The sequence below is a fragment of the Klebsiella sp. HMSC16A12 genome, assembly GCF_001808265.1.
GTDB classification, from domain to species: domain Bacteria; phylum Pseudomonadota; class Gammaproteobacteria; order Enterobacterales; family Enterobacteriaceae; genus Klebsiella; species Klebsiella pneumoniae.
Genome location: NZ_KV792591.1, coordinates 1 through 95,407 on the forward strand (window position 1 = coordinate 1; position 95,407 = coordinate 95,407).

89 protein-coding genes and 2 pseudogenes are annotated in these 95,407 nt (G+C 58.6%); 44 read left to right on the forward strand and 47 right to left on the reverse strand.

The features are described from left to right. The 3 genes and pseudogenes from HMPREF3140_RS29635 to HMPREF3140_RS10155 all read right to left on the reverse strand — a co-directional run. Nucleotides 1-86, reverse strand: a pseudogene (locus tag HMPREF3140_RS29635) (peptidylprolyl isomerase); the annotation flags it as partial. A gap of 581 nt (nt 87-667) precedes the next feature. Next, nucleotides 668-1,078 carry a hypothetical protein gene (locus HMPREF3140_RS10150; protein WP_004145917.1) on the reverse strand — a complete coding sequence of 137 codons (411 nt, stop codon included), beginning with the start codon at nt 1,076-1,078 and terminating at the stop codon, nt 668-670. 247 nt (nt 1,079-1,325) lie between these two features. Next, nucleotides 1,326-1,673 (reverse strand): YacC family pilotin-like protein, encoded by a 348-nt coding sequence (locus HMPREF3140_RS10155; RefSeq protein ID WP_002888808.1) that lies wholly within the window; start codon nt 1,671-1,673, stop codon nt 1,326-1,328. 145 nt (nt 1,674-1,818) lie between these two features. On the opposite strand from HMPREF3140_RS10155, the gene cueO reads away from it, so the two are divergent. Continuing rightward, nucleotides 1,819-3,417, forward strand: a complete 1,599-nt coding sequence (gene cueO / locus HMPREF3140_RS10160) for a multicopper oxidase CueO (RefSeq protein WP_004147105.1) — start codon at nt 1,819-1,821, stop codon at nt 3,415-3,417. 83 nt (nt 3,418-3,500) lie between these two features. Here the strand turns inward: cueO and HMPREF3140_RS10165 are convergent, their stop codons facing one another. Next, entirely contained in the window at nt 3,501-5,891 is a 2,391-nt protein-coding gene (locus HMPREF3140_RS10165; RefSeq protein WP_002888816.1) for a glucose/quinate/shikimate family membrane-bound PQQ-dependent dehydrogenase, read from the reverse strand. Nucleotides 5,892-5,971: 80 nt separating this feature from the next. Between HMPREF3140_RS10165 and HMPREF3140_RS28715 the strand changes: the two genes are divergently transcribed. Further along, the gene (locus HMPREF3140_RS28715; protein ID WP_012542835.1) at nt 5,972-6,091 is read left to right on the forward strand and encodes a hypothetical protein; all 120 of its coding nucleotides are present in this window, start codon (nt 5,972-5,974) and stop codon (nt 6,089-6,091) included. A gap of 4 nt (nt 6,092-6,095) precedes the next feature. After that, nucleotides 6,096-6,632, forward strand: coding sequence for a hypoxanthine phosphoribosyltransferase (gene hpt, locus HMPREF3140_RS10175; protein ID WP_002888819.1), 537 nt, complete (start codon nt 6,096-6,098; stop codon nt 6,630-6,632). 59 nt (nt 6,633-6,691) lie between these two features. Here hpt and can read toward each other — a convergent pair whose 3' ends face one another. Continuing rightward, nucleotides 6,692-7,354 carry a carbonate dehydratase gene (gene can / locus HMPREF3140_RS10180; protein WP_002888821.1) on the reverse strand — a complete coding sequence of 221 codons (663 nt, stop codon included), beginning with the start codon at nt 7,352-7,354 and terminating at the stop codon, nt 6,692-6,694. 184 nt (nt 7,355-7,538) lie between these two features. Here can and HMPREF3140_RS10185 point away from each other — a divergent pair, with 184 nt between their 5' ends. From HMPREF3140_RS10185 to HMPREF3140_RS10200, 4 genes are all read left to right on the forward strand, one after another. Then, nucleotides 7,539-8,465 carry an ABC transporter ATP-binding protein gene (locus tag HMPREF3140_RS10185; RefSeq protein ID WP_002888823.1) on the forward strand — a complete coding sequence of 309 codons (927 nt, stop codon included), beginning with the start codon at nt 7,539-7,541 and terminating at the stop codon, nt 8,463-8,465. Beyond that, entirely contained in the window at nt 8,462-9,232 is a 771-nt protein-coding gene (locus HMPREF3140_RS10190; protein WP_002888827.1) for an ABC transporter permease, read from the forward strand. The genes HMPREF3140_RS10185 and HMPREF3140_RS10190 overlap by 4 nt, the downstream gene beginning before the upstream one ends. A gap of 122 nt (nt 9,233-9,354) precedes the next feature. Then, entirely contained in the window at nt 9,355-9,795 is a 441-nt protein-coding gene (locus HMPREF3140_RS10195) for a PTS sugar transporter subunit IIA (RefSeq protein ID WP_004177394.1), read from the forward strand. A 58-nt stretch (nt 9,796-9,853) separates the two neighbouring features. Continuing rightward, nucleotides 9,854-11,107 (forward strand): polysaccharide deacetylase family protein, encoded by a 1,254-nt coding sequence (locus tag HMPREF3140_RS10200; RefSeq protein WP_004145907.1) that lies wholly within the window; start codon nt 9,854-9,856, stop codon nt 11,105-11,107. A 35-nt stretch (nt 11,108-11,142) separates the two neighbouring features. Here the strand turns inward: HMPREF3140_RS10200 and panD are convergent, their stop codons facing one another. The 9 genes from panD to thpR all read right to left on the reverse strand — a co-directional run bounded on the left by panD (nt 11,143) and on the right by thpR (nt 18,138). Further along, the gene (panD, locus tag HMPREF3140_RS10205) at nt 11,143-11,523 is read right to left on the reverse strand and encodes an aspartate 1-decarboxylase (RefSeq protein WP_002888834.1); all 381 of its coding nucleotides are present in this window, start codon (nt 11,521-11,523) and stop codon (nt 11,143-11,145) included. A gap of 92 nt (nt 11,524-11,615) precedes the next feature. Then, nucleotides 11,616-12,470 (reverse strand): pantoate--beta-alanine ligase, encoded by an 855-nt coding sequence (gene panC, locus HMPREF3140_RS10210; protein ID WP_002888835.1) that lies wholly within the window; start codon nt 12,468-12,470, stop codon nt 11,616-11,618. Between the two features lie 11 nt (nt 12,471-12,481). Next, nucleotides 12,482-13,273, reverse strand: coding sequence for a 3-methyl-2-oxobutanoate hydroxymethyltransferase (gene panB / locus HMPREF3140_RS10215; RefSeq protein WP_070552976.1), 792 nt, complete (start codon nt 13,271-13,273; stop codon nt 12,482-12,484). 120 nt (nt 13,274-13,393) lie between these two features. Continuing rightward, nucleotides 13,394-13,873 carry a 2-amino-4-hydroxy-6-hydroxymethyldihydropteridine diphosphokinase gene (folK, locus tag HMPREF3140_RS10220; protein ID WP_012737407.1) on the reverse strand — a complete coding sequence of 160 codons (480 nt, stop codon included), beginning with the start codon at nt 13,871-13,873 and terminating at the stop codon, nt 13,394-13,396. Beyond that, nucleotides 13,870-15,264: a polynucleotide adenylyltransferase PcnB gene (gene pcnB, locus HMPREF3140_RS10225; protein ID WP_071526609.1), complete on the reverse strand. Its 1,395-nt coding sequence runs from the start codon at nt 15,262-15,264 to the stop codon at nt 13,870-13,872. The genes folK and pcnB overlap by 4 nt, the downstream gene beginning before the upstream one ends. A 62-nt stretch (nt 15,265-15,326) precedes the next feature. Continuing rightward, a complete protein-coding gene (gluQRS, locus tag HMPREF3140_RS10230) occupies nt 15,327-16,208 on the reverse strand; it encodes a tRNA glutamyl-Q(34) synthetase GluQRS (protein ID WP_004145903.1) in 882 nt (293 codons plus the stop codon). Between the two features lie 59 nt (nt 16,209-16,267). Continuing rightward, entirely contained in the window at nt 16,268-16,723 is a 456-nt protein-coding gene (gene dksA / locus HMPREF3140_RS10235; RefSeq protein WP_002888845.1) for an RNA polymerase-binding protein DksA, read from the reverse strand. A gap of 162 nt (nt 16,724-16,885) precedes the next feature. After that, nucleotides 16,886-17,602 carry a DNA/RNA nuclease SfsA gene (gene sfsA / locus HMPREF3140_RS10240; RefSeq protein WP_004177390.1) on the reverse strand — a complete coding sequence of 239 codons (717 nt, stop codon included), beginning with the start codon at nt 17,600-17,602 and terminating at the stop codon, nt 16,886-16,888. Next, nucleotides 17,602-18,138 carry an RNA 2',3'-cyclic phosphodiesterase gene (thpR, locus tag HMPREF3140_RS10245; protein ID WP_004177389.1) on the reverse strand — a complete coding sequence of 179 codons (537 nt, stop codon included), beginning with the start codon at nt 18,136-18,138 and terminating at the stop codon, nt 17,602-17,604. Before thpR ends, sfsA begins: the two co-directional genes overlap by 1 nt. A 72-nt stretch (nt 18,139-18,210) precedes the next feature. On the opposite strand from thpR, the gene hrpB reads away from it, so the two are divergent. Then, a complete protein-coding gene (hrpB, locus tag HMPREF3140_RS10250) occupies nt 18,211-20,640 on the forward strand; it encodes an ATP-dependent helicase HrpB (protein ID WP_023302300.1) in 2,430 nt (809 codons plus the stop codon). Nucleotides 20,641-20,687: 47 nt separating this feature from the next. On the opposite strand, the gene HMPREF3140_RS10255 is transcribed toward hrpB, so the two are convergent. From HMPREF3140_RS10255 to HMPREF3140_RS28720, 14 genes are read right to left on the reverse strand one after another with little or no spacing between them, the layout of a single operon-like run. Further along, on the reverse strand, nt 20,688-21,488 hold the full coding sequence (locus HMPREF3140_RS10255) for a prepilin peptidase (RefSeq protein ID WP_070552977.1): 801 nt from the start codon (nt 21,486-21,488) through the stop codon (nt 20,688-20,690). Then, entirely contained in the window at nt 21,485-22,231 is a 747-nt protein-coding gene (locus HMPREF3140_RS10260) for a type II secretion system protein N (RefSeq protein WP_004145897.1), read from the reverse strand. The genes HMPREF3140_RS10255 and HMPREF3140_RS10260 overlap by 4 nt, the downstream gene beginning before the upstream one ends. Continuing rightward, nucleotides 22,221-22,706, reverse strand: coding sequence for a type II secretion system protein M (locus tag HMPREF3140_RS10265; protein WP_004145896.1), 486 nt, complete (start codon nt 22,704-22,706; stop codon nt 22,221-22,223). The genes HMPREF3140_RS10260 and HMPREF3140_RS10265 overlap by 11 nt, the downstream gene beginning before the upstream one ends. Beyond that, on the reverse strand, nt 22,699-23,892 hold the full coding sequence (gene gspL / locus HMPREF3140_RS10270) for a type II secretion system protein GspL (protein ID WP_004191957.1): 1,194 nt from the start codon (nt 23,890-23,892) through the stop codon (nt 22,699-22,701). Before gspL ends, HMPREF3140_RS10265 begins: the two co-directional genes overlap by 8 nt. Further along, on the reverse strand, nt 23,879-24,865 hold the full coding sequence (gspK, locus tag HMPREF3140_RS10275) for a type II secretion system minor pseudopilin GspK (protein WP_004183041.1): 987 nt from the start codon (nt 24,863-24,865) through the stop codon (nt 23,879-23,881). Before gspK ends, gspL begins: the two co-directional genes overlap by 14 nt. Next, on the reverse strand, nt 24,862-25,458 hold the full coding sequence (gene gspJ, locus HMPREF3140_RS10280) for a type II secretion system minor pseudopilin GspJ (RefSeq protein ID WP_004191953.1): 597 nt from the start codon (nt 25,456-25,458) through the stop codon (nt 24,862-24,864). The genes gspK and gspJ overlap by 4 nt, the downstream gene beginning before the upstream one ends. Continuing rightward, complete coding sequence (gene gspI, locus HMPREF3140_RS10285; RefSeq protein ID WP_002889025.1) at nt 25,455-25,820, reverse strand: type II secretion system minor pseudopilin GspI; 366 nt, start codon at nt 25,818-25,820, stop codon at nt 25,455-25,457. Before gspI ends, gspJ begins: the two co-directional genes overlap by 4 nt. Next, nucleotides 25,817-26,332, reverse strand: a complete 516-nt coding sequence (gene gspH, locus HMPREF3140_RS10290; RefSeq protein WP_032410836.1) for a type II secretion system minor pseudopilin GspH — start codon at nt 26,330-26,332, stop codon at nt 25,817-25,819. Before gspH ends, gspI begins: the two co-directional genes overlap by 4 nt. After that, a complete protein-coding gene (gene gspG / locus HMPREF3140_RS10295; RefSeq protein ID WP_002889054.1) occupies nt 26,332-26,754 on the reverse strand; it encodes a type II secretion system major pseudopilin GspG in 423 nt (140 codons plus the stop codon). Before gspG ends, gspH begins: the two co-directional genes overlap by 1 nt. Nucleotides 26,755-26,774: 20 nt before the next feature. Then, nucleotides 26,775-27,989 carry a type II secretion system inner membrane protein GspF gene (gene gspF, locus HMPREF3140_RS10300; protein WP_004177382.1) on the reverse strand — a complete coding sequence of 405 codons (1,215 nt, stop codon included), beginning with the start codon at nt 27,987-27,989 and terminating at the stop codon, nt 26,775-26,777. Nucleotide 27,990: 1 nt separating this feature from the next. After that, complete coding sequence (gene gspE, locus HMPREF3140_RS10305) at nt 27,991-29,484, reverse strand: type II secretion system ATPase GspE (protein WP_004145888.1); 1,494 nt, start codon at nt 29,482-29,484, stop codon at nt 27,991-27,993. Beyond that, nucleotides 29,481-31,454: a GspD family T2SS secretin variant PulD gene (pulD, locus tag HMPREF3140_RS10310; RefSeq protein ID WP_004194880.1), complete on the reverse strand. Its 1,974-nt coding sequence runs from the start codon at nt 31,452-31,454 to the stop codon at nt 29,481-29,483. The genes gspE and pulD overlap by 4 nt, the downstream gene beginning before the upstream one ends. Before the next feature lie 9 nt (nt 31,455-31,463). Continuing rightward, nucleotides 31,464-32,306: a type II secretion system protein GspC gene (gspC, locus tag HMPREF3140_RS10315; protein ID WP_019705882.1), complete on the reverse strand. Its 843-nt coding sequence runs from the start codon at nt 32,304-32,306 to the stop codon at nt 31,464-31,466. Then, complete coding sequence (locus tag HMPREF3140_RS28720; protein WP_004219434.1) at nt 32,291-32,428, reverse strand: hypothetical protein; 138 nt, start codon at nt 32,426-32,428, stop codon at nt 32,291-32,293. The genes gspC and HMPREF3140_RS28720 overlap by 16 nt, the downstream gene beginning before the upstream one ends. Nucleotides 32,429-32,612: 184 nt before the next feature. Between HMPREF3140_RS28720 and pulA the strand changes: the two genes are divergently transcribed. Both pulA and gspB read left to right on the forward strand, forming a co-directional pair. Then, nucleotides 32,613-35,921, forward strand: coding sequence for a pullulanase-type alpha-1,6-glucosidase (gene pulA / locus HMPREF3140_RS10325; protein ID WP_032410839.1), 3,309 nt, complete (start codon nt 32,613-32,615; stop codon nt 35,919-35,921). Between the two features lie 256 nt (nt 35,922-36,177). After that, on the forward strand, nt 36,178-36,735 hold the full coding sequence (gspB, locus tag HMPREF3140_RS10330; RefSeq protein ID WP_032410840.1) for a type II secretion system assembly factor GspB: 558 nt from the start codon (nt 36,178-36,180) through the stop codon (nt 36,733-36,735). Between the two features lie 38 nt (nt 36,736-36,773). On the opposite strand, the gene gspS is transcribed toward gspB, so the two are convergent. Both gspS and HMPREF3140_RS29265 read right to left on the reverse strand, forming a co-directional pair. Continuing rightward, entirely contained in the window at nt 36,774-37,148 is a 375-nt protein-coding gene (gene gspS, locus HMPREF3140_RS10335) for a type II secretion system pilot lipoprotein GspS (RefSeq protein WP_032409075.1), read from the reverse strand. 125 nt (nt 37,149-37,273) lie between these two features. Beyond that, a pseudogene (locus tag HMPREF3140_RS29265) lies at nt 37,274-37,345 on the reverse strand (hypothetical protein); the annotation flags it as partial. Between the two features lie 390 nt (nt 37,346-37,735). Between HMPREF3140_RS29265 and mrcB the strand changes: the two are divergent. The 5 genes from mrcB (at nt 37,736) to fhuB (ending at nt 46,442) form a co-directional block, all read left to right on the forward strand. Then, nucleotides 37,736-40,288 (forward strand): bifunctional glycosyl transferase/transpeptidase, encoded by a 2,553-nt coding sequence (gene mrcB, locus HMPREF3140_RS10345; RefSeq protein WP_002889208.1) that lies wholly within the window; start codon nt 37,736-37,738, stop codon nt 40,286-40,288. 234 nt (nt 40,289-40,522) lie between these two features. Continuing rightward, the gene (gene fhuA, locus HMPREF3140_RS10350) at nt 40,523-42,730 is read left to right on the forward strand and encodes a ferrichrome porin FhuA (RefSeq protein ID WP_004178624.1); all 2,208 of its coding nucleotides are present in this window, start codon (nt 40,523-40,525) and stop codon (nt 42,728-42,730) included. A 45-nt stretch (nt 42,731-42,775) separates the two neighbouring features. Next, nucleotides 42,776-43,573: a Fe3+-hydroxamate ABC transporter ATP-binding protein FhuC gene (gene fhuC, locus HMPREF3140_RS10355; RefSeq protein WP_002889212.1), complete on the forward strand. Its 798-nt coding sequence runs from the start codon at nt 42,776-42,778 to the stop codon at nt 43,571-43,573. Beyond that, nucleotides 43,573-44,463 (forward strand): Fe(3+)-hydroxamate ABC transporter substrate-binding protein FhuD, encoded by an 891-nt coding sequence (gene fhuD, locus HMPREF3140_RS10360; RefSeq protein ID WP_004147133.1) that lies wholly within the window; start codon nt 43,573-43,575, stop codon nt 44,461-44,463. Before fhuC ends, fhuD begins: the two co-directional genes overlap by 1 nt. Continuing rightward, nucleotides 44,460-46,442: a Fe(3+)-hydroxamate ABC transporter permease FhuB gene (fhuB, locus tag HMPREF3140_RS10365; protein ID WP_004147134.1), complete on the forward strand. Its 1,983-nt coding sequence runs from the start codon at nt 44,460-44,462 to the stop codon at nt 46,440-46,442. Before fhuD ends, fhuB begins: the two co-directional genes overlap by 4 nt. 136 nt (nt 46,443-46,578) lie before the next feature. Here the strand turns inward: fhuB and hemL are convergent, their stop codons facing one another. Next, nucleotides 46,579-47,859, reverse strand: coding sequence for a glutamate-1-semialdehyde 2,1-aminomutase (gene hemL, locus HMPREF3140_RS10370; protein ID WP_002889272.1), 1,281 nt, complete (start codon nt 47,857-47,859; stop codon nt 46,579-46,581). A gap of 180 nt (nt 47,860-48,039) precedes the next feature. On the opposite strand from hemL, the gene clcA reads away from it, so the two are divergent. Continuing rightward, entirely contained in the window at nt 48,040-49,458 is a 1,419-nt protein-coding gene (clcA, locus tag HMPREF3140_RS10375; protein ID WP_004151932.1) for a H(+)/Cl(-) exchange transporter ClcA, read from the forward strand. A gap of 81 nt (nt 49,459-49,539) precedes the next feature. Beyond that, nucleotides 49,540-49,884, forward strand: a complete 345-nt coding sequence (gene erpA / locus HMPREF3140_RS10380; protein ID WP_002889275.1) for an iron-sulfur cluster insertion protein ErpA — start codon at nt 49,540-49,542, stop codon at nt 49,882-49,884. A 71-nt stretch (nt 49,885-49,955) separates the two neighbouring features. Here the strand turns inward: erpA and HMPREF3140_RS10385 are convergent, their stop codons facing one another. From HMPREF3140_RS10385 to mtnN, 3 genes are read right to left on the reverse strand one after another with little or no spacing between them, the layout of a single operon-like run. Next, entirely contained in the window at nt 49,956-50,579 is a 624-nt protein-coding gene (locus HMPREF3140_RS10385; RefSeq protein ID WP_002889277.1) for a TRIC cation channel family protein, read from the reverse strand. A gap of 36 nt (nt 50,580-50,615) precedes the next feature. Continuing rightward, nucleotides 50,616-51,416: a vitamin B12 ABC transporter substrate-binding protein BtuF gene (btuF, locus tag HMPREF3140_RS10390; protein WP_070552978.1), complete on the reverse strand. Its 801-nt coding sequence runs from the start codon at nt 51,414-51,416 to the stop codon at nt 50,616-50,618. Then, the gene (mtnN, locus tag HMPREF3140_RS10395; protein ID WP_032410846.1) at nt 51,409-52,107 is read right to left on the reverse strand and encodes a 5'-methylthioadenosine/S-adenosylhomocysteine nucleosidase; all 699 of its coding nucleotides are present in this window, start codon (nt 52,105-52,107) and stop codon (nt 51,409-51,411) included. Before mtnN ends, btuF begins: the two co-directional genes overlap by 8 nt. An 83-nt stretch (nt 52,108-52,190) precedes the next feature. On the opposite strand from mtnN, the gene dgt reads away from it, so the two are divergent. The 3 genes from dgt to cdaR all read left to right on the forward strand — a co-directional run bounded on the left by dgt (nt 52,191) and on the right by cdaR (nt 56,597). Then, nucleotides 52,191-53,705 carry a dGTPase gene (gene dgt, locus HMPREF3140_RS10400; protein ID WP_004145871.1) on the forward strand — a complete coding sequence of 505 codons (1,515 nt, stop codon included), beginning with the start codon at nt 52,191-52,193 and terminating at the stop codon, nt 53,703-53,705. A 134-nt stretch (nt 53,706-53,839) separates the two neighbouring features. After that, complete coding sequence (degP, locus tag HMPREF3140_RS10405) at nt 53,840-55,273, forward strand: serine endoprotease DegP (protein ID WP_004145870.1); 1,434 nt, start codon at nt 53,840-53,842, stop codon at nt 55,271-55,273. Nucleotides 55,274-55,439: 166 nt separating this feature from the next. After that, nucleotides 55,440-56,597, forward strand: coding sequence for a DNA-binding transcriptional regulator CdaR (gene cdaR / locus HMPREF3140_RS10410; RefSeq protein ID WP_002889289.1), 1,158 nt, complete (start codon nt 55,440-55,442; stop codon nt 56,595-56,597). Nucleotides 56,598-56,715: 118 nt separating this feature from the next. On the opposite strand, the gene HMPREF3140_RS10415 is transcribed toward cdaR, so the two are convergent. The 4 genes from HMPREF3140_RS10415 to map all read right to left on the reverse strand — a co-directional run bounded on the left by HMPREF3140_RS10415 (nt 56,716) and on the right by map (nt 61,580). Continuing rightward, nucleotides 56,716-57,102 (reverse strand): DUF3461 family protein, encoded by a 387-nt coding sequence (locus HMPREF3140_RS10415; protein WP_002889292.1) that lies wholly within the window; start codon nt 57,100-57,102, stop codon nt 56,716-56,718. 107 nt (nt 57,103-57,209) lie between these two features. After that, nucleotides 57,210-58,034 carry a 2,3,4,5-tetrahydropyridine-2,6-dicarboxylate N-succinyltransferase gene (gene dapD / locus HMPREF3140_RS10420; protein WP_002889295.1) on the reverse strand — a complete coding sequence of 275 codons (825 nt, stop codon included), beginning with the start codon at nt 58,032-58,034 and terminating at the stop codon, nt 57,210-57,212. 30 nt (nt 58,035-58,064) lie between these two features. After that, a complete protein-coding gene (gene glnD, locus HMPREF3140_RS10425) occupies nt 58,065-60,728 on the reverse strand; it encodes a bifunctional uridylyltransferase/uridylyl-removing protein GlnD (protein WP_032410848.1) in 2,664 nt (887 codons plus the stop codon). 57 nt (nt 60,729-60,785) lie between these two features. Continuing rightward, on the reverse strand, nt 60,786-61,580 hold the full coding sequence (map, locus tag HMPREF3140_RS10430; RefSeq protein WP_011977676.1) for a type I methionyl aminopeptidase: 795 nt from the start codon (nt 61,578-61,580) through the stop codon (nt 60,786-60,788). Nucleotides 61,581-61,902: 322 nt separating this feature from the next. On the opposite strand from map, the gene rpsB reads away from it, so the two are divergent. From rpsB to tilS, 20 genes are all read left to right on the forward strand, one after another. After that, complete coding sequence (rpsB, locus tag HMPREF3140_RS10435) at nt 61,903-62,628, forward strand: 30S ribosomal protein S2 (protein WP_002889299.1); 726 nt, start codon at nt 61,903-61,905, stop codon at nt 62,626-62,628. A 119-nt stretch (nt 62,629-62,747) separates the two neighbouring features. Continuing rightward, nucleotides 62,748-63,599, forward strand: coding sequence for a translation elongation factor Ts (tsf, locus tag HMPREF3140_RS10440; RefSeq protein WP_004151930.1), 852 nt, complete (start codon nt 62,748-62,750; stop codon nt 63,597-63,599). Between the two features lie 150 nt (nt 63,600-63,749). Continuing rightward, nucleotides 63,750-64,475 (forward strand): UMP kinase, encoded by a 726-nt coding sequence (gene pyrH / locus HMPREF3140_RS10445; protein WP_002889306.1) that lies wholly within the window; start codon nt 63,750-63,752, stop codon nt 64,473-64,475. 150 nt (nt 64,476-64,625) lie between these two features. Beyond that, the gene (gene frr / locus HMPREF3140_RS10450; protein WP_002889308.1) at nt 64,626-65,183 is read left to right on the forward strand and encodes a ribosome recycling factor; all 558 of its coding nucleotides are present in this window, start codon (nt 64,626-64,628) and stop codon (nt 65,181-65,183) included. A 228-nt stretch (nt 65,184-65,411) separates the two neighbouring features. Further along, complete coding sequence (ispC, locus tag HMPREF3140_RS10455) at nt 65,412-66,614, forward strand: 1-deoxy-D-xylulose-5-phosphate reductoisomerase (protein ID WP_002889310.1); 1,203 nt, start codon at nt 65,412-65,414, stop codon at nt 66,612-66,614. Between the two features lie 237 nt (nt 66,615-66,851). Continuing rightward, the gene (gene ispU / locus HMPREF3140_RS10460) at nt 66,852-67,610 is read left to right on the forward strand and encodes a (2E,6E)-farnesyl-diphosphate-specific ditrans,polycis-undecaprenyl-diphosphate synthase (RefSeq protein ID WP_002889316.1); all 759 of its coding nucleotides are present in this window, start codon (nt 66,852-66,854) and stop codon (nt 67,608-67,610) included. A gap of 12 nt (nt 67,611-67,622) precedes the next feature. Continuing rightward, the gene (gene cdsA / locus HMPREF3140_RS10465; RefSeq protein ID WP_070552979.1) at nt 67,623-68,480 is read left to right on the forward strand and encodes a phosphatidate cytidylyltransferase; all 858 of its coding nucleotides are present in this window, start codon (nt 67,623-67,625) and stop codon (nt 68,478-68,480) included. 11 nt (nt 68,481-68,491) lie between these two features. Next, a complete protein-coding gene (gene rseP, locus HMPREF3140_RS10470; protein ID WP_021313458.1) occupies nt 68,492-69,844 on the forward strand; it encodes a sigma E protease regulator RseP in 1,353 nt (450 codons plus the stop codon). Between the two features lie 31 nt (nt 69,845-69,875). Next, nucleotides 69,876-72,305 (forward strand): outer membrane protein assembly factor BamA, encoded by a 2,430-nt coding sequence (bamA, locus tag HMPREF3140_RS10475; protein ID WP_004177357.1) that lies wholly within the window; start codon nt 69,876-69,878, stop codon nt 72,303-72,305. Between the two features lie 121 nt (nt 72,306-72,426). Further along, entirely contained in the window at nt 72,427-72,912 is a 486-nt protein-coding gene (gene skp / locus HMPREF3140_RS10480; RefSeq protein ID WP_002889325.1) for a molecular chaperone Skp, read from the forward strand. A gap of 3 nt (nt 72,913-72,915) precedes the next feature. Continuing rightward, entirely contained in the window at nt 72,916-73,941 is a 1,026-nt protein-coding gene (lpxD, locus tag HMPREF3140_RS10485) for a UDP-3-O-(3-hydroxymyristoyl)glucosamine N-acyltransferase (protein WP_002889327.1), read from the forward strand. A 105-nt stretch (nt 73,942-74,046) separates the two neighbouring features. Continuing rightward, on the forward strand, nt 74,047-74,502 hold the full coding sequence (gene fabZ, locus HMPREF3140_RS10490; protein WP_004145858.1) for a 3-hydroxyacyl-ACP dehydratase FabZ: 456 nt from the start codon (nt 74,047-74,049) through the stop codon (nt 74,500-74,502). 3 nt (nt 74,503-74,505) lie between these two features. Then, nucleotides 74,506-75,294 (forward strand): acyl-ACP--UDP-N-acetylglucosamine O-acyltransferase, encoded by a 789-nt coding sequence (gene lpxA, locus HMPREF3140_RS10495; RefSeq protein WP_002889371.1) that lies wholly within the window; start codon nt 74,506-74,508, stop codon nt 75,292-75,294. Continuing rightward, nucleotides 75,294-76,445, forward strand: coding sequence for a lipid-A-disaccharide synthase (gene lpxB, locus HMPREF3140_RS10500; protein WP_002889374.1), 1,152 nt, complete (start codon nt 75,294-75,296; stop codon nt 76,443-76,445). Before lpxA ends, lpxB begins: the two co-directional genes overlap by 1 nt. Next, nucleotides 76,442-77,041, forward strand: coding sequence for a ribonuclease HII (gene rnhB, locus HMPREF3140_RS10505; protein WP_002889376.1), 600 nt, complete (start codon nt 76,442-76,444; stop codon nt 77,039-77,041). Before lpxB ends, rnhB begins: the two co-directional genes overlap by 4 nt. Before the next feature lie 17 nt (nt 77,042-77,058). Then, nucleotides 77,059-80,541, forward strand: coding sequence for a DNA polymerase III subunit alpha (dnaE, locus tag HMPREF3140_RS10510; protein WP_004177353.1), 3,483 nt, complete (start codon nt 77,059-77,061; stop codon nt 80,539-80,541). 12 nt (nt 80,542-80,553) lie between these two features. Further along, on the forward strand, nt 80,554-81,513 hold the full coding sequence (gene accA / locus HMPREF3140_RS10515) for an acetyl-CoA carboxylase carboxyl transferase subunit alpha (RefSeq protein ID WP_004145855.1): 960 nt from the start codon (nt 80,554-80,556) through the stop codon (nt 81,511-81,513). Between the two features lie 113 nt (nt 81,514-81,626). After that, nucleotides 81,627-83,780, forward strand: a complete 2,154-nt coding sequence (locus HMPREF3140_RS10520; protein ID WP_070552980.1) for a lysine decarboxylase LdcC — start codon at nt 81,627-81,629, stop codon at nt 83,778-83,780. Between the two features lie 46 nt (nt 83,781-83,826). Then, nucleotides 83,827-84,216 (forward strand): VOC family protein, encoded by a 390-nt coding sequence (locus HMPREF3140_RS10525; RefSeq protein WP_002889387.1) that lies wholly within the window; start codon nt 83,827-83,829, stop codon nt 84,214-84,216. A gap of 53 nt (nt 84,217-84,269) precedes the next feature. Further along, on the forward strand, nt 84,270-85,583 hold the full coding sequence (gene tilS / locus HMPREF3140_RS10530) for a tRNA lysidine(34) synthetase TilS (RefSeq protein WP_032410851.1): 1,314 nt from the start codon (nt 84,270-84,272) through the stop codon (nt 85,581-85,583). 13 nt (nt 85,584-85,596) lie between these two features. On the opposite strand, the gene rof is transcribed toward tilS, so the two are convergent. Continuing rightward, nucleotides 85,597-85,857 carry a Rho-binding antiterminator gene (gene rof, locus HMPREF3140_RS10535; protein WP_002889424.1) on the reverse strand — a complete coding sequence of 87 codons (261 nt, stop codon included), beginning with the start codon at nt 85,855-85,857 and terminating at the stop codon, nt 85,597-85,599. Beyond that, entirely contained in the window at nt 85,844-86,044 is a 201-nt protein-coding gene (locus tag HMPREF3140_RS10540) for a YaeP family protein (RefSeq protein ID WP_002889429.1), read from the reverse strand. Before HMPREF3140_RS10540 ends, rof begins: the two co-directional genes overlap by 14 nt. A gap of 196 nt (nt 86,045-86,240) precedes the next feature. Between HMPREF3140_RS10540 and HMPREF3140_RS10545 the strand changes: the two genes are divergently transcribed. From HMPREF3140_RS10545 to nlpE, 3 genes are read left to right on the forward strand one after another with little or no spacing between them, the layout of a single operon-like run. Then, entirely contained in the window at nt 86,241-86,786 is a 546-nt protein-coding gene (locus tag HMPREF3140_RS10545) for a YaeQ family protein (protein ID WP_002889431.1), read from the forward strand. Continuing rightward, a complete protein-coding gene (arfB, locus tag HMPREF3140_RS10550) occupies nt 86,783-87,196 on the forward strand; it encodes an alternative ribosome rescue aminoacyl-tRNA hydrolase ArfB (RefSeq protein ID WP_002889433.1) in 414 nt (137 codons plus the stop codon). Before HMPREF3140_RS10545 ends, arfB begins: the two co-directional genes overlap by 4 nt. Before the next feature lie 42 nt (nt 87,197-87,238). Continuing rightward, complete coding sequence (nlpE, locus tag HMPREF3140_RS10555) at nt 87,239-87,937, forward strand: envelope stress response activation lipoprotein NlpE (RefSeq protein WP_002889435.1); 699 nt, start codon at nt 87,239-87,241, stop codon at nt 87,935-87,937. A gap of 131 nt (nt 87,938-88,068) precedes the next feature. Here the strand turns inward: nlpE and HMPREF3140_RS10560 are convergent, their stop codons facing one another. The 7 genes from HMPREF3140_RS10560 to metN form a co-directional block, all read right to left on the reverse strand. Further along, on the reverse strand, nt 88,069-88,911 hold the full coding sequence (locus HMPREF3140_RS10560) for a YaeF family permuted papain-like enzyme (RefSeq protein WP_004212714.1): 843 nt from the start codon (nt 88,909-88,911) through the stop codon (nt 88,069-88,071). A 56-nt stretch (nt 88,912-88,967) separates the two neighbouring features. Beyond that, the gene (gene proS / locus HMPREF3140_RS10565; RefSeq protein WP_004151928.1) at nt 88,968-90,686 is read right to left on the reverse strand and encodes a proline--tRNA ligase; all 1,719 of its coding nucleotides are present in this window, start codon (nt 90,684-90,686) and stop codon (nt 88,968-88,970) included. 112 nt (nt 90,687-90,798) lie between these two features. After that, the gene (gene tsaA, locus HMPREF3140_RS10570; protein WP_004222760.1) at nt 90,799-91,506 is read right to left on the reverse strand and encodes a tRNA (N6-threonylcarbamoyladenosine(37)-N6)-methyltransferase TrmO; all 708 of its coding nucleotides are present in this window, start codon (nt 91,504-91,506) and stop codon (nt 90,799-90,801) included. Beyond that, the gene (gene rcsF / locus HMPREF3140_RS10575) at nt 91,503-91,910 is read right to left on the reverse strand and encodes an Rcs stress response system protein RcsF (protein WP_002889443.1); all 408 of its coding nucleotides are present in this window, start codon (nt 91,908-91,910) and stop codon (nt 91,503-91,505) included. The genes tsaA and rcsF overlap by 4 nt, the downstream gene beginning before the upstream one ends. 107 nt (nt 91,911-92,017) lie before the next feature. Beyond that, nucleotides 92,018-92,833: a methionine ABC transporter substrate-binding lipoprotein MetQ gene (gene metQ, locus HMPREF3140_RS10580; protein ID WP_002889445.1), complete on the reverse strand. Its 816-nt coding sequence runs from the start codon at nt 92,831-92,833 to the stop codon at nt 92,018-92,020. 43 nt (nt 92,834-92,876) lie between these two features. Then, nucleotides 92,877-93,530: a methionine ABC transporter permease MetI gene (locus tag HMPREF3140_RS10585; protein WP_002889448.1), complete on the reverse strand. Its 654-nt coding sequence runs from the start codon at nt 93,528-93,530 to the stop codon at nt 92,877-92,879. Beyond that, nucleotides 93,523-94,554, reverse strand: a complete 1,032-nt coding sequence (metN, locus tag HMPREF3140_RS10590; RefSeq protein WP_002889450.1) for a methionine ABC transporter ATP-binding protein MetN — start codon at nt 94,552-94,554, stop codon at nt 93,523-93,525. Before metN ends, HMPREF3140_RS10585 begins: the two co-directional genes overlap by 8 nt. Nucleotides 94,555-94,742: 188 nt before the next feature. Here metN and gmhB point away from each other — a divergent pair, with 188 nt between their 5' ends. Continuing rightward, a complete protein-coding gene (gene gmhB / locus HMPREF3140_RS10595; protein WP_002889452.1) occupies nt 94,743-95,309 on the forward strand; it encodes a D-glycero-beta-D-manno-heptose 1,7-bisphosphate 7-phosphatase in 567 nt (188 codons plus the stop codon). Nucleotides 95,310-95,407 lie beyond the last annotated feature (98 nt).

The window sequence follows — 95,407 nt, forward strand, 5'->3', positions numbered from 1 at the left end:
GTCAGCGGCTGTTTGTCAGCGTTAAGCGCTTTGACCTGCTCAAGAGCGGCCTGTTTCTCTTTTTCCGTTGCGGCCAGTTGGGTCATTAGCGCGTGTTTATCTTTATTAAGCGTGGTAAAGCTGGCGCTGAGGCGTTTATTTTCAGCTTCGGCTTGCTGAATCTGCGTCGTTAATTGCTGGATCTGCTGACGCGCCGCGGCCTGGCTTTGCTGTAGATTATTATTCTGCACAACGCCTGCTTTTTTTATTAATGCCTCTTTTTCTGCAGTAGCGGCGCTTAAGGCGACCTGTAATTCATTAATTCTCTTATTCAACGCCGCTTGCTCATTCGCTCCGGCAGTATCCGTTTGCGGCGTAGCGGCAAGCTGTTTTTTTAATTGCTGTATAAGCTTATCTTTTTGTGCAATCGCCGCCTGCTGGCTGGTGATTCTTTTTTGTAATTGTGAGGTGCTGGTACCGGTTTTTTTATTATCTGCGCTCTGGCGGCTTTCTTGTGTTTGTTTTGCGCTTGCGGCATCGTTTTTTTCTTGCGCCTGAGATTGCTGGGTTTGCTGTTGGGCGTAATCAAGAAAGGCCGGCGCGGCGCCGGCGGTGAAGGGGGTTGAAAGCGCCAGCGCAGCGACGAGCATCAGCAGGGGCGCGTTGAGGGTCAGCGTGGCGGCTCTGTTCATGGCTGTTTGCTTTCACCACGCTGTACCAGGCTATCGATCAGCGTTTTCTGGATATCGGCGCACAGTTTGATGGATTTAAACTGATACATGGAGTCAATGCCAAGCCGGGTAGGATCCGCCACTTTCTCGCGCACGCTATTGTATTGTGACGCCGCGCGCACTAAAGCGTTAAAGTCATTGCTGAGTTTAGTGGCTTGCTGTGGGTTAACCTCTTTTAGCGAATCCAGCGCCTGGCGACAGGATTCAATGCGCGCTTGTTCGCTGGCCGCCCGCTCCTGCTCTGCCTGCTGCTGTGACGTCAGCGGCGTGGCGATCGGTTTAACCGGCTGGCGGGAAGAGGTATTGCTACAGCCGGCTACTAACAGCGCGGCGAGTGGGATAACACGAAGAGTCAGCGAGATATTCACAATTTCAGTCCATGAAGTAGGTATATTTTTACCGGATTCTAGAAGGGTGCTTTTTATTTTGCAATATATGAATAATGATATTTTGTTAGTTTTTTAGTCATTCTTCATTATTATGAGTTTACTTTATTTGGCAAATTGATAGGTTCGCAATTAAATAAAGTTTGTTTATATACAATAATAAATATAAATATTTAAAGGGGGAAAATGAAATGCTAAAGGCGCGGAGCGTTGCCGCCCGCGCAGGGAATTATTTAACGTAAGCCAGCAGGCTGAGCGAATCGCGGGCCAGCGCTTTACATTTTTTCGCCGTCGGAATGTTAATGCCGCTAAGATCGCGATAGCTGTCTTCGCCAAGCGCTTTCATGTTGTAGCTGTCATAGTTGCTCAGGTCCCACTGGTTCTGTTGGGCAAAGAACACCAGCGCGCGACGGATCTGCGTGTTGGGCAGGTTCTGGTAGCCACAGTCGTTTTTCAGAAACACAAAAACCGCGGTTAAATCAGCCATATCTTCCGCTTCGGATTCGCTGAGCGCGTAGCTGTTGGCGGAGAGAGCAAGCAGGCTGCCGAGTACCATTGTTCTGAAAAGCGTCTTCATTTTTTCTACCATTAGATCACCGACGCTTCAAATTAGCATACTTCTTTACACAGCGCCGATCTTTATTCTTACTCTTCTGCTTGACCTTCCCGTTACGGTAGGGTTTAAGCTCAAATATTCGCCCGCAGAATAAAAGGATGTGAATATGCAACGTCGAGACTTCCTCAAACTGACCGCCGCGGTCGGCATGGCCAGCGCATTGCCGTTATGGAGCCGGGCGGTCTTTGCCGCCAGTCGCCCGGCTCTGCCGATACCGTCGCTGTTAGCCGCCGATGCGCGCAACCGCATCGCGCTCAGGATCCAGGCGGGCAAAACGCGGTTTGGCGCCCTGAATGCCACTACCTGGGGCTACAACGGGTCGCTGCTGGGCCCTGCGCTGCAGTTGACGCAGGGGAAGACCGTCACGGTGGATATTACTAACCAGCTGGCGGAAGAGACCACGCTGCACTGGCATGGTCTGGAGGTACCGGGCGAGGTCGACGGGGGGCCACAGGGGGTTATCGCGCCGGGTGCCACCCGCACGGTAAGCTTCACGCCAACGCAGCGGGCGGCGACCTGCTGGTTTCATCCGCATCAGCATGGGAGCACCGGCCGGCAGGTGGCGATGGGCCTGGCCGGCCTGGTGCTGATCGAGGATGAAGAGAGCGGGCGCCTGCTGCTGCCTAAGCAGTGGGGAATCGATGATGTGCCGGTGATCGTCCAGGATAAGAAGTTCACCGCCGCCGGCGAGATCGACTATCAGCTGGATGTGATGAGCGCCGCCGTCGGCTGGTTTGGCGATACGCTACTGACCAATGGGGCCCTCTATCCCGAACATGCCGCGCCGCGCGGCTGGCTGCGCCTGCGCTTGCTGAACGGCTGTAATGCCCGTTCCCTCAATTTTGCCACCAGCGATAAGCGCCCGCTGTACGTAGTGGCTAGCGATGGCGGTCTGTTGGCCGAGCCGGTCAAGGTCGATGAATTGCCGGTCTTGATGGGGGAACGCTTTGAGGTGCTGGTGGACACCAGCGACGGTAAACCTTTCGATCTGGTGACCCTGCCGGTGAGCCAGATGGGCATGGCGATTGCGCCTTTTGATAAACCACAGCCGGTACTGCGCGTCCAGCCGCTGGTCATTCCCGCCTCCGGCAAGCTGCTGGATACTCTGGCCGCTCTCCCGGCGTTACCGTCCCTGACGGGGCTGACGCAGCGTCAGCTCCAGCTGTCGATGGATCCGATGCTCGACCGGATGGGCATGCAGGCGCTGATGGAGAAGTATGGCGACCAGGCGATGGCCGGAATGGATCACGGCATGATGGGGCATGGCGACATGAGCGACATGGGGAATATGCATCACGGCGACATGAGCATGAACCACGGATCCGGCATGGAGCATGGCATGTCGTCAGGCGAGGGCTTTGATTTCCATAACGCCAACCGCATCAACGGCAAAGCCTTCGACATGAATGAGCCGATGTTTGCCGCCGCCAGAGGCCAGTATGAGCGCTGGGTGATTTCTGGTAAGGGCGACATGATGTTGCATCCGTTCCATATCCACGGCACCCAGTTCCGTATCCTCAGCGAAAACGGCAAGCCGCCAGCGGCGCATCGTCGCGGCTGGAAAGACACCGTTCGTGTGGAAGGGGACGTGAGTGAAGTATTAGTGAAGTTTGATCATCCGGCGCCGAAGGAGTTTGCCTATATGGCCCACTGCCACCTGCTGGAACATGAAGACACCGGGATGATGTTGGGGTTCACGGTTTAAGTCTCTGCGACCTGCTGCCATCCCCTACGGGAAGAAGAACGGAACACCAAAAAAAACGGCAACTTTCGTTGCCGTTTTGCGTTTTATTTGGCGTCATCCGGGAGCGCATAGGCGACAATATAATCGCCCATTTTGGTACCGAACGAGCCGTGACCGCCGGCAGAGATGACAACATACTGTTTGCCATTCACTTCGTAGGTCATCGGAGTCGCCTGACCGCCGGCTGGCAGACGGGCTTCCCACAGCTTCTCGCCGTTGCTCATATTGTACGCGCGCAGGTAGTTATCTGCAGTCGCGCCGATGAACAGGACGTTACCGGCCGTGGAGATCGGACCGCCCAGCATCGGCATCCCCATGGTAAACGGCAGTTTAACCGGCATCGGGAACGGCAGGCTGTCCTGCGGAGTACCGATACGTTTTTTCCATACCACTTCGTTGGTTTTCAGATCCAGGGCGGAGATATACCCCCAGGCCGGCTGTTTGCACGGCAGGCCGAACGGCGACAGGAACGGGTTCAGCGTTACGCCGTACGGGACGCCGTACTGCGGCTGCACGCCGGACTCGGTACCAGAGCCTTTCGCATCTTTCGGCGGCTCCATCGGATTGCCTGGCCCGCGCGGGATCAGTTTTGAGACGAAAGGCAGCGCCATCGGGTTGGCGATAGCCACCTGACGGTTCGGATCGACGGAGATACCGCCCCATTCAAACATCCCCAGGTTACCCGGGAAGACGAGGGTGCCCTGCTCAGACGGCGGGGTGAAGATACCTTCATAGCGCAGCTGGTGGAAGATCACGCGGCACACCAGCTGGTCGAACATAGTGGCGCCCCACATGTCCGCGCCGGTCAGATCTTTCTTCGGACGGAAGCTCAGATCGGAGAAGGGCTGGGTTTTGGTAACGTAATCACCTTTGGCAGCGCCCTGCGGTACTGGTTTTTCCGGCGCCGGGACCACCAGCTCGCCGTTACGACGATCCAGCACGAAGATGTTGCCGGTTTTCGCCGGGGCATAGATGACCGGTACGGTTTTGCCGTTGACCTCAATATCAGCCAGCGTCGGCTGGGAAGGCATGTCCATATCCCACAGATCGTGATGGACGGTCTGATAGCTCCAGGCCAGCTTACCGGTGGTGGCGTTCAGTGCCACAATCGAGCTGGCATAACGCTCTTGCTCCGGCGTACGGTTGCCGCCCCAGATGTCCGGAGTGGTCACGCCCATCGGCAGATAGACCAGATCCAGCTTAGCGTCGTAGGCGGCAGGCGCCCATGAGTTCGGCGAGTTGAGCGTGAAGTGATGTTCATCGCTCGGGATGGCGTTCGGATCTTTCGCACCCGGATCGAAGGCCCACAGCAGTTTACCGGTATTCACATCAAAGCCGCGGATCACGCCTGACGGCTCGCGGGTAGAGAAGTTATCGGTGACCGCGCCGGCAATCACGATGGTTTTATCGGTGATGATCGGCGGTGAAGTGGGTTCATACATGCCCGGCGTGGTGACCGGCATGTTGGTCTGCAGATTGAGAATACCTTTATTAGCAAAGGTTTCGCACAGCTTACCGTTGTCGGCGTTTACCGCGAACAGGCGACCATCGTTCACCGGCAGGATAATGCGGCGCGGACAGTCGGCGACGACGTCGGCAGGGGCGTTATCCGCTTTCGCTTCGTGATAAGAAACACCGCGGCAGGTGACGTGCTGGAACGACGGATCGGCGTTCAGCTGCGGGTCAAAATGCCACTTCTCTTTACCGGTGGCGGCGTCCAGCGCAAACAGGCGCTGGTGAGCGGTACACAGGAAGAGCGTATCGCCGACTTTAATCGGCGTCACTTCGTTAGTGATTTCACCCGGATCGTTCGGCTGTTTCAGGTCGCCGGTGCGGAACACCCAGGCTTCCTTCAGGTTCTTCACGTTATCGGCGTTAATCTGCTTCAGCGGGGAGAAGCGCTGGCCTTCCTGGTTACGGCCATAGGCCGGCCAGTCGCCGTCGGCGACGGTGGAAATCGGTGCGGCCGGCGTAGCGTCGGCGCTCAGGGTGCCGTTGACTTCCTGCGGGTCGTTAAAACCAGCCCAGGTCAGCATGCCGCCGCTGATCAGCAGGGCGACGACCAGCGCGCCAACGGCGCCAGCGGAAGGCACCGGCAGACGACGCCAGACAAAGGGCAGGATCAGCCAGATGCCAAAGAAGACGAGGATATCGCTACGCGGCGTCAACGCCCAGAAGTCGAAACCAACTTCCCAGACGCCCCAGATCATGGTCGCCAGCAGCAGCGCGGCGTACAGCCACAGCGCAGCGCGCTTGCCGCGGAACAGCATTACGGTCACGCCCAGCATCACCAGCCCGGCGATAGGGTAGTACCAGGAGCCGCCAAGCACGACCAGCCATGCCCCGCCGATTAATAGATAGAGGCCGCAGAACGCTGCAAATAGCGCAGTCAGCGTCACCAGGAGCCTTGATTGTTGAGACTTTGTTTCAGCCATAAAAAGTTACTCATGTGTTTGTTAAATTTTTTAACTGCAATTAATTATAGGATTTAACAAGTGTGATCGGAATCACAAATATGGCTTTATTAATCCCTGCACCGAAGATTTCTTTTTGCTGGTATACTGGATGGCTTGCCGGTCATCGTCGGGGCGAAAGCAGCGGCTTTGATGATTTATATTTAGAATCAAATGGTTAGTATTATGAAACATACTGTAGAAGTGATGATCCCGGAATCCGAGATCAAAGCGCGTATCGCGGAACTGGGTCGTCAAATCAACGAACATTATCAGAACAGCGGCAGCGAAATGGTGCTGGTGGGGCTGCTGCGCGGCTCGTTTATGTTCATGGCCGACCTGTGCCGTGAAGTGCAGGTGCCGCATGAAGTCGATTTTATGACCGCCTCCAGCTACGGCAGCGGCATGTCCACCACTCGTGATGTGAAAATCCTTAAAGATCTGGATGAAGACATCCGTGGTAAAGACGTTCTGATCGTGGAAGACATCATCGACTCCGGCAATACCCTGTCTAAAGTTCGCGAAATCCTCAGCCTGCGCGAGCCGAAATCGCTGGCCATTTGTACGCTACTTGATAAACCCAGCCGCCGCGAAGTGAACGTCCCGGTTGAATACGTCGGTTTCGCGATTCCGGATGAGTTCGTGGTGGGCTACGGTATCGACTATGCTCAGCGCTACCGCCATCTGCCGTATATCGGCAAAGTCACCCTGCTGGACGAGTAAGGGGATATCCCACTCTGGACAGCGCGCGCCGCGCTCTCCAGAGTGGCGAAGTCTGAAGGCTATCTGTGGTTGATGTGCTTGATCTTGAGGTTGGAGATCCCGTGGCGATAGCGCTGTTCGAGGGTTTCCCTGCTCACAGCGGTGACATCCAGATCGCGCAGCAGTCCGTCGTGAATCCCGTAAGCCCAGCCGTGGATGGTCACCTTCTGTCCGCGCTTCCACGCGGATTGCATAATCGTCGAATGTCCCAGATTGTACACCTGTTCCATCACGTTCAGTTCACAAAGGGTATCCAGACGGCGCTCCTCTGGCATTTCACCGAGCAGCGAGCTGTGCTTAAACCAGATATCGCGGATATGCAGCAGCCAGTTGTCGATAAGCCCCAGCTCCGGGTTCTCCACCGCCGCCTGCACGCCGCCGCAGCCGTAGTGTCCGCAGATAATAATGTGCTCGACTTCCAGGACATCGACGGCATACTGCACCACCGACAGACAATTGAGATCGGTGTGGATCACCAGGTTCGCTACGTTACGATGCACGAACAGTTCGCCAGGCTCCAGGCCGGTGAGTCGCTCAGCGGGAACGCGGCTGTCCGAACAGCCAATCCACAGGAAGCGCGGTTTCTGCGTCTGCGACAGTTTCTCAAAAAAGCCGGGGTCCTCTTCCACCAGCATTTTTGACCATAGTGCATTGTTGCTGATGAGTGTATCTATATCATTCATGGACGTTATCGGCCTGTAACCAAGTAAGTGCGTTGCGCTAATATAGGGTAAGCTCACCTTTTTTAAAACCATCTTAACCCGTGATACTTCAGGCTGCAGATGCGTTGGCGGCGTCAGCGCCGGTCCAGCGCAAACGTGAGTCAGGCGGGTTAATGACGTGTCACGACACGAGAAGAGATATTTAATGACCATTGCTCTGGAATTAAAACAGCTCAAAAAAACCTATCCCGGCGGGGTTCAGGCGCTGCGGGGGATCGACCTGCAGGTCGAAGCGGGGGATTTTTATGCCCTGCTGGGCCCGAACGGGGCCGGAAAATCCACGACCATCGGCATCATCAGCTCGCTGGTGAACAAAACCTCTGGTCAGGTCAATGTCTTTGGCTACGATCTGGAGAAAGACGTCGTCAATGCCAAGCGCCAGCTTGGCCTGGTGCCGCAGGAGTTTAACTTCAACCCGTTCGAAACCGTGCAGCAGATCGTCGTTAACCAGGCGGGCTACTACGGCGTTGAGCGTAAAGAAGCCCTTTCCCGCAGTGAAAAGTATTTAAAACAGCTCGACCTGTGGGAAAAACGCAACGAACGCGCGAGGATGCTCTCCGGCGGGATGAAGCGTCGCCTGATGATCGCCCGCGCGTTGATGCATGAGCCGAAGCTGCTGATCCTCGACGAACCGACCGCCGGCGTCGATATTGAACTGCGTCGCTCGATGTGGGGCTTTCTCAAGGATCTCAACGATCGCGGAACCACCATTATCCTGACCACCCACTATCTCGAAGAGGCCGAAATGCTATGTCGCAACATCGGCATCATCCAGCACGGCGAGCTGGTGGAAAACACCTCGATGAAAGCGCTGCTGTCGAAGCTGAAGTCAGAGACCTTTATTCTTGACCTCGCGCCAAAAAGCCCGGTGCCGAAGCTCGAAGGCTACCAGTACCAGCTGGTCGATACCTCGACGCTGGAAGTGGAGGTTCTGCGTGAGCAGGGAATTAACAGCGTCTTCGCGCAGCTGAGCGCCCAGGGGGTGCAGGTACTGAGTATGCGTAACAAAGCCAACCGTCTGGAAGAGCTGTTTGTCACGCTGGTGCATGAGCGAAAAGGAGAATCAGCATGATGCAGCTTTATTGGGTCGCGCTGAAAAGCATCTGGACCAAAGAGATCCACCGTTTTATGCGCATCTGGGTGCAGACGCTGGTGCCGCCGGTGATCACCATGACCCTGTATTTCGTGATCTTTGGCAACCTGATCGGCTCGCGTATTGGTGAGATGCATGGTTTTACCTATATGCAGTTTATCGTCCCGGGCCTGATCATGATGGCGGTGATCACTAACGCTTACGCCAACGTCGCTTCATCCTTCTTCAGCGCCAAGTTTCAGCGCAATATTGAAGAGCTGCTGGTGGCGCCAGTGCCGACGCATGTGATTATCGCCGGCTACGTGGGCGGCGGGGTAGCGCGAGGACTGTGCGTAGGTATCCTGGTGACCGCGGTGTCGCTATTCTTTGTGCCGTTCCAGGTTCACTCCTGGCTGTTTGTCGCCCTGACGCTGCTCCTCACCGCGGTGCTGTTCTCGTTGGCCGGGCTGCTGAACGCGGTGTTTGCCAAGACCTTTGATGACATTAGCCTGATCCCGACCTTTGTGCTGACGCCGCTGACCTATCTCGGCGGGGTGTTCTACTCGCTGACCCTGCTGCCGCCGTTCTGGCAGGGGCTGTCGCATCTGAACCCCATCGTCTACATGATCAGCGGTTTTCGCTTCGGCTTCCTCGGTATCAACGACGTCCCGCTGGCGACCACCTTCGCCGTGCTGGTGGTGTTCATTGTCGCCTTCTATCTGCTGTGCTGGTCGTTAATTCAGCGCGGTCGCGGCCTGCGTAGCTGATACTCATCATGGTTAGCGCTTCCTGAAGTAAATATGCGAAGCGCTAACCGCTTATCTTTGACTCCCATCACCGATACGTCATCTTCACCTTGCTACATTATTCGCTGGCTAAGGAGGGAAGCATGCTCGGATGGGTCATTACCTGTCACGATGAGCTGGCGCAGGAGATGCTGGATCGTCTTGAACAAAAGTTTGGTCCGCTGGCCCAGTGCCGGGCGGTCAATTACTGGCGCAATCTCAGCAGCAATATGTTGAGCCGGATGATGTGCGATGCGCTGCATGCCACCGACTCCGGGGACGGGGTCATTTTTCTCACTGACAAAACCGGTGCGGCGCCTTATCGGGCCGCGGCGCTGATGAGTCACAAACATACCCACTGCGAAGTGATCTCCGGCGTCAGCTATCCACTCCTTGAGCGAATGTATCTCCTGCGAGGCACGTTAAGCAGCGTGGCGTTTCGCCAGGCGATCGTCAGCGCGGGCGGGCCGATGGTGAGCAGCCTGTGGCATCAGCAGCAGAAGAACCCCCCGTTCCGGTTGCGCCATGATGCCTGGGGAAATTAAGCAGCGGGACAGATACCGCTTTTGTTACAATAACCGCCGTTGATGGTATAACGGTTTGATGCGTATGCTTGCCCGATTTTTGACCCTGCTTCTTTTCCTGACCTCACTCAGCGCCTCCGCCAGCCTGCTTAGCCAGCAGGGCAAGGCTGTGCGCTATATGCAAACCACCGAAGACGCGGTCATCTGGGCGCAGGTGGGAAACCATGTGGTCAGCGTCGGCAATGTTCGTGCCGGGCAGATCCTCGCAGTCGTCCCGACGGCGGCTGACTACTATGAGTTTCGTTTCGGCTTTGGCACCGGGTTTATTGATAAAGGGCATCTCGAGCCGGTGCAGGGCAAGCAGCGGGTGGAGGACCGTTTGGGGGATCTTAATAAACCGCTGAGTAACCAAAATTTACTCACCTGGAAAGATACACCGCTCTATGACGCTCCCTCGGTAAGCAGCGCGCCGTTCGGCACGCTGGCCAACAATCTGCGCTATCCGATCCTCAGCAAGCTGAAGGACCGGCTCAATCAGACCTGGTTTCAGATCCGCATTGGCGACCGGCTGGCGTGGGTCAGTAGTCTGGACGCGCAGGAGGATCACGGTATTCCCGTGCTGACCTATCACCATATTCTGCGCGATGAAGAGAACACCCGTTTTCGTCATACGTCGACCACCACCTCGGTTCGCGCCTTCACGAATCAGATGACCTGGCTGCGCGATCAGGGCTATACCACGCTGACCCTGTATCAGCTGGAAGGCTATGTGCGTAATAAAATCAATCTCCCGGCGCGGGCGGTGGCGATCACTTTCGATGATGGCTTGAAATCGGTGAACCGCTACGCCTATCCGGTGCTGAAACAGTACGGTTTCCATGCCACCGCGTTTATTATCTCCTCGCGTATTAAGCGCCATCCGCAGAAGTGGGATCCGAAATCCCTGCAGTTTATGAGCATTTCCGAGCTACGCCAGATCCAGGACGTCTTTGATATTCAGTCGCATACTCACTTCCTGCATCGGGTTGACGCCGGCCGGCGGCCGATTTTATTCAGTCGCAATTACCATAATATTCTGTTTGATTTCGCCCGCTCGCGCCGGGCGCTGAGCCAGTTTAATCCGCACGTTCTCTACCTTTCCTATCCCTTCGGTGGCTATAACGCTACGGCGGTGCAGGCGGCGAATGACGCCGGGTTTCATATGGCGGTAACGACGGTGCGTGGGAAGGTGAAGCCGGGGGACAATCCGTTTCTGTTAAAGCGGTTATATATCTTACGCACGGATTCGCTGGAGACGATGTCGCGGCTGATCAGTAACCAGCCGCAGGGGTAATACCGACGCTGCGCCTGAGCGCAGCGTCGCGGCCATCAGGCGACCTGTACCGGAATAGCTTTCGCCTGGCGCTTCATTTCGTTGTCGCCTTCGAAGTAGGCGATGTTAGGCTGCCAGCTGCGCGCCTCTTCGTCCGACATGGTAACGAAGCTGGCGATGATCAAAATATCGCCGACGCTGGCGCAGTGCGCGGCGGCGCCGTTAACGGAGATGATCCGGGAGCCCCGCTCGGCGGCAATGGCGTAGGTGGAGAAACGGTTGCCGTTGGTGACGTTCCAGAGGTGAATAGTTTCATTCTCCAGAATACCGGCCGCATCCAGGAAGTCCTGGTCAATGGCGCAAGAACCTTCATAGTGCAGGTCCGCCTGCGTGACTTTTACGCGGTGGAGCTTGCCCTGCAGCATATTACGCATCATAACTTCTACCCTTCAACCTTAATGTAGCAGAGCGGACACGGCGCCCGCCCTGAGAAAAGCCCGGGCAGTATTGCCCGATTTTTACCCGCTGTCTACTGAGCGAGCGTGACGATCCGGTTGTCGATCAGGCGAGCCTGCCCCAGCCAGGCGGCCATCAGGATCACCGCGCGCTGGCTGGCATCGGTCAGCTCAAGCAGGGTGTCGGCATCGCGGATCTGAATGTCGTCGGCGCGGAAGCCTTTCTCATTCAGCTCCTGTTCAGCGATAGCGATGATCTCATCGAGCTGGCGATCGCCGGCGGCCAGCTTTTCCGCCACCGCGCTCAGCACTTTATACAGACCAGGCGCGATTTTGCGCTGGTCGGCGGTCAGGTAGCCGTTACGCGAACTCAGCGCCAGGCCATCTTTCGCGCGGACGATCGGCACGCCGATGATCTCAATGTCGTAGCCCATGTCGGCGACCATCTTGCGGATCAGCGCCAACTGCTGGAAGTCTTTCTCGCCGAAGCAGGCGACGTCTGGTTGAACAAGGTTGAACAGCTTACTGACGATGGTCGACACGCCGCGGAAATGGCCCGGGCGGCTGGCGCCTTCGAGCATGGTGGATAATCCCGGAACGTCGACGTAGGTCTGGCCTTCAGTACCCTGGGGGTACACTTCCGCCGGCGTCGGCGCGAAGACAAAGTCGACATGACGTTTGTTCAGCTTTTCGCAATCATCCTGTAAGGTGCGCGGGTAGCGCGCCAGGTCGTCGACGCGGTCAAACTGCATCGGATTGACGAAAATACTGACCACCACCACGTCCGCACTGGCTTTGGCTTCATCAACCAGCTTCATATGACCATCATGCAGGTTGCCCATCGTCGGGACCAACGCGATACGCTTACCTTCCTGACGCAGACGGCGGATATGCTGCCGCAGCAGCAGTACGGATTCAATAATCAGCACAACAAGACTCCTTAATGGAAACTGTGTTCTTCGCCCGGATAGACTCCGGATTCGACTTCGGCAATATACTGCCGCACCGCGGCGCGGATGTCGCCCGCTTCGGCAAGGAAATTCTTGGCAAATTTAGGAATGTGGCCGCCGGTAATGCCGAAAGCGTCATGCATCACGAGGATTTGCCCGTCGGTGACATTGCCCGCGCCGATGCCGATCACTGGAATGGTCAGAGCGTCGGTGATGCGCTTCGCCAGTTCAACCGGCACGCACTCCAGGACCAACAGCTGCGCACCCGCCGCCTCCAGCGCTAACGCGTCTTCAAACAGGGTCTGCGCCGCATCGCCGCGACCCTGCACTTTATACCCACCGAATACGTTCACCGACTGCGGCGTCAGGCCAAGATGGCCGCAAACCGGCACCGCGCGCTCCGCCAGCATCCTCACGGTGTCGGCCAGCCAGGCGCCGCCCTCGAGTTTGACCATATTGGCGCCAGCGCGCATCACGATGGCGGCATTTGCAAAGGTCTGCTCGGGGGTGGCATAGGCCATGAACGGCAGGTCGGCAAGCAGCAGGCTGTTTGGCGCGCCGCGGCGGACGGCGCGGGGGTGATAGGCGATATCTTCCACGGTAACCGGCAGGGTGGAGTCGTGACCCTGCACCGTCATTCCCAGCGAGTCGCCTACCAGCAGCACATTTATGCCTTCATCGGCGAACAGCTTCGCGAAGCTGTGATCGTAGGCGGTAATGGTGGCAAAGCGCTTCTTTTCCTGTTTGCATTTCTGCAGCAGGGCAATGGTGGTCGGTTTCATAACATTTCCTGATGATGAAAGTCATATTAACCGGCATTCTAACAGCAGCATTCAGAGGGGCAATGATTTTGGGCAACCGATTACGACGATCGCCGCAAATGCTAAAAAAGGGAGAGGGGATTACCAGCTGGCGGGCTTTTCCGCGCCGAGATTATCCAGCACGGCGCGCAGCGCCAGGCCGTCAGGAAAGTGAAGGTCCGGGGCGATCTCGAACAGCGGCCAGAGCATAAAGCCGCGGTTTTTCATATCGTAGTGCGGAACGGTCAGGCGCTCGCTGTTAATGACAGCATCGCCAAACAGCATGATATCGAGGTCCAGCGTGCGCGGCCCCCAGCGTTCGGCTTTGCGCACTCGCCCCTGCTGCAGTTCGATGCGCTGAGTATGATCGAGCAGCGTCTCGGGGGGCAGGGCGGTTTCCAGCGCAACGGCGGCGTTGAGATAGTCCGGCTGATCCTGCGGGCCCAGCGGCGGCGTGCGGTAGAACGAAGAGACGGCGACCACGCGGCTGTGCGGAATTTCGCCCAGGGCGCGGATAGCCGCCTGCGCCTGCTCCAGTGGAGAAGCAAGGTTGCTGCCAAGAGCGATATAGACCAGAGTCATGCGCTACCCTGGCGCGGCGCGCGCTTGCGCGGACGACGGTGACGACGGCGCGGCGCCGGATCGTCCCCGAGGTCGTTGAGCATATCTTTTTGCGCCGGCGGCGCGGCGACCTGGAATTCGCCCCACCATTTGGTCAGGCGCTGCAGTTCGTGGTTGTTCTCGGCGCCGGCGCGTAGCTCCAGCAGGTCATAGGCGGCGCGGAATTTCGGATGCTCCATCAGCTTCCAGGCGCGTTTGCCCTGACGACGGGACATGCGCAGCTGCAGCTGCCAGATATCACGAATAAGGGTGGTGATGCGCTTAGGGATCGCCAGCGTACGGCAGGCTTCGTCCAGCACATCGTTCATCGCCAGGGCGAAGGCGTCGTAGTACGCCAGGCCGCTCTCCTGAGCGATTTTTTGCGCCGTCTCCAGCAGCGGATACCAGAACATCACCGCGAAGAGGAAGGCCGGATTGACGCGCATATCGTTATGAATGCGGGTATCGGTATTCTTCAGCACCTGGCTGATGATCCGCTCCATCGGGCTGTCGCCGCGCTCGGTAAAGTAGCGGGTGATGGTCGGGAACAGCGGCTGGAACAGGCTGTATTCCCGCAGCAGCATGTAGGTCTGGTAGCCATACCCGGCCTGCAGCAGCTTAAGCACTTCTTCGAACAGACGCGCCGGCGGCACATCGTGGAGCAGGGCGGCCAGGCGCGGCAGCGGTTCAGCCGTTTCCGGGCTGATGGTCATATTGAGCTTGGCGGCAAAGCGCACCGCGCGCAGCATGCGCACTGGATCCTCGCGATAGCGGGTTTCCGGGTTGCCGATCAGACGGATCACGCCGTCCTGCAGATCCTTCATGCCGCCGACGTAGTCGCGAACGGTAAAGTCCGCCACGCTGTAATAGAGGCTGTTGATAGTGAAGTCGCGACGCTGGGCATCCTCCTCGATCGAGCCGAAGATGTTATCGCGCAGCAGCATGCCGTTCTGGCCCCGCTGGGAGGTGACGCGATCGGTGGTATGCCCTTCGTGATGGCCACGGAAGGTGGCGACCTCAATGATTTCCGGCCCGAACATCACATGCGCCAGGCGGAAACGTCGCCCAACCAGACGGCAGTTGCGGAACAGCTTGCGTACCTGATCCGGCGTGGCGTTGGTGGTAACGTCAAAATCTTTTGGCTTTTTGCCAAGCAGCAGGTCGCGGACGCCGCCGCCGACCAGCCAGGATTCGTAGCCCGCCTTGTTGAGGCGGTACATGACCTTGAGGGCGTTTTCACTGATATCTTTGCGGGAAATAGCATGCTGCTCACGCGGGATCACCGTCATAGGCGTTGGTTCGACGGCGGCTTCTGCCTCGCGCTCCTCACGGCTTAGCACCTTACGGCAAAAATTAGCGACTCGGGTAAAAATGGTGCACCTCGTAGTGTCAGACGGACTTCAGATCAACTGTACAGTGTAAAAATAGCGGCTAATCATAGCTCAGCGGGAGCCATTTGAGAATGCTCGATTTTCGCCGGCTGCCAGTTGGCGACGGCCTGGGCGAGTAAATCATCGATGCTCAGGGCCTGCCACTCCTCGGGGATCGCCTGATTCAGAAAGCGGAGCGCCCGGACGATTTCGGGGCGCGGATCGCCTTCCGGCAGCGCCGGCGCGTGGTTTTGTTTAGAGAGTTTATTGCCGTCGCCATTGAGAGCCAGCGGCAGATGGAGGTAATCCGGCGCCTGCCAGCCAAAATGCTGATACAGCGAAATCTGCCGCACCGTCGGCTCAATCAGGTCTGCGCCGCGGACAATCTCGGTGATCCCCTGAAAGTGGTCGTCGACCACCACCGCCAGGTTGTAGGCGAACAGCCCGTCGCGACGGTGGATAATAAAATCCTCACGCGCCAGCGGCTCATTGGCGATGAGCGTGCCGCGCAGACGGTCGCTAAACTGCAGCACCGGACGGGTTTGGCGCAGGCGCAGCGCGGCGTTTTCCGCCCCCAGCCCGAGATCGCGGCAGTGGCCGTCGTAGATCCCGCCCACGGCGTGGATCCGCGCGCGGGTGCAAGTGCAGTAATAGCTCAGCCCTTGCTCGCCCAGCCACGTCAGCGCCTCGCGGTAGGCTTCGTGCCGTTGCGACTGCCACAGCACGTCGCCATCCCAGTGCAGACCGTAGTGGTCAAGCTGGCGCAGGATGGTATCGGCGGCACCGGGGACTTCGCGCGGCGGGTCGATATCTTCAATACGAACACGCCAGATACCCTGGTTCGCGCGGGCTTGCAGGTAGCTGCCGAGCGCGGCGATCAGAGAGCCGAAGTGGAGTTCGCCGGAGGGGGAGGGGGCGAAGCGCCCTATATAGCGTGAGTCAGTCATGGTACGGACAACAGAACCAGGCGGGAGAGACTCCCGCCAGAGAGTGAGGCAGCAGGGGATTAGCCCGCCATCTGTTTTTCGCGAATTTCCGCCAGGGTTTTGCAGTCAATGCACAGATCCGCTGTCGGACGCGCTTCCAGACGGCGAATGCCGATCTCCACGCCGCAGGATTCGCAGTAGCCGAAGTCTTCGTCTTCAACTTTTTTCAGCGTTTTCTCGATCTTTTTGATCAGTTTACGTTCGCGGTCGCGGTTACGCAGCTCCAGGCTGAACTCTTCTTCCTGGGCGGCACGGTCTACCGGGTCCGGGAAGTTAGCTGCTTCATCCTGCATGTGCGATACGGTGCGATCCACTTCATCCCTGAGTTGATTACGCCATGCTTCAAGAATACGCTTGAAGTGCGCCAGCTGGGCTTCGTTCATATACTCTTCGCCCGGTTTCTCTTGGTACGGCTCCACCCCAGCGATGGCGAGAATACTCAGGGACGATGTTTTACGGTTTTGCCCTTCTTGCATGTTGCTTCTCCTTAACACGCACTATCGATCCCCATGTGGGGGAAAATCAGGCCGCTATAAATAGCAGATGCTTTTCCGGATAGCAATTATCTAAACGTTACACTTGACAACCCTGTGAAGAAAAGCGTATTCGCGCTTGCGACCCGAACACTATTTAGCCACTTATTTACCGGGGTTTAACACCACGGCGATCGGCTTATTCAGAGTCATCCTCGTCGTAGAAAGTTCCGCTTTCCAGGCGAGAATTTCCACCCCCTTGTCCTGGGCTTCTGTTAACAGCTGTGCGTATCTGGCATCAATATGATGCGCGGGAGAAAAACGGTCAATTGCCGAATGCAGGACGGCAAATAAAATCACCGCGCGGTCGCCATTTGCCGCGACGGCCATCAGTTCCCGCAGATGCTTCTGACCGCGCGTGGTCACCGCATCGGGAAAATAACCGTATTCTTTCTCCGCCAACGTAACCGATTTCACTTCAATATAGCAGTTTTGTCGGTCATCTGCCTGTAACATAATATCGATACGGCTATTCTCTTCGCCATATTTCACTTCGCTTTTCAGCTGGTTATAGCCTGAAAGTTCAGGAATTATTCCGGCGGAAATCGCCTCTTTCGCCAAAGAATTCGCGCGCAGCGTATTGACGCAAATAACTGCGCCCTGCTGGGTTTCAGTTAATTCCCAAGTGTGGGCATATTTGCGCTTCGCATTGTCCGAGGTGGAATACCAGACGGTGTCGCCCGGGACGGCGCAGCCGGTCATCGCCCCGGTATTCGGGCAGTGGAGCGTCAGCTCGCGGCCATCGGGGGTGACCACGTCAGCAAGAAATCGTTTGTAACGTTTAAGCAAAATGGCGGGCTGCAACGGCGGATCAAACTGCATCAACTTTCCTTATCAAACGGATAACGTTCCAGCGCCGTGTAGCGCGTGCGCCCCCGGCTAAAGCTGGACTCATAGAGCACGAACTCGTTCACCGGAAACGTCCAGCGAAAGCCGGGGGCCGGGATCGGCACCGCCTGGCGAGCATCGCGCCACAGGGTAATATGCGGGTGAAACGGCTGCGGGCTCTGATAGCAGCCGCTGCGCGCCGCCTGAGCGCGCAACATGCTGGCGAGCTGCAGCAGGCCGCGCGGCGGCTGGCGGGTTCCGAGCCACACCACTCGCGAACGTAGCCACTGTCCGGCATCGTCCAGCGTCAGGGTAAAGCCCGGCTGGCGCAGGCGACCAGCGAGAGCGGCCAGCGCCCGCTGTTTTTCCGCGCTCACCTCGCCGAGAAACGCCAGCGTCAGATGAAGATTATCCGCCGCGACGGGCCTGCCGGCATCTTCGGGGAAGTGCGTTGCCCGCCACTGGACAATTTGCTTCTGGACGGCAGACGGCAGTTCAAGCGCAAAAAACAGCCTTTTCGGCTCAGACATGATAGAGACTCGGTAATGAATTAGGGGGATGCTACAATGCGAACCCCTGAATGTTAACCCCCGGAGCCTTTTGTGTCCTCATTGCCGGTTGCCGCTGTCCTTCCAGAACTGTTATCCGCCCTGCAGCATGCGCCGCAGGTTTTGCTCAACGCGCCGACCGGCGCCGGGAAGTCGACCTGGCTGCCGCTGCAGATCCTCGCCGAGGGCAACATCGCGGGACGCATTATCCTGCTCGAGCCGAGGCGCCTGGCGGCGCGTAATGTCGCGCAGCGGCTGGCTGAACTGCTTGGCGAAAAGCCGGGGGAGACCGTGGGTTTCCGCATGCGCGCCGAAACCTGCGTCGGACCGCAGACCCGCCTGGAGGTGGTTACGGAGGGGATCCTGACGCGCATGATCCAGCGCGATCCGGAGCTGACGGGCGTGGGGCTGGTGATCCTCGATGAGTTTCACGAGCGCAGCCTGCAGGCTGATCTGGCCCTGGCCCTGCTGCTCGACGTCCAGCAGGGGTTACGTGACGATCTCAAGCTGCTGATCATGTCGGCGACCCTCGATAACGATCGCCTGCAGCGTCTGCTGCCGGAGGCGCCGGTGGTGGTCTCGGAGGGGCGCGCTTATCCGGTGGAGCGTCGCTTCAGCCCGCTCTCCGCGCACCAGCGTTTTGATGAGGCGGTGGCGGTAGCGGCGGCGGAGCTCCTGCGGCATGAACAGGGATCGATGCTGCTGTTTCTGCCCGGCGTCGGCGAGATCCAGCGCGTTCTGGAACAGCTGACGGAGCGCGTGGCGGAGGATGTCATTCTCTGCCCGCTGTATGGCGCGTTGCCCTTAAGCGAACAGCGCAAAGCGATCCTCCCGGCGCCGGCCGGGAAGCGCAAAGTGGTGCTGGCCACCAATATTGCCGAGACCAGTTTGACCATCGAGGGGATCCGCCTGGTGGTCGACAGCGCCCAGGAGCGGGTCGCCCGCTTTGACCCGCGTACCGGCCTGACCCGGCTGGTGACGCAGCGCATCAGCCAGGCATCGATGACGCAGCGTGCCGGACGCGCCGGTCGTCTCTCCCCGGGGATCTGCCTGCATTTGCTCGGCAAAGAACAGGCGGAACGGGCGGCGGCGCAGAGCGAGCCGGAGATCCTGCACAGCGATCTGTCGGCGCTGTTGCTGGAGCTGCTGCAGTGGGGCTGCCACGATCCGGCCGCGCTGGCCTGGCTGGATCAGCCGCCCGCGGTCAATCTGGCCGCCGCGCGTCGCCTGCTGGAGGCGCTGTCGGCGCTGGACGGCGAGCGGCTGTCGGCGTTTGGCCGCAAAATGGCAGCGCTTGGCAACGAGCCGCGGCTGGCGGCGATGCTGGCCGCCGCGCAGACCGATGACGAGGCGGCGACAGCGGCAAAGCTGGCGGCGATCCTCGAGGAGCCGCCGCGCGGCGGACTGGTGGATTTGGGGGCCGTCTTTTCCCGTCAGCAGGCCAACTGGCAGCAGCGAGCGCAGCAGCTGATGAAACGCCTGGCCCGCCGAGGCGGCCAGCCCGATGCCGGGCTAATGGCGGGGCTGCTGGCGTCGGCCTTCGCCGATCGCATCGCCCGCCGCCGCGGTCAGGAGGGGCGCTACCAGCTGGCGAACGGCATGGGCGCGATGCTGGACGCCGACGACGCGCTGGGCCGTCATGAATGGCTTATCGCTCCGCTGCTGCTGCAGGGTAGCGCTTCGCCGGATGCCCGCATGCTGTTGGCTCTGCCAGTGGAAATCGGCGAGCTGATCGCCGCCCGCCCTGAACTGGCGAAAAGTTCCGACACGGTGGAGTGGGATGAAGCGCAGGGGACGCTAAAAGCCTGGCGGCGGACGGTGATCGGCCAGTTGGTGATCAAGACCCAGCCGCTGGCGAAGCCCTCTGAGGCAGAACTGCATCAGGCGATGCTCAACGGTATTCGTGAGAAAGGCCTCGGGGTGCTCAACTGGACGCCAGAGGCTGAGCAGCTGCGCCTGCGGCTGCACTGTGCGGCGCAGTGGCTGCCGGAAGAGGCATGGCCCGCAGTGGATGACGCTTCGCTGCTGGCCTCGCTGGAGGCATGGCTGCTGCCGCAGATGAACGGCGTTCATTCCCTGCGGGCGCTGAAGGCGCTGGATCTGCGTCAGGCGCTACAGGACTGGCTGCCATGGCCGCTGCGCCAGAAGCTGGATCGCGAGCTGCCGACGCACTATACCGTGCCGACCGGCAGCCGCCTGGCGATCCGATACCATGCGGAGAACCCGCCAGCGCTGGCGGTGCGTATGCAGGAGATGTTCGGCGAGGCCACGACGCCGGTGATCGCCGAGGGGCGGGTGCCGCTGGTGCTGGAGCTGCTGTCGCCTGCCCAGCGTCCGCTGCAGATCACCCGCGATCTGAGCGCCTTCTGGCAAGGGAGCTACCGCGAGGTGCAGAAAGAGATGAAGGGACGCTATCCGAAGCACGTCTGGCCGGACGATCCGGCCAACGCCGCCCCGACCCGCCGCAGCAAAAAATACTCGTAGCCGCCGCTGCCGGGCGGCATCCTGCCCGGCCAGTCGGATCGCAAACGCTAGACCATCTGCTGCCAGAGAAAAATACCCCCGCCGGCCAGCGCCAGCCAGGGGCCGAAGGCCAGCGGCTGCTGCAGCGACTGCCGGGTCCACAGGTGTTGCAGTAGGGTCCACACCAGCCCGCTGGCCGAAGCGAGCAACAGCACCTGCGGCAGAACCTGCCAGCCGCACCAGGCGCCCAGCGCCGCCAGCAGCTTAAAATCGCCATAGCCCAGCGCCTCTTTCCCGGTCAGCAGGCGGAACAGCCAGTAGACCGACCACAGCGCCAGATAACCGGCCATCGCCCCGGCGACCGCATCCGGCAGGGCAATGTACACCTCGTTAAGATTGAACAGCAGCCCGGCCCACAGCAGGGGCAGAGTCAGGCGATCGGGCAGCAGCTGGGTCCGGGCGTCAATCCGCGCCAGTATCAGCAGGAACGAGAGCAGCACCAGGCCGCCCGCCAGCGGCAGGCCCGGCGCCAGCAAAGCTCCGGCGAGGATAAACAGCAGGCCGGTGGCCAGCTCGGTCAGCGGATAGCTCCACGCGATGGGCGCCTGACAGCAGCGGGCGCGACGGCCCAGCCAGAGGAAACTGAGCAGCGGGATATTGTCCCGCCAGGCGATCGGCTGGCGGCACTGCGGGCAGGAAGAGCCCGGGGTGCTGAGGGTTATCCGCTCGTCGTCCGCGGTCTGGGTCAACATGCGCGGCAGACGATAGATCACCACATTGTAAAAGCTGCCCAGCGCCAGGCCGAACAGCAGTAGAAAGCCATACCAGACAAAGGGAAAGTGCAGCGATAACGCGGCTAGTGTCGTCATTTTTGCTCCTGTGGTAACCATTTTCCCTGCAGCTGCCACGGCGTCGGGCCCGGGGCGTTATTCGCTGTCGGGCGCGTGACCAGCAGCGCCAGCAGCGGCGGCATCCCCTGCCGGGGCTGTAGCGTGCCGCGAAACAGATAGCGGCCATCGGGCGACAGAGTCCCCTGGCCGCTGAGGCTCAGCTGATGAGAGTCCTGACGGAGAGTCAGCGCCACGGCGCCGTCCACCGTACAGCGGAAGGTGCCATTAACCTGGGCCAGCTCCAGGCTGCCGACCGGGGAGTGCAATCGGGCCTGCCGCCACTGCGCGCCTCCGGCGATGATATGCCGGCAGCGTCCGTCGCTGAACCGCCCTTCGGTCAGGCTGAAGGTGACCTCCCCCGCGGCCTTGACGGGCATAGTCGACATCAACCAGCGGCTGAGCAGGCTGGCGGGGGCGGTGAGCCGCCCCTCCTGTAGGCGCAGATCGCGAAGGCCCCACAGCCGGGCCTGACCCATCACGCCGCGGGGATCGCTGAGAGAGACCTGCCAGCCCGCCAGGGTCAGCGACCACGCCAGTCGTTCAAGCCGTTCCCCATGCCAGTAGACCGGTTGCGCCGCGCCGCGCCAGACGCTGCCGCTAAACTGCCCCACCTGTACGCCGGGCGGCAGCATGGGGGCCAGCAGGCGCGCCGGAGCGGTGGCGGTGAGCCACAACAGATAGAGGACCAGCAGCAGTCCGCCCGCGATCCAGTTAGCCTTCATCGTCGCGCTCCAGCAGCAGATGGTTGACCGTGACCCAGCCGGGCCGCGACGGCTGCCCGGTCACGGACAGCGAGATCGCGTTGACGCCGCGCATCGCCGGAGCGTCCAGCCAGTCGATCAGCGCCTGGAAAGCGCAGGGCTGAAGGGTGATCTGCAGACGTTTTCCCTGCGGCTGCAGGCGGACGACCGTCAGTCCGTGGCTCGCCGCCTCGCGCATCACCAGCGCGGTGAGCGCCTCTTTTGCCGCCGGCGCGGGCTGCTGGCTGAGCTGCTGCAGGCGCGGAGCCTGCTCCGTCATCCAGCGCAGGCTGGCCTGCTCTTTCACCAGGGTTTGCCGCCACTGCGCCTCGCGGGCTCGCCAGGGCTGCCACAGCCCATACCAGAAGGCGCATGCCGCCAGCAGCCCTGTCAGACCAAGCAACAGGCGCTGCTCCGACGGCGTGCGCTGCCGCCACCAGATAAGCAGATTAGCCATCGTTTTCCTCCAGCGTCAGTTGTCCCTCAATGCCATCCGGTTTCGTGATCATGTCGCCCGGCCGGACGCGAAACCGCGGCTGCGCCCGCTGGGTAAACTGCTCCAGCGCCCGGGAAGAGACCGCGGCGATATCCAGCTGCAGACGATTGCCCGCGGCATCCCAGCTCAGCGCTCGCAGACGGATCCCCGGCGTTTCGCTGAGGATGTTTTGCAAGGCGCTGAGGCGGTCGACGAGGGGGGCATGCTGCGCCTGACGGGTGAGGGTTTGCAGGTGCTGCTGCATCTGCAGTCGCGGGTTAATCACCTTTTTCTCCGTCGGAAACCAGCGGTGATAGAAGGCCCGGCTGGCCTGTTGCGCCGCCTCGGCCTGACGCGCCAGATCGCGATGGTCCAGCACGCTGTTTGCCCCTGCCAGTAACGCCAGAGCCAGCGCGGCATACCGCGCCGGACGCCAGCTCGCCTGCGCAGACCGCCGCCGGACGGCGAACTCCCCCTGCAGCAGACTGAGTTTCTGCGCTGCCGGATGGCGTGCGGCAAGGGTCAGCAATGTCTGCGCAGGCTGCTCCCGCCAGACGCCCGGCGCCGCGGGCGGCGGCGAATAGCTGTCGATGACGTGCTCTTCCGCCTCGCTCTGCAGCAGCTCCGTCAGCCAGACGTTTTCCGCCGCCATGCCGCCCCACGGCTGGTGGCGGATCAGCCACTGCTCGTCCACCTGCACCGCGCTCCACGCCGGCGGTTGCCAGGGCAGGGCCAGCACGTCGGGCGTCAACGCCAGGGGCTGTAAGGAGAGCGATTCGCAGCGCGCCAGCCAGTCGCGCATTTTTTGCCGCTGTACGGCGACGATCTCGCATTGGGCCTGCTGGCGGTGGAGCAGGGCAAAATGGGTGGCTTCCACATCGTCTGCCAGCTGCTCTTCCAGCAGAAACGGGGCCACCTGCAGCGGCGGTTTACGCAGGCCCGCCGGTAGGGTGAGCGAGTGAAACGCGCAGTCGCTGGCCGGGATCAGCACCCAGGCCGGGTACTGCTCAGCCAGCGCCGGGAAAGGGCTGGCGTCGTCAGTCGGCCACCGGCCGCTGGCCTCGTGGTGCGGCTCGCCGGGGGCGAAGAGTTGCCAGTGCAGCGGCGCCTGCGCGGCGGCGAGGCGCACGATCAGCATGGCCTGGGGAGAAGCATTAATCTTGTTCATCGACCACCATAGAGAGTCCATATCGCCGCTGGACGACGGTAAACGTGCGCCCCGATTGTTGCAGGACGCTGTGCAGCTGAAAGCGGAGATTGCCAGTCACCACGGTAAAAGCGGCGATAAAGCGTGCGCTGTGCACCGTCAGCCAGGGACGGGCAAGCGTGGTATCGGTTTTCTGCAGCGTCGGCTGCGCGAGAAAGGCGGCGACGCTGCTCCACCCGGTTCGCGGGCGGTTGTGCAGCAGCTGTTGCGCCTCCTGCAGCGTCAGATCGCCGGGAAAGAGGGCCACCAGCAGGGCGGCCTGGGAGGGGCGCAGGGTGTTGACATTGACCTGCAGCGCGTCATCCGGCTGGACGCAGACGAAGGGGAGCAGGCGCTGATAGAGCGCGGCGTCCATCCCGGCCAGCAGGCGCAACTCGCTGACATCCTGCATCGGCTGGTTGGCGGCGAGATAGCCCGGGGTTTGCGCCATATAGACCTCGTCCTCCGCCCCGTTCAGCCGCGGCTGGCCGTCGCTGTCCGTCCAGTCGCCAAGGGCGGCGGCGATCTGGCTGGCGCGCAGCGGCGGCTCGCCGAGCAGCGCCAGCAGCCGAACGAAGACGTCGGTCGGGTAGGGCGTTCCGTCGCCAGCCTCATCCGTGCGATGGTTGATGGCATTGAGGTTAAAGCAGGCGTGCCCGTCGCGGATCGTGGCGCGGATTTCGCCATCGTCGAGGGTAAAGCGGCGCCCCTCCTGCGCCCAGGTTTGCGCCAGGTTCGTTTGACTGGGCGAGTCCAGCGCATCGCGTTGCAGCAGCGCGGCGGCCATATTTTCCGCCGCCAGGGCGTACCATCTGGCCTGCAAATTATCGAGGGTCACGGCGGTATGCTGATACATGACCGCGGTGCGCTCGGTCATGGCGCTGGCGAGGATCATCATCAGGGCGAGGATGAACAGCACCATCAGGAGCGCGACGCCGCGTTGCCGATTTATCACTGGCCGCCTCCCGGGGTGAGTAAAAACAGGCGGGTTATCTCCCCGCTGTTCGCCAGCGTCAGGGTGATCTCCAGCCCCTGCGGCAGCCTCTGCGGGCGGTCCCAGGTTTCCTGCCAGCGCCCGTCGGCGTAAAACCGCAGGCGAAACGCGGTTACTTCGCGCAGCAGCACCCGGACCGTCGGCTGGCTGCCGGTCAGCGGATCCTGCTGATCGAAGCTCAGACGCTCAAGCTGCTGCTGGCGCAGACGGTAGCTGACGTTCTGGATCTCCGAGCGCGGGAGGATCCCCTGCGGGTTTGGCCAGCCGCTGCGGCTGAAGGCCAGTCCCCAGTCGTCGCTCTGCAACTGGAAACGTCCGGCGAAGAAAAACGTGTCGCTGTTTCTGGCGCGACGGGGAATGATGTGGGTGACATCGTCGGCGATCTGGCGAAAGGCGCGCTGGAGGGCCGCGATCTGCTGGCTTTTCTCGCGGGTCAGGCCATCGGCGCGGATGACGTTCTGCAGCACCATCACGGCGGCGGCGCTGAGGACGGCGAGAATAGCCAGCGCCAGCAGCGTTTCGATCAGAGTGAAACCGCGCATTTTCGTTATCATGGCGGCGTCACCCAGGTGCGCAGGGTGGCCAGCGGCGCGGGATCGCTTTTTTGCCGCCGGACCTCCACGTCCAGCGCCCGCAGCTGCGGCAGCGCGGTTTCCACTCCCTGCCAGCGGACAAACCAGCGCGTCCCGGCGGCCTCCACGGTGGTTTCAGACCAGCTGAGGGCAGGCCAGCGTTTCTCCAGCCGCAGCTGCACCAGCTGGTTATCCGCCAGCCAGCTGGCGAGGATTTTCTCTTCCATACGCCCGAGCTGGCGCGTCTGCTGCAGGGTGGACTGCATCACCGCCAGGCCAGCGAGGGCGAAAATCACCAGCGCGACCATCACTTCGATAAGCGTCATTCCGGCTTCACGCTTCATGGCTGCTCCCGCGCCGCCAGCGGCTGGCTGTCGCCCTGGGCGTCGACGTTGATGCCCCTCGCGGCGTCAATCCGCAGCTGAAACGGCGTGACTTCACCGCCGGGAAAAATAAGCACGTCGGGCTGCTCGCCCGGCGTCCACGCCTGGCCGTCGGGAAAGCGCAGCGTCAGCCTGGCCCGCGGGAGGGTTTCCGCCGTGGTGACGCGTCCGGCCTGCAGCGGCAGCCACTGCGCGTTGCCCCACCGGTCGTCAGCCGCCGCCGGGGCGCTATCGTCGGCAGGCTGCAGGCGCATAAACTGCCAGCGCTCAGGGTGGATGATAATGCCGAAGAGCTGACCGGTTTGCTGCCCGCGCTCGCGGACAAAATCCAGTTGCGCCTGAAAGCGCGCCAGGATCTGTGTGGCCTCCTGGGTGCGGGCGGAGGGAAACGCCAGCAGCACCATGCTGGCGCTGACGCCGATCAGCAGCAGGACCAGCATCATCTCCAGGAGGGTGAAACCGCGCTGAGACACTATTTCTTCCCGAGGGTCCAGTTGCCGATATCGTCATTGGTGTCGGGCATCCCGTCCGGGCCGACGCTGAAGACGTCGATGGCGCCATGCTGACCCGGGCTTAACAGCTGATACTCATTTCCCCACGGGTCCTGCGGCAGACGGCGGATATAGCCGCCTTCCGGGTAGTTGCGGGCATGCGGCTCGGCGGCCGGAGCGGTCACCAGCGCCTGCAGTCCCTGCTCGGTGTTGGGGTAGCGGCTGTTGTCGAGTTTATACATGTCCAGCGCTCCCTCGAGCGCCACCAGATCGCTGACGACTTTCTGGCGGTCCGCTTTCTCCTTGTTGCCCATAAGGTTAGGCACCACCAGGCTGGCGAGAATGCCGAGAATGACGATCACCACCATAATTTCCAGTAACGTGAAACCGCGTTGCCGTTGCATAGTTTTCTCCATTAATACAGTTACATACTCATAAGGGTGTTCAGTTGCAGGATCGGCTGCAGGATGGCCAGCACGATAAACAGCACCATGCCGGCCATGGTGACCACCAGCAGAGGCTCAAACAGGCTGAGGGCCATCTGGATCTGCGCGCTCAGCTCCCGGTCCTGGTTCTCCGCCGCGCGCTCCAGCATGGCGGTCAGTTCGCCGCTCTGTTCGCCGCTGGCGATCATGTAGCGCATCATCGGCGGAAACAGGGCGGTGGATTCCAGCGCCCGATGCAGACTGACGCCTTCGCGTACCGATTCGCTGGCCGCCGCCAGCTGGCTGCGCGCCCAGGCGTTGCTGAGGACGTCGGCGCTGATGCGCATCGACAGCAGCAGCGGCACCGCGCTGGCATTGAGAATGCTTAAGGTGCGGGCGTAGCGCGCGCTGTTGACGCTGCGGGCCACGCGGCCGATGACCGGCAGGCGCAGCAGCGCCCGGTCCCAGGCGAGCCGCCGGGCGGGCTGGCGCAGCAGATAGCGCAGCGCCAGCAGCGCCAGTAACGACAGCAGCGCCAGCCAGGGGCCCGCGCTGCGCACGATGTCGCTCAGGCTCATTAGCAGCCGGGTAGAGAAGGGCAGGGCCTGTTTAAGATGGACAAACTGCTCAACGACTTTCGGCACCACGGTGGAGAGCAGAATGGCGATCACGCTGATAGCGACCAGCGTCAGTACGATGGGGTAGATCATCGCCTGCAGCAGGCGGGCGCGGAGCTGCTGGCGCTGCTCGGTATAGTCCGCCAGCCGGTTCAGTACGCCGTCGAGATGGCCGGAGGTTTCGCCGGCCGCCACCATGGCGCAGAACAGCCCGTCGAAGCAGGCGGGATAGCCGCGCATCGCCTCCGCCAGCGAGTGGCCTTCGAGCACTTTGCTGCGCACCCCGGCCATTAACGTTCTTAGCGACGGCTTTTCGCACTGCTGGGCGACGGCATCGAGCGCCTTTTCCAGCGGGATCCCGGCGGCAACCAGAGTCGCCAGCTGGCGGGTGAGCAGGGCTAAATCACCGGCGCTGGTGCGCCGGGTAAGGGATCCGCCGGCCCACAGTCGGCGCGCCGGGTCGGCAGTTGTCACTTCCAGCGCCAGCCAGCCCTTGTCCCGCAGCAGCTGGCGGGCGTGGCGGGCGGAGTCGGCCTGCTGAAGGCCGCGGCGGGTTTTGCCCTGCGCGTCCAGCGCCTGATAGCGAAACAGGGCCATCTTAGACGCTTTCCGTCGTTTGCTGTTCGGTGACCCGCATCACCTCCTCCCAGCTGGTGATCCCCGCCAGCGCTTTGTCGCGTCCGGCATGGCGCAGGGTTTGCCAGGCTGGCCCCAGCTGCTGGATCAGGGTGATCTCGTTCTCGCCGCGGTGGATGGCGGCGCGCACGCGATCGTCGATTAGCAGCAGTTCATGGATCCCGGTACGCCCGCGATAGCCGATGAAATTACACTCCGGACAGCCTTTGGGCTGCCACAGCCGCGCGCCGACCGGGACCGCCATCTGCCGGGCGGTGTTGGCATCCGCCTGCCAGGGCTGACGGCAGTGCGGGCACAGTTGGCGCACCAGCCGCTGCGACATCACCGCCAGCAGCGAGGTAGAGAGTAAAAAAGGCTCCACGCCCATATCCTGTAGACGGGAAATGGCGCCCAGCGCGCTGTTGGTGTGCAGGGTCGACAGCACCAGGTGCCCGGTCAGCGAGGCCTGAACGGCGATCTGGGCGGTTTCGCCATCGCGGATTTCGCCCACCAGCACTACGTCCGGATCCTGGCGCAGGATGGCGCGCAGGCCGCGGGCGAAGGTCATCTCGACTTTGGCGTTGACCTGGGTCTGGCCTATGCCCTCCAGCTCATACTCCACCGGATCTTCAATGGTCATGATGTTGCGCTCCCGGGCGTCGAGGCGGCTGAGGGCGGCGTAGAGCGTCGTGCTTTTCCCGGAGCCGGTCGGACCGGTGACCAGGATGATGCCGTGCGGGCGGGCGATCAGCGCATCGACCCGATCGAGCAGGGCGGGCGGCATGCCCAGCGTCAGCAGATCCAGGTTGACGCTGTTTTTGTCCAGCAGACGCAGGACGACGCGTTCGCCGTGGCTGGAGGGCAGGGTGGAGACGCGCACGTCGATTGCTCGCCCGCCGATGCGCAGCGCCATGCGGCCATCCTGAGGGACCCGCTTTTCGGCAATGTCCAGGCTGGCCATCACCTTGATGCGCGAAATTAACAGGGCGGCCAGCCGCCGCTGCGGGCGCAGAATTTCGCGCAGCACGCCGTCGACGCGAAAGCGGATCTGCAGATGGCGCTCGTAGGTTTCGATATGAATATCCGAGGCTTTCTCTTTGATGGCCTCGGTGAGCATGGCGTTGATCAGGCGGATGATCGGCGCGTCGTCCTCGCTGTCGAGCAGATCGTCGGTGTCCGGCAGCTCTTCGGCGAGGGTATAGAGGTCGAGCTCATTGCCGATGTCGGCCATCATGCGGTGCGCCTCCGCCGAATCACGCTGATAGCTGAGCACCAGCACTTTCTCGAACGCGTCCGGCGCCAGACGGCTGACGCGCATCGGCCCGTCCGCCAGGCGGCGCGCTTCCAGCAGCGCCCGGGCGGCGGTATCGGGGCGGCACAGCGCTTCGCAGCGTTCACCGTCGCTGAGCAGCACAAGATGGTGCGCGCGGGCCCAGGCGAAGGGCAACAGCGGACGGCGTTCGGCGGCTGGCGTCATGGGCGGCCTCCGAGATTGAAGGCGTCAATGGCGGCGCTGACCTGGCGGAAGGCCTGGGTCTCCTGCTGCGGATAGATATGCAGCAGGTCGTTGCTGAGCGACGCTTCGCTGCTTTCTTTACCCCGCTGTTTAGTTTGCGCATTGTTGAAGGCGGTGTACTGGCCGGAAGAAGCCTGGCGGTACTCATCGCGATCGCGAATGATGGTCGGGCGGATAAACAGCATCAGGTTGCGTTTCGACACTTTCTTGCTGTCGGAGCGGAACAGGGCGCCGATCACCGGGATATCCCCGAGCAGCGGCACTTTGTCAGCGGTATCGGTGACGGTTTTATCCAGCAGCCCGCCAACCACCACCGTTTCGCCGCTGCCGACCAGCACGGCGTTATTCACCGTCCGGGTATTGAAGGTCGCCCCGAGATCGCTGCTGGTGCTGGAGGCCGAGTCGGCAACGCTCGATACCTCCTGCTCAATCTCCAGCAGCACCGCATCGCCTTCGTTAATCTGCGGTTTCACCTTCAGTTTAATGCCGACGGTTTTGCGCTCGACGGTATTGAAGATGTTGTCGCCTGAGGTGGTTTGCGAGCCGGTTAATACCGGAACTTCCTGGCCGACGTTAAAAGTGGCTTGCATGTTATCGAGGGTGACGATGCTGGGGGTGGCCAGAATATCGTTCTTGGTACTGCTGGAGAGGGCGGTGAGCAGCATCGCCCAGTTCCCCTGATAGAAGCCGGCGGCGATACCATTAAACGAGCCGAGGGCGCTGGCCAGCGAGCTGCTGATGGTACCGTCTTTGTTGTACTGGTTGGCGCCGGCGATAGCCGTCGATATCGGCAAACCGCTATTGGTGAACTGCGTCATGCCGGCGTTTTTGTTTGCCCACTGGATACCGAGATTAAGGCCATCGGCATCCTGCACTTCGGCAATAATCGCCTCCACCAGCACCTGCGGGCGGCGGATATCGAGCTGGGCGATCACCCGCTCAAGATCGTTCATCACGTCTGGCGCCGCGGTGACGATCAGGGCGTTGGTCTGGCCGTGGGCTTTGATAATAATATTTTTGTCGATCGCGGCCACTGGCCTGGCGCTTTGCTTGTCGCTCTGCAGCGAGCTGCTGATCCCGGTCAGAACTTCCACCAGATCGGCGGCTTTGGCGTACTTCAGGTAGATCACTTTGGTGTTACCCTGTACCGCCTGCTGGCGGTCGAGCTGTTTGATCATGGCGATAATGCGCTGGCGCGAGTTTGGTTCGCCGCTCACCAGTACCGCGTTGGTGCGCTCATCGGCCACCACGTTCGCCACCATCGAGCCCGGCAGCGCCGACTTGCTGGTATCTTTATTAAGCTCGGTAACCAGTTTGACTACTTCCGCGGCGGAGGCCCAGGAAAGGGGCACGGTCACCACGCTGCGATCCCCGGCGTTGTCGACGCGCTCGACAATGGTCAGCAGGCGTTTGATAACCGCCGCGCGGCCGGTCATCAGCAGTACGTTGGAGGGCTCATAATGGACCACGCTGCCGGCGCCAGCGTTATCGTTCAGCTGGCGGAGCAGCGGGGCGAGATCGCGGGCGGCGACGTTGGTCAGGGGCACCACCCGGGTGACCACTTCATCGCCTTCGCCCGGCGCGGCCGCGCTGGCGACCGGCACGGCCGAGGTCTTGGCGTCTTTGGCGCGGACCACTTTTAGCACGCCGTTATTCATATTGATCACGGCGAAGCCATATACATCCAGCACGCTGAGGAAGAATTGATAATATTGTTCTTCATTGAGCATATCGTAACTGCGCACGGTGATAGTACCGCGTACGCTGGGATCGATAATCACCGTTTTATTCAGGTTTTTGCTGACGGTATTGATAAATTCCTGGATATCAGTGCCTTTAAAACTGGCGGAAAATTCCTCCGCGGCGGCCGGAGAAAATAGCAGCGGGGTTAATATCAGCAGCGCAGGCAGCATTTTTCGCAGGCGTTTCATGGTTGGCAATTATTCATCCCCCAGCGCGAAAGCAATATCGTGTCGTTGGCCTTCCCGCTCAACGGTTAGCGTTATTTCGGTCATGTCGGCCAGATTCTGCAGCGCCTGTTGCGCTTGCTCCTGGTCGCGTAAATCGATGCCGTTTAAGGCAATCGCCAAATCATTTGCCTGCAGGCCGGACTGGCGAAACAGCGAGGCGTCTTTGCCTGGGTTCAGCCGATAACCCAGCAGTTTGTCGCCGCTGAGTACCGGCGAAATAGATAAATAAGTGAGGATATTTTGCGGCTGTTCGCGGAGTCGCTTCACGAGGGGCGGGTTGCCCGCGGCGGTGGGCGGCGGCGACGGCGCGCGACTGTCGTTAAATAATAAAATGGCCTCTTTGCGCCCCTGATAGTTGACGATGATCCGGTCAGGCAGAATGGCGGCGATCCGCGCATCATACCCTGGGAGAGGATCGCCCGTGCTAAGGCTAACCTGCTGATTTCCCTTTTCGATAATAGCGATGGAGCGCGCCGGGTTGCTGCTGGCGAGTAGCCCGGCCAGGCGTAGCTTCAGGCTGGAAACCGGCACCTGATTGAGACTGGCAGCATCCGTTGGCGTGGGGCTATTTTTCACCGCCAGGCCAAACAGGGTAAATGCGGGCCGCACATTTTTTAATTCCGGATCTGCCGGCGGAGGCATGGTTAACGGTAGGGCGGAAATATCCTCAGGACTCACAGGGAATACCACGCGCCAGGTTAATTTCGCCAGCTGTGGGATAGCGGTTATTAATATGATGAGCGTCACAATTTGTGGTAATAATTTAATTATCCCTTTATTTATATTTGTTAACCTCATCACAGAAACTGGCATTTTAATTCCTTTGCTAATTTATTTTTCTGCACGTTGGCGTAATACCCTACCGAAACAGGTAGGTGATTATTGGCTTTTGAATTATTTATTGCCGGAGAGTGGCGATAAGCGTGGCGAATCATAATCAGTTTGCGGTTTCGGGTCGTCATTCCCTTTATTGATTTACTCCCCCGGCTTCCTACGCCCCCCGCTCATTTGTGGGGGATGATTGCGCCTGGGAAAGCAAAAATATCTAATTAGCGCGCTGTAAAGATATTCATCCTTTCTTACCTTTTATAATTTAATAAGCATATTAGGGACTATCGAATGCTCAGATATACCTGTCATGCCCTATTTCTTGGATCGTTAGTATTATTGAGTGGCTGTGATAACAGCTCTTCCTCTTCTACCTCTGGCTCACCGGGTTCACCAGGCAATCCTGGCAACCCAGGCACTCCCGGCACGCCCGACCCGCAGGATGTCGTCGTCCGCTTACCGGACGTTGCCGTCCCAGGCGAAGCGGTGCAGGCTTCCGCCAGGCAAGCTGTCATTCATCTCGTCGATATCGCCGGCATCACCAGCAGCACGCCGGCCGACTATGCGACGAAAAACCTCTATTTATGGAACAACGAAACCTGTGACGCGCTGAGCGCGCCGGTGGCGGACTGGAATGATGTCAGCACCACCCCGACCGGCAGCGACAAATATGGCCCTTATTGGGTGATCCCGCTGACTAAAGAGAGCGGATGCATCAACGTTATCGTCCGCGATGGCACCAATAAGCTTATCGACAGCGACCTGCGCGTCTCTTTCAGTGATTTCACCGATCGGACGGTATCGGTCATCGCCGGCAACAGCGCGGTCTATGACTCCCGCGCCGACGCCTTCCGCGCCGCCTTTGGCGTGGCGCTGGCCGATGCGCACTGGGTCGATAAGACTACTCTGCTGTGGCCGGGTGGGGAAAATAAACCCATTGTGCGCCTCTATTACAGCCACAGCAGTAAGGTGGCCGCCGACAGTAACGGCGAATTTAGCGATAAATATGTCAAGCTGACCCCCACCACCGTCAGCCAGCAGGTAAGCATGCGCTTCCCGCATCTCGCCAGCTATCCAGCCTTTAAACTGCCGGATGATGTTAACGTCGATGAATTGCTGCAGGGCGAGACGGTGGCGATAGCCGCGGAAAGCGATGGGATCCTGAGCTCAGCCACCCAGGTGCAGACCGCCGGCGTGCTGGACGATACCTATGCCGCCGCCGCCGAGGCGCTGAGCTATGGCGCCCAGCTAACCGATAGCGGCGTGACCTTCCGCGTCTGGGCGCCCACGGCGCAGCAGGTCGAGCTGGTGATCTATAGCGCGGACAAGAAAGTGATAGCCAGTCACCCGATGACCCGCGATAGCGCCTCCGGCGCCTGGTCCTGGCAGGGGGGAAGCGACCTGAAGGGCGCCTTCTACCGCTACGCGATGACGGTCTACCACCCGCAGTCGCGTAAAGTCGAGCAGTACGAAGTGACCGATCCCTACGCCCACAGTTTGTCGACCAACTCGGAGTACAGCCAGGTGGTCGATCTCAACGACAGCGCGCTGAAGCCGGAAGGCTGGGACGGGCTGACGATGCCGCACGCGCAGAAAACCAAAGCCGACTTGGCGAAAATGACGATCCACGAGTCGCATATTCGCGATCTCTCTGCCTGGGATCAAACCGTTCCCGCCGAACTGCGCGGTAAGTATCTGGCGCTCACCGCCCAGGAGAGCAATATGGTCCAGCATCTGAAACAGCTGTCGGCCTCGGGCGTGACCCATATTGAGCTGCTGCCGGTCTTCGATCTGGCGACGGTCAATGAGTTCAGCGACAAAGTCGCCGATATTCAGCATCCGTTCAGTCGCCTGTGCGAGATCAACAGCGCGGTGAAGAGCAGCGAGTTCGCGGGCTATTGCGACAGCGGTTCGACGGTCGAAGAGGTGCTGACCCAGCTGAAGCAGAACGACAGCAAGGATAACCCGCAGGTGCAGGCGTTGAATACGCTGGTGGCGCAGACCGACTCCTATAACTGGGGCTACGATCCGTTCCACTACACGGTGCCGGAAGGATCCTACGCCACCGATCCGGAAGGCACGGCGCGCATTAAAGAGTTCCGCACCATGATTCAGGCGATCAAGCAGGATCTGGGAATGAACGTCATTATGGACGTGGTGTACAACCACACCAACGCCGCCGGCCCGACCGATCGCACCTCGGTACTGGATAAGATCGTCCCCTGGTACTACCAGCGTCTGCACGAAACCACCGGCAGCGTGGAATCGGCTACCTGTTGCTCCGACTCGGCGCCAGAGCACCGGATGTTCGCCAAGCTTATCGCCGATTCACTGGCGGTATGGACCACCGATTATAAGATCGATGGCTTCCGCTTCGACCTGATGGGCTACCACCCGAAAGCGCAGATCCTCTCGGCCTGGGAACGCATTAAAGCGCTGAACCCGGATATCTACTTCTTTGGCGAAGGCTGGGATTCCAACCAGAGCGATCGCTTTGAAATTGCCTCGCAAATCAATCTCAAAGGCACCGGGATCGGCACGTTCTCCGATCGTCTGCGCGACGCCGTGCGCGGCGGCGGGCCGTTCGACTCCGGTGACGCATTACGCCAGAACCAGGGCGTGGGCAGCGGGGCCGGCGTTCTGCCGAATGAGCTGACCACCCTGAGCGACGATCAGGCGCGTCACCTCGCCGATCTGACCCGTCTCGGCATGGCCGGTAACCTTGCGGACTTTGTGCTGATCGACAAAGACGGCGCGGTGAAGAGAGGCAGCGAGATTGATTATAACGGCGCGCCAGGCGGCTATGCGGCTGATCCGACGGAAGTCGTGAACTATGTGTCAAAACACGATAACCAGACGCTGTGGGACATGATCAGCTATAAAGCCGCTCAGGAGGCGGATCTCGATACCCGCGTCCGGATGCAGGCGGTGTCGCTGGCGACGGTGATGCTCGGCCAGGGGATCGCCTTTGACCAGCAGGGCTCGGAGCTGCTGCGCTCTAAATCCTTTACCCGCGATTCGTATGATTCCGGCGACTGGTTTAACCGCGTGGACTACTCCCTGCAGGACAACAACTACAACGTCGGTATGCCGCGCAGCAGCGATGATGGCAGCAATTATGACATTATCGCCCGGGTGAAAGACGCGGTGGCTACTCCGGGTGAAACGGAGCTCAAGCAGATGACCGCGTTTTATCAGGAGCTGACCGCGCTGCGTAAATCGTCTCCGCTGTTTACCCTCGGCGACGGCGCGACGGTGATGAAGCGCGTGGACTTCCGCAATACTGGCGCCGATCAGCAGACGGGTCTGCTGGTGATGACCATCGATGACGGGATGCAGGCTGGCGCCAGTCTGGACAGCCGTGTCGACGGCATCGTGGTGGCGATCAACGCCGCGCCGGAAAGCCGGACGCTGCAGGACTTCGCCGGCACATCGCTCCAGCTGAGCGCTATTCAGCAGGCGGCGGGCGACCGGTCGCTGGCGAGCGGCGTGCAGGTTGCCGCTGACGGTTCGGTCACGCTGCCGGCCTGGTCGGTTGCCGTTCTCGAGTTGCCGCAGGGCGAGTCGCAGGGCGCTGGCCTGCCGGTGAGCAGTAAATAACATAACGTAGGGCGCCCGTAAGGGCGCCTCTGGCTGATGACAAACCTGTTTCGTTATTGTGCTCGCCTTTCTGTCGGGTGGCGGCTTACGCCTTACCCGGCCTACGAAAGACTGCAATATCAAACAGTTATGCAGTTATCTGTCGGCCCGCACTAGCGTAGCGCCGCCGGGCAATCTCTGAAGAATGCACTTTGTCAGCAGTCTGGGGCGCCCGTAAGGGCGCCTTCTCTGCACCGTGAGGGAACAGGAGACGGTTGTGATTGTTCGTGATGATAGTGAAAGAGGCATCCCGCCTCTGGTGGCGCATCAGCCGCCGTCCGCGCAGGCAGACGCGCCGGTGAGTCGCGGTCGGATGGTGCAGATCCCCGGCTGGATTATCCCGCTGTACGCCGGATTATTTATCGCGCTCGGCTGGTTTGGCGGCGAGCAGTGGCGTCACCCGGCACCGCCGCAAACGCTGCCCTTGCCGGTGGCGCATGCGGCGCTTCTGCCGTTAACCGCTGCCGGAGAGGCCGCGCCAAAGACGCCGCCGCCGGCGGCAAAAGCCAGCGCGCCCGCGGCGCCGGAAGTGGACAGCGATACGCTGCCGCCTCTGCGCTACAGCGCCCATGTCTACGCCTCGCGACCGGAAAAGCGCAGCATTGTATTAAACGGCAAAGCGTGGACGGAGGGCGATTCACCCCTGCCGAACCTGGTGGTGGAGCAGATCCAGCAGGATGTGACGATCTTCAGCTTCAACGGCACGACCTTTACCCTCGCGGCGCTGGAGGACTGGCCGGGCGGAAAAATTGACGAGGAGCCGAAAGAGGAATAAAAGCGCGCACAATAACCGGCGCGCTGAGGATATTTCGCTTAGTCGCTGCGCAAGCTGGCAATAAATGGCGCGAGCTGACGATTAAATTGACTGCACTGTGTGGCTTCCGGGGTACTGTCCTGTAATAGCTGTTGGTAAAGCCGGTCGCTATTTGGGCTTAACGTCGCCACGTCAATATTTCCCCATCCGCGCGCTTTACCGACATTCACCGCTGCCCGATATATCGTTTCATCAGCGGGGAGATCGCTACGATTACATTTATTCTTGAGATAGCGCGTCCCGGCCGCCACGGACGAGAGCTGCTCGAGCTGCGCCTGGCTGCTGATAGCCGGGCTGAGCGTTGAGGCGGGTTTTTGTTGGCAGCCAGAGAGAAGGGCTACCATGCAAAGCGGAAATATAAGCGGAATACGCATCATAGAGTAATCAAAATAATGAATCACTGGCCGCTAGTTTAACAAATATTTACCTGGTGTCATCATAAAATATTATTCTGCATAAATGTTAACAGGCTCTCATTTTTATCAACGGAAAGGCGCTAAATCGACTTTACTTTTATCAATAATAAACGTTGGCGCTGGGAAAATATATTTTCATCTGCGGATGATGCCACTGCGTTGACCGGCAGGAAGCGCGCCGTTTTTTATGTTATTAAAAAACATACTCTTTCCCATCTTGTTACGTGCGCAGGAGGTAAAATGCTGGTTAAGAATGTCGCATTTTAGTGCTATCCTGTATGCCCTGAACATTACGTGCTATGTTCTGAATTATTCTGCCGATGATGCGTTTAACACAATGATTTTATGGTGAATTTTTATTGTTAGTATCATGTAACATGAAGCAAACCAACCCTCTGAAAGGCTGGCGGCGCGTCCTGCCTGCCAGCAGGTTGTCGTCCGAAGGATAAGCAGCCTGGACGTTAATTTGAGAGATTTCTTCTTCCTCTGAACAGGGGAAGTATTGAGAATCAGGCCTTTGCGCCTGAACGTTGCGGAGAAAAAGCATGGCGGGAGATGACCGCGAGCCTATCGGACGTAAGGGAAGACCCTCACGTCCGACTAAACAGAAAGTCACCCGTCGCCGGGTCCGGGAAGAGGACTACGACGACGAGTATGATGACGATGATTATGAGGATGAGAAACCGGTGCCGAGAAAAGCCAAAGGCAAAGGTGGCAAGCCTCGTCGGAAGCGCAGCTGGCTGTGGCTGCTGGTCAAGCTGGGGATTGTCTTCGCGGTGCTGATTGCCGCCTATGGCGTCTACCTCGACCAGAAAATCCGCAGCCGCATTGACGGTAAAGTCTGGGAGCTGCCGGCCGCGGTCTATGGCCGGATGGTCAACCTTGAGCCGGACATGCAGATCAGCAAAAACGAGATGGTGCGTCTGCTCAACGCCACGCAGTATCGCCAGGTCAGCGCGATGACGCGCCCCGGCGAATATACCGTGCAGGCTAACAGCATCGAGATGATCCGTCGTCCGTTCGATTTCCCGGACAGTAAGGAAGGGCAGGTGCGCGCGCGTCTTACTTTCGACGGCGACCATCTTGAGACCATCGAGAATATGGATAATAACCGCCAGTTCGGTTTCTTCCGCCTCGATCCGCGTCTTATCACCATGCTGCAGTCGCCGAACGGCGAGCAGCGCCTGTTCGTGAAGCGCAGCGGCTTCCCCGATCTGCTGGTGGATACCCTGCTGGCGACCGAAGACCGCCACTTCTATGAGCACGATGGGATCAGTCTCTACTCCATCGGCCGCGCGGTGCTGGCGAACCTGACGGCAGGCCGAACGGTGCAGGGGGCGAGTACCCTGACCCAACAGCTGGTGAAAAACCTGTTCCTCTCCAGCGAACGCTCCTACTGGCGTAAAGCCAACGAAGCGTATATGGCGCTGATCGTCGACGCCCGCTACAGCAAGGATCGCATCCTTGAGCTGTATATGAACGAGGTGTACCTCGGCCAGAGCGGCGATAACGAAATTCGCGGCTTCCCGCTGGCCAGCCTGTATTACTTCGGCCGTCCGGTGGAAGAGCTGAGCCTCGACCAGCAGGCGCTGCTGGTGGGGATGGTGAAAGGGGCGTCGGTCTATAACCCGTGGCGTAACCCGAAACTGGCCCTTGAACGACGCAATCTGGTGCTGCGTCTGCTGCAGCAGCAGCAGGTTATCGACCAGGAGCTGTACGACATGCTCAGCGCCCGTCCGCTGGGCGTGCAGCCGCGCGGCGGGGTGATTTCACCGCAGCCGGCGTTTATGCAGATGGTTCGTCAGGAACTGCAGGCGAAGCTGGGCGATAAAGTGAAAGATCTCTCCGGCGTGAAGATCTTCACCACTTTCGACTCGGTGGCGCAGGATGCGGCGGAAAAAGCGGCCTCCGAAGGGATCCCGGTTCTGAAGAAACAGCGTAAGCTGGCAGACCTGGAAACCGCCATGGTGGTGGTTGACCGCTTCACCGGCGAAGTGCGGGCGATGGTCGGCGGCGCGGAGCCGCAGTTCGCCGGTTATAACCGCGCGATGCAGGCCCGCCGATCGATTGGTTCTCTGGCCAAGCCGGCGACCTATCTGACCGCGCTGAGCCAGCCGAATCAGTATCGCCTGAATACCTGGATCGCCGATGCGCCGGTGACGATTCGCCTGTCCAACGGTCAGACGTGGTCCCCGCAGAACGACGATCGTCGTTTCAGCGGTCAGGTGATGCTGGTCGATGCCCTGACTCGCTCGATGAACGTCCCGACGGTTAACCTCGGGATGGCGCTGGGCTTGCCGGCGGTAGTCGATACCTGGACTAAACTGGGGGCGCCGAAGAATCAGCTCAACGCGGTGCCGTCGATGCTGCTTGGCGCGCTGAACCTGACGCCGATTGAAGTGGCCCAGGCCTTCCAGACCATCGCCAGCGGTGGGAACCGTGCGCCGCTTTCCGCGCTGCGGTCAGTGATTGCCGAAGATGGCACTGTGCTCTACCAGAGCTATCCGCAGGCGGAGCGCGCGGTGCCTGCCCAGGCGGCCTACATGACGCTGTGGACTATGCAGCAGGTGGTGCAGCGCGGTACGGGGCGTCAGCTGGGGGCGAAGTATCCGGGCCTGCATCTGGCGGGGAAAACCGGGACCACCAACAATAACGTCGATACCTGGTTCGCCGGCATCGACGGTAGTCAGGTGACCATCACCTGGGTGGGTCGCGACAATAACCAGCCGACCAAACTGTACGGCGCCAGCGGCGCGATGTCGATTTACCAGCGCTATCTGGCGAACCAGACGCCAACGCCGCTGGTGCTGACGGTGCCGGAAGACGTGGTTGATATGGGCGTGGACAGCAACGGCAACTTCGTCTGCAGCGGCGGTATGCGTTCGCTGCCGGTCTGGACCACGCAGCCGGATGCGCTGTGCCGTCAGGGCGAAATGATGCAACAGCAGCAGTTGCAGCAACAGGAAGCGAAAAATCCGTTTAATCAGTCCGGGCAGCAACCGCCGCCGCAGCAGCAACAGCAGCAACAGCCGCCGAAGCAGCAGGAAAAGAGCGACGGCGTCGCGGGCTGGATCAAGGATATGTTCGGCAGTAACTGATTTTGACCGCACGACCAGACCCCTTAATACGAAAGTATTAAGGGGTTTTTTTATGCCTGTAAAAAAGTTAACGGCTCTTTAACTCCATAATAACTATCTGGTTATTAATTCAGCCTTCGACCGGCGGCGACAGGCATATCGCTTGCCTTGCCTTCGACGTTTCGCCTATTATATCGCCCGTCATAATAATAATTCTCGTTTACGTTATCATTCACTTTCATCAGAGATATACCCATGGCGCGTCCAAAAACTGCTCAGCCAAATCACTCGCTGCGTAAAGTCGCAGCTGTAGTAGCCACGGCGGTTAGCGGCATGTCTGTCTACGCACAGGCAGCAGAACAACCGAAGCAAGAAGAAACTATCACCGTCGTTGCCGCCCCGGCCGCCCAGGAAAGCGCCTGGGGACCGGCGCCGACTATCGCGGCAAAACGCTCCGCCACGGCGACCAAAACCGATACCCCGATTGAAAAAACGCCGCAGTCTGTGTCGGTGGTGACGCGCCAGGAGATGGAGATGCGCCAGCCGACGACGGTAAAAGAGGCGCTCTCCTATACGCCAAGCGTCTTCTCTACTCGCGGCAGTTCGACCACCTATGACGTGGTCACCATTCGCGGCTTCACCACCTCGACGACCGTCAACACCAACCAGTATCTGGACGGCATGAAGCTGCAGGGGAATAACTACTCTGAAGTCTCCATGGATCCTTACTTCCTCGAGCGTGTGGAAGTGATGCGCGGGCCAACCTCGGTGCTGTACGGCAACAGCAACCCGGGCGGTATCGTCAGCATGGTCAGCAAGCGCCCGACTACCGAGCCGCTGAAAGAAGTGCAGTTTAAGATGGGCACCGACAATCTGTGGCAGACCGGGTTTGACTTTAGCGACGCCATTGATGATGCTGGCGTTTGGTCGTATCGCCTGACCGGCCTTGGCCGCAGTCAGGATGCCCAGCAGCAGATGGCGAAATCGACCCGCTACGCGGTGGCGCCCTCCTTTAGCTGGCGTCCGGACGATAAAACTGACTTCACCTTCCTGAGCAACTTCCAGAATGACCCGGATGCGGGCTACTACGGCTGGCTGCCGCGCGAAGGCACCGTGGTGCCGTATTACGACGCCAACGGTAAGGCGCACAAGCTGCCGACCGATTTCAACGAAGGCGAGTCCGATAATAAAATCTCCCGCCGCCAGAAGATGGTGGGCTACAGCTTCTCCCATCAGTTCGATGACACCTTTACCGTGCGGCAGAACCTGCGCTATGCCGATGTGCATACGCTCTATCGTTCGGTATACGGCAACGGCTATGTCGCGCCGGGCTACATGAATCGCGCCTACGTGCGCTCCGACGAGCACCTGAACACCTTCACCGTCGATACCCAGCTGCAGTCTGATTTCGCCACCGGCGCGGTCAGCCATACGCTGCTGACCGGCGTGGACTACTCGCGGATGCGTAACGATGTGGATGCCGACTACGGGACGGCGGATCCTATCAGCATGAGCAATCCGCAGTACGGCAATCCGAATATTCAGGTCACCTTCCCGTACGCGGTCCTCAACCGGATGGAGCAGACCGGCCTGTACGCGCAGGATCAGATGGAGTGGGATAAATGGGTGATGACCCTGGGCGGCCGTTACGATTACGCCACGACCTCAACGTTAACCCGCGCCACCAACAGCCTGGCGGAGAATCACGACCAGCAGTTCAGCTGGCGCGGCGGCATCAACTACCTGTTCGATAACGGCATCTCTCCGTACTTCAGCTACAGCGAATCGTTTGAACCGGTATCGGGTTCCAACAGCCGCGGCCAGCCGTTCGATCCGTCGCGCGGTAAGCAGTATGAAGCCGGCGTGAAATACGTGCCGAAAGATATGCCGGTGGTGGTCACCGCGGCGGTCTATCAGCTGACCAAAGACAAGAACCTGACGGCTGATCCGGCTAACCAGGCGTTCAGCATCCAGACCGGCGAGATCCGCTCCCGCGGCCTTGAGCTGGAGGCGAAGGCGGCGGTGAACGCCAATATTAACGTCACCGCAGCCTACAGCTACACCGATGCGGAGTACACTCACGATACGGTGTTCAACGGCAAACGTCCGGCGGAAGTGCCGCGTAACATGGCCTCCCTGTGGGCGGATTATACCTTCCACGAAACCGCGCTGAGCGGTCTGACGATTGGGGCCGGGGCGCGCTATATCGGTTCAACGGTCAGCTACTACAAAAATGACACCAGCACCGGTAAGAAAAATGATGCCTTTAGTGTGGCCGGTTATGCGCTGATGGATGCGACGGTGAAATACGATCTGGCGCGCTTTGGCCTGCCGGGATCGTCGGTCGGCGTCAACGTCAACAACCTGTTCGACCGCGAATATGTCTCCAGTTGCTACAGCGAATACGCCTGCTACTGGGGCGCCGGACGTCAGGTCGTCGCCACCGCCACCTTCCGTTTCTAACCACCTACGGGCGCGGTTCGCCGCGCCCTCTATCAGGTTATCGCTATGCAGGAACAGACTCCGCACGCAGAAACCACCTTCGCGCTGGATCGCGTCACTTTCCGTGTGCCTGGCCGCACATTGCTCCATCCGCTCTCGCTCACCTTCCCGACCGGAAAAGTCACAGGCCTGATCGGCCATAATGGCTCCGGCAAGTCGACGTTACTGAAAATGCTTGGCCGTCATCAGCCGCCCTCCGCAGGCGAAGTGCTGCTGGACGGGCAGCCGCTGGAGAGCTGGGGCAGCAAAGCCTTTGCCCGCAAAGTGGCCTATCTGCCGCAGCAGCTGCCGCCGGCCGAAGGTATGACGGTGCGCGAGCTGGTGGCGATCGGCCGCTATCCATGGCACGGCGCGCTGGGTCGCTTTGGCGCAGCGGACCGTGAGAAAGTAGAAGAGGCGATTGCGCTGGTGGGGCTGAAGCCGCTCGCTCATCGTCTGGTGGACAGCCTCTCCGGCGGTGAACGCCAGCGGGCGTGGATCGCCATGCTGGTGGCGCAGGACAGTCGCTGCCTGCTGCTCGATGAACCCACCTCGGCGCTGGATATTGCTCATCAAGTCGATGTTCTGGCGCTGGTGCATCGTCTCAGCCAGCAGCGCGGCCTGACGGTGATCGCCGTCCTGCACGATATTAATATGGCGGCCCGCTATTGCGACTATCTGGTGGCCCTGCGCGGCGGAGAAATGATTGCTCAGGGGACGCCGGCGGAACTGATGCGCAGCGACACTCTGGAACAGATCTATGGCATCCCGATGGGGATCCTGCCACACCCGGCCGGTGCGGCGCCGGTAAGCTTTGTCTATTGATGATGAACCCAACTCTGATAACCCGACGCCGCCTGCTGATCGCGATGGCGCTCTCGCCGCTGCTGTGGCAGATGCGCGGCGCGCAGGCGGCCGACGTCGACCCGCAGCGCGTGGTCGCCCTGGAGTGGCTGCCCGCGGAGCTGCTGCTGGCGCTCGGCGTGACGCCCTATGGCGTGGCCGATATTCCCAACTATCGCTTGTGGGTGAACGAACCCGCGCTGCCCGACTCGGTGATCGATGTTGGTCTGCGTACCGAACCCAACCTTGAACTGCTGACGCAGATGAAACCGTCGTTTATCGTCTGGTCGGCGGGCTACGGCCCGTCGCCGGAGAAGCTGGCGCGTATCGCGCCCGGCCGCGGTTTCACCTTCAGCGACGGCAAACGGCCGCTGGCGATGGCCCAGCGTTCGCTACTGGAAATGGCCGATCTGCTGGGCAAAACGCAGCAGGCGAAGCGCCATCTGGCGGAGTTCGACGCGCTGATGGAGAGCCTGCGTCCGCGTTTTGCCGGGCGCGGCGATCGTCCGCTGCTGATGATCTCTCTGCTCGATCCCCGGCACGTGCTGGTGTTTGGCGAAAACTGCCTGTTCCAGGAGGTGCTTGATCGCTTTGGTATTAAAAACGCCTGGCACGGCGAAGCGGCATTCTGGGGAAGCGTTAGCGTTGGCATCGACAGGCTGGCGGCATTTAACGAAGCCGATGTCATCTGTTTCGACCATGGCAATGAGCGAGATATGGCTCAACTGCTGGCGACGCCGCTATGGCAGGCGATGCCCTTCGTGCGCGCGGGCCGCTTCCAGCGCGTTCCGGCGGTTTGGTTCTACGGCGCGACGCTGTCAGCGATGCATTTTGCCCGCGTGCTGGCTGATGCCCAGGGGAGTCCGGCATGAATACGCGTCTCTCGCCGTTAGCTATTATCCTGCTGGCCGGGCTGCTGGGCGTCGCCTTCGCGCTGAGCATCGTCAACCTCAATGTCGCCTTGCCCTATGCGCAGTGGCGGCAGGCGCTGTGGCAGCCGGATGTCGATGATATCGCCCAAATGCTGTTTCATTACAGTTTGTTACCGAGACTGGCTGTTGCGCTGCTGGTGGGCGCCGGGCTGGGACTGGTTGGCGTCCTGTTCCAGCAGGTGCTGCGTAATCCGCTGGCGGAACCGACCACCCTTGGCGTCGCCACCGGCGCGCAGCTGGGGATAACGGTCACCACGTTATGGGCTATTCCCGGCGTGCTGGCGTCGCAATTCGCCGCGCTGGCCGGGGCCTGTCTGGTGGGCGCGCTGGTGTTTGGCGTCTCGTGGGGTAAGCGCCTGTCGCCGGTAACGCTGATCCTGGCGGGGCTGGTGGTCAGCCTTTATTGTGGCGCGCTTAACCAGCTGATGGTGATTTTCCATCACGACCAGCTGCAAAGCATGTTCCTGTGGAGCACCGGGACGCTGACGCAGACCGACTGGAGCGTAGCGCAGCGCCTGTGGCCGCAGCTGCTTGGCGGGGCAATACTCACCTTGCTGCTGCTGCGGCCGCTGACCCTGATGGGGCTCGATGACGGGGTGGCGCGTAACCTCGGGCTGGCGCTGTCCCTGGCGCGCCTCGGCGCCCTGACGCTGGCGATCGTCATCAGCGCGCTGCTGGTGAACGCGGTAGGGATTATCGGCTTTATCGGCCTGTTCGCGCCGCTGCTGGCGAAAATGCTTGGCGCCCGTCGGCTGCTGGCGCGGCTGCTGCTGGCGGCGCTGATCGGCGCGCTGCTCCTGTGGCTTTCCGATCAGGTGATCCTCTGGCTGAGCCGGGTATGGCGGGAAGTCTCCACCGGCTCGGTCACCGCCCTGATTGGCGCGCCGCTGCTGCTGTGGCTGCTGCCGCGGTTGCGCAGCATCAGCGCCCCGGTGATGAACGGCGGCGATAATGTGCAGCCTGAGCGCTATCATGTGCAATGGTTTGTTCTCGCAGGCGTCGCGTTGCTGCTGCTGGCGGTGAGCGTGGCGCTGGCCTTTGGTCGCGATGCCCACGGCTGGCTGTGGGCCCACGGCGATCTGCTGGAGCAACTCCTGCCCTGGCGCTGGCCGCGGGTGCTGTCGGCGCTGTTCGCCGGGGTCATGCTGGCGGTCGCCGGCTGTATTATCCAGCGCCTGACCGGCAACCCGATGGCCAGCCCGGAAGTGCTGGGCATCAGCTCCGGCGCGGCTTTTGGCGTGGTGCTGATGCTGTTCTTCGTGCCTGGCGACGCCTTTGGCTGGCTGCTGCCGGCCGGCAGCCTTGGCGCGGCGGCCACCTTGCTGATCATTATGCTCGCCGCCGGGCGCGGCGGCTTCTCGCCGCATCGGATGCTGCTGGCGGGGATGGCGCTGAGCACCGCCTTCACTATGCTGCTGATGATGCTGCAGGCCAGCGGCGATCCGCGTATGGCGCAGATCCTGACGTGGATTTCGGGGTCGACATATAGCGCGACGCCGGAGAGGGTGGTGCGTAGCGGCGCGGTAATGCTGGCGCTGCTGGCGCTGGCGCCGCTCTGTCGTCGCTGGTTAACCATCCTGCCGCTGGGCGGGGAGGCGGCGCGAGCGGTGGGCATGGCGCTGACGTCATCGCGGATTGTTCTGCTGCTGCTGGCGGCCTGCCTGACGGCGGCGGCGACGCTGACCATCGGCCCGCTGAGCTTTGTCGGGCTGATGGCGCCGCATATCGCGCGGATGATGGGCTTCCGGCGAACCCTACCGCATATGGTGATCTCCGGGCTGACTGGCGGGCTGCTGCTGGTCTTCGCCGACTGGTGCGGACGGATGATGATGTTCCCGTATCAGATCCCGGCGGGGCTACTGTCGACCTTTATCGGCGCGCCTTACTTTATTTATTTGCTGAGAAAGCAGAGTCGCTAACGGTCCTGGATGGCTTCAACATCCCCGGTGGCGCTATCGCTTACCGGGGCTACAGCGCTGTGCGATTTGGTAGCCCGGATAAGGCGCAATGCGCCTCCTCCGGGAAAATCCCTGCGCCACCAGGCATTCAAGCACCTTACAGCTTGGCAAATACCCGGCGCGCGGCGTCGATGGTGTTGTCGATATCTTCTTCGCTGTGGGCCACGGACATAAAGCCGGCCTCAAACGCTGACGGCGCCAGGTACACGCCTTCCTCCAGCATCAGATGGAAGAAGCGCTTGAAGCGTTCAACGTCGCACTTCACCACGTCCTGATAGCAGGTGACGGTTTCGGCATCGGTAAAGAAGATGCCGAACATGCCGCCGACGTTATTGACCACCAGCGGGATCCCGGCGTCACGCGCCGCGTCCAGCAGGCCTTGCGCCAGCTGGTTAGTCAGTTCAGTCAGGGTTTCATGGACCCCCGGCTGCGCCACTTCGTTCAGGCAGGCGAAGCCAGCCGCCATGGCGATCGGGTTGCCGGAGAGGGTGCCCGCCTGATAGACCGGACCGGTGGGCGCCAGAGCGTCCATCACCTCACGGCGGCCGCCGAAGGCGCCTACCGGCATCCCGCCGCCGATGATTTTCCCCAGACAGGTCAGATCCGGCTCCACGCCGTAGTAAGCCTGAGCGCCTGCCAGCGCCACGCGGAAGCCGGTCATCACTTCGTCGATAATCAGCAGGGCGCCAAATTCGTCGCACAGGGCGCGCAGGCCCGGCAGGAATTCCGGCTGCGGCGGAATGCAGTTCATATTTCCGGCCACCGGCTCGACGATGATGCAGGCGATCTCCTGCGGATACTGCTCGAACGCCGCGCGCACCGAGGCGAGGTCGTTATAAGTGCAGGTCAGGGTATGTTTGGCGAAATCGGCCGGGACGCCCGGCGAGTTCGGCTGGCCGAGGGTCAACGCGCCGGAACCGGCTTTCACCAGCAGGCAGTCGGCATGGCCGTGGTAGCAGCCTTCGAACTTAATGATTTTGTCGCGTCCGGTGAAGCCGCGCGCCAGGCGAATGGCGCTCATGGTGGCTTCGGTACCGGAGTTCACCATCCGCACCATATCCATGGTCGGCACCAGCTCGGTCACCAGGGCCGCCATTTTCACTTCCATTTCGGTCGGCGCGCCAAAGCTCAGGCCGCGGGATGCCGCCTCGATCACCGCATTGCGGATAGCCGGGTGGTTGTGGCCCAGCACCATCGGACCCCAGGAACCGACATAATCGATATAGGCTTTCCCATCCACGTCATAGAGGTAAGCGCCATCCGCGCGTTCGATAAACAGCGGTGTGCCGCCGACGCCGGTGAAAGCGCGCACCGGCGAGTTAACGCCGCCGGGGATCAGTTCGCGCGCAGCGTGGTACAGATTTTCAGATTTGCTCATGGCCAGGGTCCTGGTTCGTGAAAAATGTTTTATCGGCTATTCTAAGTTATTCCAGGATGGTTATGAAAGTTTTGCCCAATTGAAACAATGTGCCGCAAGGGCATTTTTTTGACGACGCAGCGCGCCGGGACGGCTAAAATGCCGCTCTCTTCATTTGTATTACCAATAATTGATAACGGCATGAAAGCAGAAACTCCCTCTTTTGAAGCACATCAGTTTGTGCGGGTGCGTCGCGGCGATGCGGTGCGCCGTCTGATTCAACGCGATAAAACGCCGCTGGCGGTGCTGTTTATGGCGGCAGTGGTCGGCACGCTGGCGGGGCTGGTGGGCGTCGCCTTTGAAAAGAGCGTGAACTGGGTGCAGAACCAGCGGATCGGCGCGCTGGCGCAGGTGGCGGACCACTGGTATCTGGTCTGGCCGCTGGCGTTTATCCTGTCGGCGCTGCTGGCGATGGTCGGCTATTTTCTGGTGCGTCGTTTTGCGCCGGAGGCCGGCGGCTCCGGGATTCCGGAAATTGAGGGCGCGCTGGAGGAGCTGCGGCCGGTGCGCTGGTGGCGCGTGCTGCCGGTGAAATTCGTTGGCGGCATGGGGACCCTTGGCGCCGGGATGGTGCTGGGTCGTGAAGGACCGATGGTACAGCTTGGCGGCAACATTGGGCGCATGGTGCTGGACGTTTTCCGCATGCGCAGTCCGGAAGCGCGGCATACGTTGTTGGCGACCGGTGCGGCGTCGGGGCTTTCGGCGGCCTTTAATGCGCCGCTGGCCGGTATTCTGTTTATCATCGAAGAGATGCGCCCGCAGTTCCGCTACAACCTGATCTCCATTAAAGCGGTGTTTACCGGCGTGATCATGTCGAGCATTGTGTTTCGCATTTTCAACGGCGAAGCGGCGATCATTGAGGTGGGTAAACTAAGCAACGCCCCGGTAAATACCCTATGGCTGTATCTGGTGCTGGGCATGCTGTTTGGCTGCTTTGGCCCGCTGTTTAATTTTCTGGTGCTGCGCACTCAGGATCTGTTCCAGCGCATCCACGGCGGCAACATCAAAAAATGGGTGTTGATTGGCGGATTAATCGGCGGGCTCTGCGGTCTGCTGGGGCTGATGCAGCCCTCCGCGGTGGGCGGTGGCTTTAACTTGATCCCTATCGCCGCTGCCGGTAACTTCTCCGTCGGACTGCTGCTGTTTATCTTTATTGCCCGCGTGGTGACCACGCTGATCTGCTTCTCTTCCGGCGCGCCAGGGGGGATTTTCGCGCCTATGTTGGCGCTCGGCACGCTGCTGGGCACGGCGTTCGGCATGGCGGCTATTCCGCTGTTTCCGGCCTACCATCTCGATGCCGGCACCTTCGCGATTGCCGGCATGGGGGCGCTGCTCGCCGCCTCGGTGCGTGCGCCGCTGACCGGGATCGTGCTGGTGCTGGAGATGACCGATAACTATCAGCTCATTTTGCCAATGATTATTACCTGCCTTGGCGCAACACTACTGGCGCAATTCCTCGGCGGTAAGCCTTTGTATTCGACCATTCTGCAGCGTACTCTGGCGAAGCAGGAAGCCGAGCAGGCGGCAAAAGCGCAGCAGGCTCCCCGGGAGAATACTTGAACGATTTACCAGGGTATTAGATAATGGCTCAAAAGGTCCGGTTATTCTTTAACCGGCCGGAAGTATCAATGGGAGCAGAAAATGAGTGATGACGTAGCGTTGCCGCTGGAGTTTACCGAAGCCGCAGCCAATAAAGTAAAACACCTGATTGCGGATGAAGATAATCCGAACCTGAAACTGCGCGTGTATATCACCGGCGGCGGTTGCAGTGGTTTCCAGTATGGCTTCACCTTTGACGATCAGGTGAACGAAGGGGATATGACCATTGAGAAACAGGGCGTCGGCCTGGTGGTTGACCCGATGAGCCTGCAGTATCTGGTCGGCGGCTCGGTCGACTATACCGAAGGGCTGGAAGGTTCGCGCTTTATCGTGACCAATCCGAACGCGAAAAGCACCTGCGGCTGCGGCTCCTCGTTCAGCGTTTAAAGCGAGTTCTCCCCCAGCGGGAGGGAGCAAACCCTAAAAACGGTAACCTTAAGGTTACCGTTTTGCTTTTATTACCGACCGTTATCGTCCAGGGCAAACGTCGGCAGCTTCAGATGCCAGCGAATAGCCGCCAGACGAATTACCAGGGTGACCACCATCCCCATCATTGCCGAATTCTCCAGCGGGAGATGAAAGGTGTCGTGTGCCGTGGCGTGGACAATACCGCCGACGATACAGGCGGTGGCGTAGATTTCGGTACGCAGAATCATAGGAATTTCCCGCGCCAGCACGTCGCGAATAATCCCGCCGCCGACGCCGGTCACCACCCCCATGCACACCGCGACCAGCGGGCCGCTGCCAGCGAGAAAAGCTTTATTGACGCCAATGCCGACAAACACCGCCAGACCGACGGCATCAAGAACGGGCAGGATCCATTTCGGCAGCCGGCGAGGCTGGCGGACCAGCAGGATGGTCAGCATGCTGGTGACCATAGCCACCACCAGATCGGTGGGATCTTTGACCCAGAATACCGGGCCATTCGCCAGCGCCATGTCGCGGATGGTCCCGCCGCCTACCGCCGTCACTACCCCTAACACCAGCACGCCGAATGGGTCCATACGCAGTTTTCCGGCCAGCAGTACGCCGGAGATCGCGAAGACAGCTGTGCCAATAATATCCAGCCAATAGACAAGCATCGTTGATTCCCACTGAACATCCGGTGTGCCGGATGATTATTTTACCTGGTCAAGCGCCGCACAAAGTTGTTTGGCGGCGAGGATAATACGTGGGCCGGCGCGTTCAAACCAGTCGCTGTGTAACGCAATCAACGAAATGGTGAGCTGATGTTGCCAAAAGCGCTGCGCTTCGGCAATGCGGCTGGCATCCCCGGTGACCACGATCGCCTGCGGCTGGCGGGCCAGCACCTGTTCGCGGCTCACCTGCGGCCAGGGAACGCGGCTGGTGGCGAAGATATTCTCGCCGCCGCAAAGCCTTAGCACCTGATCCTGAATCGAACCGGGGCCGCTGGTGAACAGCGGTGCGGAGCCGAACTGCAGGAAGACGCGTTTCTTCGGCGCGTTGGCATAGCGCGCTTTCAACGCATCGTATTCCTGCTGCATCGCCTGCGCCGCCTGCTGTGCTTTTTCCGGCTGCGGGCTCCACTGCGCCAGCTCACGCAGGGTAGCGATGATCTCTTCTATGGTCGAGGTCTGTACCCACAGGACATGAATACCCAGAGACTGCAGCTGGTTAACCTGGCGTTCGGCATTGCCCCCGCGCCAGGCCAGCACCACGTCTGGCTTGAGCGCCACGATGCGTTCCAGGTTCATTCCCTGCCAGCTGGCAACCTGTTCGATCGTTTTGGCCTGCGAAGGATAATCGGAATAGCTGTTGACGCCGACCGGCGTGATCCCGGCGGCAAAGGCCAGTTCGGTATTGGCGGGGGAGAGGGTGATCACCCGCGGCGCGGCCAGCAGCCACGCCGGGGCGAGTAACAGCAGCGCGGCAAGCGCGAAGGATAGCGACTTAGCCACGTGCCAGGTTCTGTACCAGATTCTCCACCATCAGGGTGGACTGTCTGGCGGCGACCGCAAGGAACTCCTCAAAGCTGAGGTGGGACTGCTGGTCGGCCACGTCGGAGATAGCGCGAACCACCACGAAAGGAACCTTAAAGTTATGGCAGACGTGGGCGATGGCGGTCGCTTCCATTTCCACGGCGATCGCCTGCGGGAAATTATGGCGGATCTTCGCCAGACCGACAGAGCCGTTAATGAAGGCATCCCCGCTAACGATGAGGCCGCGAACGGCGTTGAGATCTAACGCTTTAATGCAGTTCTCTGCGGCGGCCACCAGTTTTTCATCCGCCTTAAAACCCGCCGGGCAGCCAGGGAGCTGGCCGTATTCATAGCCGAAGGCGGTGACGTCGGCGTCGTGGTAGCGCGCTTCATCGGAGACGACGATATCGCCGACCTTCAGCGTCGACGCCAGGCCGCCGGCAGAACCGGTATTAATGATCACGTCAGGCTGGCAGCGCTCCAGCAGCAGGGTCGCGCCCATCGCCGCCGCTACTTTTCCGATACCAGACTTCAGCAGAGCGACGTCAACGCCGTGAAGTTGGCCGGTATAGATTTCGCTTCCGCCAATGGTGATGGTCTGGCGGTTTTCGATTTTGTCGCGCAGAAGGGTAACTTCCTCTTCCATAGCGCCAATAATGCCAATTTTCATAGATTTACTCGCGATGTGTCAGGTTTAGTTGCATAGTCTATCATGCGCTTAAGGGGAAGCGTATTGCTCGCGCGGGAGAGGCTATGGCAAAGATTGATTTTCGCAACAAGATAAACTGGCGTCGACGCTTCCGTTCGCCGCCGCGGGTGGAGACGGAGCGCGACATCCTGCGGATCTTTGAAAGCGATCGGGGACGGATCGTCAACTCGCCGGCAATCCGCCGCCTGCAGCAAAAAACTCAGGTCTTCCCGCTCGAGCGCAACGCGGCGGTGCGCACTCGCCTGACCCACTCGCTGGAGGTGCAGCAGGTGGGGCGCTATATCGCCAAAGAGGTGCTGAGCCGGCTGAAAGAGCTGAGGCTGCTGGAAGAGTATGGCCTGGAAGAGCTGACCGGGCCATTCGAGAGCGTGGTGGAGATGGCCTGCCTGATGCACGATATCGGCAATCCCCCGTTTGGCCATTTTGGCGAAGCGGCGATTAACGACTGGTTCCGTCAGCGCCTGGCGCCCGGCGATGCGCTCGGGCAGCCGCTGACCGACGATCGCTGCGAAGTGCAGGCCTTACGCCTGCATGACGGAGAGACATCGCTTAATGCGCTGCGCCGTAAAGTGCGCCAGGATCTCTGCAGCTTTGAGGGCAACGCGCAGGGCATTCGTCTGGTCCATACGCTAATGCGTATGAACCTGACCTGGGCGCAGGTGGGATGTATCCTGAAATATACTCGTCCGGCGTGGTGGTCTGAGGAGACGCCGGCCAGCCACAGTTATTTAATGAAGAAACCTGGCTATTATTTAGCCGAAGAAGAGTATGTCGCGCGTTTGCGTAAAGAACTGGATCTCGCGCCTTACAATCGGTTTCCATTAACCTGGATTATGGAGGCTGCGGATGACATCTCATATTGCGTCGCGGATCTCGAGGACGCGGTGGAAAAACGTATTTTTAGCGCAGAACAGCTCTATCAGCATCTTTACGACGCCTGGGGCAGTCATGAAAAAGGCTCGTTATTTTCGCAGGTAGTAGAAAATGCCTGGGAGAAATCGCGAGCCAATTATCTGAAGCAGAGCGCGGAAGATCAGTTTTTTATGTATTTGCGGGTGAATACGCTGAATAAGCTGGTGCCCTACGCGGCGCGCCGATTTATTGACAACCTGCCGGCAATCTTCACGGGGGACTTTAATCATGCGTTGCTGGAGGACGACAGCGATTGCAGTCAGCTACTGGAGCTCTATAAAAATGTGGCGATGAAACAGGTCTTTAGCCATCCGGATGTTGAGCAGCTGGAATTGCAGGGCTACCGGGTGATCAGCGGCCTGTTGGATATCTATCAGCCGCTGCTGAAATTATCGCTGGAGGATTTCAGCGAATTAGTAGCGCAGGAGCGGGTACGACGTTTACCCATTGCCTCCCGGCTGTATCAGAAACTTTCGACCCGTCACCGGCTGGCCTATGTTGAAGCGGTAAATAAACTGGCGCGTACGGCGCCCGAATTTGCGCTGATGGAATACTATTATCGCTGCCGTCTGATTCAGGACTATATCAGCGGGATGACGGATTTGTATGCGTGGGATGAATATCGGCGACTCATGGCGGTGGAATAGGCTGGAGTTTTGTAAAGATGGACAATAAATTTTTACTTTTTCCAGAAACTTAATTCCGGAACTTAGCGTTATAAAATGACTCTGATAGTCACGTACACAGCAACTTTCGTTACCTGATATTGAGATTGAAACTGATGAAAAAAACCACGTTAGCAATGAGTGCACTGGCTCTGAGTTTAGGTCTGGCGTTGTCCCCGCTCTCTGCGAGCGCGGCAGAAACGGCATCTTCGGCCACTAATGCACAGCAGATGCCAAGCCTGGCCCCGATGCTGGAGAAGGTGATGCCGTCGGTGGTGAGCATTAACGTTGAAGGTAGCACCACCGTTAATACCCCACGGATGCCACGTAACTTCCAGCAGTTCTTTGGCGATAATTCGCCGTTCTGCCAGGATGGGTCTCCTTTCCAGAGTTCGCCGTTTTGCCAGGGCGGCGGACAGGGCGGTCAGCCTGACGGCGGCCAGCAGCAGAAATTTATGGCGCTGGGCTCCGGCGTCATCATTGATGCCGCCAAAGGGTATGTGGTGACCAACAACCACGTCGTGGACAACGCCACCACGATTAAGGTTCAGCTGAGCGATGGCCGTAAGTTTGATGCCAAAGTCGTCGGCAAAGATCCGCGCTCTGATATCGCGCTGATTCAGATTCAGGATCCAAAAAATCTGACGGCGATTAAGCTTGCCGACTCCGATGCGCTGCGCGTCGGTGATTACACCGTGGCTATCGGCAACCCGTTCGGTCTGGGCGAAACCGTGACCTCCGGGATTGTCTCCGCGCTGGGCCGTAGCGGCCTCAACGTGGAAAACTACGAAAACTTTATCCAGACCGATGCGGCGATTAACCGCGGGAACTCCGGCGGTGCGCTGGTGAACCTCAACGGCGAGCTGATCGGTATCAACACCGCCATTCTGGCGCCGGACGGCGGCAACATCGGTATCGGTTTTGCTATCCCGAGCAACATGGTGAAAAACCTGACCGAGCAGATGGTGAAATATGGCCAGGTGAAACGCGGTGAGCTCGGCATTATGGGCACCGAACTGAACTCTGAGCTGGCGAAAGCGATGAAAGTCGATGCCCAGCGCGGGGCCTTCGTCAGCCAGGTAATGCCAGGTTCGGCGGCCGCGAAAGCGGGCATTAAAGCCGGCGATGTTATCACCTCCCTCAACGGGAAAGCGATCAGCAGCTTCGCCGCGCTGCGTGCCCAGGTCGGCACCATGCCTATCGGCAGCAAAGTTGAGCTTGGTCTGCTGCGCGACGGCAAACCGGTGACCGTGACCGTCGAACTGCAGCAGAGCAACCAGACCCAGGTTGACTCCAGCACTATCTTCAACGGGATTGAAGGGGCGGAAATGAGCAATAAGGGTCAGGATAAGGGCGTGGTGGTCAATAATGTGAAAGCCGGTACCCCGGCGGCACAGATTGGCCTCAAGAAAGGCGACGTCATCGTCGGGGCGAATCAGCAGCCGGTGAAAAACATCGCCGATCTGCGGAAAATCTTCGACGCCAAACCGTCCGTACTGGCGCTGAACATTCAGCGCGGCGACGCCTCTATCTATCTGCTGTTGCAGTAACCGCCAGCACTCGCTTCCCAGCCCCTTCCCTCGCCGAGGGCAGGGGCTTTTTTCGTTCTGTGACCGCCCCCACAACTCCACATATCTCACCCCGGCTTAGTGCAAATGCACAATGCAGCGCGACGATGACTCTTTTATGCTGGTGCCCAGCAAAGGGGAGGACTACATGGCTGGCTGGCATCTTGATACCAAAATGGCGCAGGATATTGTGGCGCGGACCATGCGCATCATCGATACCAATATCAACGTGATGGATGCCCGCGGGCGGATCATCGGCAGCGGCGATCGGGAAAGGATTGGTGAATTGCACGAAGGCGCGCTGCTGGTCCTCTCCCAGGGGCGGGTGGTGGATATCGACGACGCGGTCGCTCGCCATCTGCACGGGGTTCGCCAGGGGATTAACCTGCCGCTGCGCCTGGAGGGGGAGATCGTCGGGGTGATCGGCCTGACCGGCGAGCCGGAGTCGCTGCGAAAATATGGCGAGCTGGTGTGCATGACAGCAGAGATGATGCTGGAGCAGTCGCGGCTGATGCATCTCCTGGCCCAGGACAGCCGTCTGCGCGAAGAGCTGGTGATGAACCTGATTCAGGCGGAAGAGCATACCCCGGCGCTGAACGAATGGGCTCAGCGTTTAGGCATCGATCTCAATCAGCCGCGCGTGGTGGCGATGATTGAGGTAGACAGCGGTCAGCTCGGCGTGGACAGCGCGATGGCGGAACTGCAACAGTTACAGAACGCGCTGACCACCCCCGATCGCAATAATCTGGTGGCCATTGTCTCGCTCACGGAAATGGTGGTGCTGAAACCGGCGCTGAACAGCTTTGGCCGCTGGGACGCTGACGATCACGTCCGGCGCGTCGAGCAGCTTATCGCCAGGATGAAAGAGAATGGCCAGCTGCGCTTTCGCGTGGCGCTGGGCAACTTCTTCACCGGCCCAGGAAGTATCGCCCGCTCTTACCGTACCGCACGGACGACGATGATGGTTGGCAAGCAGCGGATGCCGGAGAGCCGCAGTTATTTCTATCAGGATCTGATGCTGCCGGTGCTGCTCGACAGCCTGCGCGGCGGCTGGCAGGCCAATGAGCTGGCCCGTCCGCTGGCGCGTTTGAAGGCCATGGACAACAACGGGCTGCTGCGGCGGACGCTGCAGGCGTGGTTTCGCCATAACGTGCAGCCGCTGGCGACGTCAAAGGCGCTGTTTATTCATCGCAATACGCTGGAGTACCGGTTGAACCGTATCTCGGAGCTGACCGGCCTGGATCTCGGTAGCTTTGACGACAGGCTGCTGCTGTATATCGCGCTGCAGCTGGACGAACAACGCTAAGACGTGGAGGCAAAAAAATGCCGGGCAGCGACGCGCCATACCCGGCCTGGACGATGCATGCTGTCTGGAGTGGATAGAGACCACCAGCCCGGCCAGGCAACGCGCCGCCGGGATGCTCTTACTTACGGGTGAGCTTTTCCAGATCGGCTTCGATTTCGCTGATCTTATTGGTGACCACGCTTTCCAGATGGCGTAAATCGTCGAGGATTTTACGCTTGAGATCGATTTCAGTGCGATCGCGCTGGCAGATCTGATCCAGCTCGTCGATAACGTAGCGCAGATTGGGGCTGATCTCCTGGACCTCTTTGTAGCCCTGGCCGACGCCGTCGGCGACGACGGTTTTGCGCTGACGCGGATATTTGAACTTCACGCTCTTGGCGAAGAATTCGCCTTTGTCTTTCTGAAAATAGATTTTCAGAATATCGTTGTTAGCTTCCTGCCGCAGGCTATAGCGATCGATCTCATCAGGGTTGGTAATGCCAAGACTTTTCAGATTATCGTACATAACGGTACCTTTGATAGCATCATAACCATTGAATAATTAACGAAAAAATCCATTTTCGCCAGCATCAAATATAAAAAAAGCGGGATATCTCCCGCTTTTTATTTGCTTTAGTCGATGGTGCGCAGCAGTTCGTTAATGCCGACCTTGCCGCGGGTTTTGGCATCGACTTTCTTCACAATCACCGCGCAGTATAGGCTGTATTTACCATCTTTCGACGGCAGGTTGCCTGAGACCACCACCGAGCCAGCCGGTACGCGGCCGTAGAAGACTTCGCCGGTTTCGCGATCGTAGATTTTGGTGCTCTGACCGAGGTAAACGCCCATGGAGATGACGGAGCCTTCTTCGACAATCACCCCTTCAACCACTTCAGAGCGCGCGCCGATGAAGCAGTTATCTTCGATGATGGTCGGGTTCGCCTGCAGCGGCTCCAGTACGCCACCGATGCCGACACCGCCGGACAGATGCACGTTTTTACCGATCTGCGCGCAGGAGCCGACGGTGGCCCAGGTATCAACCATGGTGCCTTCGTCAACGTAGGCGCCGATGTTAACGTAGGACGGCATCAGCACAGTGTTGCGGGCGATGAACGCGCCCTGGCGCACGGCGGCCGGCGGCACCACGCGGAAACCTTCTTTCTGAAAACGCGCTTCGTCGTAGTCAGCGAATTTCATCGGCACTTTATCGAAGTAGCGGCTTTCCGCACCATCGATAACCTGGTTATCGTTAATACGGAAAGAGAGCAGTACCGCCTTCTTCAGCCACTGATGCGTCACCCACTGACCGTCGATCTTCTCAGCGACGCGCAGCGCGCCGGAATCAAGAAGGGCGATAACCTGGTTAACCGCTTCGCGGGTCACGGTATCCACATTAGCCGGCGTAATGTCGGCGCGACGCTCGAAAGCGGACTCAATAACGTTCTGTAACTGCTGCATTGTTTCTTTCCATTCACTAAAAAAAATACGTCACCCTTTATCGTTTGGATTGAGGGCCGCTGTCAACCGTTGTTGCACTTCTTGTTGCAGCTCATTATTAAGGGCACGCCGGTCGGCGGTGGCGATTATAAATAAATCTTCTACTCGCTCACCAATTGTCGTAATTCGCGCCCCGTGAAGCGATATCCCGAGGTCGGCGAACACCTGCCCGACGCGGGCGAGCAGCCCGGGCTGGTCGAGCGCTATCAGCTCCAGAAACGATTTTCGGTCGGTATGGGTCGGCAGGAAATTCACCTCGGTGTCCACGGAAAAATGGCGTAGCTTTGCCGCCTGACGACGCGGGGCCGGAGGCTGCCAGCTGCGCTGAGTGATGGTCTGCTCCAGCCCCTGGCGGATCGCCTCGTGGCGGTCGGCGGAAAGGGGGCTGCCGTCGGGCTCAAGGACGATAAAGGTATCCATCGCCATACCGTCGCGGGTGGTGAAGATCTGCGCGTCGTGGACGCTGAGGTTGCGACGGTCAAGTTCGCCACACACCGCGGCGAACAGGTAAGGGCGATCCGGGCTCCAGATAAAAATCTCCGTACCGCCGCGGGTGGCCTGCGAGCTCAGCAGGATCATCGGTTTATTCAGATCGTGGCGCAGCAGGTTGCGGGCGTGCCAGGCGAGCTGCGTCGGCGTATGTCGCACGAAATAGTTGGCGCGGCAGCGGTTCCAGATCTGATGCAGCGCCTCTTCATTAATATTGTCCATCCGCAGCAGGGCCAGCGCCTGCAGCTGATGGTGACGCACTCGTTCGCGCATGTCCGGGGTGCTTTGCATGCCGCGACGCAGCTGCTTCTCGGTGGCGAAATAGAGTTCACGCAGCAGGCTCTGCTTCCAGCTGTTCCACAAGGTTTCGTTGGTGGCGCAGATATCGGCGACGGTCAGACACACCAGATAGCGCAGACGATTTTCCGTTTGCACCTCCTCGGCGAACTGCTTAATCACCTCCGGATCCTGAATATCGCGCCGCTGGGCGGTGACCGACATCAGCAGGTGGTGACGCACCAGCCAGGCGACCAGCTGCGTTTCGCGCGAGTTCAGCCCGTGCAGCTCGGCAAACTTCAGCACATCCTGCGCGCCGAGGATCGAGTGGTCGCCGCCGCGCCCTTTGGCGATGTCGTGGAACAGGGCAGCAATTAAGATCAGCTCCGGGTGCGTTAAGCGCGGCCACAGCTCCACGCACAGCGGGTGGCGGCTGCGGGTTTCTTCTTTGGCAAAGCTTTCCAGCTTGAGCATCACCCGGACGGTGTGTTCATCGACGGTGTAGGCGTGAAACAGGTCGAACTGCATCTGGCCGACGATATGCGACCACTGCGGCATATAGGCCCACAGTACGCTGTGGCGATGCATCGGCAGCAGCCCGCGACTTACCGCCCCCTGATGGCGCAGCATACTAAGAAAGAGCGTGCGCGCCTCCGGGATATAGCACAGCGGCTGGGTGAGATGACGGCGGGCGTGGCGCAGATGGCGCAACGTCGTTGAGTAGATGCCGGTGATGGTGCTGTTGCGCACCATGATATAAAACATGCGCAGAATGGCCTGCGGTTCGCGAATAAACAGCGTGTCGTCACGCAGATCGATAAGGGTGCCGCGCAGCTGGAAATCATCATCGATCGGGCGTGGTTTTTCATCCTCGGTCAGGGCGAGGATAGCCTCCTCAAACAGCTGAAGCAGCATCTGATTCAGCTCGCTCACCCGGCGGGTAACGCGGAAGAAGTCCTTCATCATATGCTCAATCGGCTGGTTGCCGTCGCCTTCATAGCCTAGCCGGCGGGCCACGCTGAGCTGGCGGTCGAAAAGCAGACGGTTGTCATAGCGCGTGAGTTCGAGATGCAGCGCGAAACGGATGCGCCACAGCTGATGCAGACACTCATTGAGTTCATTGCGCTCGGCTTCGGTCAGAAAGCCGAAGCCGACCATCTCATCCATTGAGGTGGCGCCGAAATGGCGGCGAGCCACCCACTGTAGCGTATGGATATCGCGCAAGCCGCCGGGGCTGCTTTTCACGTCCGGCTCGAGGTTATAGCTGGTGCCATGATAGCGCTGATGACGGACGTTCTGCTCTTCGACCTTGGCGGCGAAGAACTTTTCCGATGGCCAGAAGCCGTCGCTAAAAATATGTTTTTGCAGTTCAAGGAACAGCGCGACGTCGCCGATCAGCAGGCGCGATTCGATTAAGTTGGTGGCAACGGTCAGATCCGAGAGACCTTCCAGCAGGCACTCTTCGAGGGTGCGTACGCTGTGGCCCACCTCCAGCTTGACGTCCCACAGCAGGGTGAGCAGTTCGCCGACTTTTTGCGCCTGGTCGTCCGGCAGTTTTTTACGACTGAGGATCAGCAGATCGACGTCTGAGAGCGGGTGCAGTTCGCCACGGCCATAGCCGCCGACGGCGACCAGCGCCAGGTCGCTGACGGATTCAAAACCGCAGGCGATCCATAATCGCTGCAGCAACTGGTCGATAAATTCGGTGCGCGCCGCGATGAGCTGCTCCGCGACGATGCCGGAGTCAAACGTCTCGCCCAGCCAGTGCTGGAAGGTATCGATGTGCGCCTTGATTGCGGCACAGTTCAGATCGCCCTGCGGCCAACTCACCGGGTGTTCCGGCGGGACGGGCAGGAGAGGGGAGGCTGTGTCAGGTAATGAGTTGCTCATCGCGTCACCATAAGAAAAAACTATCTAATAAAAAAGCCGGCGGGCGCCGGCTTTTCATCATTCATCGTGCGAGATTATCGCCGGGATGGTGTCATCCTTGCGTAGCGTCAGAATTTCGCAGCCGTTGTCTGTCACCACAATAGTATGCTCGTACTGCGCAGACAAGCTCCGGTCTTTGGTTTTCACCGTCCAGCCGTCTTTCATGCTGCGGATCTCTTTTTTACCGGCGTTGACCATCGGCTCGATGGTGAAGGTCATGCCTGGTTTGAGTACGACGTTTGTCTCCGGCGAATCGTAGTGCAGCACCTGAGGTTCTTCATGGAACCCGCGGCCGATGCCGTGGCCACAGTACTCACGCACCACGGAGAAACCTTCGGCTTCCACAAATTTCTGGATCGCCGCGCCGATCGCGCGCAGGTTGATGCCTGGCTTCACCATTCTCAGCGCCAGGTACAGGCTTTCCTGAGTGATGCGGCACAGGCGCTCGCCGAGAATCGTCGGTTTGCCGACGATAAACATTTTGGAGGTATCGCCATGGAAATCATCTTTAATGACGGTCACGTCGATATTGACGATATCGCCATCTTTCAGCAGCTTGCCGTCATCAGGGATACCGTGACAGACCACTTCATTGACCGAAATGCAGACGGATTTCGGATAGCCGTGATAGCCGAGGCAGGCGGAAATGGCCTTCTGCTCGTTAACGATATAGTCGTTACAGATGCGGTCCAGTTCGCCGGTGCTGACGCCCGGTTTGACGTAGGGTTCGATCATTTCCAGCACTTCGGCGGCCAGGCGGCCGGCAACGCGCATTTTTTCGATGTCTTCAGATGTCTTAATAGAGATAGCCATGGAGTATGTCCAGCAGTGTCGATATTTTCGACAATAATAGAGTAAGTCCTGTCAATGGTAACAGTCCGGGCAGGCTGGTGCCAAACTGAGAATCATTAACAGCACGCGACGTCAACAAGAGTTGGTGTCTGGATGGATTTTGTGGTATAAAGCGCGCCGGACTTCCGTTCCATCTCAGATACACAAGGATGGACGTAAGCGACATAGCTCACTTTGTGTAATAACACACACGTATCGGCACATATTCCGGGGTGCCCTTCGGGGTCGGTAATATGGGATACGTGGAGGCATAACCCCAATTTAATCTATAGAGGTTTTAAACATGGCAACTGTTTCCATGCGCGACATGCTCAAGGCTGGTGTTCACTTCGGTCACCAGACCCGTTACTGGAACCCGAAAATGAAGCCTTTCATCTTCGGCGCGCGTAACAAAGTTCACATCATCAACCTTGAGAAAACCGTACCGATGTTCAACGAAGCTCTGGCTGAACTGAACAAGATCGCTGCTCGTAAAGGTAAAATCCTTTTCGTTGGTACTAAGCGCGCTGCAAGCGAAGCGGTAAAAGACGCTGCTCTGAGCTGCGATCAGTTCTTCGTGAACCATCGCTGGCTGGGCGGTATGCTGACTAACTGGAAAACCGTTCGTCAGTCCATCAAACGTCTGAAAGACCTGGAAACTCAGTCCCAGGACGGTACTTTCGACAAGCTGACCAAGAAAGAAGCGCTGATGCGCACTCGTGAGCTGGACAAGCTGGAAAACAGCCTGGGCGGTATCAAAGATATGGGCGGCCTGCCGGACGCACTGTTCGTTATCGACGCTGACCACGAGCACATCGCTATCAAAGAAGCAAACAACCTGGGCATCCCGGTATTTGCTATCGTTGATACCAACTCTGATCCGGACGGCGTAGACTTCGTTATCCCGGGTAACGACGATGCAATCCGCGCAGTAAGCCTGTACCTGGGCGCTGTTGCTGCTACCGTTCGTGAAGGTCGCTCTCAGGACCTGGCTTCTCAGGCGGAAGAAAGCTTCGTAGAAGCTGAATAATAAGGTTTAAGCCCTTATTAGTACCGTGTATGAATAGGGGCCCATTATCGGCCCCTTTTTTCAATTTACGCTGTTTGGCCGTTGGCCGGGCAGTATCCACATCTCCCGAGGATTTTAGAATGGCTGAAATTACCGCTTCCCTGGTAAAAGAGCTGCGCGAACGTACTGGCGCAGGCATGATGGATTGCAAAAAAGCGCTGACTGAAGCGAATGGCGACATCGAGCTGGCAATCGAAAACATGCGTAAATCCGGCGCGATCAAAGCGGCGAAGAAAGCAGGCAACGTGGCTGCTGACGGCGTGATCAAAACCAAAATCGAAGGCAACTACGGTTACATTCTGGAAGTTAACTGCCAGACTGACTTCGTTGCTAAAGATGGTGGTTTCCAGGCATTTGCCGACAAAGTACTGGACGCCGCTGTTGCAGGTAAAATCTCCGACGTTGAAGTTCTGAAAGCGCAGTTCGAAGAAGAACGTGTTGCGCTGGTTGCTAAAATCGGCGAGAACATCAACATCCGTCGTATCGCTGTTCTGGAAGGCGACGTTCTGGGCAGCTACCAGCACGGTGCGCGTATCGGCGTTCTGGTTGCCGCTAAAGGCGCTGACGAAGAGCTGGTTAAGCAGCTGGCAATGCACGTTGCTGCAAGCAAGCCGGAATTCGTTAAGCCGGAAGACGTGTCTGCTGAAGTGGTAGAGAAAGAGTACCAGGTTCAGCTGGACATCGCGATGCAGTCCGGTAAGCCGAAAGAAATCGCAGAGAAAATGGTTGAAGGCCGCATGAAGAAATTCACCGGCGAAGTTTCTCTGACTGGTCAGCCTTTCGTTATGGAGCCGAGCAAATCTGTTGGCCAGCTGCTGAAAGAGCACAACGCTGACGTGACTGGCTTCATCCGCTTTGAAGTGGGCGAAGGCATTGAGAAAGTTGAGACTGACTTTGCAGCAGAAGTTGCTGCGATGTCCAAGCAGTCTTAATTTTTAAAAAAAGGAGCCGCCTGAGGGCGGCTTCTTTTTGCGCCCATTTTGTAAATTCAGCCAACTGCTTATAGTGGCCGCGCTGAAATGCGACATACAATGTCGCCGGAATTATCACATCTCATTCGTTGACAGTCTCAGGAAAGAAACATGGCTACCAATGCAAAACCCGTCTACAAACGTATTCTGCTGAAATTAAGTGGCGAAGCGCTGCAGGGCTCAGAAGGCTTCGGTATTGATGCAAGCATACTTGACCGCATGGCTCAGGAGATCAAAGAGCTGGTTGAGCTGGGTATTCAGGTTGGCGTAGTAATTGGTGGCGGTAACCTGTTCCGTGGTGCTGGTCTGGCGAAAGCGGGTATGAACCGCGTTGTGGGCGACCACATGGGCATGCTGGCAACGGTCATGAACGGCCTCGCAATGCGTGATGCGCTCCACCGCGCCTATGTGAACGCTCGTCTGATGTCCGCCATTCCGCTGAACGGCGTATGCGACAACTACAGCTGGGCAGAGGCGATCAGCCTGCTGCGCAACAACCGCGTAGTGATCCTCTCCGCTGGTACCGGCAACCCGTTCTTTACCACCGATTCCGCAGCCTGCCTGCGCGGTATCGAAATTGAAGCCGATGTGGTGCTGAAAGCCACTAAGGTTGACGGCGTATTCACCGCTGACCCGGCAAAAGATCCTTCTGCCACCATGTACGATCAGCTGACCTACAGCGAAGTTCTGGAAAAAGAGCTGAAAGTCATGGATCTGGCGGCCTTCACCCTGGCGCGTGACCATAAATTACCGATTCGCGTCTTCAACATGAACAAACCTGGCGCCCTGCGTCGCGTGGTGATGGGCGAAAAAGAAGGCACATTGATCACGGAATAATTCCCGTCAGCGCCAAATCCGGGTAATATTCCGCTTTACTTTCGCGGGGATATTGCCCGGTGATTTTCATTAAATCTGACTATACTTAGCTCATTTTCCGACGGGTGTCCCGTCTGGTCTGACTGAGACAAGCTTTCAAGGATTCGTAACGTGATTAGCGATATCAGAAAAGATGCTGAAATCCGCATGGAAAAATGCGTCGAAGCATTCAAAAACCAAATCAGCAAAATTCGCACGGGTCGTGCTTCTCCGAGCCTGCTGGACGGGATTGTTGTTGAATACTACGGTACTCCGACCCCGCTGCGCCAGCTGGCCAGCGTCACCGTCGAAGACTCCCGTACCCTGAAAATCAACGTCTTTGACCGTTCTATGTCCGCGGCCGTTGAAAAAGCGATCATGGCCTCCGACCTCGGTCTGAACCCAAGCTCTGCCGGCAGCGATATTCGTGTCCCGCTGCCGCCGCTGACCGAAGAGCGTCGTAAAGACCTGACCAAGATCGTGCGTGGTGAAGCCGAGCAGGCGCGCGTTGCCGTGCGTAACGTTCGCCGTGACGCCAACGATAAAGTCAAAGCGCTGCTGAAAGAAAAAGAGATCAGCGAAGATGACGATCGCCGTTCTCAGGACGACGTGCAGAAAATGACTGACGCCGCCATCAAAAAAGTTGACGCGGCGCTGGCAGACAAAGAAGCGGAACTGATGCAGTTCTAATGCTCTGCCCTTACTCGGGCCAGACAGGCTCTGGCCTGAGTAAAATCTGAAACGCCGTACAGAAGACTGTACGCTCAATTCTCGGGATTGCGTTGCAACCGCTGGCCTTGTAGCCTTTAGCGCTTAGTTGAAGGCCTAATGCCGCCGTCTCATCCCCGATAGTTGCTGCGTAGGGGCTTGCTGGCGGCGTTTTGCTTTTTATTCTGTTTCCACTCTTCTGGACGTCTCATGAAGCAATTAACCGTTCTCGGTTCGACCGGCTCCATTGGCTGTAGCACGCTGGACGTGGTGCGCCATAACCCTGGTCGCTTTTCCGTCGCCGCGCTGGTCGCGGGGAAAAACGTTGACCGTATGGTTGAACAATGCCTGGAATTTACCCCCCGTTACGCGGTGATGGACGATGCGCAAAGCGCTGAGCGGTTGCGCACCCGTCTGCATGAGCATGGCAGTCGCACCGAGGTGCTGAGCGGCCAGCAGGCGGCGGCAGAGGTCGCGGCGCTGGATGAGGTCGATCAGGTCATGGCGGCAATCGTCGGCGCGGCGGGACTGGTGCCGACGCTGGCGGCGATCCGCGCCGGGAAAACGGTATTGTTAGCGAATAAAGAATCGCTGGTGACCTGCGGTCGCTTATTCATGGAGGCGGTGCAACAGTCGGGGGCGCGATTGCTACCGGTCGATAGCGAGCATAACGCTATTTTTCAGAGTATGCCGGAGACAATTCAGCAGCATCTGGGATACGCTGATCTTGCCCGGAATGGCGTCTCGTCAATCCTGCTGACCGGCTCCGGTGGGCCTTTCCGCGAGACGGCCGTGGCTGAACTGGCGGCGATGACCCCGGATCAGGCCTGCCGTCATCCCAACTGGTCGATGGGGCGCAAGATCTCCGTCGATTCGGCCACGATGATGAACAAAGGCCTGGAATATATTGAAGCGCGCTGGCTGTTTAACGCCTCGGCCCAGCAGATGGAAGTGCTGATCCATCCGCAGTCGGTGATCCACTCGATGGTTCGCTATCAGGATGGCAGCGTGCTGGCCCAGCTTGGGGAGCCGGATATGCGCACGCCGATCGCCCATACCATGGGCTGGCCGCAGCGACTGAATTCCGGCGTTAAACCGCTGGACTTCTGTCAGTTGAGCAATCTGAGCTTCTCCGCGCCGGACTATACGCGATATCCGTGCCTGAAGCTGGCGATGGACGCGTTTGACGTCGGCCAGGCCGCGACCACGACGCTGAATGCGGCTAATGAAGAGTCGGTTGCCGCGTTTCTGCATGGCGATATCCGCTTTACCGATATTGCGGCGGTTAACCTGGCGGTGCTGGATAAGATGGACCTGCAGGAGCCGCAAAGCATTGATGATGTTCTGGTTATCGACGCCGAGGCGCGCGCAATCGCTCACCAGCAGCTGCAGCGGTTGGTTGCGCAGGCGTAACGCGGTGATATTTGTGGGCGCAAGGCTTCGGTGATATAGTCTGCGCCACCCGATCGTTGCATTTTGTTGTTAAAGATTACGGTGGCCGTGACAAAACACGGCTTTTTTGCGTAAAGCTTTTGGTTGTTCTCTGCGATTGGCTGCAGCCCCGGCACCGGATAAAAATGCGTATCCAGCGCGGCCCGGTGGCCTCTGTTTGGTGGCTAGTTAATCCTTATTATGGACTTAAAACGCGTGATGTTGTCTGCTAATCAAACTGTCAGCGAAATATCGCCCACCCATGGCTGCCGTCATGTCGCCATTATTATGGATGGCAACGGCCGTTGGGCGAAACGGCAAGGTAAAATTCGCGCTTTCGGGCATAAGGCCGGTGCGAAATCCGTGCGTCGCGCGGTCTCCTTCGCGGCGAATAATGGGATTGAGGCGTTAACGTTATACGCGTTCAGCAGCGAAAACTGGAACCGTCCGGCTCAGGAAGTCAGTGCGCTGATGGAACTGTTCGTCTGGGCGCTGGATAGCGAAGTCAAAAGCCTGCACCGACACAATGTGCGTCTGCGGATTATTGGCGACACCACGCGCTTCAATGCGCGCCTGCAGGAGCGGATCCGCAAAGCGGAAGCGCTAACCGCAAACAATACCGGCTTAACGCTGAATATTGCAGCCAATTACGGCGGTCGCTGGGATATTACCCAGGGCGTTCGTTTGCTGGCGAAACAGGTACAGGACGGGACGCTGCTGCCTGAGCAGATCACGGAAGACATGCTGAGTCAGCAGGTCTGCATGCATGAACTGGCTCCCGTTGATTTAGTTATTAGGACCGGGGGAGAGCACCGAATAAGTAACTTTCTGATTTGGCAAATTGCCTATGCCGAACTTTACTTTACGGATGTTCTTTGGCCCGATTTTGCTGAACAGGACTTTGAAGGTGCACTCCATGCCTTTGTTAATCGAGAGCGTCGTTTCGGCGGCACTGAGCCGGGTGGCAGTCATGCCTGATGGGGGTCACTTTTGCTGAAGTATCGCCTGATATCTGCTTTCGTCTTAATCCCCATCGTCATTGCGGCATTGTTTTTATTGCCGCCGATGGGCTTTGCTATCGTCACCCTGGTGGTCTGTATGCTCGCCGCCTGGGAGTGGGGACAACTGAGCGGTTTTACCTCGACGTCGCAGCGGGTTTGGCTGGCGGTGCTGTGCGGCCTTCTGCTGGCGGCGATGCTTTTTCTGCTGCCTGAATACCACTATGACGTTCATCAACCGATGGTTGAAGGGTCGCTATGGGCCTCTTTTGCCTGGTGGATCGTCGCGTTACTGCTGGTGCTCTCATACCCGGCGTCGGCGGCATTCTGGCGCCACTCAAAGGTGCTGCGCCTCATCTTCGGCATCCTGACCATCGTCCCGTTTTTCTGGGGCATGCTGGCGCTGCGCGCCTGGCACTATGCCGATAACCACTACAGCGGCGCGCTGTGGCTGCTGTACATCATGATCCTGGTGTGGGGCGCAGACTCTGGCGCCTATATGTTTGGTAAAATGTTTGGCAAGCACAAGCTGGCGCCGAAGGTCTCACCGGGTAAAACCTGGCAGGGCTTTTTTGGCGGTTTGCTGACCGCGGCAGTAATTTCCTGGGCCTACGGCGTGTGGGCCCATCTTGACGTCACGCCGACGGTGCTGCTGGTTTGTTCGGTGGTGGCGGCCCTGGCTTCGGTGCTGGGCGACCTGACGGAAAGTATGTTTAAGCGCGAGGCCGGCATTAAGGATAGCGGGCACTTGATTCCCGGACATGGTGGTATTCTCGATCGTATCGACAGCCTGACGGCGGCGGTACCGGTCTTCGCCTGTCTGCTACTGTTGGTCTTCAGGACGATTTGACGGAAGGTTATATGCTGAGCGTGCTCTGGAATCTGGCGGCTTTTATCATTGCGCTTGGCGTACTGATTACGGTGCATGAGTTTGGCCATTTTTGGGTGGCGCGCCGCTGCGGTATCCGGGTTGAGCGTTTTTCTATCGGGTTCGGCAAAGCGCTGTGGCGGCGGATGGATAAGCAGGGCACAGAGTTCGTCATCGCCCTGATCCCACTGGGCGGCTACGTCAAGATGCTGGATGAGCGTGTTGAAGCGGTGGCGCCGGAGATGCGTCATTATGCCTTCAACAATAAAACCGTCGGTCAGCGTGCGGCGGTTATTGCCGCCGGCCCCATCGCTAACTTCATTTTCGCTATCTTTGCTTACTGGCTGGTCTTTATCATCGGCGTTCCCGGCGTGCGGCCGGTGGTGGGTGAAATAACGCCCAATTCGGTTGCCGCGCAAGCACAAATTGCAAAAGGAACGGAACTTAAAGCGATAGATGGTATCGAAACGCCTGATTGGGATGCGGTGCGTCTGCAGCTGGTGGCCAAAATCGGCAACCCGCAAACAATAGTTACCGTCGCCCCTTTCGGGACCAATCAGCGCCAGGATAAAATCGTCGATCTGCGGCACTGGTCGTTTGAGCCAGACAAGCAAGATCCCGTGACCTCTCTGGGGATCCAGCCGCGCAGCGCGCAGATTGATACGGTGCTGGCTGAGGTTCAGGCGGGATCGGCAGCCCAGAAAGCGGGTTTGCAAGCGGGCGACCGGATCGTTAAAGTCAATGGTCAACCGTTAACGCAGTGGATGACGTTTGTTAATCTGGTGCGCGATAATCCGGGCAAAGCGCTGGCGCTGGAGATTGAACGGCAGGGGAGTGCGCTGCCGTTAACCCTGACGCCGGATGCGAAAACGGTGAAAGGTAAGGCGGAAGGGTTCGCAGGGGTGGTGCCAAAGGTCATCCCGCTGCCTGAAGAATACAAGACAGTACGTCAGTACGGACCGTTTGCCGCCATCGCTGAAGCCACGGATAAAACCTGGCAGCTGATGTCGCTGACGGTCAGGATGCTGGGTAAATTGATAACCGGTGATGTCAAACTGAACAACCTCAGTGGGCCGATCTCTATCGCTCAGGGGGCTGGAATGTCAGCGGAGTTTGGGTTGATTTATTATCTGATGTTCCTGGCGCTGATTAGCGTGAACCTCGGAATCATCAACCTGTTCCCTCTACCCGTACTGGATGGGGGACATCTGCTGTTTTTAGCGATTGAAAAGCTGAAGGGCGGGCCGGTATCCGAGCGAGTTCAAGACTTTAGTTATCGCATTGGCTCAATACTGCTGGTGCTGTTAATGGGGCTTGCACTTTTCAATGATTTCTCTCGGTTATAAGAGAGTTTGTTAGGAAGAACGCATAATAACGATGGCGATGAAAAAGTTGCTCATAGCGTCGCTGCTGTTTAGCAGCGCGACTGTATACGGTGCTGAAGGGTTCGTGGTGAAGGACATTCATTTCGAAGGCTTGCAGCGTGTCGCTGTTGGTGCGGCCCTCCTCAGTATGCCAGTGCGTCCTGGCGATACGGTGACCGACGATGATATCAGTAACACTATTCGCGCGCTGTTTGCCACTGGCAACTTCGAGGACGTCCGCGTCCTGCGCGATGGTGATACCCTGCTGGTGCAGGTGAAAGAGCGTCCGACGATCGCCAGCATCACCTTCTCCGGCAACAAGTCGGTGAAAGATGACATGCTGAAGCAGAACCTTGAGGCCTCAGGCGTTCGGGTGGGCGAGTCGCTTGACCGCACGACCATCGCGGATATCGAGAAGGGTCTTGAAGACTTCTACTACAGCGTCGGTAAATACAGCGCCAGCGTCAAAGCAGTCGTTACGCCGCTGCCGCGTAACCGTGTCGATTTGAAGCTGGTCTTCCAGGAAGGCGTCTCCGCAAAAATTCAACAGATCAACATCGTCGGCAACCATGCGTTTTCGACCGATGAGCTGATCTCCCACTTCCAGCTGCGCGATGAGGTGCCGTGGTGGAACGTGGTCGGCGACCGTAAATACCAGAAGCAGAAGCTAGCGGGCGACCTTGAAACCCTGCGCAGCTACTACCTGGATCGCGGCTATGCCCGTTTCAACATCGATTCTACCCAGGTCAGCCTGACGCCGGATAAGAAAGGGATCTACATCACCGTCAACATCACCGAAGGCGATCAGTACAAGTTTTCCGGAGTGCAGGTGACGGGCAACCTCGCTGGCCATTCCGCGGAAATCGAAGCGCTGACTAAAGTTGAGCCAGGCGAACTGTACAACGGCGCGAAAGTGACCAAGATGGAAAACGACATCAAGAAACTGTTGGGTCGTTATGGTTACGCCTATCCGCGCGTGCAGTCGCAGCCGGAGATCAACGACAGCGATAAAACCGTTAAGCTGCACGTTAACGTCGACGCAGGCAACCGTTATTACGTGCGTAAAATTCGCTTCGAAGGCAACGACACCTCTAAAGATGCCGTACTGCGCCGCGAAATGCGCCAGATGGAAGGCGCATGGCTGGGCAGCGACCTCGTCGATCAGGGTAAAGACCGTCTCAATCGTTTAGGTTTCTTTGAAACGGTGGATACTGATACCCAGCGCGTGCCGGGCAGCCCGGACCAGGTCGACGTTGTCTACAAGGTGAAAGAGCGTAACACCGGTAGCTTCAACTTCGGTATCGGCTACGGCACCGAGAGCGGCGTCAGCTTCCAGGCGGGCGTTCAGCAGGATAACTGGTTAGGTACTGGCTATGCTGTCGGGATCAACGGTACCAAAAACGACTACCAGACCTATACCGAGCTGTCGGTGACCAACCCGTACTTCACAGTAGACGGTGTAAGCCTCGGCGGTCGTGTCTTCTATAATGACTTTGATGCAAACGATGCGGATCTGTCTGACTATACCAACAAAAGCTATGGTACAGACATTACGCTGGGCTTCCCGGTCAATGAATACAACACGCTGCGCGCCGGCGTCGGTTATGTGCATAACTCCCTGTCCAATATGCAGCCGCAGGTGGCAATGTGGCGTTACCTTAACTCGATGGGCCAGTATCCGGACAACACCAACGACCGGAACTCGTTCAGTGCGAATGACTTCACCTTCAACTACGGTTGGACCTATAACAAGCTTGACCGCGGCTTCTTCCCAACGGAAGGTTCGCGCGTCAACCTGAACGGTAAGGTGACCATTCCGGGCTCAGACAACGAGTACTACAAAGCGACGCTGGATACCGCGACCTACGTGCCGATCGACAACGATCATCAGTGGGTAGTACTGGGTCGTACGCGCTTTGGTTATGGCGATGGTATCGGCGGCAAAGAGATGCCGTTCTATGAGAACTTCTATGCCGGTGGTTCCAGCACCGTGCGTGGCTTCCAGTCGAACACCATTGGTCCGAAGGCGGTGTACTTCCCGTCGAGCAGCCGTCATGATGGCGATAGCGGTTATACCAATGACTGTAAGAGCACCGAATCCGCACCGTGTAAATCCGATGATGCGGTGGGCGGTAACGCGATGGCGGTGGCCAGCCTTGAGCTGATTACCCCGACGCCGTTTATTAGTGACAAATATGCGAACTCGGTCCGGACTTCCGTCTTCTGGGATATGGGTACCGTATGGGATACTCACTGGGATTCGAGCGCGTACGCGGGTTATCCGGATTACAGCGATCCGAGCAACATCCGTATGTCTGCGGGTATTGCCGTGCAGTGGATGTCGCCGTTGGGGCCGTTGGTCTTCTCCTACGCCCAACCGTTCAAAAAGTACGATGGAGACAAAGCCGAACAGTTCCAGTTTAACATTGGTAAAACCTGGTAATTGTTGGCGGCAACGGAATGCAAGTGCAGTATAGCGCTGACCGTAGGCGATAACGCGTTTATCGCCTCGCCACGCAAATAACGGTACCCCTGGGTACTCATGGGATGGTAAGGAGTTTATTGTGAAAAAGTGGTTATTAGCTGCAGGTCTGGGTTTGGCAATGGTAACTTCCGCTCAGGCGGCAGATAAAATTGCCCTGGTGAACATGAACAGCCTGTTCCAACAGGTTGCCCAGAAAACTGGCGTTTCCAACACGCTGGAAAACGAGTTCAAAGGCCGCGCTAGCGAACTGCAGCGTATGGAAGGCGACCTGCAGTCCAAAATGCAGCGTCTGCAGTCCATGAAGCCGGGCGCCGATCGTACCAAACTGGAAAAAGACGTGATGGCACAGCGCCAGACTTTCTCCCAGAAAGCGCAGGCGTTTGAACAGGATCGCGCACGTCGTTCCAACGAAGAGCGTGGCAAACTGGTGACCCGTATCCAGACTGCCGTACAGAGCGTAGCGAAAGATCAGAGCATCGATCTGGTGGTTGACGCGAATGCCGTTGCATATAACAGCAGCGATGTAAAAGACATCACCGCTGATGTGCTGAAACAGGTTAAATAAGTAATGCCTTCAATTCGACTGGCTGATCTCGCGCAGCAGTTGGATGCAGAATTACACGGTGATGGCGATATCGTCATCACCGGCGTTGCGTCCATGCAGAGCGCGAAAACGGGCCAAATCACTTTCATGGTCAACCCTAAGTACCGTGAGCACCTGGCCGCTTGCCAGGCTTCTGCCGTTGTGATGACGCAGGATGATTTACCTTTTGCCCATAGCGCCGCGCTGGTAGTGCGTAACCCCTACCTGACCTACGCGCGCATGGCTCAAATTCTTGATACCACGCCGCAGCCGGCTCAGGATATCGCGCCGAGCGCGGTCATCGATCCGTCGGCGAAGCTGGGTAGCAACGTTGCCATCGGCGCCAACGCGGTTATCGAATCCGGCGTAGTGCTGGGCGATAACGTAGTTATCGGCGCAGGCTGCTTCGTTGGGAAAAATACGAAAATAGGCGCCGGCTCGCGTTTGTGGGCTAATGTGACCGTTTACCATGAGATTGAGATCGGCGAGAATTGCCTGATTCAGTCCAGCACGGTGATTGGCGCGGATGGCTTCGGCTACGCTAACGATCGCGGTAACTGGGTAAAGATCCCGCAGTTGGGTCGCGTCATTATTGGCGATCGCGTGGAGATTGGCGCCTGCACCACGATTGACCGTGGTGCGCTGGACGATACCGTGATTGGCAACGGGGTTATCATTGATAACCAGTGCCAGATTGCGCATAACGTGGTGATTGGCGACAATACCGCGGTCGCTGGCGGCGTTATCATGGCGGGCAGCCTGAAAATTGGCCGCTACTGCATGATTGGCGGCGCCAGCGTGATTAACGGCCATATGGAAATCTGCGATAAGGTCACCGTCACGGGGATGGGGATGGTGATGCGTCCTATCAGCGAACCTGGCGTATATTCCTCCGGTATTCCGCTGCAGCCGAACAAGGCGTGGCGTAAAACCGCTGCGCTGGTGATGAATATTGACGAGATGAGCAAGCGCCTGAAAGCGATTGAGCGCAAGGTTAATCAACAAGACTAATTCATCATTTGGTCACATGACATTTCCGGCCTGTTGCATTCGCTAAAAGATTGCCGCAGGCCGTGTTATTATTGCCTTTTAGTACATTTAGACAGGAAGAGTATTTTGACTACTGACACTCATACTCTGCACATTGAAGAGATTCTGGAACTTCTGCCTCACCGTTACCCGTTCCTGCTGGTAGACCGCGTGCTGGATTTTGAAGAAGGTCGTTTTCTGCGCGCAGTAAAAAATGTTTCTGTAAACGAGCCGTTTTTCCAGGGGCACTTCCCTGGTAAGCCGATTTTGCCGGGCGTCCTGATTCTGGAAGCAATGGCGCAAGCCACCGGGATTCTGGCGTTCAAAAGCGTCGGAAAACTGGAACCAGGCGAGCTGTACTACTTCGCGGGTATCGATGAAGCACGCTTCAAACGCCCGGTAGTACCAGGCGATCAGATGATTATGGAAGTCACTTTCGAGAAAACCCGCCGCGGCCTGACCCGTTTCAAAGGCGTTGCGCTGGTTGACGGTAAAGTGGTTTGCGAAGCGACGATGATGTGTGCGCGTAGCCGGGAGGCCTGATACGTGATTGATAAAACCGCTTTTGTTCATCCTACCGCCATTGTAGAAGAGGGCGCCGTGATTGGCGCTAACGTTCACATTGGTCCGTTTTGTATTGTTGGCGCTAACGTCGAAATCGGCGAAGGCACCGTGCTGAAGTCTCACGTTGTCGTTAACGGCCACACCAAAATCGGCCGTGACAATGAGATCTATCAGTTCGCTTCCATCGGCGAAGTTAACCAGGATCTGAAATATGCTGGCGAACCGACCCGGGTGGAAATTGGCGATCGCAACCGCATTCGCGAAAGCGTCACCATTCATCGCGGCACAGTACAGGGCGGTGGATTAACAAAGGTGGGCAACGATAACCTGCTGATGATCAACGCCCACGTGGCGCACGATTGTACGCTTGGCGATCGCTGCATTCTGGCCAATAACGCGACGCTCGCGGGCCATGTTTCGCTGGATGATTATGTCATTATCGGCGGCATGACGGCGGTGCATCAGTTCTGCGTCATTGGCTCACACGTTATGGTTGGCGGCTGCTCCGGCGTGGCGCAGGACGTTCCGCCGTTCGTAATTGCCCAGGGCAACCATGCGACGCCGTTCGGCGTTAACATCGAAGGGCTGAAACGCCGCGGCTTCAGCCGGGAAGCAATCACCGCGATCCGCAACGCGTATAAACTGCTGTACCGCAGCGGCAAAACGCTGGAAGAAGCCAAGCCGGAAATCGCCGAACTGGCTGCTCAGCATCCTGAGGTTCAGCTGTTTGTCGATTTCTTCGCTCGTTCTACCCGCGGCTTGATTCGTTAATGGCTGAACAGCGTCCCCTGACGATTGCCCTGGTCGCCGGAGAAACCTCCGGCGATATTCTAGGCGCTGGTCTCATCCGCGCGCTTAAAGCACGCATCCCGAATGCGCGCTTTGTCGGCGTGGCGGGGCCGCTAATGCAGGCGGAAGGGTGCGAAGCCTGGTATGAAATGGAAGAGCTGGCGGTGATGGGCATTGTTGAAGTGCTCGGTCGCCTGCGTCGCTTACTCCATATTCGCGCCGATTTGACCCGCCGCTTCGGCGAGCTGCGTCCCGATGTCTTCGTCGGCATCGACGCCCCTGACTTTAATATCACCCTCGAAGGAAATCTGAAAAAGCAGGGCATCAAAACCATTCACTACGTCAGCCCGTCGGTCTGGGCCTGGCGACAAAAACGCGTTTTCAAAATCGGCAGATCCACCGATCTGGTGCTGGCCTTTCTGCCTTTCGAAAAAGCGTTTTATGACAAATTTAACGTCCCCTGCCGCTTTATTGGCCATACCATGGCGGATGCGATGCCGCTGGATCCTGACAAAGGCGCTGCGCGCGACCGGTTAGGGATCCCGCACAGCGTGCGCTGCCTCGCTCTGCTACCCGGCAGCCGCGGCGCGGAAGTCGAAATGCTTAGCGCCGACTTCCTGAAAACCGCGCAGCTTCTGCGCGCCACCTATCCCGATCTGCAGGTGGTGGTGCCGCTGGTTAATGCTAAACGGCGGGAGCAGTTTGAGCGTATTAAAGCTGAGACGGCGCCGGATATGATCGTGCATATGCTGGACGGTCAGGCGCGCGATGCAATGATCGCCAGCGACGCCGCGCTGCTGGCCTCCGGGACGGCAGCGCTGGAGTGTATGCTGGCGAAATGCCCGATGGTGGTTGGCTACCGGATGAAGCCGTTCACCTTCTGGCTGGCGAAGCGGTTGGTAAAAACCGACTACGTCTCGTTACCGAACCTGCTGGCCGGTCGCGAACTGGTTAAAGAGCTGCTGCAGGATGAGTGCGAGCCCCAGGCGCTGGCAGCCGCTCTGCAGCCGCTGCTGGCCGATGGCAAAACCAGCCATGAGATGCATGAGACGTTCCGCGCCCTGCATCAGCAGATCCGCTGCAACGCCGATGAGCAGGCGGCGGACGCCGTACTGGAGTTAGCAAAACAATGATGGAGTTCGTCTATCCGCATACCCATCTGGTTGCCGGCGTCGATGAGGTCGGGCGTGGCCCCCTGGTTGGCGCGGTGGTGACCGCGGCGGTGATCCTCGATCCGGCGAAGCCGATTGTGGGTCTGAATGATTCCAAAAAACTCAGCGAGAAGCGTCGTCTGGCGCTGTTCGATGAGATTAAAGAGAAAGCGCTGTGCTGGAGCCTGGGGCGCGCCGAGCCGCACGAAATCGACGAGCTGAATATTCTGCATGCCACTATGCTGGCGATGCAGCGCGCCGTCGCCGGCCTGAGCATTGTTCCTGAGTTTGTCCTGATCGATGGCAACCGCTGTCCGTCGCTACCGATGCCCTCCCAGGCGGTGGTGAAAGGCGACAGCCGGGTGGCAGAAATCAGCGCAGCGTCTATTCTGGCAAAAGTCACTCGTGACGCCGAAATGGCCACGCTGGACCTCGCATTTCCCCACTACGGATTTGCCCAGCATAAAGGCTATCCCACCGCTGTTCACCTGCAGAAGCTGCAGGAACACGGCGCAACAGAGCATCACCGGCGCAGTTTTGGCCCGGTGAAGCGTGCCCTGGGCCTGGCGTCCAACTAAGTCACCGGGATCTAAAGATGGCTGAACCACGTTTCGTACACCTGCGGGTGCACAGCGACTATTCCATGATCGATGGGCTGGCAAAGACCGGGCCGCTGGTGAAGAAGGCGGCCTCGCTTGGCATGCCAGCGCTGGCGATCACCGATTTCACCAACCTCTGCGGACTGGTGAAGTTCTACGGGACGGGACACGGCGCGGGGATTAAGCCGATCGTCGGCGCCGACTTTCACGTGCAGTGCGACCTGCTCGGCGACGAATTTACCGAGCTGACCGTGCTGGCGGCGAACAACACCGGCTACCAGAACCTGACCCTGTTGATTTCCCGCGCCTATCAGCGCGGCTACGGCGCCCTGGGGCCGTGGATCGATCGCGACTGGCTGGTGGAACATCAGGAAGGGCTGATTCTGCTCTCCGGCGGCCGGAAAGGTGACGTCGGCGTCAGCCTGATCCGCGGCAATATGCCGCTGGTTGAACAGTGCGTCGCCTTCTACGAAGAGCATTTCCCGGACCGCTATTTTCTGGAGCTGATCCGTACCGGTCGACAGGATGAAGAGGCCTATCTCCACGCCGCCGTGGCGCTGGCGGAAGCGCGCGGCCTGCCGGTGGTGGCGACCAACGATGTCCGCTTTCTCGACACCAGCGATTTCGACGCCCATGAAATCCGCGTCGCGATCCACGACGGTTTTACGCTCGACGACCCGAAACGGCCGCGCAACTACTCGCCGCAGCAATATATGCGCAGCGAGGAAGAGATGTGTGAGCTGTTCGCCGATATTCCGGAAGCGCTGGCGAACAGCGTTGAAATTGCCAAGCGCTGCAACGTCACCGTGCGGCTTGGCGAATATTTCCTGCCGCAGTTCCCGACCGGCGATATGACCACGGAAGATTTCCTGGTCATGAAATCGAAAGAGGGTCTGGAAGAGCGGCTGGAATTCCTCTTCCCGGATCCTGCCGTCCGTGCTGAAAAGCGCCCGGAGTATGACCAGCGTCTGGATATTGAACTCCAGGTTATCAACCAGATGGGGTTCCCGGGCTACTTCCTGATTGTGATGGAGTTTATCCAGTGGTCGAAGGATAACGGCGTGCCGGTTGGCCCGGGACGCGGTTCCGGCGCCGGTTCGCTGGTGGCCTATGCGCTGAAGATCACCGATCTTGACCCGCTGGAGTTCGACCTGCTGTTCGAACGTTTCCTTAACCCTGAACGTGTCTCGATGCCCGACTTCGACGTCGACTTCTGCATGGAGAAACGCGACCAGGTTATCGAGCACGTGGCGGATATGTACGGCCGCGACGCGGTATCGCAGATCATCACCTTCGGTACCATGGCGGCGAAAGCGGTCATCCGCGATGTCGGTCGCGTGCTGGGTCACCCGTACGGATTTGTCGATCGTATCTCCAAGCTGGTGCCGCCCGATCCGGGCATGACGCTGGCGAAAGCCTTTGAGGCCGAGCCGCAGCTGCCGGAGATCTACGAGGCGGACGAAGAAGTGAAAGCGCTGATCGACATGGCGCGTAAGCTGGAAGGGGTGACGCGAAACGCCGGTAAACATGCCGGTGGGGTAGTTATCGCTCCAACCAAAATCACCGATTTCGCGCCACTGTATTGCGATGAGCAGGGGCTGCATCCGGTTACCCAGTTTGATAAGAACGACGTGGAATACGCCGGGCTGGTGAAATTCGACTTCCTCGGTCTGCGTACGCTCACTATCATTAACTGGGCGCTGGAGATGATCAACAAGCGCCGTGAGAAGAACGGCGAAGGGCCGCTGGATATCGCCGCCATCCCGCTGGATGACAAGAAAAGCTTCGACATGCTGCAGCGCTCGGAAACCACCGCGGTCTTCCAGCTTGAATCACGCGGCATGAAAGATCTGATTAAACGCCTGCAGCCGGACTGCTTCGAAGATATGATCGCGCTGGTGGCTCTGTTCCGCCCGGGCCCGCTGCAGTCGGGGATGGTAGATAACTTTATCGACCGTAAGCATGGCCGCGAGGAGATCTCTTATCCGGACGTGCAGTGGCAGCATGAAAGCCTGAAACCGGTGCTGGAGCCAACCTACGGCATCATCCTGTATCAGGAACAGGTCATGCAGATTGCCCAGGTGCTGTCCGGATATACCCTCGGCGGCGCGGACATGCTGCGTCGTGCGATGGGTAAGAAAAAGCCGGAGGAGATGGCCAAGCAGCGTTCTATCTTTGAGGATGGGGCGAAGAAAAACGGCATTGACGGCGAACTGGCGATGAAAATCTTCGACCTGGTGGAGAAATTCGCCGGTTACGGATTTAATAAATCGCACTCCGCCGCCTACGCGTTGGTCTCCTACCAGACGCTGTGGCTTAAGGCGCACTACCCGGCCGAGTTTATGGCGGCGGTGATGACCGCCGATATGGACAACACCGAGAAAGTGGTTGGCCTGGTGGATGAGTGCTGGCGAATGGGGCTAAAAATCCTGCCCCCGGATATTAACTCCGGCCTGTACCATTTCCACGTCAACGACGATGGCGAGATCGTCTACGGCATTGGCGCCATCAAGGGCGTCGGTGAAGGACCGATCGAAGCGATTATTGAGGCGCGCAACAATGGCGGCTATTTCCGCGAGCTGTTCGACCTCTGCGCGCGAACCGATATTAAAAAGCTCAACCGTCGGGTGCTGGAAAAGCTGATTATGTCCGGGGCGTTCGATCGTCTCGGCCCACATCGCGCGGCGCTGATGAATTCGCTGGGCGATGCGTTGAAAGCCGCCGACCAGCACGCGAAAGCCGAGGCCATCGGCCAGGCTGATATGTTCGGCGTGCTGGCGGAAGAGCCCGAGCAAATTGAGCAATCCTACGCCAGCTGCCAGCCATGGCCTGAGCAGGTGGTGCTGGATGGTGAAAGGGAGACCCTGGGGCTATACCTCACCGGACACCCGATTAACCAGTATCTGAAGGAGATTGAGCGCTACGTCGGCGGCGTGAGGCTCAAAGACATGCATCCGACCGAACGTGGGAAAGTCACCACGGCGGCGGGGCTGGTGATTGCGGCGCGGGTAATGGTCACCAAGCGCGGCAATCGTATCGGCATCTGTACTCTGGATGACCGTTCCGGGCGGCTGGAAGTGATGTTATTCACCGACGCGCTGGATAAATATCAGCAGTTGCTGGAAAAAGACCGCATACTTATCGTCAGCGGACAGGTCAGCTTTGATGACTTTAGCGGGGGGCTTAAAATGACCGCCCGTGAAGTCATGGACATTGACGAAGCCCGGGAAAAATATGCTCGCGGGCTTGCTATCTCGCTGACGGACAGGCAAATTGATGACCAGCTTTTAAACCGACTCCGTCAGTCTCTGGAACCCCACCGTTCGGGAACCATTCCAGTGCACCTCTACTATCAGAGGGCGGATGCACGCGCGCGGTTGCGTTTCGGCGCAACATGGCGCGTCTCTCCGAGCGATCGTTTACTTAACGATCTGCGGGGCCTTATCGGCTCGGAGCAGGTGGAACTGGAGTTTGACTAATACAGGAATACTATGAGTCTGAATTTCCTAGATTTTGAACAGCCGATTGCAGAGCTGGAAGCGAAAATCGATTCCCTGACTGCGGTAAGCCGTCAGGATGAGAAACTGGATATTAACATCGACGAAGAAGTGCATCGTCTGCGTGAGAAAAGCGTAGAGCTGACGCGCAAAATCTTCGCCGATCTCGGTGCATGGCAGGTTGCGCAACTGGCGCGCCACCCGCGCCGTCCTTACACCCTGGATTATGTCCGCCTGGCGTTCGACGAATTTGACGAACTGGCCGGTGACCGCGCCTTCGCTGACGATAAAGCGATTGTCGGCGGTATCGCGCGTCTTGACGGTCGTCCGGTGATGATCATCGGCCACCAGAAAGGTCGTGAAACCAAAGAGAAAATTCGCCGCAACTTTGGGATGCCGGCGCCGGAAGGCTACCGCAAAGCGCTACGCCTGATGGAGATGGCTGAGCGTTTTAAAATGCCGATCATCACCTTTATCGACACCCCGGGCGCCTACCCGGGCGTCGGCGCGGAAGAGCGTGGCCAGTCGGAAGCGATCGCCCGCAACCTGCGTGAGATGTCGCGTCTGAGCGTGCCGGTTATCTGCACCGTAATCGGTGAAGGCGGCTCCGGCGGCGCGCTGGCGATCGGCGTGGGCGACAAGGTCAACATGCTTCAGTACAGCACCTATTCGGTCATTTCACCGGAAGGCTGCGCCTCCATTCTGTGGAAGAGCGCGGATAAAGCGCCGCTGGCTGCGGAAGCGATGGGCATTATCGCCCCGCGTCTGAAAGAGCTGAAGCTGATCGATTCTATCGTTCCGGAACCGCTGGGCGGCGCTCACCGCAACCCGGAAGCGATGGCAGCAAGCCTGAAGGCGCAGCTGCTGGCAGACCTGGCAGACCTCGATCTGCTCAGCGAAGAAGAGCTGCTGAACCGCCGTTATCAGCGTCTGATGAGCTACGGTTACGCTTAACTTTTTCGTCAGGACTAAACACTAAGGGCCGGATTTTCCGGCCCTTTTTTTATGTGCGATGCGCCCGGGGGATTGCTATGATGCTTGACTTAGGTGAATACCAGGAGGAAAGCGTGAATATCATCGCCATCATGGGGCCTCACGGCGTCTACCACAAAGACGAGCCGATCAAAGAACTGGAAGCGGCGCTGCAGCGCCAGGGCTTCCAGACCATCTGGCCGCAAAACAGCGCCGACCTGCTGCAGTTTATCGAGCACAACCCGCGCATCTGCGGGGTGATCTTCGACTGGGATGAATACAGCGTCGATCTGTGCAGCGATATCAATCAGCTCAATGAATACCTTCCTCTGTACGCCTTTATTAACGCCCACTCGACGATGGATGTCAGCAGTCAGGATTTGCGCATGACGCTGTGGTTCTTCGAATATGCGCTGGGACTCTCCGAAGAGATCGCCACCTGCATTGGGCAGTACACCCGCGAGTACCTGGAGAATATCACTCCGCCGTTTACCCGCGCGCTGTTTAACTATGTCCAGGAGGGAAAATATACCTTCTGTACGCCGGGCCATATGGGCGGCAGCGCCTATCAGAAAAGCCCGGTGGGCTGCCTGTTCTATGATTTTTTTGGCGGGAATACGCTGAAGGCGGATGTCTCGATTTCGGTCACCGAGCTGGGCTCCCTGCTGGATCATACCGGCCCGCACCTGGAGGCGGAGGAGTATATCGCGCGCGCCTTTGGCGCCGAGCAAAGCTATATGGTGACCAACGGCACCTCGACGTCCAATAAAATTGTCGGCATGTACTCGGCGCCCGCCGGCAGCACCCTGCTGATTGACCGTAACTGTCACAAATCGCTGGCCCACCTGCTGATGATGAGCGATGTGGTTCCCCTGTGGCTGAAGCCGACCCGCAACGCGCTGGGGATCCTCGGCGGTATCCCCCGGCGCGAATTTACCCGCGACAGCATTCAGCAGAAAGTGCGCGACACGGGCGGGGCGCAGTGGCCCGTGCATGCGGTGATCACCAACTCCACCTACGATGGTCTGCTCTATAACACCACCTGGCTTAAGGAGACGCTCGATGTCCCGTCGATCCATTTCGATTCCGCCTGGGTGCCCTATACCCATTTCCATCCGATATATCAGGGGAAAAGCGGTATGAGCGGGGAGCGGATCCCCGGGAAAGTCATCTTCGAGACGCAGTCGACGCATAAGATGCTGGCCGCGCTGTCGCAGGCCTCGCTGATCCACATTAAAGGCAACTATGATGAAGAGACCTTTAACGAAGCCTTTATGATGCATACCTCTACGTCGCCGAGCTACCCCATCGTCGCGTCGATTGAGACCGCGGCGGCGATGCTGCGCGGCAACTCCGGTAAACGTCTGATCCAGCGCTCCATTGAGCGGGCGCTGGACTTCCGCAAAGAGGTGCAGCGACTGCGCGAGGAGTCGGACGGCTGGTTCTTTGATATCTGGCAGCCGGAAGCCGTGGATAAAGCCGAGTGCTGGCCGGTAGCGCCGGGCGAGGACTGGCACGGTTTCAAAGATGCCGATGCGGATCATATGTATCTCGATCCGGTGAAGGTCACCATTCTGACGCCGGGCATGGACGAGCAGGGGAATATGGATGAAGAGGGGATCCCGGCGGCGCTGGTGGCGAAGTTCCTCGACGAGCGGGGCGTGGTGGTAGAGAAAACAGGCCCCTACAATCTGCTGTTCCTGTTCAGTATCGGCATCGATAAAACCCGGGCGATGGGGCTGCTGCGCGGCCTGACCGAGTTTAAACGCGCCTACGATCTCAATCTGCGGGTGAAAAATATGCTGCCGGATCTGTACGCCGAAGATCCCGACTTCTACCGCAACATGCGGATCCAGGATCTGGCGCAGGGGATCCACCGCTTGATCCGTCAGCATCAGCTGCCGCAGCTGATGCTCAGCGCCTTTGACGTCCTGCCGGAAATGAAAATGACGCCGCATCACGCCTGGCAGCGCCAGATCAAGGGGGAGGTGGAAACTATTGAACTGGAGAACCTGGTGGGGCGGATTTCGGCCAACATGATCCTCCCTTATCCGCCGGGGGTTCCGCTGCTGATGCCGGGAGAGATGATCACCGAGGAAAGCCGGGCGGTGCTCGATTTTCTGCTGATGCTTTGCTCTATCGGCCGTCATTACCCGGGCTTTGAGACCGATATTCACGGCGCCAAGCGCGATGAGGACGGTGTGTATCGGGTACGAGTCTTAAAAAATGACGAAAGGCTTGCGCGTTAACGGCGCGCACGAGTAACGTGGCTGGCTTAACAGAAGGAGTTTAACCATGCTGGGTTTGAAACGGGTTCACCATATTGCCATCATTGCGACCGACTACGCCCGCAGTAAAGCGTTCTATTGCGATATTCTGGGGTTTACGCTGCAAAGTGAGTTTTATCGCGCCGAGCGCGATTCCTGGAAAGGCGATCTGGCGCTCAACGGCGAGTATGTGATTGAGTTGTTCTCGTTCCCGTTTCCGCCAGCCCGCCCCAGTCGTCCGGAAGCCTGCGGGCTGCGTCATCTGGCCTTTAGCGTGGATGATATCGACGCCGCGGTAGCCCATCTCACCGCGCATGGCGTGGAGTGCGAAGCGATTCGTGTCGATCCCTTTACCGGTAAACGCTTTACCTTCTTTAGCGATCCGGACGACCTGCCGCTGGAAATATATCAGCAGTAAATCTTGCCAGCGCGGCCCTGGCCCGGTAACGTGCCGGGCCATCACTTCTCGGTATGTTCGTGGATATGACGGCTGATATTGCGCATACGCTTCATCCCCATCGCCAGCTGCTGGTGGCCTTCAGCGGCGGTCTGGACTCAACGGTTCTTCTGCATCAGCTGGTGCTGCTGCGGGAACAGGATCCCTCGCTGACGCTGCGGGCGGTGCATGTTCACCACGGCCTTAGCGCCCACGCAGACGACTGGGTGGCGCATTGTCGGCAGATTTGCCAGCAGTGGCAGGTGCCGCTGGTGGTGCATCACGTGACGTTAGCCCGGGGAGGGCTGGGCGTCGAGGCCCACGCTCGTGCGGCGCGCTATCAGGCCTTTCAGGATACGCTCAATGCCGGCGAGGTGTTAGTGACCGCCCAGCACCAGGACGATCAGTGCGAAACCCTGCTGCTGGCGTTAAAACGCGGCAGCGGTCCTACCGGCCTGTCGGCGATGGCGCCATCCTCTGCCTTTGCCGGCAGTCGACTGCTGCGTCCTCTCCTCAATGAAACCCGCGAATCACTACGCCAGTGGGCGCTCGCCCATCAGCTGTCGTGGATCGAAGATGAGAGTAATCAGGATGATACCTATGACCGCAATTTCCTGCGCCTGCGGGTGATCCCGGTGCTGCGCGAGCGTTGGCCGCACTTTAGCGAGGCCGTCGCCCGCAGCGCCAGCCTGTGCGCCGAGCAGGAACAACTGCTGGACGAGATGTTGGCGGCGGAGCTGGCGTCGCTGGTGGCCGAAGATGGCTCGCTGGCTATCGCGCCGCTGGCGACGATGAGTCCGCCGCGCCGAGCGGCGCTGCTGCGTCGCTGGCTCGCCGGGCAGCAGGCGCCGATGCCCGCCCGCGAGGTGCCTGAGCGCCTCTGGCACGAGGTGGCGCTGGCGCGGGAAGATGCCAGCCCCTGTCTGCGGCTGGGGGAATTTACCGTCCGCCGTTTTCAACAGCGTTTGTACTGGGTGAAGTATCTTCCCGGTCAGACGGACAGCGTTCAGCGCTGGCCCGACTGGCGCCAGCCGCTGCGGCTGGCGGACGGTCTCGGCGAGCTGACGCTGCGGCCCGGCGGCAGGCTGCGCCCGCCGTCGGCGGATGAGCCGGTCACCGTCCGCTTTCGCGCCAGCGGCCACCTGCATATTGTCGGGCGCCATGGCGGACGCAAGCTTAAGAAGCTCTGGCAGGAGCTGGGCGTTGCTCCGTGGCGACGAGACACCACGCCGCTGCTGTTTTACGGCGAAACGCCGATTGCCGCAGCGGACGATCTGTTTGTGACCACAGAAGGTGAAGTGAAGGACGGGGAAGGGGTCAGGCTGATGTGGAGGAAAACGGGCGATTAAGCCCGTTTTTGATTCAGGATTCGCTCACCACCACGGTGCCGATTTCCGGGTGACTGAAGCTGGCGATTTTATCCAGGCGCAGCTCGCGGACGTTGCCGGCGAGTTCGACCACCAGATACTCGATATTTTTTCGCGAGATAAGATCGCTGGCCTTTGCCTGCAGCTGTTCGCCATCCTTCAGCGCCAGCGTCAGCACCAGGTGATGCTGGCAGGCCAGCTCCAGGTTGTCGTAATCATCGCAGTTAATGGGTTGATAAGTATCATTCATTGACATAATCGCTCACCAGTAAGTTTGCTGCCGCATAAGCGGCCTTTTCCCTGACTGACTCCGAAAGGGCCTCATCCGCCGCAATCTCATTCAATACTTTCAACACGCAACCCAGCGCATCCGGGATATACCCTAAGTCTCCGCTGGCTATTTCCGCATACCGCTTGCGTATTAACTCACAATAGTGGTCCACATGCCCTCCTGTCAGCGTTCTGACTCAACCGTGGGATGCAAGTTTAAGCCTACGAAGATAAACTCTGTTTAGCAAGGGAACTATATCATAGTCATTTAAGCAATTTCAGCAGGATGAAACAGGTTGCTGCGATTGACGACAGCCTTTTGCCGCCAGTTTCGCTACAATGTACGCCATTCTTTTCAGGAGTTTATTCATGGCGCTGAAAGCGACTATATATAAAGCTGCGGTAAATGTAGCCGATCTGGATCGCAACCAGTTTCTGGATGCTAACCTGACGCTGGCTCAGCATCCGTCAGAAACCCAGGAGCGCATGATGCTGCGCCTGCTGGCATGGATCAAATATGCCGATGAACGGCTACAGTTTACCCGCGGTCTGTCGTCGGATGACGAGCCGGAGCTGTGGCTGCTTAACGATCATCTCGGGGTCGATCTGTGGATCGAACTGGGTCTGCCGGATGAGCGGCGGATTAAGAAAGCCTGCTCACGGGCGCAGGCGGTGGCGCTGTTTGCTTATAATAGCCGGGCAGCTGAAATCTGGTGGCAGCAGAATCAGAGCAAGCTTGCGGCGTACCCGAAGCTGACCATCTGGTATCTTGATGATGCGCAACTGGCACTGCTTAGCGCCTTTGCCGACCGTACCATGACGCTGCAGGCCACTCTGCAGGAGGGCAGTATCTGGTTATCCGACGCTCGGAATAATCTGGAAATTCAGCTTACCGCCTGGCAAGCGTCGGCATGATTACTATTAGCCGCAGCGTAGCCCTCGCCGACGACGAGATCGTCTTGTCAGGCATTCGCGCCCAGGGAGCAGGGGGGCAGCATGTGAACAAAGCGTCGACGGCGATCCATCTGCGCTTTGATATTAAAGCTTCAAGCCTGCCGGAGTTTTACAAAGAGCGCCTGCTCGCCGCCAGCCACCACTTAATTTCTGCTGACGGTGTGGTTATCATTAAGGCTCAGGAATACCGCAGCCAGGAGATGAACCGTGAAGCGGCGATCGCCCGGCTGGTGGCCCTTATTAAAGAATTAACCGCAGTGCAAAAAAGTCGCCGGGAGACGCGACCGACTCGGGCATCGAAAGAGCGACGCCTTGCTTCCAAGGCACAGAAGTCCTCAGTCAAGGCGCTGCGTGGGAAAGTTCGCCAGTGAAAGCGTCGGCGAACGGGTGAAATGGATGATAAGGAAAGCAAAGTGAAGAAAATCGTATTCTCCGTGATAGCGGCCTGTTCGCTGTTCGCGCTGTTTGGTTGTAACCATCGCGCCGAGACTGACACGGTCCAGCCAGCGGCGATGGAAGAGCTCAAGCCGATGCAGCAAAGCTGGCGAGGCGTGCTGCCTTGCGCGGATTGCGAAGGTATCGACACCTCGCTGTTCCTGGAAAAAGACGGGACCTGGGTGATGAATGAGCACTACCAGGGCGCCCGTCGTGAGCCGTCATCCTTTGCCTCGTACGGCACCTGGGCACGTACCGCGGATAAGCTGGTGCTGACCAACAGCAAGGGCGAGAAATCTTACTTTCGCGCGAAAGGCGACAAGCTGGAGATGCTCGACCGCAACGGAAGCCCCATTCAGTCTCCTCTCAACTATACCCTGGAGCCAGTGAAGGCCAGCCTGCCGACGACGCCGATGGCGATGCGCGGCATGTATTTCTATATGGCCGATGCGGCAACCTTTACCGATTGTGCGACCGGTAAACGCGTCGCGGTGGCGAACAATGCCCAGCTTGAACGGGATTATGCCGCCGCGCGCGGGACCGATACTCGCCCGGTACTGCTGGTGGTAGAAGGGCACTTTACTCTCGAAGCGAACCCGGATACCGGCGAGATGATGAAAACGCTGATGACGGATCAAGCCGGCAAATTTATTCCCGGTAAAGACTGCAGCCATTGATTGTCAGGCCCCTGTCCGGGTAACGGGCAGGGGATGATCCCGCGCAGTACCACCTACTTCCTCCTGTTATTAGCCCTGTCAAATCAAGAGTGAGCGTGGATCTGGCTGGCGGAAAAGCGTCAATCGTTTCTTTACTCCGCACCGTCCTTCGGTTTGTTCAGCCCCACCAGCTTACCGGCCTGAAGATAAACTCCCAGTTTCAAATGCCCGACATACTGGAGCTGCGTTTCGGGTTTAAACGTGGCGACGTCTCCTTCCCGCATGTGCAGCAGATCGGAAGGACTGATCCACGCCGCCTGCGCGAGCGTCAGCGGATGCCCGGCTCGGACAAAGGCCTCGCTGACAAACTCCGAGCAAAACCACGCTTTCTTGTCGCCGCTTGCCGCATCGCCCAGCTGCGCTTTGGCCAGGCCACTGACGCACTGCTGGCGAAAGTCTCGTGAGAAGGGGTTGAGCGAGCAGAGCGGTTTGGTGACCATATAAGGGATAAACTGAATAATGCCGCGATAGTTATACCCGCTGTCTTTGACCTGCCAGGCAAAACTTTTCATCGCCGTTGCCTGGTCCGGCGTCAGGTCAGGCACCCTGAGAGCAAAGAGTTTATCGCTGTGCGCCAGCGCCTGCTGAAGGGTAATCACTTGTACGCCGGCACCGGTGGCTTCCGCAACCTGACCTTCGCCAACATACAGCGCGACGTGGCTTACGGAAGAGGCGCTGAAGGCGCGGATCCCAAGCGATGTGACGCCCAGGCTGGAGGAGAACAGCAGGTCGCCGGAGCGCAGGTCGCTTTCGGCGATTTCGCGCAGTCCGCTGCCGGCAATCGAGCTTTGACGCTGGAGGGTAACAGCCCAGGATGATGAATGGTCATCGGCAGCAGATGTGGAAGGCGAGCTGCGGCCGACGTCCAGGGTACAGGCGGTAAGCAGGAGCAGGGCAAAAGTAAGCAGTCCGCTGCGGAGGAGATGTGCAGTCATTGGCTGTCCTTGTAAAAAAAAGGCCCTGACATCCGTTCAGGGCCCTGAGGTGGGTGTTAGCCTTTTATCGCTTTAACCAGATATTCCACAATATCCCCGGTCTTAATCAGCTGCTTCTCACCGTTGCGACGATACTTGTATTCGATATCATCGTTGTCGAGGTTACGATCGCCCAGCACGATGGTGTGCGGGATACCGATCAGCTCCATATCGGCGAACATCACGCCCGGACGCTCTTTACGATCGTCCATCAGCACTTCAATACCCTGGGCGCTCAGCTCGGCGTACAGTTTCTCCGCCAGCTCCTGCACACGGTAAGACTTGTGCATGTTCATCGGCAGGATCGCCACCTGGAAAGGCGCAATCGCATCCGGCCAGACGATACCGCGATCGTCAAAGTTCTGCTCAATCGCCGCCGCTACCACGCGAGTCACCCCGATACCATAGCAGCCCATGGTCAGGATCTGGTTACGGCCATCTTCGCCCTGGACCGCGGCTTTCATCGCCTCGGAGTACTTCGTCCCCAGCTGGAAGATATGACCCACTTCGATACCGCGCTTAATAAGCAGGGTACCTTTACCGTCCGGGCTCGGGTCGCCGGCGACGACGTTACGGATGTCGGCCACTTCCGGCGTCGCGACATCGCGGTCCCAGTTGATGCCGAAGTAGTGTTTGCCATCGATGTTGGCGCCAGCGGCGAAATCGCTCATCACCGCTACAGTACGGTCGATAATCACCGGAACCGGCATGTTAACCGGGCCCAGGGAGCCCGGACCGGCGTTCACCAGGGCGCGGATCTCTTCTTCGGTGGCGAAGGTCAGCGGGCTGGCGACCTGCGGCAGTTTTTCCGCTTTCACTTCGTTCAGCTCGTGATCGCCGCGCACCAGCAGGGCAACCAGCGGGGAAGCACTATCTTCAACCGCTTTCACCAGCAGAGTTTTCACGGTTTTTTCGATCGGCAGGTTGAACTGCTCCACCAGCTCGGCGATGGTTTTGGCGTTCGGCGTATCGACCAGGGTCATCTCCTGGGTGGCGGCTGCGCGCGGCTCTTTCGGCGCAACGGCTTCCGCAAACTCGATGTTTGCCGCGTAGTCGGAGCTGTCGGAGAAGATCACATCGTCTTCGCCGCTCTGCGCCAGCACCTGGAATTCATGAGAGGCGCTGCCGCCGATAGAACCGGTGTCAGCCTGTACCGCGCGGAAATCCAGCCCCATACGGCTGAAGATTTTGCTGTAAGCGGCATACATCGCGTCGTAGGTTTCCTGCAGCGATTCCTGCGAAGTATGGAAAGAGTAGGCATCTTTCATCAGGAATTCACGGGAGCGCATCACCCCGAAACGCGGGCGTACTTCGTCGCGGAATTTGGTCTGGATCTGATAGAAGTTCAGCGGCAGCTGTTTATAGGAGTTCAGCTCGTTGCGGATCAGATCGGTAATGACCTCTTCGTGGGTTGGGCCGAGGACGAACGGACGATCGCCGCGATCGGCAATGCGCAACAGTTCCGGGCCGTACTGCTCCCAGCGCCCGCTCTCCTGCCACAGTTCAGATGGCTGAACGACCGGCATTAACACCTCGATCGCACCGGCGTTGTTCATTTCTTCACGCACGATGTTTTCGACTTTTTTCAGGACGCGCACGCCGGTCGGCAGCCAGGTGTATAACCCGGAGGCCAGCTTGCGGATCATCCCGGCGCGCAGCATCAGCTGATGGCTGATTACCTCGGCGTCGGCAGGTGTCTCCTTCAGAGTGGAGAGCAGATATTGGCTAGTACGCATGTTGTAACGGTTCCAGTTAAACGAGCGGAACAGGCTGGTTGCCCAGCCTGAAACAAAAAAAGTGGTTTAGTTTACCAGTGTGGCAAAGATGCCAAAAGAGAGGAAAATAAAATTAGCGCGCTTCGAGGGCAAAGACTTCAAAACCGGAGGCAGTCACCCGCCAGCGGACGTTGAAATCCAGCAGCCAGACGGCATATGTTTTTCCCGCTTGTTCCTCTTTTCGGTAGGCCGGACGCGGATCCTGCGCCAGCACCTCGCGGATAAACGCTTTGATATGTGGGTAACGTTTTTCCAGCGTGAGTAACTGTGCGTCTATTTCCGGCGTAAAGCTGACGTTCATACCCGCCAGCGGCGCCTGCTGTGCATAGCTGGCGCTGGCGTCCGGCAGGGCTTCGGCGAAAGGAAGATACGGTTTGATATCAACCACCGGCGTCCCGTCGACGAGATCGAGGCTGCCGAGTTCCAGTATTACCTGATCTTTCTGACAGCGAATGCCCTTGAGCTCAACGAGCGACATGCCGATGGGATTAGGGCGAAACGTTGAACGGGTGGCGAAGACGCCCATCCGCGCATTGCCGCCCAGTCGGGGAGGTCGCACCGTCGGACGCCAACCGCCTTCCATTGTCTGATGAAACACAAACAGGATCCACAGATGGCTGAAACTCTGCAGGCCACGCACGGCGTCGGCCTGGTTATAGGGCGCGACCAGATGGAGTTCTCCGCCGCCGTGTTTCACCAGGCCTGGCTGGCGAGGAACGGCAAACTTCTCTTTATACGGCGAACGGATGACGCCTATTTGCGCGAACTGAAATGCGCTCATTGCGCCGAGACGTTAAGCGCTGAACCCAGGCAAACGGCCTGACGGTAGCAGCCTGGCGTACCGCTGGTCACTTCGCAGCGGTGAAGCAGGACGGCATTGGCTTTCATACGCGCGGCATTAATTTGCAGGCGCTTGCGCGCGGTGGGGATATTCGGCGGAGAATCCTGATTCGAAGCCTGGCAGGACTCGCCAGATACTTCACCTAGATCGCGGAACGGTTTACCAACCAGCTCTGACGCATCGGTGTAAATACGTACTGGGGCCGGGCGGGTGGCGCGCGGTTTGCTCGGCTCAGATTTAACTGGCGGGGTTGCAGTGCTTTGAGCAGGCTCAACGGGAGATCTGCTTAGCATGGAACAACCGCTTAACATGAGTGCTAACAAACAGATCGGTAAAGCACGCATAGTATTTCCTCAATGAATAAAAAACAGGGCGTTATTGAATCAGGTGCTTGCATAAATGACAAGACGGGCGTGAAGCCCGTCCTGAATGATATTACGGTGAGAAAAGATTACCAGCCTTTCACGGCACCGCCGTTAAAGATCTTGTTCGCTGCTTCGTAAACTTCATCGCTCTGGTAAGCCTGAACGAATTTTTTCACATTCTCAGCATCTTTATTGTCTTCACGCGCCACAATCAGGTTCACGTAAGGAGACTCTTTACCTTCAACAAAGATGCCGTCTTTCGCCGGGGTCAGGCCAATCTGGCTGGCGTAAGTGGTGTTGATAACGGCCAGCGCAATCTGCGCATCGTCCAGGGAACGCGGCAGCTGCGGCGCCTCCAGTTCAACAATCTTCAGGTTTTTCGGGTTCTCGACGATGTCCAGCGAGGTCGGCAGCAGGCCCACGCCGTCTTTCAGTTTAATCAGACCGACCTGCTGCAGCAGCAGCAGGGAACGACCGAGGTTAGTCGGATCGTTAGGGACGGCGATCTGCGAGCCCGGCTGCAGTTCGTCCAGCGATTTGATTTTCTTCGAATAACCCGCGATCGGGTAGACGAATGTGTTACCGACGGCCACCAGCTTATAGCCGCGGTCTTTAATCTGCTGATCGAGATACGGTTTATGCTGGAAGGCGTTCACGTCGATATCGCCTTTGCTCAGCGCTTCGTTCGGCAGAACGTAATCGTTGAAGGTCACCAGTTCTACGTCAAGGCCATACTTCTCTTTTGCTACTTTCTGCGCAACTTCAGCGACCTGCTGTTCCGCCCCGACGATAACGCCGACTTTAATATGATTCGGATCTTTTTCATCCTGACCGCAACCCACCAGCGCCAGAGAACCGATTAACGCGCCAACTGCCGCAAAAGTTTTGAAATTAAAGGCCATGTTATTTCCTTCCTGTAAGAATGAGTGTTGTCTGCCAATAACGTTATTTGTGAGTCACAGCCCGGACGATGCGATCGCCAGAGAATTGAATTAAATAAACCAGAACAACCAGCAATACCAGTACGGTATTCATCACGGTGGCGTTATATCCAATATAGCCATACTGATAACCAATCTGACCCAGGCCACCGGCGCCCACCGCGCCGCCCATTGCGGAATAACCCACCAGCGTGATGAGCGTGATGGTGGCGGCGTTGACCAGACCCGGCAATGCTTCAGGTAGCAGGACTTTGCGCACGATCTGCAGCGGCGTGGCACCCATCGCGCGGGAGGCTTCAATAAGGCCGGTGGGGATTTCCAGCAGGGCGTTCTCCACCATGCGGGCGATAAACGGCGCGGCGCCAACTGTTAATGGCACAATCGCTGCCTGCAGGCCGATAGAGGTACCGACGATCACGCGGGTAAACGGAATCATCCAGACCAGCAGGATAATGAACGGGATGGAGCGGAAAATATTCACCAGCGCCGACAGCGTACGGTACAGTTTGGCATTGGCGACGATTTGCCCCGGACGGGTAACGTACAGCAGCACGCCCACTGGCAGGCCGAGGACAAAACCGAAGAAGCCAGAGACAAAAGTCATTGCCAGCGTTTCCCATACGCCGCGCAACAGCAGCCACATCATTGCCTCAGACATAACCCAATACCTCTACTTTTACATGATGTTCCTGCAGCCAGGCGATGGCCGCCTGAGTGTCTTCCTGTGTACCGTGCATTTCGGTGAGCATGATGCCGAACTTCACCCCGCCGGCATAATCCATCTGCGCGCTGATAATGTTGTTATTCACGTTGAAGCGACGCGCGGTTTCAGAGAGCAGCGGCGCATCGACGGAGTGGCCGGTAAATTCCATGCGCAGCATCGGTACGCTATCCGCTGTGGCGGTAGGTTTCAGGCGCGCCTGATAGTCATCCGGAATATCGAGGTGCAGAGTGGACTGAATAAACTGCTGAGCCAGCGGCGTCTTCGGATGGGAGAAGACTTCGCTCACGGTGTCCTGCTCGATCAGTTGACCATTACTAATGACCGCCACGCAGTCGCAGATACGTTTAACCACGTCCATTTCATGGGTGATCAACAGGATGGTCAGCCCCAGGCGACGGTTAATGTCTTTCAGCAGTTCGAGAATGGAACGGGTAGTGGCCGGATCCAGGGCGCTGGTGGCTTCATCGCACAGCAATACTTTAGGATTGCTGGCCAGCGCGCGGGCAATCGCCACGCGCTGTTTCTGGCCGCCGGAGAGGTTGGCCGGGTAGCTGTCGTGCTTATCACCCAGACCGACAAGATCCAGCAGCTCCGTGACACGGCGTTTGATTTCAGCCTGCGGCGTGTTATCCAGCTCCAGGGGTAATGCCACGTTGCCGAAAACGGTCCGCGAGGCCAACAGGTTAAAATGCTGGAAAATCATGCCAATTTGACGGCGAGCGCGGGTTAGCTCTTTCTCCGACAGGGCAGTCAGTTCCTGACCGTCAACCTGTACGCTGCCCTCGGTCGGGCGCTCCAGCAGGTTCACGCAGCGAATCAGCGTACTTTTACCGGCGCCGGAGGCACCGATGACGCCGTAAATCTGTCCGGCAGGGACATGCAGGCTGACGTTATTCAGCGCCTGAATGCTGCGATTCCCCTGCTGGAATACTTTGGTGATATTGGAAAGTTTAATCATCAGTTATTTATTATCGTTTAGCCGTTTGCCGTGGCATTTTCTTCTGCCGTATCCAGGCGATGCCTGGCAATGAAATGGATGTTAAGGCATCCAGACGTCTAAATCAATCTGACTCTTTATAATGAGCACTTTCTTGCATGCGGAAACATGCGATACTAGCGGCACTAGTCTTTTTCAGGAGCAAACCGGTGGCAAAGTCAGTACCCGCAATTTTTCTCGACCGTGACGGCACTATTAATGTCGATCATGGCTACGTCCACGAAATCGACAATTTTGAATTTATCGATGGCGTCATTGACGCGATGCGCGAACTAAAAGAGATGGGCTACGCGCTGGTGCTGGTCACTAACCAGTCCGGTATTGCCCGCGGTAAATTTACCGAAGCCCAGTTTGAAACGCTGACCGAATGGATGGACTGGTCTCTGGCAGACCGCGGCGTCGACCTCGACGGTATCTACTATTGCCCGCATCACCCGCAGGGTGCGGTTGAGGAGTACCGTCAGACCTGTGATTGTCGTAAACCGCATCCGGGGATGCTGATTTCCGCCCGCGATTATCTGCATATCGATATGGCTGCTTCTTATATGGTAGGGGACAAACTGGAAGATATGCAGGCGGCAGCGGCTGCGGATGTCGGGACTAAAGTACTGGTGCGCACCGGTAAACCCCTGACTGAAGAAGCGGAAAAAGCGGCGGATTGGGTGCTAAATAGCCTGGCAGAGCTGCCGGCGGCGATTAAAAAGCAGCAAAAATAAGCGTTGCGTTTAAAAGATGAGCGGTTGAAATAAAATTGTATTTTTCCGCTTGTCATTCCCGGAGAGCTCCCTATAATGCGCCTCCATCGACACGGCGG

What these genes read in the sequence shown, in the direction of transcription:
- HMPREF3140_RS10155 (WP_002888808.1), bottom strand. Translation starts at nt 1,673, where the DNA reads ATGAAGACGCTTTTCAGAACAATGGTACTCGGCAGCCTGCTTGCTCTC.
- cueO (WP_004147105.1), top strand. Translation starts at nt 1,819, where the DNA reads ATGCAACGTCGAGACTTCCTCAAACTGACCGCCGCGGTCGGCATGGCC.
- HMPREF3140_RS10165 (WP_002888816.1), bottom strand. Translation starts at nt 5,891, where the DNA reads ATGGCTGAAACAAAGTCTCAACAATCAAGGCTCCTGGTGACGCTGACT.
- HMPREF3140_RS28715 (WP_012542835.1), top strand. Translation starts at nt 5,972, where the DNA reads ATGGCTTTATTAATCCCTGCACCGAAGATTTCTTTTTGCTGGTATACT.
- hpt (WP_002888819.1), top strand. Translation starts at nt 6,096, where the DNA reads ATGAAACATACTGTAGAAGTGATGATCCCGGAATCCGAGATCAAAGCG.
- can (WP_002888821.1), bottom strand. Translation starts at nt 7,354, where the DNA reads ATGAATGATATAGATACACTCATCAGCAACAATGCACTATGGTCAAAA.
- HMPREF3140_RS10185 (WP_002888823.1), top strand. Translation starts at nt 7,539, where the DNA reads ATGACCATTGCTCTGGAATTAAAACAGCTCAAAAAAACCTATCCCGGC.
- HMPREF3140_RS10190 (WP_002888827.1), top strand. Translation starts at nt 8,462, where the DNA reads ATGATGCAGCTTTATTGGGTCGCGCTGAAAAGCATCTGGACCAAAGAG.
- HMPREF3140_RS10195 (WP_004177394.1), top strand. Translation starts at nt 9,355, where the DNA reads ATGCTCGGATGGGTCATTACCTGTCACGATGAGCTGGCGCAGGAGATG.
- HMPREF3140_RS10200 (WP_004145907.1), top strand. Translation starts at nt 9,854, where the DNA reads ATGCGTATGCTTGCCCGATTTTTGACCCTGCTTCTTTTCCTGACCTCA.
- panD (WP_002888834.1), bottom strand. Translation starts at nt 11,523, where the DNA reads ATGATGCGTAATATGCTGCAGGGCAAGCTCCACCGCGTAAAAGTCACG.
- panB (WP_070552976.1), bottom strand. Translation starts at nt 13,273, where the DNA reads ATGAAACCGACCACCATTGCCCTGCTGCAGAAATGCAAACAGGAAAAG.
- folK (WP_012737407.1), bottom strand. Translation starts at nt 13,873, where the DNA reads ATGACTCTGGTCTATATCGCTCTTGGCAGCAACCTTGCTTCTCCACTG.
- gluQRS (WP_004145903.1), bottom strand. Translation starts at nt 16,208, where the DNA reads ATGACTGACTCACGCTATATAGGGCGCTTCGCCCCCTCCCCCTCCGGC.
- dksA (WP_002888845.1), bottom strand. Translation starts at nt 16,723, where the DNA reads ATGCAAGAAGGGCAAAACCGTAAAACATCGTCCCTGAGTATTCTCGCC.
- sfsA (WP_004177390.1), bottom strand. Translation starts at nt 17,602, where the DNA reads ATGCAGTTTGATCCGCCGTTGCAGCCCGCCATTTTGCTTAAACGTTAC.
- thpR (WP_004177389.1), bottom strand. Translation starts at nt 18,138, where the DNA reads ATGTCTGAGCCGAAAAGGCTGTTTTTTGCGCTTGAACTGCCGTCTGCC.
- HMPREF3140_RS10255 (WP_070552977.1), bottom strand. Translation starts at nt 21,488, where the DNA reads ATGACGACACTAGCCGCGTTATCGCTGCACTTTCCCTTTGTCTGGTAT.
- HMPREF3140_RS10260 (WP_004145897.1), bottom strand. Translation starts at nt 22,231, where the DNA reads ATGAAGGCTAACTGGATCGCGGGCGGACTGCTGCTGGTCCTCTATCTG.
- HMPREF3140_RS10265 (WP_004145896.1), bottom strand. Translation starts at nt 22,706, where the DNA reads ATGGCTAATCTGCTTATCTGGTGGCGGCAGCGCACGCCGTCGGAGCAG.
- gspL (WP_004191957.1), bottom strand. Translation starts at nt 23,892, where the DNA reads ATGAACAAGATTAATGCTTCTCCCCAGGCCATGCTGATCGTGCGCCTC.
- gspJ (WP_004191953.1), bottom strand. Translation starts at nt 25,458, where the DNA reads ATGATAACGAAAATGCGCGGTTTCACTCTGATCGAAACGCTGCTGGCG.
- gspI (WP_002889025.1), bottom strand. Translation starts at nt 25,820, where the DNA reads ATGAAGCGTGAAGCCGGAATGACGCTTATCGAAGTGATGGTCGCGCTG.
- gspG (WP_002889054.1), bottom strand. Translation starts at nt 26,754, where the DNA reads ATGCAACGGCAACGCGGTTTCACGTTACTGGAAATTATGGTGGTGATC.
- gspF (WP_004177382.1), bottom strand. Translation starts at nt 27,989, where the DNA reads ATGGCCCTGTTTCGCTATCAGGCGCTGGACGCGCAGGGCAAAACCCGC.
- gspE (WP_004145888.1), bottom strand. Translation starts at nt 29,484, where the DNA reads ATGACGCCAGCCGCCGAACGCCGTCCGCTGTTGCCCTTCGCCTGGGCC.
- pulD (WP_004194880.1), bottom strand. Translation starts at nt 31,454, where the DNA reads ATGAAACGCCTGCGAAAAATGCTGCCTGCGCTGCTGATATTAACCCCG.
- gspC (WP_019705882.1), bottom strand. Translation starts at nt 32,306, where the DNA reads ATGCCAGTTTCTGTGATGAGGTTAACAAATATAAATAAAGGGATAATT.
- HMPREF3140_RS28720 (WP_004219434.1), bottom strand. Translation starts at nt 32,428, where the DNA reads ATGATTCGCCACGCTTATCGCCACTCTCCGGCAATAAATAATTCAAAA.
- pulA (WP_032410839.1), top strand. Translation starts at nt 32,613, where the DNA reads ATGCTCAGATATACCTGTCATGCCCTATTTCTTGGATCGTTAGTATTA.
- gspS (WP_032409075.1), bottom strand. Translation starts at nt 37,148, where the DNA reads ATGCGTATTCCGCTTATATTTCCGCTTTGCATGGTAGCCCTTCTCTCT.
- mrcB (WP_002889208.1), top strand. Translation starts at nt 37,736, where the DNA reads ATGGCGGGAGATGACCGCGAGCCTATCGGACGTAAGGGAAGACCCTCA.
- fhuA (WP_004178624.1), top strand. Translation starts at nt 40,523, where the DNA reads ATGGCGCGTCCAAAAACTGCTCAGCCAAATCACTCGCTGCGTAAAGTC.
- fhuC (WP_002889212.1), top strand. Translation starts at nt 42,776, where the DNA reads ATGCAGGAACAGACTCCGCACGCAGAAACCACCTTCGCGCTGGATCGC.
- fhuD (WP_004147133.1), top strand. Translation starts at nt 43,573, where the DNA reads ATGATGAACCCAACTCTGATAACCCGACGCCGCCTGCTGATCGCGATG.
- fhuB (WP_004147134.1), top strand. Translation starts at nt 44,460, where the DNA reads ATGAATACGCGTCTCTCGCCGTTAGCTATTATCCTGCTGGCCGGGCTG.
- hemL (WP_002889272.1), bottom strand. Translation starts at nt 47,859, where the DNA reads ATGAGCAAATCTGAAAATCTGTACCACGCTGCGCGCGAACTGATCCCC.
- clcA (WP_004151932.1), top strand. Translation starts at nt 48,040, where the DNA reads ATGAAAGCAGAAACTCCCTCTTTTGAAGCACATCAGTTTGTGCGGGTG.
- erpA (WP_002889275.1), top strand. Translation starts at nt 49,540, where the DNA reads ATGAGTGATGACGTAGCGTTGCCGCTGGAGTTTACCGAAGCCGCAGCC.
- HMPREF3140_RS10385 (WP_002889277.1), bottom strand. Translation starts at nt 50,579, where the DNA reads ATGCTTGTCTATTGGCTGGATATTATTGGCACAGCTGTCTTCGCGATC.
- mtnN (WP_032410846.1), bottom strand. Translation starts at nt 52,107, where the DNA reads ATGAAAATTGGCATTATTGGCGCTATGGAAGAGGAAGTTACCCTTCTG.
- dgt (WP_004145871.1), top strand. Translation starts at nt 52,191, where the DNA reads ATGGCAAAGATTGATTTTCGCAACAAGATAAACTGGCGTCGACGCTTC.
- degP (WP_004145870.1), top strand. Translation starts at nt 53,840, where the DNA reads ATGAAAAAAACCACGTTAGCAATGAGTGCACTGGCTCTGAGTTTAGGT.
- cdaR (WP_002889289.1), top strand. Translation starts at nt 55,440, where the DNA reads ATGGCTGGCTGGCATCTTGATACCAAAATGGCGCAGGATATTGTGGCG.
- HMPREF3140_RS10415 (WP_002889292.1), bottom strand. Translation starts at nt 57,102, where the DNA reads ATGTACGATAATCTGAAAAGTCTTGGCATTACCAACCCTGATGAGATC.
- dapD (WP_002889295.1), bottom strand. Translation starts at nt 58,034, where the DNA reads ATGCAGCAGTTACAGAACGTTATTGAGTCCGCTTTCGAGCGTCGCGCC.
- glnD (WP_032410848.1), bottom strand. Translation starts at nt 60,728, where the DNA reads ATGAGCAACTCATTACCTGACACAGCCTCCCCTCTCCTGCCCGTCCCG.
- map (WP_011977676.1), bottom strand. Translation starts at nt 61,580, where the DNA reads ATGGCTATCTCTATTAAGACATCTGAAGACATCGAAAAAATGCGCGTT.
- rpsB (WP_002889299.1), top strand. Translation starts at nt 61,903, where the DNA reads ATGGCAACTGTTTCCATGCGCGACATGCTCAAGGCTGGTGTTCACTTC.
- tsf (WP_004151930.1), top strand. Translation starts at nt 62,748, where the DNA reads ATGGCTGAAATTACCGCTTCCCTGGTAAAAGAGCTGCGCGAACGTACT.
- pyrH (WP_002889306.1), top strand. Translation starts at nt 63,750, where the DNA reads ATGGCTACCAATGCAAAACCCGTCTACAAACGTATTCTGCTGAAATTA.
- ispC (WP_002889310.1), top strand. Translation starts at nt 65,412, where the DNA reads ATGAAGCAATTAACCGTTCTCGGTTCGACCGGCTCCATTGGCTGTAGC.
- ispU (WP_002889316.1), top strand. Translation starts at nt 66,852, where the DNA reads ATGTTGTCTGCTAATCAAACTGTCAGCGAAATATCGCCCACCCATGGC.
- rseP (WP_021313458.1), top strand. Translation starts at nt 68,492, where the DNA reads ATGCTGAGCGTGCTCTGGAATCTGGCGGCTTTTATCATTGCGCTTGGC.
- bamA (WP_004177357.1), top strand. Translation starts at nt 69,876, where the DNA reads ATGGCGATGAAAAAGTTGCTCATAGCGTCGCTGCTGTTTAGCAGCGCG.
- lpxD (WP_002889327.1), top strand. Translation starts at nt 72,916, where the DNA reads ATGCCTTCAATTCGACTGGCTGATCTCGCGCAGCAGTTGGATGCAGAA.
- lpxB (WP_002889374.1), top strand. Translation starts at nt 75,294, where the DNA reads ATGGCTGAACAGCGTCCCCTGACGATTGCCCTGGTCGCCGGAGAAACC.
- rnhB (WP_002889376.1), top strand. Translation starts at nt 76,442, where the DNA reads ATGATGGAGTTCGTCTATCCGCATACCCATCTGGTTGCCGGCGTCGAT.
- dnaE (WP_004177353.1), top strand. Translation starts at nt 77,059, where the DNA reads ATGGCTGAACCACGTTTCGTACACCTGCGGGTGCACAGCGACTATTCC.
- accA (WP_004145855.1), top strand. Translation starts at nt 80,554, where the DNA reads ATGAGTCTGAATTTCCTAGATTTTGAACAGCCGATTGCAGAGCTGGAA.
- HMPREF3140_RS10525 (WP_002889387.1), top strand. Translation starts at nt 83,827, where the DNA reads ATGCTGGGTTTGAAACGGGTTCACCATATTGCCATCATTGCGACCGAC.
- tilS (WP_032410851.1), top strand. Translation starts at nt 84,270, where the DNA reads ATGTTCGTGGATATGACGGCTGATATTGCGCATACGCTTCATCCCCAT.
- rof (WP_002889424.1), bottom strand. Translation starts at nt 85,857, where the DNA reads ATGTCAATGAATGATACTTATCAACCCATTAACTGCGATGATTACGAC.
- HMPREF3140_RS10545 (WP_002889431.1), top strand. Translation starts at nt 86,241, where the DNA reads ATGGCGCTGAAAGCGACTATATATAAAGCTGCGGTAAATGTAGCCGAT.
- arfB (WP_002889433.1), top strand. Translation starts at nt 86,783, where the DNA reads ATGATTACTATTAGCCGCAGCGTAGCCCTCGCCGACGACGAGATCGTC.
- HMPREF3140_RS10560 (WP_004212714.1), bottom strand. Translation starts at nt 88,911, where the DNA reads ATGACTGCACATCTCCTCCGCAGCGGACTGCTTACTTTTGCCCTGCTC.
- proS (WP_004151928.1), bottom strand. Translation starts at nt 90,686, where the DNA reads ATGCGTACTAGCCAATATCTGCTCTCCACTCTGAAGGAGACACCTGCC.
- tsaA (WP_004222760.1), bottom strand. Translation starts at nt 91,506, where the DNA reads ATGAGCGCATTTCAGTTCGCGCAAATAGGCGTCATCCGTTCGCCGTAT.
- rcsF (WP_002889443.1), bottom strand. Translation starts at nt 91,910, where the DNA reads ATGCGTGCTTTACCGATCTGTTTGTTAGCACTCATGTTAAGCGGTTGT.
- metQ (WP_002889445.1), bottom strand. Translation starts at nt 92,833, where the DNA reads ATGGCCTTTAATTTCAAAACTTTTGCGGCAGTTGGCGCGTTAATCGGT.
- HMPREF3140_RS10585 (WP_002889448.1), bottom strand. Translation starts at nt 93,530, where the DNA reads ATGTCTGAGGCAATGATGTGGCTGCTGTTGCGCGGCGTATGGGAAACG.
- metN (WP_002889450.1), bottom strand. Translation starts at nt 94,554, where the DNA reads ATGATTAAACTTTCCAATATCACCAAAGTATTCCAGCAGGGGAATCGC.